The 114231-nt window shown below is 65.6% G+C and carries 106 protein-coding genes (2 of these 106 only partly in view); 62 read left to right on the plus strand and 44 right to left on the minus strand.

The genetic code is table 11. The features are described from left to right. From GA0071312_RS02345 to GA0071312_RS02380, 8 genes are all read left to right on the plus strand, one after another. Positions 1-364, plus strand: partial view of a TRAP transporter substrate-binding protein gene (locus GA0071312_RS02345; RefSeq protein ID WP_074443458.1) — the end only. Its footprint begins 614 nt before the window's first position; only the last 364 of its 978 coding nucleotides appear in the window; its start codon lies beyond the left edge, outside the window; it ends in the stop codon at positions 362-364. A gap of 111 nt (positions 365-475) precedes the next feature. Then, a complete protein-coding gene (locus tag GA0071312_RS02350; RefSeq protein WP_074443459.1) occupies positions 476-1033 on the plus strand; it encodes a TRAP transporter small permease in 558 nt (185 codons plus the stop codon). Between the two features lie 3 nt (positions 1034-1036). Then, entirely contained in the window at positions 1037-2347 is a 1311-nt protein-coding gene (locus tag GA0071312_RS02355; protein WP_074443460.1) for a TRAP transporter large permease, read from the plus strand. Between the two features lie 41 nt (positions 2348-2388). Continuing rightward, a complete protein-coding gene (locus GA0071312_RS02360; RefSeq protein WP_074443461.1) occupies positions 2389-2919 on the plus strand; it encodes a winged helix DNA-binding protein in 531 nt (176 codons plus the stop codon). A gap of 170 nt (positions 2920-3089) precedes the next feature. Continuing rightward, positions 3090-4199, plus strand: coding sequence for a M20 family metallopeptidase (locus GA0071312_RS02365; protein ID WP_238947122.1), 1110 nt, complete (start codon positions 3090-3092; stop codon positions 4197-4199). 114 nt (positions 4200-4313) lie between these two features. Next, positions 4314-6290 carry a CHASE domain-containing protein gene (locus GA0071312_RS02370; RefSeq protein WP_074443463.1) on the plus strand — a complete coding sequence of 659 codons (1977 nt, stop codon included), beginning with the start codon at positions 4314-4316 and terminating at the stop codon, positions 6288-6290. Then, complete coding sequence (locus GA0071312_RS02375; protein WP_074443464.1) at positions 6287-6712, plus strand: response regulator; 426 nt, start codon at positions 6287-6289, stop codon at positions 6710-6712. Before GA0071312_RS02370 ends, GA0071312_RS02375 begins: the two co-directional genes overlap by 4 nt. A gap of 4 nt (positions 6713-6716) precedes the next feature. Further along, positions 6717-7802, plus strand: coding sequence for a sensor histidine kinase (locus GA0071312_RS02380; RefSeq protein WP_074443465.1), 1086 nt, complete (start codon positions 6717-6719; stop codon positions 7800-7802). Positions 7803-7987: 185 nt separating this feature from the next. Here the strand turns inward: GA0071312_RS02380 and GA0071312_RS02385 are convergent, their stop codons facing one another. The 6 genes from GA0071312_RS02385 to hutI all read right to left on the minus strand — a co-directional run bounded on the left by GA0071312_RS02385 (position 7988) and on the right by hutI (position 15767). After that, complete coding sequence (locus tag GA0071312_RS02385; protein WP_074443466.1) at positions 7988-9532, minus strand: TRAP transporter large permease; 1545 nt, start codon at positions 9530-9532, stop codon at positions 7988-7990. Further along, entirely contained in the window at positions 9522-10031 is a 510-nt protein-coding gene (locus GA0071312_RS02390; protein ID WP_074443467.1) for a TRAP transporter small permease subunit, read from the minus strand. The genes GA0071312_RS02385 and GA0071312_RS02390 overlap by 11 nt, the downstream gene beginning before the upstream one ends. Positions 10032-10093: 62 nt before the next feature. Beyond that, on the minus strand, positions 10094-11203 hold the full coding sequence (locus GA0071312_RS02395; protein ID WP_074443468.1) for a TRAP transporter substrate-binding protein: 1110 nt from the start codon (positions 11201-11203) through the stop codon (positions 10094-10096). Positions 11204-11237: 34 nt separating this feature from the next. After that, positions 11238-12923, minus strand: coding sequence for a urocanate hydratase (gene hutU / locus GA0071312_RS02400; RefSeq protein ID WP_074443469.1), 1686 nt, complete (start codon positions 12921-12923; stop codon positions 11238-11240). 130 nt (positions 12924-13053) lie between these two features. After that, a complete protein-coding gene (gene hutH, locus GA0071312_RS02405) occupies positions 13054-14571 on the minus strand; it encodes a histidine ammonia-lyase (protein WP_074443470.1) in 1518 nt (505 codons plus the stop codon). After that, positions 14565-15767 carry an imidazolonepropionase gene (gene hutI, locus GA0071312_RS02410; RefSeq protein WP_074443471.1) on the minus strand — a complete coding sequence of 401 codons (1203 nt, stop codon included), beginning with the start codon at positions 15765-15767 and terminating at the stop codon, positions 14565-14567. Before hutI ends, hutH begins: the two co-directional genes overlap by 7 nt. A gap of 107 nt (positions 15768-15874) precedes the next feature. Here hutI and GA0071312_RS02415 point away from each other — a divergent pair, with 107 nt between their 5' ends. Together GA0071312_RS02415 and GA0071312_RS02420 are read left to right on the plus strand one after the other, a co-directional pair. After that, positions 15875-17257 carry a formimidoylglutamate deiminase gene (locus GA0071312_RS02415; protein ID WP_074443472.1) on the plus strand — a complete coding sequence of 461 codons (1383 nt, stop codon included), beginning with the start codon at positions 15875-15877 and terminating at the stop codon, positions 17255-17257. A 7-nt stretch (positions 17258-17264) separates the two neighbouring features. Next, the gene (locus GA0071312_RS02420; RefSeq protein ID WP_083204239.1) at positions 17265-18017 is read left to right on the plus strand and encodes a UTRA domain-containing protein; all 753 of its coding nucleotides are present in this window, start codon (positions 17265-17267) and stop codon (positions 18015-18017) included. Here the strand turns inward: GA0071312_RS02420 and GA0071312_RS02425 are convergent. From GA0071312_RS02425 to GA0071312_RS19315, 7 genes are all read right to left on the minus strand, one after another. Further along, positions 18001-18465: an alpha-2-macroglobulin family protein gene (locus GA0071312_RS02425; protein WP_074443473.1), complete on the minus strand. Its 465-nt coding sequence runs from the start codon at positions 18463-18465 to the stop codon at positions 18001-18003. The two genes, GA0071312_RS02420 and GA0071312_RS02425, sit on opposite strands and share 17 nt — an antisense overlap. Positions 18466-18486: 21 nt before the next feature. Continuing rightward, the gene (locus GA0071312_RS02430) at positions 18487-20334 is read right to left on the minus strand and encodes a TRAP transporter permease (protein ID WP_238947059.1); all 1848 of its coding nucleotides are present in this window, start codon (positions 20332-20334) and stop codon (positions 18487-18489) included. A gap of 87 nt (positions 20335-20421) precedes the next feature. Continuing rightward, positions 20422-21384, minus strand: coding sequence for a TAXI family TRAP transporter solute-binding subunit (locus GA0071312_RS02435; protein ID WP_074443474.1), 963 nt, complete (start codon positions 21382-21384; stop codon positions 20422-20424). Positions 21385-21725: 341 nt separating this feature from the next. Continuing rightward, positions 21726-22058: a DHCW motif cupin fold protein gene (locus tag GA0071312_RS02440; RefSeq protein WP_074443475.1), complete on the minus strand. Its 333-nt coding sequence runs from the start codon at positions 22056-22058 to the stop codon at positions 21726-21728. A gap of 224 nt (positions 22059-22282) precedes the next feature. Next, the gene (locus GA0071312_RS02445; protein WP_074443476.1) at positions 22283-23566 is read right to left on the minus strand and encodes an HlyC/CorC family transporter; all 1284 of its coding nucleotides are present in this window, start codon (positions 23564-23566) and stop codon (positions 22283-22285) included. Between the two features lie 4 nt (positions 23567-23570). Then, entirely contained in the window at positions 23571-24713 is a 1143-nt protein-coding gene (aroB, locus tag GA0071312_RS19310) for a 3-dehydroquinate synthase (RefSeq protein WP_420819955.1), read from the minus strand. Further along, positions 24700-25377: a shikimate kinase gene (locus GA0071312_RS19315; RefSeq protein ID WP_420819945.1), complete on the minus strand. Its 678-nt coding sequence runs from the start codon at positions 25375-25377 to the stop codon at positions 24700-24702. The genes aroB and GA0071312_RS19315 overlap by 14 nt, the downstream gene beginning before the upstream one ends. Positions 25378-25662: 285 nt before the next feature. Between GA0071312_RS19315 and GA0071312_RS02460 the strand changes: the two genes are divergently transcribed. The 4 genes from GA0071312_RS02460 to GA0071312_RS02475 all read left to right on the plus strand — a co-directional run bounded on the left by GA0071312_RS02460 (position 25663) and on the right by GA0071312_RS02475 (position 28357). After that, the gene (locus tag GA0071312_RS02460) at positions 25663-26256 is read left to right on the plus strand and encodes an SCO family protein (RefSeq protein ID WP_074443477.1); all 594 of its coding nucleotides are present in this window, start codon (positions 25663-25665) and stop codon (positions 26254-26256) included. Between the two features lie 282 nt (positions 26257-26538). Then, positions 26539-27264 carry an autoinducer binding domain-containing protein gene (locus tag GA0071312_RS02465; RefSeq protein WP_074443478.1) on the plus strand — a complete coding sequence of 242 codons (726 nt, stop codon included), beginning with the start codon at positions 26539-26541 and terminating at the stop codon, positions 27262-27264. A 216-nt stretch (positions 27265-27480) separates the two neighbouring features. Then, positions 27481-28134 carry an acyl-homoserine-lactone synthase gene (locus GA0071312_RS02470; protein WP_074443479.1) on the plus strand — a complete coding sequence of 218 codons (654 nt, stop codon included), beginning with the start codon at positions 27481-27483 and terminating at the stop codon, positions 28132-28134. 25 nt (positions 28135-28159) lie between these two features. Beyond that, positions 28160-28357, plus strand: coding sequence for a hypothetical protein (locus GA0071312_RS02475; protein ID WP_074443480.1), 198 nt, complete (start codon positions 28160-28162; stop codon positions 28355-28357). On the opposite strand, the gene GA0071312_RS02480 is transcribed toward GA0071312_RS02475, so the two are convergent. Further along, positions 28342-30459, minus strand: coding sequence for a glycosyltransferase (locus GA0071312_RS02480; protein ID WP_108721784.1), 2118 nt, complete (start codon positions 30457-30459; stop codon positions 28342-28344). The genes GA0071312_RS02475 and GA0071312_RS02480 overlap by 16 nt on opposite strands. Before the next feature lie 177 nt (positions 30460-30636). Here GA0071312_RS02480 and GA0071312_RS02485 point away from each other — a divergent pair, with 177 nt between their 5' ends. The 6 genes from GA0071312_RS02485 to GA0071312_RS02510 all read left to right on the plus strand — a co-directional run bounded on the left by GA0071312_RS02485 (position 30637) and on the right by GA0071312_RS02510 (position 37813). Beyond that, positions 30637-31590 carry a transporter substrate-binding domain-containing protein gene (locus tag GA0071312_RS02485; RefSeq protein WP_238947060.1) on the plus strand — a complete coding sequence of 318 codons (954 nt, stop codon included), beginning with the start codon at positions 30637-30639 and terminating at the stop codon, positions 31588-31590. Positions 31591-31739: 149 nt separating this feature from the next. Then, a complete protein-coding gene (locus GA0071312_RS02490; RefSeq protein WP_074443481.1) occupies positions 31740-33437 on the plus strand; it encodes a lysine--tRNA ligase in 1698 nt (565 codons plus the stop codon). Positions 33438-33559: 122 nt separating this feature from the next. Further along, positions 33560-34924, plus strand: coding sequence for an NAD(P)/FAD-dependent oxidoreductase (locus GA0071312_RS02495; protein WP_074443482.1), 1365 nt, complete (start codon positions 33560-33562; stop codon positions 34922-34924). Further along, positions 34921-35805 carry a DUF1365 domain-containing protein gene (locus GA0071312_RS02500; protein ID WP_074443483.1) on the plus strand — a complete coding sequence of 295 codons (885 nt, stop codon included), beginning with the start codon at positions 34921-34923 and terminating at the stop codon, positions 35803-35805. The genes GA0071312_RS02495 and GA0071312_RS02500 overlap by 4 nt, the downstream gene beginning before the upstream one ends. After that, a complete protein-coding gene (locus tag GA0071312_RS02505; RefSeq protein ID WP_083204244.1) occupies positions 35806-37203 on the plus strand; it encodes an MFS transporter in 1398 nt (465 codons plus the stop codon). Positions 37204-37270: 67 nt separating this feature from the next. Continuing rightward, on the plus strand, positions 37271-37813 hold the full coding sequence (locus GA0071312_RS02510; protein WP_074444148.1) for a DUF3833 domain-containing protein: 543 nt from the start codon (positions 37271-37273) through the stop codon (positions 37811-37813). A gap of 11 nt (positions 37814-37824) precedes the next feature. On the opposite strand, the gene GA0071312_RS02515 is transcribed toward GA0071312_RS02510, so the two are convergent. Further along, positions 37825-38277 (minus strand): nuclear transport factor 2 family protein, encoded by a 453-nt coding sequence (locus GA0071312_RS02515; protein ID WP_074443485.1) that lies wholly within the window; start codon positions 38275-38277, stop codon positions 37825-37827. Further along, positions 38274-39044 (minus strand): SDR family NAD(P)-dependent oxidoreductase, encoded by a 771-nt coding sequence (locus GA0071312_RS02520; RefSeq protein WP_083204245.1) that lies wholly within the window; start codon positions 39042-39044, stop codon positions 38274-38276. The genes GA0071312_RS02515 and GA0071312_RS02520 overlap by 4 nt, the downstream gene beginning before the upstream one ends. A 459-nt stretch (positions 39045-39503) precedes the next feature. Between GA0071312_RS02520 and GA0071312_RS02525 the strand changes: the two genes are divergently transcribed. Beyond that, positions 39504-40211 carry a protein-L-isoaspartate O-methyltransferase family protein gene (locus GA0071312_RS02525; protein ID WP_074443486.1) on the plus strand — a complete coding sequence of 236 codons (708 nt, stop codon included), beginning with the start codon at positions 39504-39506 and terminating at the stop codon, positions 40209-40211. Here GA0071312_RS02525 and GA0071312_RS02530 read toward each other — a convergent pair. The 6 genes from GA0071312_RS02530 to ftsE form a co-directional block, all read right to left on the minus strand. Continuing rightward, on the minus strand, positions 40162-40989 hold the full coding sequence (locus GA0071312_RS02530; protein ID WP_074443487.1) for an OmpA/MotB family protein: 828 nt from the start codon (positions 40987-40989) through the stop codon (positions 40162-40164). The genes GA0071312_RS02525 and GA0071312_RS02530 overlap by 50 nt on opposite strands. 430 nt (positions 40990-41419) lie before the next feature. After that, the gene (locus GA0071312_RS02535; RefSeq protein WP_074443488.1) at positions 41420-42190 is read right to left on the minus strand and encodes a motility protein A; all 771 of its coding nucleotides are present in this window, start codon (positions 42188-42190) and stop codon (positions 41420-41422) included. A 95-nt stretch (positions 42191-42285) separates the two neighbouring features. After that, positions 42286-43011, minus strand: coding sequence for a lysophospholipid acyltransferase family protein (locus GA0071312_RS02540; protein ID WP_074443489.1), 726 nt, complete (start codon positions 43009-43011; stop codon positions 42286-42288). A 98-nt stretch (positions 43012-43109) separates the two neighbouring features. Then, positions 43110-43877, minus strand: coding sequence for a YdcF family protein (locus GA0071312_RS02545; RefSeq protein ID WP_074443490.1), 768 nt, complete (start codon positions 43875-43877; stop codon positions 43110-43112). Between the two features lie 141 nt (positions 43878-44018). Further along, positions 44019-45047: a cell division protein FtsX gene (locus GA0071312_RS02550; RefSeq protein WP_338056791.1), complete on the minus strand. Its 1029-nt coding sequence runs from the start codon at positions 45045-45047 to the stop codon at positions 44019-44021. A gap of 32 nt (positions 45048-45079) precedes the next feature. Beyond that, positions 45080-45781: a cell division ATP-binding protein FtsE gene (ftsE, locus tag GA0071312_RS02555; RefSeq protein WP_074443492.1), complete on the minus strand. Its 702-nt coding sequence runs from the start codon at positions 45779-45781 to the stop codon at positions 45080-45082. A gap of 77 nt (positions 45782-45858) precedes the next feature. Here ftsE and GA0071312_RS02560 point away from each other — a divergent pair, with 77 nt between their 5' ends. The 12 genes from GA0071312_RS02560 to GA0071312_RS02615 all read left to right on the plus strand — a co-directional run bounded on the left by GA0071312_RS02560 (position 45859) and on the right by GA0071312_RS02615 (position 54502). Then, a complete protein-coding gene (locus GA0071312_RS02560; RefSeq protein WP_074443493.1) occupies positions 45859-46638 on the plus strand; it encodes a zinc-ribbon domain-containing protein in 780 nt (259 codons plus the stop codon). 32 nt (positions 46639-46670) lie between these two features. Then, positions 46671-47267: a hypoxanthine phosphoribosyltransferase gene (gene hpt / locus GA0071312_RS02565; protein ID WP_074443494.1), complete on the plus strand. Its 597-nt coding sequence runs from the start codon at positions 46671-46673 to the stop codon at positions 47265-47267. 5 nt (positions 47268-47272) lie between these two features. After that, positions 47273-47644, plus strand: coding sequence for a response regulator (locus GA0071312_RS02570; protein WP_074443495.1), 372 nt, complete (start codon positions 47273-47275; stop codon positions 47642-47644). Between the two features lie 83 nt (positions 47645-47727). Beyond that, complete coding sequence (motA, locus tag GA0071312_RS02575; protein WP_074444150.1) at positions 47728-48624, plus strand: flagellar motor stator protein MotA; 897 nt, start codon at positions 47728-47730, stop codon at positions 48622-48624. After that, positions 48624-49607, plus strand: coding sequence for a flagellar motor switch protein FliM (locus tag GA0071312_RS02580; protein ID WP_074444151.1), 984 nt, complete (start codon positions 48624-48626; stop codon positions 49605-49607). Before motA ends, GA0071312_RS02580 begins: the two co-directional genes overlap by 1 nt. Continuing rightward, complete coding sequence (locus GA0071312_RS02585; RefSeq protein WP_074443496.1) at positions 49588-50277, plus strand: hypothetical protein; 690 nt, start codon at positions 49588-49590, stop codon at positions 50275-50277. The genes GA0071312_RS02580 and GA0071312_RS02585 overlap by 20 nt, the downstream gene beginning before the upstream one ends. A gap of 222 nt (positions 50278-50499) precedes the next feature. Further along, positions 50500-50784 carry a flagellar motor switch protein FliN gene (fliN, locus tag GA0071312_RS02590; protein ID WP_238947125.1) on the plus strand — a complete coding sequence of 95 codons (285 nt, stop codon included), beginning with the start codon at positions 50500-50502 and terminating at the stop codon, positions 50782-50784. A gap of 43 nt (positions 50785-50827) precedes the next feature. Continuing rightward, positions 50828-51865, plus strand: a complete 1038-nt coding sequence (locus GA0071312_RS02595) for a flagellar motor switch protein FliG (RefSeq protein WP_074443497.1) — start codon at positions 50828-50830, stop codon at positions 51863-51865. 32 nt (positions 51866-51897) lie between these two features. Further along, positions 51898-52998 carry an EscU/YscU/HrcU family type III secretion system export apparatus switch protein gene (locus GA0071312_RS02600; RefSeq protein ID WP_074443498.1) on the plus strand — a complete coding sequence of 367 codons (1101 nt, stop codon included), beginning with the start codon at positions 51898-51900 and terminating at the stop codon, positions 52996-52998. Positions 52999-53024: 26 nt separating this feature from the next. After that, positions 53025-53501: a hypothetical protein gene (locus tag GA0071312_RS02605; protein ID WP_074443499.1), complete on the plus strand. Its 477-nt coding sequence runs from the start codon at positions 53025-53027 to the stop codon at positions 53499-53501. Between the two features lie 73 nt (positions 53502-53574). Next, positions 53575-53874, plus strand: a complete 300-nt coding sequence (locus tag GA0071312_RS02610) for a DUF4164 domain-containing protein (protein WP_074443500.1) — start codon at positions 53575-53577, stop codon at positions 53872-53874. Positions 53875-54013: 139 nt separating this feature from the next. Then, positions 54014-54502 (plus strand): cell division protein ZapA, encoded by a 489-nt coding sequence (locus tag GA0071312_RS02615; RefSeq protein ID WP_074443501.1) that lies wholly within the window; start codon positions 54014-54016, stop codon positions 54500-54502. Positions 54503-54518: 16 nt separating this feature from the next. Here GA0071312_RS02615 and GA0071312_RS02620 read toward each other — a convergent pair whose 3' ends face one another. Continuing rightward, positions 54519-55130 carry a DUF2062 domain-containing protein gene (locus GA0071312_RS02620; RefSeq protein ID WP_074443502.1) on the minus strand — a complete coding sequence of 204 codons (612 nt, stop codon included), beginning with the start codon at positions 55128-55130 and terminating at the stop codon, positions 54519-54521. Between the two features lie 555 nt (positions 55131-55685). On the opposite strand from GA0071312_RS02620, the gene GA0071312_RS02625 reads away from it, so the two are divergent. Then, positions 55686-57074, plus strand: a complete 1389-nt coding sequence (locus tag GA0071312_RS02625; RefSeq protein ID WP_074444153.1) for an aspartate aminotransferase family protein — start codon at positions 55686-55688, stop codon at positions 57072-57074. Between the two features lie 54 nt (positions 57075-57128). On the opposite strand, the gene GA0071312_RS02630 is transcribed toward GA0071312_RS02625, so the two are convergent. Further along, positions 57129-58745: a fumarate hydratase gene (locus GA0071312_RS02630; RefSeq protein ID WP_074443503.1), complete on the minus strand. Its 1617-nt coding sequence runs from the start codon at positions 58743-58745 to the stop codon at positions 57129-57131. A gap of 344 nt (positions 58746-59089) precedes the next feature. Between GA0071312_RS02630 and GA0071312_RS02635 the strand changes: the two genes are divergently transcribed. Then, a complete protein-coding gene (locus tag GA0071312_RS02635) occupies positions 59090-59338 on the plus strand; it encodes a type II toxin-antitoxin system VapB family antitoxin (protein ID WP_074444154.1) in 249 nt (82 codons plus the stop codon). Continuing rightward, the gene (locus GA0071312_RS02640) at positions 59335-59748 is read left to right on the plus strand and encodes a type II toxin-antitoxin system VapC family toxin (RefSeq protein WP_074443504.1); all 414 of its coding nucleotides are present in this window, start codon (positions 59335-59337) and stop codon (positions 59746-59748) included. Before GA0071312_RS02635 ends, GA0071312_RS02640 begins: the two co-directional genes overlap by 4 nt. A 65-nt stretch (positions 59749-59813) precedes the next feature. Here GA0071312_RS02640 and flhA read toward each other — a convergent pair whose 3' ends face one another. The 3 genes from flhA to GA0071312_RS02655 all read right to left on the minus strand — a co-directional run bounded on the left by flhA (position 59814) and on the right by GA0071312_RS02655 (position 64763). After that, a complete protein-coding gene (gene flhA / locus GA0071312_RS02645; RefSeq protein WP_074443505.1) occupies positions 59814-61985 on the minus strand; it encodes a flagellar biosynthesis protein FlhA in 2172 nt (723 codons plus the stop codon). A 97-nt stretch (positions 61986-62082) separates the two neighbouring features. Then, positions 62083-64296 carry a xanthine dehydrogenase family protein molybdopterin-binding subunit gene (locus GA0071312_RS02650; protein WP_074443506.1) on the minus strand — a complete coding sequence of 738 codons (2214 nt, stop codon included), beginning with the start codon at positions 64294-64296 and terminating at the stop codon, positions 62083-62085. An 11-nt stretch (positions 64297-64307) separates the two neighbouring features. Continuing rightward, a complete protein-coding gene (locus GA0071312_RS02655; protein ID WP_074443507.1) occupies positions 64308-64763 on the minus strand; it encodes a (2Fe-2S)-binding protein in 456 nt (151 codons plus the stop codon). A 202-nt stretch (positions 64764-64965) separates the two neighbouring features. Between GA0071312_RS02655 and GA0071312_RS02660 the strand changes: the two genes are divergently transcribed. The 9 genes from GA0071312_RS02660 (at position 64966) to GA0071312_RS02700 (ending at position 79267) form a co-directional block, all read left to right on the plus strand. Further along, positions 64966-66597: a GMC family oxidoreductase gene (locus tag GA0071312_RS02660; protein ID WP_074443508.1), complete on the plus strand. Its 1632-nt coding sequence runs from the start codon at positions 64966-64968 to the stop codon at positions 66595-66597. A 126-nt stretch (positions 66598-66723) separates the two neighbouring features. Continuing rightward, entirely contained in the window at positions 66724-67677 is a 954-nt protein-coding gene (locus GA0071312_RS02665) for an acetyl-CoA carboxylase carboxyltransferase subunit alpha (protein WP_074444155.1), read from the plus strand. A gap of 244 nt (positions 67678-67921) precedes the next feature. Then, complete coding sequence (locus GA0071312_RS02670; RefSeq protein ID WP_074443509.1) at positions 67922-69223, plus strand: L,D-transpeptidase family protein; 1302 nt, start codon at positions 67922-67924, stop codon at positions 69221-69223. Between the two features lie 325 nt (positions 69224-69548). Then, complete coding sequence (locus tag GA0071312_RS02675) at positions 69549-74438, plus strand: SEL1-like repeat protein (protein ID WP_074443510.1); 4890 nt, start codon at positions 69549-69551, stop codon at positions 74436-74438. A gap of 112 nt (positions 74439-74550) precedes the next feature. Continuing rightward, positions 74551-75468: a sulfite exporter TauE/SafE family protein gene (locus GA0071312_RS02680; protein WP_074443511.1), complete on the plus strand. Its 918-nt coding sequence runs from the start codon at positions 74551-74553 to the stop codon at positions 75466-75468. Positions 75469-75473: 5 nt separating this feature from the next. Then, the gene (locus GA0071312_RS02685; protein WP_083204247.1) at positions 75474-76316 is read left to right on the plus strand and encodes a TIGR02186 family protein; all 843 of its coding nucleotides are present in this window, start codon (positions 75474-75476) and stop codon (positions 76314-76316) included. A 154-nt stretch (positions 76317-76470) separates the two neighbouring features. After that, positions 76471-76923, plus strand: coding sequence for a DUF3429 domain-containing protein (locus tag GA0071312_RS02690; RefSeq protein WP_074443512.1), 453 nt, complete (start codon positions 76471-76473; stop codon positions 76921-76923). A 68-nt stretch (positions 76924-76991) separates the two neighbouring features. Beyond that, on the plus strand, positions 76992-78239 hold the full coding sequence (gene serA / locus GA0071312_RS02695; RefSeq protein WP_074443513.1) for a phosphoglycerate dehydrogenase: 1248 nt from the start codon (positions 76992-76994) through the stop codon (positions 78237-78239). A 137-nt stretch (positions 78240-78376) separates the two neighbouring features. Next, positions 78377-79267, plus strand: a complete 891-nt coding sequence (locus GA0071312_RS02700) for a DUF1194 domain-containing protein (RefSeq protein ID WP_165603938.1) — start codon at positions 78377-78379, stop codon at positions 79265-79267. 8 nt (positions 79268-79275) lie between these two features. Here GA0071312_RS02700 and GA0071312_RS02705 read toward each other — a convergent pair whose 3' ends face one another. Beyond that, a complete protein-coding gene (locus tag GA0071312_RS02705; RefSeq protein WP_074444158.1) occupies positions 79276-80046 on the minus strand; it encodes an FkbM family methyltransferase in 771 nt (256 codons plus the stop codon). Positions 80047-80277: 231 nt separating this feature from the next. On the opposite strand from GA0071312_RS02705, the gene GA0071312_RS02710 reads away from it, so the two are divergent. The 4 genes from GA0071312_RS02710 to GA0071312_RS02725 are packed head-to-tail and all read left to right on the plus strand — an operon-like array spanning position 80278 to position 83619. Then, on the plus strand, positions 80278-81273 hold the full coding sequence (locus GA0071312_RS02710; protein WP_074443514.1) for a zinc-dependent alcohol dehydrogenase: 996 nt from the start codon (positions 80278-80280) through the stop codon (positions 81271-81273). Between the two features lie 25 nt (positions 81274-81298). Next, positions 81299-81703 (plus strand): 6-pyruvoyl trahydropterin synthase family protein, encoded by a 405-nt coding sequence (locus GA0071312_RS02715; RefSeq protein WP_074443515.1) that lies wholly within the window; start codon positions 81299-81301, stop codon positions 81701-81703. A 6-nt stretch (positions 81704-81709) separates the two neighbouring features. Then, entirely contained in the window at positions 81710-82765 is a 1056-nt protein-coding gene (locus tag GA0071312_RS02720; protein WP_074443516.1) for a glycosyltransferase family 4 protein, read from the plus strand. After that, a complete protein-coding gene (locus GA0071312_RS02725) occupies positions 82762-83619 on the plus strand; it encodes a class I SAM-dependent methyltransferase (RefSeq protein ID WP_074443517.1) in 858 nt (285 codons plus the stop codon). The genes GA0071312_RS02720 and GA0071312_RS02725 overlap by 4 nt, the downstream gene beginning before the upstream one ends. 64 nt (positions 83620-83683) lie before the next feature. Here GA0071312_RS02725 and GA0071312_RS02730 read toward each other — a convergent pair whose 3' ends face one another. The 3 genes from GA0071312_RS02730 to GA0071312_RS02740 form a co-directional block, all read right to left on the minus strand. Continuing rightward, on the minus strand, positions 83684-85876 hold the full coding sequence (locus GA0071312_RS02730; RefSeq protein ID WP_074444159.1) for a RelA/SpoT family protein: 2193 nt from the start codon (positions 85874-85876) through the stop codon (positions 83684-83686). Between the two features lie 230 nt (positions 85877-86106). Then, a complete protein-coding gene (rpoZ, locus tag GA0071312_RS02735; RefSeq protein WP_074443518.1) occupies positions 86107-86532 on the minus strand; it encodes a DNA-directed RNA polymerase subunit omega in 426 nt (141 codons plus the stop codon). A 114-nt stretch (positions 86533-86646) separates the two neighbouring features. Beyond that, positions 86647-87591 (minus strand): hypothetical protein, encoded by a 945-nt coding sequence (locus tag GA0071312_RS02740; protein ID WP_238947062.1) that lies wholly within the window; start codon positions 87589-87591, stop codon positions 86647-86649. 268 nt (positions 87592-87859) lie between these two features. On the opposite strand from GA0071312_RS02740, the gene GA0071312_RS02745 reads away from it, so the two are divergent. From GA0071312_RS02745 to era, 4 genes are all read left to right on the plus strand, one after another. After that, a complete protein-coding gene (locus GA0071312_RS02745) occupies positions 87860-88906 on the plus strand; it encodes a MaoC family dehydratase (protein WP_074443520.1) in 1047 nt (348 codons plus the stop codon). A gap of 127 nt (positions 88907-89033) precedes the next feature. Continuing rightward, complete coding sequence (gene lepB / locus GA0071312_RS02750; protein WP_074444160.1) at positions 89034-89798, plus strand: signal peptidase I; 765 nt, start codon at positions 89034-89036, stop codon at positions 89796-89798. Positions 89799-89847: 49 nt separating this feature from the next. After that, positions 89848-90567 carry a ribonuclease III gene (rnc, locus tag GA0071312_RS02755; RefSeq protein ID WP_108721785.1) on the plus strand — a complete coding sequence of 240 codons (720 nt, stop codon included), beginning with the start codon at positions 89848-89850 and terminating at the stop codon, positions 90565-90567. Then, complete coding sequence (gene era, locus GA0071312_RS02760; protein WP_074443521.1) at positions 90560-91471, plus strand: GTPase Era; 912 nt, start codon at positions 90560-90562, stop codon at positions 91469-91471. Before rnc ends, era begins: the two co-directional genes overlap by 8 nt. A gap of 47 nt (positions 91472-91518) precedes the next feature. On the opposite strand, the gene GA0071312_RS02765 is transcribed toward era, so the two are convergent. The 3 genes from GA0071312_RS02765 to GA0071312_RS02775 all read right to left on the minus strand — a co-directional run bounded on the left by GA0071312_RS02765 (position 91519) and on the right by GA0071312_RS02775 (position 94965). Further along, entirely contained in the window at positions 91519-92682 is a 1164-nt protein-coding gene (locus tag GA0071312_RS02765) for a GNAT family N-acetyltransferase (RefSeq protein WP_083204249.1), read from the minus strand. 127 nt (positions 92683-92809) lie between these two features. Then, the gene (locus GA0071312_RS02770) at positions 92810-93604 is read right to left on the minus strand and encodes an inositol monophosphatase family protein (RefSeq protein WP_074443523.1); all 795 of its coding nucleotides are present in this window, start codon (positions 93602-93604) and stop codon (positions 92810-92812) included. A 137-nt stretch (positions 93605-93741) separates the two neighbouring features. Continuing rightward, positions 93742-94965, minus strand: a complete 1224-nt coding sequence (locus tag GA0071312_RS02775; protein ID WP_238947063.1) for an MFS transporter — start codon at positions 94963-94965, stop codon at positions 93742-93744. 261 nt (positions 94966-95226) lie between these two features. On the opposite strand from GA0071312_RS02775, the gene hisN reads away from it, so the two are divergent. Then, positions 95227-96012, plus strand: a complete 786-nt coding sequence (gene hisN / locus GA0071312_RS02780; RefSeq protein WP_074443524.1) for a histidinol-phosphatase — start codon at positions 95227-95229, stop codon at positions 96010-96012. Between the two features lie 3 nt (positions 96013-96015). On the opposite strand, the gene GA0071312_RS02785 is transcribed toward hisN, so the two are convergent. After that, positions 96016-97005 (minus strand): alpha/beta fold hydrolase, encoded by a 990-nt coding sequence (locus GA0071312_RS02785; RefSeq protein WP_074443525.1) that lies wholly within the window; start codon positions 97003-97005, stop codon positions 96016-96018. Positions 97006-97201: 196 nt separating this feature from the next. Between GA0071312_RS02785 and GA0071312_RS02790 the strand changes: the two genes are divergently transcribed. Further along, entirely contained in the window at positions 97202-97678 is a 477-nt protein-coding gene (locus tag GA0071312_RS02790; RefSeq protein ID WP_074443526.1) for an Hsp20 family protein, read from the plus strand. 132 nt (positions 97679-97810) lie between these two features. On the opposite strand, the gene GA0071312_RS02795 is transcribed toward GA0071312_RS02790, so the two are convergent. The 4 genes from GA0071312_RS02795 to GA0071312_RS02810 form a co-directional block, all read right to left on the minus strand. Further along, on the minus strand, positions 97811-98662 hold the full coding sequence (locus GA0071312_RS02795) for an ABC transporter permease (protein ID WP_074443527.1): 852 nt from the start codon (positions 98660-98662) through the stop codon (positions 97811-97813). 14 nt (positions 98663-98676) lie between these two features. Beyond that, positions 98677-99972, minus strand: coding sequence for an ABC transporter permease (locus GA0071312_RS02800; protein WP_238947064.1), 1296 nt, complete (start codon positions 99970-99972; stop codon positions 98677-98679). Positions 99973-100077: 105 nt separating this feature from the next. Further along, positions 100078-101184 carry an ABC transporter substrate-binding protein gene (locus GA0071312_RS02805; RefSeq protein ID WP_238947065.1) on the minus strand — a complete coding sequence of 369 codons (1107 nt, stop codon included), beginning with the start codon at positions 101182-101184 and terminating at the stop codon, positions 100078-100080. 157 nt (positions 101185-101341) lie between these two features. After that, positions 101342-102451, minus strand: coding sequence for an ABC transporter ATP-binding protein (locus GA0071312_RS02810; protein WP_238947066.1), 1110 nt, complete (start codon positions 102449-102451; stop codon positions 101342-101344). A 406-nt stretch (positions 102452-102857) separates the two neighbouring features. On the opposite strand from GA0071312_RS02810, the gene GA0071312_RS02815 reads away from it, so the two are divergent. Both GA0071312_RS02815 and hisG read left to right on the plus strand, forming a co-directional pair. Further along, positions 102858-104024 carry an ATP phosphoribosyltransferase regulatory subunit gene (locus GA0071312_RS02815; RefSeq protein ID WP_074443529.1) on the plus strand — a complete coding sequence of 389 codons (1167 nt, stop codon included), beginning with the start codon at positions 102858-102860 and terminating at the stop codon, positions 104022-104024. Beyond that, a complete protein-coding gene (gene hisG / locus GA0071312_RS02820) occupies positions 104021-104998 on the plus strand; it encodes an ATP phosphoribosyltransferase (RefSeq protein WP_074443530.1) in 978 nt (325 codons plus the stop codon). The genes GA0071312_RS02815 and hisG overlap by 4 nt, the downstream gene beginning before the upstream one ends. Positions 104999-105162: 164 nt before the next feature. On the opposite strand, the gene GA0071312_RS02825 is transcribed toward hisG, so the two are convergent. Both GA0071312_RS02825 and GA0071312_RS02830 read right to left on the minus strand, forming a co-directional pair. After that, complete coding sequence (locus GA0071312_RS02825) at positions 105163-105738, minus strand: hypothetical protein (protein WP_165603939.1); 576 nt, start codon at positions 105736-105738, stop codon at positions 105163-105165. Positions 105739-106085: 347 nt separating this feature from the next. Beyond that, complete coding sequence (locus GA0071312_RS02830; protein WP_074443532.1) at positions 106086-106793, minus strand: metal-dependent hydrolase; 708 nt, start codon at positions 106791-106793, stop codon at positions 106086-106088. A 179-nt stretch (positions 106794-106972) separates the two neighbouring features. On the opposite strand from GA0071312_RS02830, the gene ruvX reads away from it, so the two are divergent. Continuing rightward, on the plus strand, positions 106973-107512 hold the full coding sequence (gene ruvX, locus GA0071312_RS02835) for a Holliday junction resolvase RuvX (RefSeq protein ID WP_074443533.1): 540 nt from the start codon (positions 106973-106975) through the stop codon (positions 107510-107512). Positions 107513-107536: 24 nt separating this feature from the next. Here ruvX and ptsN read toward each other — a convergent pair whose 3' ends face one another. Both ptsN and hpf read right to left on the minus strand, forming a co-directional pair. Further along, the gene (ptsN, locus tag GA0071312_RS02840; RefSeq protein ID WP_420819946.1) at positions 107537-107998 is read right to left on the minus strand and encodes a PTS IIA-like nitrogen regulatory protein PtsN; all 462 of its coding nucleotides are present in this window, start codon (positions 107996-107998) and stop codon (positions 107537-107539) included. A gap of 106 nt (positions 107999-108104) precedes the next feature. After that, entirely contained in the window at positions 108105-108698 is a 594-nt protein-coding gene (hpf, locus tag GA0071312_RS02845) for a ribosome hibernation-promoting factor, HPF/YfiA family (RefSeq protein WP_074443535.1), read from the minus strand. 270 nt (positions 108699-108968) lie between these two features. On the opposite strand from hpf, the gene GA0071312_RS02850 reads away from it, so the two are divergent. The 4 genes from GA0071312_RS02850 (at position 108969) to GA0071312_RS02865 (ending at position 113975) form a co-directional block, all read left to right on the plus strand. Then, on the plus strand, positions 108969-110177 hold the full coding sequence (locus GA0071312_RS02850) for a 4-hydroxybenzoate 3-monooxygenase (RefSeq protein ID WP_074443536.1): 1209 nt from the start codon (positions 108969-108971) through the stop codon (positions 110175-110177). Positions 110178-110184: 7 nt separating this feature from the next. Then, positions 110185-111552 carry a lyase family protein gene (locus tag GA0071312_RS02855; protein ID WP_074444164.1) on the plus strand — a complete coding sequence of 456 codons (1368 nt, stop codon included), beginning with the start codon at positions 110185-110187 and terminating at the stop codon, positions 111550-111552. Between the two features lie 156 nt (positions 111553-111708). Further along, positions 111709-112869 (plus strand): M20 family metallopeptidase, encoded by a 1161-nt coding sequence (locus tag GA0071312_RS02860; RefSeq protein WP_238947067.1) that lies wholly within the window; start codon positions 111709-111711, stop codon positions 112867-112869. A 236-nt stretch (positions 112870-113105) separates the two neighbouring features. Next, on the plus strand, positions 113106-113975 hold the full coding sequence (locus GA0071312_RS02865; RefSeq protein ID WP_238947068.1) for a CPBP family intramembrane glutamic endopeptidase: 870 nt from the start codon (positions 113106-113108) through the stop codon (positions 113973-113975). A 118-nt stretch (positions 113976-114093) separates the two neighbouring features. Here GA0071312_RS02865 and GA0071312_RS02870 read toward each other — a convergent pair whose 3' ends face one another. Further along, positions 114094-114231: the 3' portion of a Crp/Fnr family transcriptional regulator gene (locus GA0071312_RS02870; RefSeq protein ID WP_165603940.1), read on the minus strand. The gene runs 408 nt beyond the window's last position; 138 of the gene's 546 nt are visible here — the last part of the coding sequence; its start codon lies off the right edge, out of view; its stop codon occupies positions 114094-114096.

The following is a 114231-nucleotide window of genomic DNA, read 5'->3' on the forward strand; positions in this document are numbered from 1 at the left end:
CCCGGCCACTGGCGTCGATTCCCAGTTCTGGGACTTCCTCGAATACTATCACGACACCCAGGCCTGGATTCCGCGCAACATGGTGATCGTCAACAGCGCCGCTTTCGAGGCGCTGGATGACGCGACCCGCGAAGCCGTGCTGGACGCTGCCGCGACCGCCGAGGAGCGCGGCTGGGCCTCTTCCGAAGAGGTGACGGTTTCCGCGACAGCAGAGCTGGCCGAAAACGGCATCAACGTGATCACCCCCTCCGACGCGTTGCGTGAAGGCTTCCAGGAAATCGGCGCCCAGATCGCCACTGAATGGGCGGAAGAAGCTGGTGAAAGCGGCGCCTCCGTGTTGGAGACCTACGAGTCCCTGCGCTGACAAGGCACCACGAAGACCCCTTCTGCGGAAGGGGTCTTTTTCGTTCCGGCGGACCGGATCGCGGAATTCGGTCTCGTCGTGAGCGCTTTTGTTGTTTTCGGAGCCGGACTGATGCGACGCACCCTTGATACCACCTACGCGATCGCCCTGTGGGGCGCGATCGCCTGCCTTGTTTCGATCGCCCTTCTCGTCGGCCTGCAGGTCGGCGGTCGGATCGTGGACGCGATACTCAGCGCGCTTGGTCTGACCCGGTCGGGTTTCGTCATCCTGTCACTCTCGGAAATCGCCGGTTATCTGCTCGCCGCGGGGAGCTTTCTGGGCCTTGCCGCGACGCTCAAGGGCGGCGTCCATATCCGGGTGACGATGCTGATCAACAACGTCCCGCTGAAAGTACGTTCCGTGCTCGAAGGCACCGCGCTGCTCTTCGGTGCCATCGCCGCGAGTTTCGCCTCCTGGCATCTCGCGCAATACGCCCATACCACCTGGCACTTCAACGAAGTCTCACCCGGGCTCGTGCCGGTACCGCTCTATATCCCGCAGGTCGCGATGGTGGTGGGCGCCGTGCTTCTGGCGATCGCCTTCCTCGACGAGTTCATCATCACCCTGCGCACCGGTCGCCCGAGTTTCTCGGGCACCGAGGACGCCATCAATCTCGGGCAGGAGGAGTGAGCCATGGATCTGCTTCCTGTCAGCCTCGGCCTCATCGCACTGCTCTTCGCCATGATCGGGCTGGGCCTCTGGATCGCCGTGGCGCTCGCCACGATGGGCTTTGTCGCCATCATTCTGCAATTGAGCCTGCCCGCCGGCACCATTCTCGCCACCTCGATGTGGCAGGGAGCCAAATCCTGGGATCTCACGGCTTTGCCGATGTTCATCCTGATGGGCGACATCCTTTTCCGCACACGCCTGTCGCAGGACATGTTCGACGGGCTCGCGCCCTGGCTGGCGAAGCTGCCCGGGCGGCTGATTCACGTCAATATCGTCGGCTCGACCATCTTCGCCGCCGTCTCGGGCTCTTCGGCTGCCACCTGCGCCACGATCGGGCGCATCTCGCTCTCGGAGCTGGCCAGGCGCGGCTATTCCAACACGGTTTCGATCGGGGCACTGGCCGGGTCGGCCACGATCGGTCTGATGATCCCGCCCTCGATCATCCTGATCGTCTATGCGGCGGCGACGGAGCTCTCCGTGGCGCGGCTGTTCATCGCAGGCGTGATCCCCGGTCTGATGCTGACGGCCCTGTTCATGACCTATGTCATCATCTGGGCCCTGTTCAACAAGGACAGGATGCCGCCCCCAGAGCCGGCGATGCCCTTCCTGGAGCGGGTCAAGGCGCTGCGCCGCCTCGCCCCCGTGATCCTGCTGATCATCGGGGTGATCGGCTCGATCTATATGGGTCTCGCCTCGCCCACCGAGGCCGCCGTCGTCGGGGTCTTCCTGTCGCTCGCCATAGCCTGGGCCACGGGAACAATGACATGGGAGACCATGCGCGAAGCCCTCGTCGCATCGACCAAGACGAGTTGCATGATCATCTTCATCCTCGCCGGCGCCGCCTTCCTGACGACGGCGATGGGCTTTACCGGCATTCCGCGCGTGCTGGCGGAGTGGATCGGCAGCTTCGGGCTCTCGCAAGGGATGCTGCTGCTCGCCCTGACGGTCTTCTTCATCATCATGGGCTGCTTCCTCGACGGGATCTCGATGGTGGTGCTCACCACATCCATCATCATGCCGCTCGTGGTCGGTGCCGGGTTCGACCTGATCTGGTTCGGTATCTACATCGTTCTGGTGGTCGAGATGGCGCAGATCACGCCGCCCGTCGGTTTCAATCTCTACGTCCTGCAATCACTTACCGGAAAAGACATCTTCAGGCTCGGGCTTTACACGGCGCCGTTCTTCCTGATCATGTGTCTGGCAGCCTTCCTGCTGGCACTGTATCCAGATATTGCGCTCTGGCTGCCGCGCACCATGTTGGAGGCACCACGCTGATGCGCGATTCGTAACGTACGGTGCGCGAGTCCGGAGACGTCATGAGTGCGAAAAGCCTGAACCCCTCCGGCATCGGTCCCATCGTCTCCTCCGCCCATCTGGCGGAGGGGGCGCTGCCGGCCCTGTCGGAGTTCGAATTCGGCCTGATCCTGGCCAGCCACGCCTTTCATCGCTGGATGATGCGCTGCATCGCGGCGGCGGGGGTACCGGATCTCTCACCGCTCGACGTGCTGATCCTGCATACGGTCAACCATCGTGGACGCGCCAAAAGGCTGGCGGATATCTGCCTCGTTCTCTCGATCGAGGAAACCCATCTCGTCAGCTACGGGGTCAAGAAGCTGCAGGGCGCAGGCCTCGTCACTTCCGGTCGCGCCGGCAAGGAAAAGACCGTCGAGATCACCGAGAGAGGCCGGGAGATCTGCAGGAAATACCGCGAGATTCGCGACAAGCTCCTGATCGGCCCCTTGAGCACCACCACGCTCGACAGGGAACAGCTCTCCGAAATCGCAGCAATGATGCGTGCGCTCTCGGGTCATTACGACCAGGCCGCCAGGGCCGCAGCCTCCCTGTAGCCCCCTCAGGCGCAACCTGTGAAACGCCCGTGACGATTTTCCGCTTCCTTGATCATGCCATGCGGGCCTAGCCTGACCGGGTCTCTCTCCCGATGAAGGTGATCCCCGTGTCCGCAGCCCCCGCCCCCGCCGATCAGGTTTCCGACTGGCTCGCCGAGCAGCAGCCCGCCATGCTCGCCCTGCTGGAGGAGGTCGTGAATATCGATTCCGGCTCCTATGACAAGGCTGGCGTCGATGCGGTGGGGGAGCGCTTCAAGCGTTTCTTCGCCGAACACGGCATCGCGACCACGACCATCCCCGATGAGACCTATGGCGAGGCGATCAAGGCGCATGTGGCCGGCTCCGGCGGTGCCAACAAACCGATCCTGCTGATGGGCCATCGCGACACGGTCTTCCCCAGAGGCGAAGTCGCCCGCCGCCCCTTCCGCATCGAGAATGGCCGCGCCTACGGGCCGGGTGTCTGCGACATGAAAGCCGGGCTCGTGATCAACGCCTTCGTCCTCGCCGCCTATCACAAGTTCGGCGGCGCGCCGGCGCCGCTGCTCGGCCTGATCACCAGCGACGAGGAGATCGGCTCCCCCGCCTGCCGCCCGATCATCGAGGAGACCGCGCGCGAGGCGCGTGCCGTGTTCAATTCCGAGCCGGGGCGCCCGTCGGGCAATATCGTGACCGGGCGCAAGGGCGGCGTGTTCATGCAGATGAATATCCACGGCAAGGCGGCCCATTCCGGCGGCAACTTCGCGCAGGGCGCCTCCGCCATCGGCGCGCTCGCCCACAAGATCATCGCCCTGCATGCGATCACCGATATCGAGGCTGGCATCACCGTGAATGTCGGGCTGATCCGGGGCGGACAATCGGTGAATACGGTGGCCCCGCTTGCCGAATGCGAGATCGATCTGCGCTATATCACCCCCGACCAGCGCGAGGCGGCGATGGCGCGCATCGCGCAGATCGTTGCTGCCGAAGATGTCGCGGGCACGCGCGCGGAACTCATGATCAAGGGCGAATTCCACCCGCTGGTGCAGGATGACGGCTCGAAGGAACTTTTCGGGATTTATCGGAAGGCCATGGCGGAGAACGGCGTCGCCATCGAGGGCGAATTCGCCGGCGGCTGCGCCGATTCCGGCTTTACCGCAAGCGTCGGCTGCCCCACCCTGTGCGCCACCGGCCCCGTGGGCGGCAAGGCCCATTCGCCGGAGGAATACATGGAAGTCGAGACCATGGTGCCGCGTGCGCAGGGTATCGCCCGCGCGATCGCGGGGCTGGGGGCGCGCGGTTGAGTTTTGCGCAGGCCCGGGAACCTGAAGCGCGGCTATTGCGTTTCGACAGGATCGCGTCATGTCGCGCTTTCGCCGTTGCAACCCGTTCGCCGTGATAGTGAGAGTAACCGCGCCTTGAAAAAGAAGAGACTCGGCCTCTTTCAGATCACGGCCCGTACACCGCGTGCCCTGATCTTCCCCGCCATCGTGGTGATCGCCGGGATCGCGGCGACGTTCTTTCTCAGCCAGCAATACGAACGCCTCGCGCGCGAACGCGACGAGGAGCGTTTCGTGGCCCTGGTGGAAGAGCGCGCGGCTGCAGTGCAGCAGCGCATGGAGGATTACGTCGCCCTTCTGCGTGGCACGGCCGCGCTGATGGCGAGCCGCCCCGCCGGCGCGGTCAGCCAGCCGGAATTTCGCCGCTATGTCGCCCGCCTGCGTATCGCGGAGCTCTATCCCGGCGTGCAGGGGATCGGCTTTGCCAGGGCCGTCGAGGCCTCCGATCTGCCGGCTATCGAGGCGCGGATGCGTCAGTATCACTCGGATTTCCGGGTCTGGCCCGAGGGCGATCGTGACGCCTATACGGCTATTGTCTATCTTGAACCGCAGGACGCGCGAAACCGCGCCGCGCTCGGCTACGACATGTTCTCCGAAGCGATCCGGCGCGACGCGATGGAGCGCGCCCGCGATCGTGGCCAGCGCGCCACATCCGCACGCGTGGAACTCGTCCAGGAGATCGAGGAAGACGATCTGCAACCGGGTTTTCTGATCTACCTGCCGATCTATGGCGGCGCACGCATCCCCGAAACGGTCGAGAATCGACGCGAGAGGCTGATCGGCTGGGTCTACAGCCCGTTTCGCGCAGGTGACCTTTTCGACCACTCTTTCGAACTGCGCGAGCGCCCATCGGAAATCGCCTTCTCCGTCTTCGACGGGGAATCGACCGATGAGGCCGATCTGCTCTATCGCTCAGCGCGCAGCGAAACCGACCCGGCCATCGCGCTTCGCGACGAGCGGGTGATCCAGATCGGCGACCGCCCCTGGACCTTGCAGATCGAGACGACGCCGTCCTTCGCCGCCGATTCCGCCCGCGCGCTCTCTCCCTGGCTCATGGGGATCGGCTTCTTCGCCACGCTGCTGCTGGGGCTCGCCGCCCTCGGCCAGGCCCGGGCGACGGAGGAAGCCGAGGAGGCCAATACCGCCCTCGAAGAGATGAACGAGACCCTGGAACATCGCGTCGAGAAGCGCACCGCCCAGCTGGAGCGCGCCCGCGCCAAACTCGCCGGGCTGATTGCCAATCTCGAACATGCGGTGGCTGCGCGCACCGCCGATCTGACCGAGGCCAACGAGGAAATCCAGCGCTTCGCCTATATCGTCAGCCATGATCTACGCGCACCGCTTGTCAACGTCATGGGCTTTACCGCCGAGCTCGAAGCGGTGCGCAAGGAGGTCGAGGCCTTTATTGCGCAGGTCGCGGAGAAAGCGCCGGAACTCGTCACCGATGACGCCCGCATGGCGGTCGAGACCGATCTGCCCGAGGCGCTCGACTTCATCCGCTCCTCCACCCAGCGCATGGACCGTCTCATCGCCGCGATCCTCAAGCTCTCCCGCGAGGGCCGCCGGGTGCTGACGCCCGAACCGATCGTGATGCGCGACGTGATCGCGCAGCTCGTGCAGAACATCACCCATCAGCTTGAGGAAGAGGGCGCGGAAATCGTGATCGAGGACATGCCCGATCTGGTCTCCGACCGGGTGGCGCTGGAGCAGATCTTTGGCAATCTGATCGAGAACGCGGTGAAATATCTCGATCCGACCCGCCCGGGGCGGATCACCGTGCGCGGCCATGCCGAGCCGGATCACCGCCTGCGCTACGAGATCGCGGATAACGGGCGCGGCATCGATTCCAGGGATCACCAGCGGGTCTTCGATCTTTTCCGCCGCGCCGGCGCGCAGGATCAGACCGGCGAGGGGATCGGGCTTGCCCATGTGCGTGCCCTCGTGCGCCGCCTCGGCGGAGCGATCCATGTCGAGTCGGAGCCCGGCAAGGGCTCGACTTTCATCGTGATCTTGCCCAAAACTCTCAAACCGGATGAACATCAGGAAGACGCATGAGTGCCCTGCCCGTGACCATCATCATGATCGAGGACGACGAAGGCCACGCGCGCCTGATCGAGAAGAACGTGCGCCGTGCCGGCGTCAACAACGAGATCCTGCATTTCCTCGACGGAACCAGCGCCTTGCAGCATCTGGAGACACCGGAAACACGCGGCCAGGGGCCACTTCTGGTGCTGCTCGATCTCAACCTGCCCGACATGAGCGGCACGGATATTCTGGCGCGCATCAAGCAGAACGAGTCGACCAGACGTGCGCCGGTGATCGTGCTCACCACCACCGACGACCAGACCGAGATCCAGCGCTGCTACGATCTGGGCTGCAACGTCTATATCACCAAGCCGGTGGAATACGACACCTTCGCGACGGCGATCCGCCAGCTCGGCCTTTTCCTCTCCGTCATGCAGGTGCCGGAGGGCTGACGGCATGGGCGCCGACAAGACGGTCCGAGTGCTCTATATCGATGACGATCCCGCCTTCGGGCGCCTCGTCGCGCGCGCCCTGACGCGCCAGGGGATGGAGGTCACCTATGCCGAAGGCGGGGATGCGGGTCTGGCGCAGCTGGCGCAGGACCGCTTCGACGTCGTCGCCCTGGATCATTTCATGCCCGGCAAGGAAGGACTCGAGGTTCTCCGGGAAATCCGCGCCATGCCGGCCCCGGCGCCGGTGATCTACGTCACCGGGGCGGATGAGGGCCGTATCGCCGTGGCGGCGCTGAAGAGCGGCGCGGCGGATTACATCGTCAAGGATGTCGGCGGCGCCTTCTTCGATCTGCTTGGCGCCTCGATCCGCCAGGCGCTGGAGCAGGAATGCGTGCGCCGCGCCAAGGAACGCGCCGAAAGGGAAGTGCGCGAGCAGCGCGACCGCGCCGAGATGCTCCTGCGCGAGGTCAATCACCGGGTGGCGAATTCGCTGCAGCTGGTGGCTTCCCTCGTCACCATGCAGAAGGGCATTGTGCCCGAAGGTCCCGCCCGCGATGCGCTGGTCGAGACGCAAACCCGCATCGCCGCGATCTCGCAGGTCCACCGGCGGCTCTATACGTCGCGGGATGTACGCCGCGTCGAGCTCGATGCCTATCTCACCGGCCTGATCGAGGAGCTGGGCCAGGCCATGCGGGCATCGGGCACGCATGAGACCCTGCGCGTGACGGCAGAGCCGATCGAGGCACCGACCGATCAGGCGATTTCGCTCGGGGTGATCGTGGTGGAACTCGTCACCAATGCCACCAAATACGCCTATCCGGAAGATGCCCCCGGCGAAATCCGGGTCTTCCTGCGGCGCGAGGACGAAGCGCGCATCCGCCTTGTCGTCGAGGATGACGGGGTCGGTTTCGACATCGCCGGCGCGCCGCAGGGCAGCGGACTGGGAACCCGGATCGTCAAGGCAATGGCGGCCAATCTCAAGACCGAGATCCGGTACGACCCCACCCATCCCGGCACCCGCGCCACGCTCAGCTTCGACGTTCCGCAAGAGGCCACGGGATCAGGCGCAGACGCGGCGCCGGCGGCCTGAGGGCGCTTCGGCCGCTTTTGCTGCACGGCCATCCGCGTGACATCGCTGCGTTCGAGACGACTGCGATACTGTCACGGGATCTGCATGGCGCGCTTTTCATCAATGCTTGCGCCCTGACACAGACGGGCCACATCCCGGCGATTCAATGGTCTGAACCATCGACCGACCCGGCAGCGGTTCCCCTCTCAGAACAGCGCGCGCGGGAGCCAGGTGGCCAGCGCTGGCGCCAGCCAGATCAGGAGGATCGCCAGCGCCTGGAGCAGGATGAAGGGGGCGACGCCCTGATAGATCATCCCCGTGGTCACCTCCTTCGGCGCCGCGCCGCGCAGGTAGAACAGCGAGAAGCCGAAGGGCGGGGTGAGGAACGAGGTCTGCAGGTTGATCGCGATCAGCACCGCCAGCCAGATCGGATCGTGCCCCATCAGGATCAGCGGCGGGATCAGGAGCGGCAGCAGGATCACCGAGATCTCGACGAAATCGAGGAAGAATCCGAGCACGAAGATGAACAGCATGGCAAAGATCAAGGCGCCGGTCGGCCCGCCCGGAAGGCTCTCCAGAATCGTGGCGACCCGGTGCTCGCCACCAAGTCCTACGAAGACGAGGCTGAAGAAGGACGCCATCAGGATGGTGGCGAAGATCATCGCCGTCACGACCAGCGTCTGCCGCATGGCAGCCACGATGATGCGTTGGCGCATGAGGCTCTGCAGGGCGACGATTACCGCCGCGAGACCGATCAGCACCAGCCCCGCATAGAGCGTGCCGAGCGTATATTCGAGTGCGCCGGCATCCGAACGCTGCAACCGCACCGGCTGCAATCCCGCCGCCACCGCGAGCAGGCCGAGCGCCGCCGCGCCCGTCAGGATCAGCCAGCGCGGCGCGCCCTGTCTGTAGCCCGCGAGCAGGATCGCGCCCACCGCCCCCACGCTCGCCGCCTCATTGGGCGAGGCGATGCCGCCAAGGATCGCCCCCAGCACCGCGATGATCAGCAGGATCGGCGGCGCGACGGCGCCGAGGATCTCGGCATGGCTCACCCGTTTTTCCGGGCGCTGCATGGCCGGCGCGTCGCCCGGGATGAGGAAGGCCCGCCCGAGGATGTAGAGGATGTAGATCACCACCATGATCAGGCCGGGAACGAGCGCTGCGGCGAAGGTCTGGCCCACCGAGATTGTCTCGACGGTAAAGCGCCCCATGGCGAATTGCGCCTGCTGGAAGGCGGAGGACATCACCTCGGCGAGGATGATCAGCAGGGTTGAGGGCGGGATGATCTGGCCGAGTGTCCCCGCCGTGCAGACGGAGCCGGCGGCGAGGCGCGGATTGTAGCCGTTGCGTAGCATGGCCGGCAGCGCGATCAGGCCCATGGCCACGACGGTCGCGCCGACGATTCCCGTCGAGGCGGCGAGCAGCGCGCCCACCAGCATCACCGAGACGCCGAGTCCGCCGCGCACGGCTCCGAACAACCGCCCCATTGTCTCGAGCAGATCCTCCGCGATGCGCGACTTCTCCAGCACCACCCCCATCAGCACGAAGAGCGGAATCGCGGTGAGGACCGGATTGGTCATGACGCCGAAGAAGCGCTGGCCGAGCGCGCCCATCATCCCGATGGAGAAGGCATCGAGCCACCAGCCCAGAAGCGCGAAGGCGGTGGCGACGCCGGCAATGGAAAAGGCGACGGGATAACCAAGCAGGATCACCACGATCAGCGCGGCGAACATGATCAGATCAAGCGGCATCAGGGGCCTCCCGCAGCCGGATCAGATCACGGATCAGGGCGGAGACACCCTGGATCAGCAGCAGCACGCAAAAGGCCGGTATCAGTGATTTCAGAAGGAACGAGGCGGGGATGCCACCGACCGAGATCGGGCCCTCGAGGATCGCCCAGGAGCGGCGCACCATCGGCCAGGACCAGTAGAGCAGGATGACCAGCGCCGGGCCGAGCAGCGCCAGATGGCCGAAGATGTCGATGATCGCCTGCCCGCGCCGGGAGCGCCGGGCATAGAAGATATCGACCCGGACATGCCCCTGGAGCAGCAACGTGTAACCCGCACCCAGCATGAACAGGCCGGCATGCAGATAGAGCACGCCCTCGCCGGCGAAGATCGAGGCGATGCCGAAGACGTAACGCAGGATCACCAGAGCGAATTGCAGGAGCACCATCGCCAGGGCGAACCACATCACGACATTGCCGACGATCCGGTTGATCCAGTCCAGTGCATCGGCGATGCGCGCCATATCCCGTCTCCGCCCTGTCGCAAAGGCGGCGGGTGCCTCGAGAGCACCCGCCGGTCGTGTCGTCAGCGGCCCGAACCGCCATAGGTGAAGTCGAGGTTACGCGCAGCCAGCTGCGCGGCCTCGGAATGGGCCATGTAATCGACCATCAGATTGCGATAGTCGAGGAAGCTCTCGGTGATGCGACGCACCAGTTCGTCCTCGTCTTCGAGCATCTCGTCGAGAACCTCACCCATTGTGTTGCCCATGGCGACGATGATCTCCTCCGGCCACGACATCACCTGCGTACCACCGGCCACGAGCTCGCGCAGGGCGCGGGCATGGTTGGTGTTGTATTCGGTCAGGACCGGATTGTAGAGGCTCTCGGCGGCGAATCCGACGGCCTGCTTGAGATCGTCGGGCAGGCTGTTCCAGCTGTCGAGATTGACCGCGCATTCCTCCGCAGAGGAAGGCTCGCCGACGCCGTTGTCGTAATAGTAATCGGCGACCTGCTGGAAGCCCAGCGTCGAATCGGTCCAGGGGCCGATGAACTCGCCCGCATCCAGCGCGCCCGATTGCAGGGCCTGGAACATGGCCGGACCGGACATCGCCTCGACCGCGACGCCGAGCCGCGACATCACCACCGAATTGAGTCCCGTTGTGCGGTAGCGCAGGCCGCGCAGATCATCGAGGCTGTTGATCTCGTTGCGGAACCAGCCGGCCCATTGCGGACCGGAATTGCCGCACAGGAAGGGCTTGAGATTGAAGCGGCCATACATCTCGTCATAGAGCGCCTGCCCGCCGCCATGCAGCATCCAGCCATGCTGCTCGATCGCGTTCAGCCCCAGCGGCTGGCTGCCGAAGAGCAGGATACCCTGTGATTTCGAGCCCCAGTAGGCCGGCACCGCATGGTAGATATCGGCGGTGCCTTCACCCACCGCGTCGAACACGCCGGGCCCGGGCACGACTTCGCCGGCCGGGAAGAATTCGATCTCGATCCGCCCGCCCGAGAGCGTGACGATGCGGTCGGCCAGCATCTGCGCCGCGACGCCCGGTCCGGGCAGGTTGCGCGGCCAGGCCGAGACCATGCGCCAGCGAATGACGTCCTGGGCGATGGCCGGGGCGGCAAGGGTCGATGCGGCGGCAGCGCCGGCAGCGCCGGTCACGGCCGTCTTGAGAAAAGTCCGTCTTTCCATGGTGTTCTCCTCTGGTTGTTCGATTGGGGCGGTCTCAGTCCTTCAGGATGCCGGGCAGGTCGAGCCCGTGCTCGCGGGCGCAGTCGCGCGCGATCTCGTAGCCCGCATCGGCGTGGCGCATGACGCCGGTGGCGGGGTCGTTCCACAGCACATTGGCGATGCGCCTGTCGGCATCGTGGGAGCCGTCGCAGCAGATCACCATGCCCGAATGCTGGCTGAAGCCCATGCCGACCCCGCCGCCGTGATGCAGGCTCACCCAGGTCGCGCCCGAAGCGCAGTTGAGCAGCGCATTGAGTAGCGGCCAGTCGCTCACAGCATCCGAGCCGTCCAGCATGGATTCCGTCTCGCGGTTGGGCGAGGCGACGGAGCCGGAATCGAGGTGATCGCGCCCGATCACCACGGGCGCCTTCAATTCGCCGTTGCGCACCATCTCGTTGATGGCGAGCCCCGCCCGGTGCCGGTCGCCGAGCCCGATCCACATGATCCGGGCCGGCAGCCCCTGGAAGGCGATGCGCTCGCGGGCCATGTCGAGCCAGCGATGCAGATGTTCGTTCTCGGGGAAGAGCTCCTTCATCTTCGCATCGGTCTTGTAGATATCCTCCGGGTCGCCCGAGAGCGCACACCAGCGGAACGGGCCGACGCCACGGCAGAAGAGCGGACGGATATAGGCCGGCACGAAGCCGGGGAAGGCGAAGGCGTTTTCAAGCCCCTCTTCCTTCGCCACCTGGCGGATATTGTTGCCATAATCGAGTGTGGGCACGCCCTCGTTCCAGAAATCGACCATGGCCGCGACATGCGCCTTCATGCTCGCGCGCGCCGCCGCCTCGACGGCAGCCGGATCGCTCTCCTGCTTCGCGCGCCAGTCGGCCACGCTCCAGCCGATCGGCAGATAGCCGTGGATCGGATCATGCGCCGAGGTCTGGTCGGTGACCATGTCCGGGCGCGGCCCGCCGTCGCGCATGCGGCGCACGAGTTCGGGGAAGATCTCGGCCGCATTGCCGATCAGCGCCACGGATTTCGCCTCGCCGGCTCTGGTCCAGCGCGCGATCATCGCCAGCGCCTCGTCGAGGCTGTGGGTCTTCTCGTCGCAATAGCGGGTGCGGATGCGGAAATCCGCCCGGGTCTCGTCGCATTCCACGGCGAGGCAGCAGGCCCCGGCCATCACGGCGGCGAGCGGCTGGGCGCCGCCCATGCCGCCGAGCCCGGCGGTAAGGATCCAGCGGCCCGCGAGGTCACCGCCGTAATGCTGGCGCCCGGCTTCGGCGAAGGTCTCGTAGGTGCCCTGCACGATGCCCTGCGTGCCGATATAGATCCAGGAGCCCGCCGTCATCTGGCCGTACATGGCGAGACCCTTGCGGTCGAGCTCGTTGAAATGGGCCCAGGTCGCCCAGTGCGGCACCAGGTTGGAATTGGCGATCAGCACGCGCGGCGCGTCCTTGTGGGTGCGGAATACGCCCACCGGCTTGCCCGATTGCACCAGAAGGGTCTGATCCTCGTCGAGCTTGCGCAGGGCGGCGACGATGGCGTCGAAATCCTCCCAGGTGCGGGCGGCGCGCCCGATCCCGCCATAGACGACGAGTTCGTGCGGGTTCTCGGCGACATCGGGATGCAGGTTGTTCATCAGCATCCGCAGAGGTGCTTCCGTGAGCCAGCTCTTCGCGCTGATCTCGGGGCCGGTGGGCGGGAAGACATCGCGGATATTGTGGCGCGGATCGGTCATGCTCGGTCACTCGCAATGGCGTTTTCGGGAGATTTTGTGCGTGATGCCGCCCTTCGCGCGCCGGTGTCGGGAAAGGCGAAGCACGGATCGTGCCATGCCCGTCGCGGGCGGAGGGTTTCGGCCCGGGCCGTCATAGCGGGAAGTCCAGCCCACAAGCGCGCGCAAGGGCGCCGTCACGCACGCGCCGCGTGGCAGCCTCGATATCCGGGGCGAGATAACGGTCGCCGGCGAGGGCCGGGCTGACTTCGCGCAGATCGGCAAGCACGGCGCGCAGCCGGGGCGAGGTTTCGAGCGGCGCGCGAAAACCGATCCCCTGCGCCGCGCACAGCGCCTCGATGCCGAGAATCACGGCGAGATTATCGACCATTCTGCCCAGACGCCGGGCACCATGCGCCGACATCGAGACGTGATCCTCCTGGTTGGCGGAGGTGGGGGTGGAATCGGTGGCGCAGGGATTGGCCAGATGCTTGTTCTCGCTCATCAGCGCCGCCGTCGTGACTTCCGCGATCATCAGACCGGAATTCAGCCCGGGCTCCGGCGTCAGGAAGGGCGGCAGGTCGAAGCTGAGCGTCGGATCGACGATCAGCGCCACCCGGCGCTGCGCGATGGCACCGATCTCGGCGAGTGCGAGCGCGATGATGTCGGCGGCGAAAGCGACGGGTTCGGCATGGAAATTCCCGCCGGAGACGATTCCCTGCGCCGTCACCAGCGGATTGTCGGTGACCGCATTCGCCTCGCGCTCCAGCGTCGATGCCGCAAAGCGCAGGAGATCGACCGCGGCACCGAGCACCTGCGGCTGGCAGCGGATGCAATAGGGGTCCTGCACCCGGGTATCGCCGTCGCGGTGGCTCTCGCGAATGGCCGAGCCTGCCATCAGATCACGCATGGCATGCGCCACAGCGATCTGGCCAGGCTGACCGCGCAGCGCATGGATCTCCGCCTCGAGCGGCGCGGTCGAACCCATGATCGCATCGGTGGAGAGACACGAAATCACCAGGCTTGCCTGCGCCAGCCGCCAGCCCTCGAACAGATTGGCGAGCGCCAGCGCAGTGGAGAATTGCGTGCCGTTGATCAGCGCCAGCCCCTCCTTGGGGCCGAGCGTGACCGGCGCGAGCCCCGCTTGCGCGAGCGCATCGGCGCCATGCATGCGCTGACCGGCGAAGCAGGCCTCCCCCTCCCCGATCATCACCGCGCTCATATGGGCGAGCGGCGCGAGATCGCCGGATGCGCCGACCGAACCCTGGACCGGGACGACCGGTGTCACGCCGCGCGCGAGCATGCCCTCGATCGCCGCGATCACCTCCCAGCGCACGCCGGACGCGCCACGCCCGAGGCTGAGCAGCTTCAACGCCATCATCAGCCGGGTGGTCGCCGCGTCTAGGGGTTCGCCGACGCCGCAGCAATGGGAGAGGATGAGATTGCGCTGCAGCGTGGCGGTATCGCCGGGGGCGATCTTCACCGAGGCGAGCTTGCCGAATCCGGTATTCACCCCGTAGACCGCCTCACCGCCCTCGGCGGCTTCGCGCACCCTCTCCGCCGCAGCCTCGATACCCGGGCGCGCCGTATCCGCGAGCCGTGCCGGCAGGCCCTCGCGCCACAGGCGCTCCAGCATGTCGAGCCCGGTTTCACCGGGTATGAGCGTCAGCATGACACGCCCCCGAAGATCCGCTCATGCAGCGGGTTGAAGCCGATCCGCCAGGCGAGCTCCGCCGGATCATCCACGTCCCAGACCGCGAGATCGGCGCGCAAACCCGGTGCGATGCGCCCGCAATCATCGAGCCCGAGAGCGCGCGCGGCATTCACCGTCACCCCGCGCAAGGCCTCGGCAGGTGTCAGGCGAAACAGGGTGCAGCCCATATTCATGGCGAGCAGGATGGAGGTGAGCGGCGAGGAGCCTGGATTGCAATCGGTCGAGAGCGCCATCGGCACGCCGTGTTCGCGGAAGGCGGCGATTGGCGGCAACTGCTTTTCGTGCAGCGTGTAGAACGCACCCGGCAGGATCACCGCGACGGTGCCCGATTCAGCCATGGCGCGGGCATCGGCCTCAGTGGCGTATTCCACGTGATCGGCCGAGAGTGCGCCATAGCTTGCCGCGAGCGCCGTGCCGCCCTGATGGGTGAGCTGCTCGGCATGAAGCTTCACCGGCAGGCCGAGCGCGCGCGCCGTATCGAAGACCCGCGCGATCTGCTCCGTGTCGAAGGCGATCCCCTCGCAGAATCCGTCGACAGCATCCACCAGCCCCTCCGCATGGGCCGCGCGCAGCGATGGGATGCAGATCTCGTCGATGAAGGCATCCTTGCGGCCCGCATATTGCGGCGGGCAGGCATGGGCGCACAGATGCGTCGTGCGGATGCGCACCTTGCGCTCGTCCGCGAGACGCCGCGCCACGCGCAACATGCGCAGTTCGGTCTCCAGATCGAGCCCGTAGCCGGATTTCACCTCGAGCGTGGTGACGCCCTCAGTGATCAGCGCGTCGAGACGGGGAAGGGCGCGCGCCAGCAGCGTCGCTTCGTCGGCTTCCCGCGTCGCCTTCACGGTGGAGAGGATGCCGCCGCCGGCGCGCGCGATCTCCTCGTAGCTCGCCCCTTCCAGCCGCAGGGCGAATTCGCGCGCCCGGTCACCACCGAAGACCAGATGGGTGTGGCAATCGATCGGGGCCGGCGTGACCAGCCGTCCACCCATATCCCGGCGCGGGATATGGGCATGGGCGGGGGGCAGCGCCGATTCGGGTCCGGCCCAGACGATCCGCTCACCCTCGGTGACGACGGCGCCCGCCGCGACGAGACCGTAGCCATCGCCCGCGAGCGTGGCGAGTTTCGCATTGGCGAGACATTGCTGCGTCACGAAAATTCCCCTGCTGCACGGTGTCTTTTTGGTTTTTTATGTCTGTATCTATCAATAATAAGACTGTACATATTAATCCTGTCAACGCCTTTTGAGACGGTATCGCCATGTCGGCTCCCGATGCGCAACACACCCTGCTCTTCGCCGAACAGGCGCTGCTCGATACGGGCTGGGCCCGCGACGTTCTGATCGCAATCGGCGCCGATGGCCGGATCGCGCGTGTCGAGGCGGGCGCCGCCCCCGCAGGCGCGCGGCACGCGATCCTCCTGCCCGCGCCGGCCAACCTGCATTCGCATGCCTTCCAGCGCGCCATGGCCGGGCTGACCGAGAAGCGCGGGCCCGATCCGCGCGATACGTTCTGGACCTGGCGGCAGCTGATGTTTTGCTTTCTCGACAGGCTCACACCGGATGATGTCGAGGCGATCGCCGCCTTCGTGCAGATGCAGATGCTGGAGGCGGGCTATGCCTGCAACGTCGAATTTCACTATCTGCATCACCAGCCGGGCGGGGTGCCTTACGATGATCTGGCGGAGATGTCGGCGCGCATCGCCGCCGCCGCGCAGACCAGCGGGATCGGACTGACCCTTCTGCCGGTGCTCTACCAGCAGGGCGGCTGTGACGGGCGCCCGCTCGGGCCGGGGCAGATCCGCTTCGGCAATGATCTCGACCGTTTCGCCCGCCTCGTCGAAGGCGCGCGCAAGGCGCTGTCGGCGCTTCCCGCCGATACGCGCCTCGGTCTCGCGCCGCACAGCCTGCGCGCGGTGACGCCGGAAGCGCTGTCCGCCCTGCCCGGCCTGGATGACGGGCCGGTGCACATGCATCTGGCCGAGCAGGTCGGCGAGGTCGAGGAGGTGCTCGCCCATCACGGCGCACGGCCCGTGCGACATCTTCTCGCGACGATGCCCGTCGATCAACGCTGGTGCCTGATCCATTGCACGCAGATGGAGCCGGACGAGACCCGGGCGCTGGCTGCGACCGGGGCCGTGGCGGGGCTCTGCCCGATCACCGAATCCTCACTGGGTGACGGCATCTTCGACGGCGTGCGCTGGCTCGGCGCCGGCGGGCGTTTCGGAATCGGCTCTGACAGCAATATCCGCATCAGCCTCAGCGAGGAATTGCGCACGCTGGAATATACGCAGCGCCTGCGCGACCGCTCCCGCGCCGCGCTCGCCCGCCCCGACGCCTCCACCGGACGGGTGCTGTTCGAGGGTGCGTTGCGCGGCGGTGCGCAGGCGGCGGGGCGCAACAGCGGGACGATCGCGCCGGGTGCCCTCGCCGATCTGACGGCGCTCGACGGCGAGGCTGTCGATCTCGCGGGCAAGGGCGGCGACACGCTGCTCGACGCTTTCATCTTTGCCGGCGACGATCATATGGTCCGCGACGTCTGGTCCGCAGGGCGGCATCTGGTACAAGCGGGACAACATGTGGCGCGCGCGGCAATCACGCGGCGTTACGGACAGACCATGCGGCGGCTCGGTGATGCGATCTGATGAAGTGATGCGATCTGACGAAACCGATCCCCCTTCCCTGCCCGACCTCGCGCCGGGCCATCCGCGCCGGTCGGCCACCACCTGGCAGGCGATCCGCGACGATGTGCTCGCGCGCATCCGGTCGCGCGCCTGGCCGCCGGGCGAGCTGATCCCGCACGAGGCCGAACTCGCCGCCCAATACGGCTGCGCCCGCTCCACCGTGAACCGGGCCCTGCGCGAAGTGGCCGCGACCGGCCTGATCGACCGACGCCGCAAGGCCGGCACGCGCGTCGCGCTCAATCCGCTGCGCCGGGCGACCCTGCACATCCCCGTCATCCGCCAGGAGATCGAGGCACGCGGCGCGCGTTACGATTATGCCCTGATCAGCCGGAACCACGTCGTGGCGCCGCTGGCCGTGCGCAGCCGGATGGGCCTGCCGCCGCAGGCGAGGCTCCTGCATGTGCGCGCCCTGCATCTGGCCGACGGCAGCCCGCACGCCTACGAGGATCGCTGGGTCAATCCGCAAGCCGTGCCGGAGATCCTGGAGGTCGATCTCACGCAGATCAGCGCCAATGCCTGGCTCGTCCAGAACGTGCCCTATACGCGCGGCGAACTCACCCTCGGCGCAGCCTCGGCGGATGCGGATTGCGCCGCCTGCCTGCGCTGTGCACCGGGCGCGCCGATCTTCACCATGGAGCGCGTCACCTGGATCGGCGACGCGCCCGTCACCCTCGTCACCCAGTCCCACCCGCCCGGCTACATCATCACGACGGCGATCTGAGGGGCATTGCGGCGCTGGCTGCCGATGCGTCGGACATATCAGCCGCACGCGCCCGCGGCCTTTGCGCATCACGGGTGAAGCCTGCCGTAAAACGGTCGTCGCGGAATGCGACATGCGCCGCATCCACGTCATCGAACCAGTCAAACCGGTCGATATCCGCCGAACCCTCGAGACGGGGATCCTCGATCTCGAATCCCGCCGGCAGCAGGCCGGCCATCACCACTTGCGAGGGCCAGCGGTTTTCCTCGACGAAGCGCAGCACCACGACGTAACGCGTATTCTGTGCCCTCCGGCGTGGAATAGCGGCGCGTGATTCCGGAACCCGCGCCGCCGACCCGTGCTGGCGCATCATGCCGTCAGGTGGATACCGGCTGACGGGAAAAATGATGGGCCAGACAACGATCTGGAGCGCCCGGCCTGACCCCGTCGGTCTGAGCAGGGTGCGCATGCAGAGGTGAAGCCGGCCCGATCACACACCGAAGGCAAAGATCACGCCGAAACCGGCGGCCAGCGCCGCGATCCGCAGCGGCCAGCCCCTGACCGTCCCGACCACACCGGCGCTGATCAGCGTCAGCCCGGCGAGGATCTTGACCAGGGCCAGGATGGCCAGGGCCGGCGCATCGGCGAGCTGCAGCAGCGAGGGATTGGCGACGAAGGCCATCGGCACGATGAACAGTCCGAGCCCCACCGACATCGAGCGCAGGGCGGTCGCGAACCAGGGCGCGCGCGCAATGCCTGCGGCGATGAAGACGTTGCCGCAAACGGGCGGTGTGATCGTGCACAGGAGCGCGTACCAGAAGACGAACAGATGCGCATAGAGCTCGGGCAGGCCGAGTTCCACGAGAGCGGGGCCGGCGACGGAGACGCAGATCAGATAGGCCGCGGTGGTGGGCAGTTCCATGCCGAGGACGAGGGCGGCGACACCGGTGAGGATCAGCGCCACCCACAGGGAATCACCCGAAGCCGAGAGGATCAGCGCGGTGATCTTGATGCCGAGCCCGGTCATGTTGAACACGCCCACGATCAAGGAGGCACAGATGATGATCGCGGCGATATTGGCCACCTGCGCCGCCGCGTCCTCGCTCGCCGACCAGATCCGCGCCGCCCAGCGCCGCAGCCGGAAGGCACCGGTCGAATCGATGGCGAGAGCCAGGAACATCGCCGCCGCCGCGTAGAAGGCGGCGTAGGGTGCGGTATAGGAAGTGAAGGCGAGGACGTAGACCAGGATGAGAAACGGAACCAGGAAGAAGGGCACCGTCCGCGAGACGAAGAGCCAGCCCGGCAATTCGTCCCGTCGCAGGCCCTTGAGATCGTACTTGATCGCGTATTGATGGATGGCGACCCAGGTCGTGGCGAAGAACAGCAAGGCCGGCAGCGTCGCCGCCAGCATGATCTCGACATAGGGAATGCGCAGCAATTCCGCCATCACGAAAATGCCCGCCCCCATCAGGGGCGGCATGATCTGCCCGCCTGTGGAGGCCACCGCCTCGGTCGCTCCGGCAAGCGTGCGCGGATAGCCGAGCCGGATCATGGCGGGGATGGTGACCATGCCCGTCGATGCGGTATTGGCCGCCGCCACGCCGGAGATCGAGCCGTAGAGCGCTGAGGAGACCACGGCGATCTTCGCCGCGCCGGCGCGCAGGCGCCCGGCGATCTGCGTCGCCAGCGACATGAAGCCGGTCCCGGCCGTGCCGGCGGAAATCAGCGCGCCGAGAATGATGAAGGGGGCGATCGTCTCCGCCGAGATCCCCGTCAGGCTGGACCAGAGCCCACCCTCGGTGATGATCAGGGTTCCGAAGAAATAGGCGTCCGGCAGGCCGGAATGGCCGAAATGGCCGGGGATGTATTCACCGAAATAGCCGTAGAGCAGCACCATGAGGGCCACGAGCGGAAGCACCCATTTGATCGCGCGGCGCGCCATTTCCAGCACCACGAGGATCAGCCCGATGGCGACGAAGAACTGCACCGGCGTGGACAGCGAGCCGTATTGCCGCGTCAGCGTGGCGTGGTTCCACACGATATAGCCCGCGCAGAACAGGCCCAGCGCGACGAAGACCGGCCCCGACCAGCGCTCGAAACGGTTATTCGCCGGCGCGATCAGGAAGATCCAGGGCAGCGCCAGGATCAGGTGGACCGGACGGGTCACCAGCGCGGGAATGAGCCCGGAAAAGACGAGATAGAGGTGGAAGCCGACACTGGTCAGGGCCAGCGCCAGAATGATCCAGGCACGCAGCGAAACGACCGCGAGCGAACCGGCAAGCGGCGAATCCGCCGGGATGCCGCGCTCCTCGGCGAACATGAGCGTCTTTTCGGACATGAAGGGTAATCGCGGTTGGAGGATGGAATGTTCGCGGGCGCGTCCGTGCCGAATGGACGGGGACAGCGCGCCCGCGAGGCAGCCGGATCAGTCGCGGCTCGGCATGGTCACGCCGATTTCCTCATAGTAGCGCGCTGCGCCGGGATGCACCTCGGCCCACAGATACTGGACCAGCGATTCGTTCACCCCGTCCCACCAGGGTTGGTCACCGGCGAGCCGGTCCTTGTTTTCCCAGAAGGTCTTGACGATGGCATAGGCCGCATCGTCCGACATGTTTTCCGTGCCATAGGCGCCCACGGGCACACCCACGGTATGAACATCCTCGTCCTGGCCATTATAGGTGCCGGCGGCGATGGTGATCGGGCCGGAGCTCGCATCGAGCGCCAGGATCTGCTCGCGCTCCTCCTCGGAGAAGGAGATGATCTTCACATCCGTGGTCGTGGCCAGTTCGACGAGGCCGGGAACCGGATGTGCCGAGCAGGTGGAATAGGCATCGATGCGCTGATTGCGCATGGCATTGGCCGCAGCCGACAATTCGATATCGGCAGTGTCGATCGCGTCCGTCAGATCGAGCGCATCGAGCACGGCGCGGGTCCGGCCTTCACAGAAGGTACCGGTGCCGCCGGGCACGACGGTCTTGCCGGCGAGATCGGAGACGGTCTCGATGCCGCTATCGGCCCGCGCCACGATCTGCAGCGTGACATAGGGCATCACGAACAGCGTGCGGGCGGTCTCGAAGGCCTGATCCTCGAACGGCCCCGTGCCGGCGGCGGCGGCGCGCAGCAGGCTCGGCGGCGTCGTGAACAGGAAATTGCCCTGCCGCATGCGCGATTCCATCACGTTCTGGACCGAGCCCTGGCTTTCCTCGACGGTGGGCGAGAAATCCCCTGTCTCGCGCAGCAATTCGGCAAGTTGCACCATCATCACATAGTAGGACGATGTCGAGGATGCCGATTTCAGCGTGATGCGCTCCTGCGCCTGGACATCCGCCGCGCCCACGGCAAGGACGGTTGCGACGGCACCCAGAAGCGCCATGCGGATCGATTTCATTGTGTTCCTCCCGGAAATTCTTGTGCGTTTTCGCGACGCCGAAGCGCCAGCGCGGCATCTTGGCCGTGATGCCGGGGAATGCCAACGGCTTTTTTGAAGCCCGGCCCTGGTGAACCTGCCATGCGCTGCGCAAGGGACGCTACCCTTCGGATGCGATGGAGGTTGCGCCGCAACCGCACCCAGGCAAGCCGCTTCAGACCGTTTTGAGGTGGACCCGCCACGTCGCATGGGCTTGCGGCTGCGTTCGACTTCGGCCGCTACCTTCTGAAAGCCCAATTTCCTGTTGCATGCCCAATTGATTGACGCCAGCAGGATATGCGGTTGATCGATCGGACCATACCCTAGTCCACGATGAAGAGCCTGGCGCCGGTCGTGGTCGAGGAGCGATGGGGGGCATCGCCGAAATCCGAGACCTGATAGCTCATGCCTGGCGTCAGCCTGTAGGTTCGACCGTCCCGCAACTCCGTCTTGAGCTCACCTTCCAGAACAAACAGCACATGGCCGCGATCGCACCAGTGGTCAGCGAGGTAGCCCGGGCTGTAATCGACCATGCGGATTCTGAGATCGCCGACATTGAAAGTCCGCCAGAACGCCGTTCCGGTCTCGCCGGCATGCTCGGTGACGGGTACGTCGCTCCAGTCGGTGACGGTGAAGGGGAGCATCGGGATCTGCATGAAGCCTCCTTGGCCTGAGAGCGCGTTGCGACCTGACGGAGTCAGGCCGGGGGCTCCAGAACGAAACGCGCGACCACCGGGCCTGGTGTCGGCTCTTGAGACACGGTCGGACGCGGGACGTGCGGAGTTCCCGCAGCTGTGTTTTCAACGGCGAGCGCATCACGGACGGGACAGCGCTCAATGCGCTCAGGCGGACGCAGCCCTTCGATTGGACAGGCCGCTCCCTATTCCCTTGGCGCGAGCGCCGCCAGCGGGGTGATGCGCAGCGAGGTGATGCGGTTGCGGGCCTTGCGCAGGACCTGGAAGCGGAAGCCGTGGAAGGTGAAGGCCTGGCCGGCATCGGGGATGAGCTGGGCCTCGTGGATGACGAGGCCGGCAATGGTGGTGGCCTCCTCGTCGGGCAGGGTCCAGTCCATCACCCGGTTGAGATCGCGGATCGGCACCGAGCCCTCCGCATGCACGGAGCCGTCCGGCTGGACGCGCACACCCTGCACCGAGAGATCATGCTCGTCCTTGATGTCGCCGACGATCTCCTCGAGAATGTCCTCGAGCGTCACCAGCCCCTCCACCTCGCCGTATTCGTCAACGACGAGGGCGAAGTGGGTCTTCTTGGAGAGGAAGGCGCGCAGCTGGTCGCGCAGGCTGGTCATGTCGGGCACGAACCAGGGTTCGTAGGATATCTGCGCGATCTTCAGCTTCTCCGCGTCGCCGCCCACCGCATCGAGGGCGCGCAGCAGATCCTTGGCATGCAGGATCCCGACAATGTTCTCGTGCTTGTCGCGCCATAGCGGCATGCGCGTATAGGGCGAGGCGAGCACCTCGCGCACGATCTCGGCGGCGGAGAGATCGGCATTGATGGTGCGCATCTTGGTGCGGTGGACCATGACGTCGGCCACCGACAATTCATGCAGATCGAGCAACCCGCCGAGCATGTCGCGCTCGGTCTTGGCGACACCGCCCTCCTTGTGCAGCAGATCGACCTGACCGCGCAGCTCTTCGGTCGCGGAGAGCACGTTGCTCATGGAGCCGAGATCGAGCCCGAAGCGGCGCAAGAGCCAGCGAATGAAAAATTCGATCGCCATGGTGAGCGGGCCGAACAGGCGCACGATCACGGAGATCGGACGCGCCACGAACAAGGCCACCTTGTCCGGCGAATTGATCGCCACGGTCTTCGGCAGGATTTCCGAGAAAATGATCACGAAGGCGGAGACCGCGAGCGTCGCGTAGATGATACCCACCTCGCCGAACAGGGTCAGCAGCACACCGGTCGTCAGCGAAGCGGCCAGGGTATTGACCACGTTGTTGCCGATCAGGATGCCACCGATCAGCCGCTCGCGCGCCGCGAGCATCCGGTTGACGATGCCCGCACGCCTGTCGCCGCTGCGCTCCAGCGCCAGCATCCGCGCCCGCGACGAGGCCGTCAGCGCGGTCTCGCTGCCGGAGAAGAAGCCGGACAGGATAAAACAAACGAATATCGCAAGCAGCGAAATCCACGCAGAGGTTTCCATGACATCACGCTCCGTTCAACCCGGCCAGTTCCTGCACGAGGAAGCCACGCACGTCATCGGCTGCAACATCCCTGGCAATGAAGCTCTGGCCGATCCCCCCCGCGAGGATGAAAGTCAACGCGCCGCCCACCACCTTCTTGTCCTGCGCCATGGCGCCCAGAAGGTCATCGACGCTGCCGACGCCGCCAGGAATATCGGCAAGCCGCGTCGGCAGGCCGGCCTCACGCAGATGCGCCTCGACACGGACCGCATCCTGCCCGCTGCACAGGCCCTGCGCCACCGAGAAGCGAAAGGCCTGCGCCATGCCCAGAGCCACCGCCTCGCCATGAATCAAACGGCTGGATTCATAGCCCGTGACGCGCTCCAGGGCATGGCCGAAAGTGTGGCCGAGATTGAGCAGCGCCCGCTCGCCGGTCTCGCGCTCGTCGCGCGCCACGATCGCCGCCTTGGCCCGGCAGGCGATTTCCACGGCGTGCTCGCGCTCGGGCCCGCCACCATAGATCCCCGGCCAGTTGGCCTCGCACCAGGCAAAGAAGCCGGGATCACTGATCAGGCCGTATTTCACCGTCTCGGCGTAACCGGCGCGGATTTCGCGCAGGGGCAGCGTATCGAGCAGGCCGGTATCGGCGAGCACCAGGCTCGGCTGGTGGAAGGCGCCGATCAGATTCTTGCCCTGCGGCGCGTTGATCCCGGTCTTGCCGCCGACGGAGGAATCGACCTGGGCGAGCAGGCTCGTCGGCACCTGGACGAAGCGGATGCCACGCCGCACGATCGCAGCCGCAAATCCGGCGAGATCGCCCACGACACCCCCGCCCAGGGCGACGACGAGATCGCCACGCTCGATGCGCGCATCGAGAATGGCGCCGCAGATCCGTTCCAGCGTCGCAAAGGCTTTCGAGGCTTCGCCGGGGCTGACGCTGATGGTCGTTACCCGCAGACCGGCCTGCGCCAGCATGGCGGCGAGGGCGGGTGCATGCAGATTGCCGACGTGATCATCGGTGATGATCGCCGCCGCGCGCGCGCCGAGGCCAGCCATGCGCGCCCGGGATCGCGCGAGCAACGCCCTGCCGATGACGATCTCGTAGCTGCGATCGCCCAGTGCCACCTGCACGATCCGGTGCCCCTGCTCCGCTTCACCCATCGTCATGCCCATCGTCCTGCCCATCTCCTGATCGGTGCCCTTCATCGCCATGATCCGCGCCGGATCCCGCGAGATGCGCGTCGAGTGCGGCGATGATGGCCTCGACCACCTTCTCATGCGGCCCTTCGCGGGATTCCACAACCACATCCGCCTCCGCATAGACCGGGTATCGCGCGTCCATCAGCCGACGCATGACGCCTTCCGGATCGGCATTCTGCAGAAGCGGACGGTTGGAACGCTTGCGGACCCGGCGCATCAGCGTGTCCAGATCGGCCCGCAGCCAGACCGAAACGGCGTGCGCGCGAATGCGCGCGCGGGTCGTTTCATCCATATAGGCTCCGCCACCGGTGGCGAGCACCATTCTTTCCTCGTGAAGCAGCCTTTCGATCACCCGCCGCTCGCCATCACGGAAATGCGCTTCGCCATAGACGGCGAAGATGTCGGGTATCGACATCCCGGCAGCCGCCTCGATTTCGTTGTCGGCATCACGAAAAACCATGCCCAATCGCGCCGCCAGCCGGCGCCCGACCGTGCTCTTGCCGGCGCCCATCAGACCGACGAGGACAATGGGGCGCCCGGCCAGCGCCTGCCGGACACGCCCCTCGGCATGCGCCCGGCACTGCGCCGATTCGCTATCAGCAGGATTGGCAGGGTCTTTGCGGGCGCGCACTCTGCGCCTGATGGGCCGGGCTTCACTCATGGTTCGATGTCGATACCACCAAGCCGCCCGGCTGTCATCGCCTGCAATCGCCCGCATTCACCGGCAGGCACCCGCGCGAACCAACCCGACCGGATGGCGACCCCGGGTCGCATGCCATTTGCCGGGATTTTGCCGTATTGCGATGCGAATTCGGCTGGTGCAAACAGGCATTGCGGGCCGGGCGGATTGCGGATGCGCCGTCAGGTCTGCAGGTCGCCCCGTCTCAGCTGTGTGCCACCATCATCGAGGAAGATCATGTCAGAACGTGCCCGCCGCATCGCCATCCCGCTGGTCGCCTTTCTGTTCGGGCTGGTTTCACTTGGCGTGGTCGCCGTCATGACGCTGACACCCGGCGGGCGCGAGGTGGCGACGTCGGATGTCGGCGGACCATTCACGCTGACCGATCACGACGGCAACCAGGTGACGCAGGACGATTTCCTCGGCGAGCCGCATCTGCTCTTCTTCGGCTTCACGCATTGCCCGGATGTCTGCCCGACCAAGCTGTTCGAGATTTCGGAAGTGCTGCGCGCCACCGCCGAGGAAGGCCGCGAACTGAATGCCCTGTTCATCACCGTCGATCCCGAGCGCGACACGCCCGAAAGCATGCGTCTCTATGTCCAGAGTTTCGATGACCGCATCATCGGGCTGACCGGCTCGGATGAGGAGATCGACGCGGTGGTGCGCAGCTTCCGGGCCTACAAGCGCCGGGTCCCGCTCGATGATGGGGACTACACCATGGACCATACGGCGCTCGTCTACATCATGGACGATCAGGGCCGGTTTGTCGCTTCGCTGAACACCACGCAGGATCCGCAGGCCGCGGCGCAGGAATTGCTGGGTCGGATCTGAACGAAGACACACGCATCCCCCGCATTGCGGCGGCCACAGGCTGCATGACCGGCGGCGGAATATCGGGGATCAGCGCAATCTGCGCTGAGAACAGGTGTCATGTCTTCAAAGGTTGCGACGATGAATTTCGTTCGTGTCGCAATACAGCCCTCTATCGCAGAGAGCGCCGCAACCTGACACAACCCATGCGCTATATTTCCAAATACTGCTGCATCTATTATACAGAAGCAGGGCTATCGGCAAAGGTCCAGTTCACATCAGCCCGCTCATCGGAACCCGCTTATGCGTGACGACGCGTTTTATTCGGTACTGGAACGGATCGAGGACGCGCAATCGCTGCCCGAACTCGAGCGGGCGATCATGGGGCTGATCGACATTTACGGCTTTGCCCATGCGGGCTACCACGCCCTGCGCCTGCCCAATGATCCGCGCGAAAATCCCGTCGTGATCCATTCCTATCCCGAGCAATGGATCAGCCGGTATCGTTCGCAGCGCTATTTCGAGATCGATCCGGTCGTGCTTCAGGCCGCGCGCAGCATCCTGCCTGTCGATTGGGACCGGTTGAGCGTGCCGGAAGGGACGCCGCAACTGCTCTTTCGCGAAGCGCTGGATTTCGGTATCGGGCGGAAGGGACTGACCGTGCCGATCCGTGGCGCACGCGGAGATCTCGCCGTCTTCACCGTAGTCTCCGCCCTGCCCGATCACGAATGGCAGAGCCTGAAACTGGCCCAGACACGCGATATCCAGCTGATCGGCAATTACGTGCACCACCGCGTGCTGGCCCTGTGCTGCGACGATGACGAGGCGCCGATCCAGCTTTCGCGGCGTGAGCGCGAATGCCTGCAATGGGCTGCAGCAGGTGCGACGATCGCGGGCACCGCCGAACGGCTGCACGTCTCGGAGCGCGCCGTGCGCGGCTATCTCGATTCCGCCCGCCACAAACTCTCCAGCCTGACCAAGGCCCAGGCGGTCGCGCGTGCGATCGCGCTCGGTATCGTCGAACACTGAGCGGCAGCGCGATCGGGCGCCGCCGCTGGAGAGCAGTCCCACCTGATTGCAATTTCAAATATCTGGCGCTGTGAACAGCAACCCCGCAAAAGCGGCAATCAACAAGTGCTTTTCTAAGATTTTACACTATTTACCTTACGAAAGGTCAAATTTGACGGATTGCGAAACCTTGTAAAACACCGATTCTGGGTTCTGCCATCAAGGAAAGGACCCGAGATGATTACCCTGATCAACGGACACGAAGCAGATCGTCACGCCGGGATCGTCGATGCCATGTTCCGTGGAAGGGCCGCGATCTTCCGCGACAAGCTCGGCTGGGACGTTCATGTTGATAACGGGCGCGAAAGCGACCCTTACGACGCGCTCAACCCGCTCTATGTCATCGCCCTCGACGACGAGACAGGCGCGGTGGTCGGATCGATCCGGCTGATGCCGACGACCGGCCCGACCCTGCAGCGCGATATCTTCGCCCAGGCTTTCGACGATGACGTGGATCTCGTCAGCGCCACGATCTGGGAAGCGACGCGGTTCTGCGTGCATCCCGGGAATCCGCGCAGACTGACGCCGACACGGCTCGACCGTGCCACCTGCGAAATCGCGATCGCCATGTGCGAGATCGGCCTGAAGGCCGGACTCACCCAGTATATCGGGATTTTCGAGCCGCATATGCAGCGCATCTACCGCCGGATCGGCTGGGCACCGGACGTGCTCGCGCGCTCCACAGCGTTCGGCACCGGCCCGATCGCGGTGGGGCTGTGGGACGTGACCGAAGAAGCCCTCGCCGATATTCGCGGGCGGGCGGGCATTCACGAAGACATCATCATCGACGGCGCGCGCGAACGTGTCCGTTTTCTCGCAAGAGCAGCTTGAACAAATAACAAAGAGGGGCACGGACATGCATATCCAGTACGAGGACAACAAGGACAATCTCGATGACGTCGCCGAGCGCATCGGTGAACTCGCCAGCGTGGTGCGCGAAGAGGGCGATCCCGTCCTCGCGCATCTGCTCGACAACGTGTATGCCGCGATCTATTACGTCGCGGCCAAGCGGATCTCGAAAAATCATCAGAACATGCGTCACCGGCTTTCCTGAGGCCGGCTTGCGGGCAGAGCCGGTCTGCACCGGCGACTGCCCGCGCCGTGCGGCGTCTTGTGCCAGCCGGAGCTGTCCGTGAACAATTCCCGCAGCGCGCACCAGGCGGCGGCGCTGACGAGCAGGTAATAGAACGGCAGCAACGGAAGCCGGGCCAGCAGCCCCGCTCTCCGGCGTCGGACCACACCGATCAGCGCCGGCACCAGCGTGGCCGCGACGCCGAGGCAGAAGGTGACCCCGGCCACGGTGAAGATCAGCAATCCGTAAGGGGCCGTCACGCCCTTGTGGAACCAGTCCAGCCAGAAAGGAGCATGGCCGAACGTCACGGAAACCGGGGTGGCGAGCGCGGCGAGCCCGGTCAGGAAGAACAACGGATAGGCCATGGCCGAAAGGACGGCCCCGAAGGTACAGGCCAGCACGACCAGATAGCGCATCCCCCCCATGGCCTGTGCGGCCCGCAAGGGATCGCGTGTATGCGTGATCGCTGTTTGCAGAAAGCCCTTCATCCAGCGTTTGCGCTGCGCATGCCATGCCCGAAGACCCACCGGCGCCTCTTCCCAGGTCGTCGCAGGGAGATCTGCCGTGAAAAGCCGCATATGCGCGAGCCGCAAGCCCAGATCGGCATCCTCGGTCACGTTCCAGGCATCCCAGCCGCAGGCACCGCGCAGGGCCGCAATCCGGAAATGGTTGGACGTCCCCCCGAGCGGGACCGGCAGCCCCAGTCGCAGGAAACCGGGATTGATCACGTCGAAGAGGGCGGCATATTCGACCGCGAAACAGCCGGGGAGGAAGCCGTCGGAATCATTGTCGATGGCCAGCCTTGCCTGCAGGCAAACGGTCTCCGGACCAAGCACCGCAAAGGTTTCCGCCGCAAGGCGCAACTGGCCCGGCTCGGGGATATCCTCGGCATCATAGATCACCAGATGCGTGCCACGCGCGAATGGCAGCGCCGCGTTGAGGGCGCGCGGCTTGGTGCGCGGCCTGCCGTCGGGCGCGACGAGTATGCGGTAGCCGTGGCGCTGTGCGTGCGGGCGCAGCGCGGCATGGGTCCGGGAATCGTCGGACTCGATCACGAAGATCACGTCACGTTTTGACGCGGGGTAATCGATGGCTGCGATCGCATCACAGAGTTGCTCCGCTACCGCCTCCTCCCGGTAGAGCGCGACGACGATGCTGTAATGCGGCAGATGGGCATCGTCGAGCGCCGGCGGGCGGATCTTCGGGGTAATGCCGGCGATTTCCCGACAGGTGGTGATGCGCAAGAGCGCGAGAAAGGCGCTCACGAGGCAGATCAGGACGCTGACCAGGGCGAAAGCCAGATCCACAGGCAAACTCAGCGGCAGCAGCGCAAATGCCGCCATTCCCCCAAACAGCGCACGGCGCTGCCAGGGCCGTGCGCCGCCGAGATGGCTGAAGCGCGGATGCCGGTCGGGGAGCGCGTGGGCCGCCTGATAGGCGATGCGCGGCGCATCGGCCGCGATCGCCGCCGCCTCGAACCGCGCGGGATCCGTCAAGGCGAGGCCTGGGGGAAAGCCACTCCCCTGAAGGCGTAGCATGCCGCTCGCATCACGATGCCGTGATGCCTGTTCGACGAGATATGCCAGCGCGGCACCGCGCGGTGCGCTCACCATGCGCAGATCCCCGCCATGCCGGGCCGGCGCGAGCGGTGCATGGCCGGCTGCGATCGCGACATCCGACGGTATGCCTTCGACGATGACCGGATCGGCGAGGAAGGGCAGGCCGAGATGCCGCGCCAGCGCGCGGTAATAGCGCGTCGTGTCCAGACCGCCGCCCGCAAGCAGCACGGCGACCGGGCACTCCCCCAACCGGTGGGCCTCCTCGGCGGCGGCGCGCAACTCCGCCCCCGGAACGCCGGCCTCCATGAGGAAGGCCAGTGTCGCCGGCAATGGCTGGCTACAGGCGAGGCGGCTGCGCTCCGGTTGCGCAGGCATCGTCGCGGCGCGGGGCGTGACGTCACGATTGCCGGCCCGGGAGACCGTTTCAGCCACTGACGATGCGTCTGCCTTGGCGGCGATGCCATGCAGGTTGGCAATATCAGGGTCATCGGCGATGCCCGAGCCCCCGGCGCCCCCCGCCGACATGCCCGAAGCCCTTTGCCCATATGGCGGGCGCTCATCGCCCGCTTGACCCTGCATACCCGTCAAGGCTAACCCCGATTGGTGTTCGACGCATGAACCGCACGGCAAAGCCGCTCCCGCGATCTTAAAGTGCAAAATATGACAAAATGCAATTCAAAATCGCTTTTTCGCCGATGGGTTGTGTATTTCTCAAAAACCGTCATTTCGAGATTGCATCCGGGCGTCGCCCGCATCGCGCCGATCCTCGCGCTCGGCCTTGCCCTGTTCGTGTTCCCGCATTCGCTGTCGGCAGCGCAAGCCCAGCCCGAAGGCGCGGCACCAGCCCCCCTGCCCCCTGCCTTCACCGCCACCGGCATTCCCGGCTTCTGGGATCCGCGCGCACGGGTCGAGCCCGTCGATATCCCCTCCGGGCGCAGCCTGCGGATCCTCACCTCCGACGATTTTCCACCGCTGCATTTCGGCGGGCCGGACGCCGTTCCGACGGGGTTCTCGGTCGAGCTTGCCCGGCTCGTCTGCGAGACGCTGCAAGTGCCCTGCACCATTCAGGTGCGCAGTTTCTCGACCTTGCTCGATGCGCTGGAATCGGGGGAGGGCGATGTCGTGGCCGCAGCGTTTGCCGGCAATCCGCGACTGCATGAGCGTTTTGCCGTCACGCTGCCCTATTTTCGCTTTCCCGCGCGTTTCATTGCCCGGGCCGAGGACGCACCCGTCGCGATCACGGCGGCGGATCTCGCCAACCGGCGCATCGGCGTGGTGTCGCAGACCGCTCATGCCGCCTGGCTCGAACGCTACTTTCCCGATGCCGTCCCCGTACCCGCACCCAATGCCGCGATCGCACGCAGTGATCTGCAGCGCGGAGCGAGCGATCTCCTGTTCGGCGACGGCTTGTCGCTGGCCCTCTGGCTCGGCGGACGCGCTTCGCAGGAATGTTGCGTCTTCGTCGGCGAGCCCTATTTCGATGATCGCTACTTCGGCGAGGGGATTGGTTTCGTCATGCGCGACGAGGATGCACGTCTGGCGCGTGCTTTCGACCATGCCCTGCACCGGATCTGGGAAGACGGCGCCTATGCGCGCACCTGGCTCGCCTTCTTTCCGATCAGTCCGCTCGAACCCGCACGCGCCTTCCTGCGCTGAGAAACGGGTGAGTTGACGCACGCCCCGCGAGGGCGCAAAAGCGTGGCGCGCGCAGACCCTGCGGCGATGCCGCATCCGCGGGCATCGTGCTGCCGTTTCGCTTTCGATGTGCGCGGATCCCGCCGACAACAGATGAGAGAGACCTGAAGATGTTCGATCCCGCGCTGCTTGCCGCCGCCAATGCCTGGCCTTTCGAGGAGGCGCGCAAACTCGTCGCGCGGGTGGAGCGGCTTGGCAAGACGGAGGTCGTGTTCGAAACCGGCTACGGCCCTTCAGGCCTGCCGCATATCGGCACCTTCGGCGAGGTGGCCCGCACCACCATGGTGCGCCATGCTTTCGAAGTGCTCACCGGCGGTTCGATCCCGACCCGGCTGATCGCCTTCTCCGACGATATGGACGGGCTGCGCAAGGTCCCCGACAACGTGCCCAATCAGGATCTGCTGAAGGCCGCGCTCAACCAGCCCCTGACGAAGGTGCCCGACCCGTTCGGCACGCACGAATCCTTCGGCCACCATAACAATGCCCGCCTGCGCGCCTTCCTCGACGCGTTCGGCTTCGACTACGAGTTCCTCTCCGCCACCGATTGCTACAGGTCGGGCCGGTTCGACGAAACGCTGATGCGCATGCTCGCGCGCTATGACGCGGTGATGGAAGTGATGCTGCCCTCCCTGCGCGCGGAGCGCCGGCAGACCTATTCGCCTTTCCTGCCGCTGCATCCGGTCACCGGCGCGGTGATGCAGGTCCCGGTCGAGGAACATGATGCTGCGCGCGGCACCATCGTCTGGCGCGATCCCGCAAGCGGCGAGCGCTATGAGACCCCGGTCACCGGCGGGCATTGCAAGATGCAGTGGAAGCCCGACTGGGCCATGCGCTGGGTGGCGCTCGGGGTGGATTACGAAATGGCGGGCAAGGATCTGATCGATTCCGTGAAGCTGTCGGGGCAGATCGCACAGGCAATTGACGGCGCGCCGCCCGAGGGCTTCAATTATGAGCTCTTCCTCGATGAGAACGGCCAGAAGATCTCCAAGTCGAAGGGCAACGGCCTGACCATCGACGAATGGCTGCGCTACGGCACGCAGGAGAGCCTGTCGCTCTACATGTTCCACAAGCCGCGCGAGGCCAAACGGCTGTATTTCGACGTGATCCCGCGTTTCGTCGACGATTATCTCACCTTCCTCGAGAAATACCCGCAGCAGGAAGACAAGCAGAAGCTCGCCAACCCGGTCTGGCACATCCATTCCGGCGCGCCACCGGCGCCGGAGCTGATCGGCGGCGATGCGGTGAGCGGGGGCACGACCCTGTCCTTCTCGATGCTGCTCAATCTCGTCGCGGTGGCCAATTCCGAGGATCCGGCGGTGATGTGGGGCTTCATCCGCCGCTACGCGCCGGGCGTTTCACCACAGACGCATCCGCGCCTCGATGCGCTGGTGGCGCGCGCGCTGGCCTATTTCCGCGACTTCGTGCGCCCGGCCAAGCAATACCGCATGCCCGACGAGAATGAGCGCGCAGCTTTGCAGGAGCTGCACGACAGGCTCGGCGAGGCTGTCGGCTCCACTGATGCGGGGGCGCTGCAGGATATCGTCTACGATGTCGGGCGCACGCATTTCCCCGATCTCTCGGGCAAGTCGAAGAGCCCGGACGGGCGCCCCGGCGTGGCACGCGGCTGGTTCGAGACGATCTACCAGATCCTGCTCGGCCAGAGCCGCGGCCCCCGCTTCGGCTCCTTCATCGCGCTCTACGGCGTCGAAGAGACCCGCGCCCTGATCGCCAAGGCGCTTGCCGGTGAACTCATGGCCGAGCACGAGGCGTTCCTGGCATCACGCGGACAGGCCAAGATGCAGGGCTGAAGGCGCGCGCCGGCAGATGATTGCTTTTGGCAGTCATCCAACCACCGCGATGGCGCGTAGATGAGAAGGTCGTCGCTGCGGCGCAACCGGAAGCGTTGAACAACCAGAAAGCAAAAGTCAGTATGCGGATAGCCATCATCGGTACGGGAATCGCCGGCCTGTCAGCGGCATGGTTGCTCAATCAACGTCACGACATCACCGTATACGAAGCCGATGACCGGATCGGCGGTCATTCGAACACCGTCGATGCGCCCATCGGCGATCGGTCGATTCCCGTCGATACCGGGTTCATCGTCTTCAATGATCGCACCTATCCCAATCTGAACGCCCTGTTCGCGGCACTCGATGTGCCTTTCAAGCCGAGTTCCATGTCGTTTTCCGTCAGCGTCGGCGGGGGCGCGCTCGAATATGCCGGCGACCGGATCGCCAGCCTGTTCGCGCAGCGCCGCAATCTGTTTCGCCCGGCCCATTACCGGATGATCGCGGATATCCTGCGCTTCTATCGCGAATCCGTCGCCATGGTCGCCGCCGACCGGATTCCCGATCACACGCTGGGCCGCCTGCTCGCCGATGGCGGTTACGGGCGCGCTTTCATCTACGATCACATCCTGCCGATGGGATCGGCGATCTGGTCAGCCGATATCCGCGAGATGCTGGATTTTCCAGCCAGCACCTTCCTGCGTTTCTTCTCCAATCACGGCCTGCTCACCGTCAATGACCAGCCGCAATGGCTGACCGTCGAGGGCGGCTCGCGGGTCTATGTCGAGCGGCTCTCGGCGCCTTTCCGCTCCCGGATTCGCACGGGGACGCCCGTGCGCGCCGTCAGCCGCAGCGAAGACGGCGTGATCGTCGCGACCGACGGCCATGAACCGGAGCATTTCGACCAGGTGGTCTTTGCCACCCATGCCGACACGACGCTGGCCCTGCTCGCGGATGCCGATCCCGAAGAAGAAGCCGTGCTGGGGCAGTTTCCGTTCCAGCCCAACACCGCCATCCTGCATACCGACCCGGCGCTGATGCCCCGGCGTCGCCGGGCCTGGGCCAGCTGGAACTACATGTCGCCCGCATCCGTCTCGGCCGGCAGCCCCGTCTCGGTGACCTACTGGATGAACCGGCTGCAATCCCTGCCCTGCGCAGAGGATGTCTTCGTCTCCGTCAACCCCACGCGCGCGCCCGATCCCGCGCGGGTTCTGGGGACCTTCGCCTACGATCATCCCGTCTTCAATGCCGGCGCCATTGCAGCGCAGACGCAAATCGGCGATATTCAGGGACGGCGCGGGATCTGGGTCTGCGGGGCATGGACGGGTTACGGCTTCCACGAAGACGGGCTTTCTTCGGCGCTGGAAGTGGCTCAGGCGCTCGGCGTGCCGCGCCCCTGGCAGGTGCGCGAATCGAGCACGGCGGCAGACAATTGCCGGCCTGCACGCCCGGCACCGGCAACCATGGCGGAGGCGGCTGACGGTTACGGCCTCGCCGCAGCGGAATGAATCTGGCAAAAGCGCGCGATACATCCAACCGGCTTTATCCGCGACCGGCCCGTGAGCCGGCCGCCACGCTCTATGTCGGGCGCGTGATGCATCGCCGGTTGCGCCCCTTCGGTCATCGTTTCGCTTATCGCGTGTTCTCGCTGCTGATCGATATCGACCGGATCGACGAGGTTGCGGCCAGGAGCCGGCTGTTTTCCCACAACCGCTTCAATCTCTTCGGCTATCACGACCGCGACCACGGACCGCGCGAGAATGTTGCGCGCGAGAACGCCTCCCGGGATGCCGGTGCTGCGGGGCACGCGGGCCTGCGCCCCTGGCTGGAGCGCCATCTCGACGCCGCCGGCATCGATATCGGCCATGGCCGCATCCGGCTCCTCTGCTTCCCGCGCGTGCTCGGCTACACCTTCAACCCGCTGAGCATCTTCTTCTGCCACGATGCGGCGGGGCGGCTCGCGGCGATCATCTACGAGGTGCACAATACCTTCGGTGAACGTCACGTCTATCTGTTCCGGATCGCGGATGGCGATCGGGCGAGCGCCGCGCGGTCGGCGGTCCTGACCCATGCCACCGACAAGACCTTCCACGTCTCGCCCTTCATCGACATGACACCGCGCTATCGCTTCCGCCTGCGCGAACCGGGCGAGACATTGTCGATCCTGATCCGCGAGGCGGATTCGCAAGGCGATCTGCTGCTGGCGACCCTGCATGGCGAAGCCGTGGCCTTCAACGATGGCAATCTGGCGAAACTGTTCGTCACCCACCCGCTGATGACGCTGAAGGTGGTTGCGGCGATCCACTGGGAGGCACTCCGGCTCTGGTGGAAGGGAGCGCGCTATCATCCGCGCCCCGAACCGCCGCCCCACGGCATGAGCCCGCGCTGAATGGCCGGGGACAGCGAGCCGATATCCGTTCGAGACCCGGCGCCGGCACAGCCCTTGTCGAGCCGCGTGCTGGCCGCCTATGGCGCCCCGGCCCTGCCGCTCGCGGCACTCGGCCTGCCGGTCTTCATCCATCTGCCGACATTCTATGCCACCGCGATGGGGCTGGGTTTCGCCACCGTGGGCGCCATCCTGCTCTTCGCCCGGCTGTGGGACGTGATCACCGATCCCCTGATCGGCTTTCTGAGCGATCGCACCATGGGGCGCTTCGGGCGCCGGCGCCCCTGGATCGTGGCCGGATTGCCGCTGGTTCTGGCCGCGACCTGGGCGTTGTTCGTGCCGCCGGACGGCGCCGGCGCCTGGCATCTGCTGCTCTGGTCGCTCGCCCTCTATCTCGGCTGGACCATGATGATCCTGCCGCTGAGCGCCTGGGGGGCCGAACTCTCGCCCGATTATCACGAGCGCTCGCGGATCGCGGCCTATCGCGAGGGTTTTCTCGTCCTCGGCACGATGCTGGCACTGGGACTGCCCGTTGCCTTCGGCCATGTCGATGCGGATGATGCCGGGGAGGCGCTCACCGTGATCGCGATCATGATCATCGTGGCGCTGCCGCTCGCGGTGATCCTGCTTCTGGCCGCCACCCCGGATTCGCGCCTGCGCGCCATGCAGGGCGCCATCGGCCCGATCAGGGGGCTGCGGGTGCTCTCGCGCAATGAGGGGTTCCGCCGGCTGATCATCGCCTATCTGATCAACGGCATCGCCAACGGGCTTCCCGCAACACTCTTCCTGCTCTTCGTCACCCATCGCCTCGCCATTCCCGAACAGGCCGGCGCCCTGCTGGCCATCTATTTTCTGTGCGGGGTTCTGGCCGTGCCCGTCTGGCTGAAGCTGAGTTATCGTTTCGGCAAGCACCGGGTATGGTGCGCGGCCATGGTCTGGGCCTGCCTCTGGTTCGCCATGGTGCCGCTGCTCGGCCCGGGCGACTTCTGGCCCTTCCTCGCGATCTGCGTCCTGACCGGCATCGCGCTGGGAGCGGATCTGGTGCTGCCCGCCTCGATGCAGGCCGATGTCATCGATGCCGATACGGTGCAAACCGGCGAGCGCCGTGCGGGGTTGTTCTTCGCGCTCTGGGGCATGGCCACGAAGCTGGCCCTCGCGCTGGCCGTCGGCCTGGCCTTCCCGATCCTGAGTTTCGCCGGTTTCGACGCCGAGGGCGACAATCCGCAAGCGGCGCTCGTGACGCTGGTGGTACTTTATTCGCTGGTTCCGGTGATCTTCAAGGGCGCGGCCATCGTATTCATGATTGGATTTCCGATTACGGCCGAGCGCCAGCATGAAATGCGACTGCGCATAGAGCAGTCGGGCATCGAGGAGCGGGACAATGCGAACACGTCCGCGTAAGTGGGCCGGATCCGGCCTGCTCTCCCGCCTCCGGACCCTCGTGATCGTCGGTCTGACCACCATCGCGATGACAGGATGCAGCAGTATGAAACCAGAGGATTTTGCCGGGACCGAGCCGCAATTTCGCCTCGAGGAATTCTTCGAAGGCCAGACCAGGGCCTGGGGAATCTTCGAGGACCGCTTCTCGAATCTGCGCCGGCAGTTCACGGTCGATATCGACGGCACCTGGGACGGTGAGACGCTGACTCTCGTCGAGGATTTCGTCTATGAAGACGGCGAGGAAGAGCGCCGCATCTGGGTGATCCGGCCCGATGGCGAGGGTGGCTATACCGGCGAGGCTGACGGTGTCATCGGCACCGCGAGCGGGGTCGCGCGGGGCAATGCCGTGAACTGGCAATACCATTTCGATCTCGAGGTCGGCACCCGCAGCTTCAAGGTTCATTTCAACGACTGGATGTTCCTGCAGCCCGATGGCGAGACCATGATCAACCGGGCCTATGTCACCAAATGGGGTTTCCGGGTTGGCACCGCGTCGATCTTTTTCCGCAGGATCGATGGCGAGGATGGGCAGGCAAGCCATGCTGTCGGAAATGGAACCGTGGCGCAGTGATGCACCCGGCCTCATCCGGCGAGCTTGCGCCGGATGAAGGCGATGATCCGGCCCAGCACCGGGACATGCAGATAGACCTGGCTGCCTGAATCCCAATGGTCGAGGTGTTCGCTCACCAGACCGTCTGCGCCGAAATGAACTTCGCTCATCCCCGCAATGCGGAAGGCGCGACCGCGATAGAAGAATGTGAAATCCCAGCGCAGATAGGCTGCATGCTGCGCGCCGATTGCGATATCCGTCACCGTAAAGGAAGGCTGCGACAATCCCTCGAACATGTGCCGGAACACGGCGGCCAGCCGCTCGCGCCCCGCGAAATCGCTGAACGGATCGCGAAACCGCACATCCGGCGCGACCAGCGCACAAAGCGCGGCGATGGTATCAGGCGCGAGCGCCTCATAGGCATCGGCATAGCGGCGTGCGAGAACCCGAACCGGCTCGCCTGGCTGGTCGCGTGCGCCCGTCATTGCCCGGTGATCCGCCGGATGATCGGGAAATAGAGGCTGTAGGGCAGGCAGCGCATGATCTTCAGCATGAAGGTGAAACGCCGCGGGAACGTGACCTCGAACCGCCGCGAGGCAAGTGCTCCGACCATGCGGTCGGCGGCTTTCTCGGCCGTGATCAGAAACGGCATGGGAAACTCGTTCTTCTCGGTCAGCGGTGTCTTCACGAAGCCGGGATTGACCAGTTGCAGCGTCAGGCCGAAACGGTCGAAATCGAGCTTCAGGCTCTCCGCCATGTTGATCAGCGCCGCCTTGCTCGCCCCGTAGGAGACGGCATTGGGCAGGCCGCGATAACCGCTGACCGAGGCGACGACCTGCACATGCCCCCGACCGGCTTCCCGCATCGGCGCGAGCGCCGCTTTCAGGCAGGTCGCTACCGACAGAAGATTGAGATCGATCGTCGGAGGCAGCGTTTCGTCGGACAAGCTCTCGGCATCGTCCGCCAGATAGGTTCCGGCATTGAGAATGGCGAGCGCGATGGGGCCATGCTCTGCGGTGATCGCGCGGACGGCGCCCTCCACCGCAGCATTATCGGTGACGTCCAGAGCCTGCGCGACGATGCGCCCGGACAGGCCCTCGGCGCGTTCGGCCAAAGCTGCGAGCTTGTCGGCGGAACGCGCGCTCGCCATCACCGTCCAGCCGTCCCTGGCCAGTCGCAGGCACACGGCCTCTCCGATGCCCTGGCTCGCACCGGTGACCCAGGCGACACCGTCTGATGGGGTTACGGGCATGAATGATCTCCGGGAACGGATTGCAAAAACCCGCATCATGCGGCGATGTCGGGCGGGATTGTCATCCGGCATGAAGAACAGACCCGGCGGTCCCTCTCGGCACCGCCGCGTCCGGCAACATTGCCTCATGATACGAGCGCCGGCGACGTTCGGATCGACGATTGACAACGATCCTAGCGTATCATTCCGTCAGGTGGATACCGGCTGACGGGAAAATGATACGTTGAACAATGATCTGGAACGCCCGGCCTGACCCCGTCAGGTCGAAGCGCGCTCTGGCGGGATGGCCGTTCCGCGTCAGCCCCTATCCGTGGCTTCGCGCCCGGTCCGGGCTGGCCCCGGCCGGGTCGAAGCGGTAAAGATGACACGGATACGCCCATGGTGGCACTTAGCTGCGTGCCGGTCGATGCCGACCCGGCACGAAAGCTCTGACATGGGTGCGGATCGGGTGAGGCGCGAATGAACATGGATCCGGAAACCATCGCGGCGGCGGCTTTCGTCCTGTCGTTGCGCGAGCGCGGCCTGCGCGACAAGGCGGTGCTCGGCGCCATGGAGCGGGTGCCGCGCGAATTGTTCGCACCCCGCCGTTTCGCGGATCTCTCGCGCCGTGACGTCGCGCTGCCGCTGCCGCTCGGCCAGACCATGACGGCGCCGTTCTCCGTCGCCGTCATGCTGACGGCTCTCGCGGTACGGCCAGGCGACAGCGTGCTCGAGATCGGCGCAGGCTCGGGATATGTCTCGGCGCTGCTGGCACGGCTCGGCGCGCAGGTGGTGAGCGTGGAGCGCTACGCCGCCCTGGCCGACGGTGCCGCCATGCGATTCGCGGAGCTGGGCATCACTGACGCGATCGAGATCAGCGTGCGCGACGGGTTGACCATGCGCACGAGCGAGCGCTTTGAGCGCATCCTGCTCAACGGCGCCCTGCCCGCCCTGCCCGACGACGTCACCCGCCTGCTCGCCCCGGGAGGCCGGCTTGTCGGCGCGCTCAACGGCGAGACCGGGCCGCAGCTCGTCACCGTCGATGCGGATCTGCAGGGAAAGCTGCGCGCGGCAAGCGGGGCGGATCTGCGCATCGCGCCGCTGGTTCAGGCCGAGACCGCCGTGCCGACGGCGCGGCTCAGAAGCGCATCCCCGGCGGCAGCGGCGGGGCCTCGTTCAGCAGGGTGATGGTCACCCGGCGGTTGGGCGCGATATAAGGGTTGTCGGGGAACATCGGATCGGTGTCACCCTTGCCGACCACCGAGGCGAAACGCCCGTTCGGCAACCCGTTGGCCGCGAGGATGTCACGCACCACGACGGCGCGTCCCGAGGTGATCGCCCAGATATCCTCCACGGTGACGGCCCCGGGCCGCGGCACGGCGGTATGGCCGGAGACGCGCACCCGATTGGGCATACGCCGCAATACCGGCGCGATCACCTCCAGCAGGCGGCGGGTTCGCTCATGGGGCTGCACTTCGCCTTCCGCGAACATGGACCGGCCATCCTGGTCGATCAGGGAGATGTCGAGGCCTTCTTCCGTGTGCTCGATAATGACGTTGCGCGAGACTTCGAGGATCTCGGGCATGTCCTGAAGCGCCTGGCGCAGGGAGGCCGTGGCCAGCGCGAATCCGTGATCCTGCGGCAATTCCGGCAGGCCTTCCTCGCGATGCTCGTATTCGTTGGGCGTGGTATAATCCGTCGCCTCCTCCGGGGGCACGTCGCGCAGATTCTGCACATGGGTGGCGGTCGGGATGCCCTCCACCTCGATGATGCCGGAGAAGCGCGATTCGGGATTGACGCCGAAAGCATCGCGCATCGAACCCGCGACGACCTGCAGCTTGCGCTGATCCTGGGTGGAAAAGGCGACGACCATGACGAAGAAGGCCATGAGCACGGCCATCAGATCGGCGAAGGTGACCATCCACATCGGGGCACCTGCAGGGGGGGCAGCCTTGCGTCTCGCCATGACCGTATTCCTTTCCGCCTGGAGCGCGTCCCGACCTGACAAAGTCAGACCGGGCGCTCCAGGCCATTATCTGGCGCATCATTTTTCCCGTCAGCCGGTATCCACCTGACGGCATGATGCTCTGGAGCGCGTCCCGACCTGACAAAGTCAGACCGGGCGCTCCAGGTCATTATCTGGCGCATCATTTTTCCCGTCAGCCGGTATCCACCTGACGGCATGATGCTCTGGAGCGCGTCCCGACCTGACAAAGTCAGACCGGGCGCTCCAGGTCATTATCTGGCGCATCATTTTTCCCGTCAGCCGGTATCCACCTGACGGCATGATGCTCTGGAGCGCGTCCCGACCTGACAGAGTCAGACCGGGCGCTCCAGGTCATTATCTGGCGCATCATTTTTCCCGTCAGCCGGTATCCACCTGACGGCATGATGCTCTAGGCCTCTGCGGCATAGGCCTCGCGGTGCTGATCAGGCAGATAGGCGACCAGCATCTCGCGCACGATGGCGGGACTGCGCGAATCCCGGATCTGCAGGATTCCGTCGATGATCATCGAGCGTGAGATGTCCTCATCCTCGAACTTCAATTGCAGCTTGTCGGCGATGGGCAGACAGAACAGATTGGCGATCAGCGCACCGTAGAGCGTGGTCAGGAGCGCGATCGACATGGCCGGGCCGAGCTTGGCCGGGTCGTTCATGTTCGCGAGCATGATGACGATCCCGAGAATCGTGCCGATCATGCCCCATGCCGGCGCCGCATCACCCATCTGGCGATAAATCTTCTGCCCCGCATCGACACGCTGGAGGAAATTGTCGCGATCCTTTTCGAGGGTCTCGCGGATGAATTCCTTGTCGTAACCGTCGGCGATATAGCGCAGCCCCTGGGCGAGGAAGGTATTTTCCGTCTGGACGTTTTCCAGCGCGATCGGCCCGCTCTGGCGCACGACTTCGGCAATGCGGGAGAATTCGTCGATCAGATCGCGTGGTGTTTCCGATTTCATCTGGAAGGCGTAACGCACGCCAATCGGAAGGCCCTGGATCATCGTGGCCAGGGGAAAGCGGATCATGGTCGAAGCCACGGTACCGCAGATCACCAGCACGAACCCCTTCGAATCGAAATAGGCGCCGAAATTGCCGCCATCGAGCATGATCACGCCGACCAGCGTGCCGATACCCGCAACGAGCCCGATACCAGTGGCCAGATCCATCTTTGCCTCGAAAGCAGATGCAACATCGGGATGAACCGGCAGGCCGGTTTCGTCTCCCGCAAGGTCACTCTAGCGACGCTGCGCTGAAGATAGGGTTAACCCCGCTGCGCCCCGGCCTCCTGCAACAGACCATCCGTCGCCGTCTCGATCCGGGCCTGCAGATCCTCGAAGAACCTGCCGCGCGGCATGCCGGGACCGATCGGATCGAGGATTTGCACCACGATCGTACCCGGATGGCGGATGAATTTGCGGCGCGGCCAGTACAAGCCGGAATTCAGCGCCACCGGCAGGCAGGGGGCACGGAGTTTCGCGTAGAGATGCGCCACGCCGAATTTGTAGGCGGACGGCGCGCCGGGCGGACGGCGGGTGCCTTCAGGAAAGATGATGATCTGCCGCCCGGCGGCGATCTCCTCACGCGCGCGCGTGATCATCGCCTTGAGCGCCTGCGCACCGCCCTTGCGATCAACGGGCACCGAGCGCGCCTTCCAGGCATACCAGCCGAAAACGGGAATCCACATCAATTCGCGTTTGAGCACATAGGCCGGATCGTCGAGGATGACGAGCAGGGCAAAGGTCTCCCAAAGCGACTGGTGCTTGGAGGCGACGATCATGCCTCCGGCAGGGATCTTCTCCAGCCCGCGAAAATCCGCCCTGGTTCCCGCGATCACCCTCAGAAGCCAGAGCGAGGAGCGGGCCCAGAGCCGCGCCACACGCATGAAGACCCGGCGCGGAGCCGCCAGAACCGGCAGGCACAGGATCATCCAGACGACGAGGTTGAGATAATAAGCCAGATTGAAGGCGAGGGAACGCAGGATCAGCATGGTTCATGAACCGTGAGCGGCGTGCCGGACGCCGGAAGCAGGGCAACGGGATATCCCTCCTAACCGCCCGGGCCGGCTTTGTGAATGGCAAAGCCGCCTCATTCCGCTCCGGATACCTCGCCCGATGCCTCTCCCGGAGCCGCTTCGGCGCCGCCATGGGAATGTGGTTGCCGGCTGAGAATCTCGGCAAGCCGCGAGAGTTCCGGATCGTTCTCGAATTGCGTGCGCGCCCAGACCATCAGGAACTTGAGATATTCCTGCCCGAGCAGGCGAAAGGTCGAGCCGTCGCGCCACCAGCGCGACACCTCCATATCCGTCGGCGAAACCGCATGCGCGTATTTGGCGACATCGGGCATCGCATTGTCGAGTTCGAGCATGGTGCGCGGCATGTGGTAATTCGAGGTCACCACGATGATCGCCTCGAACCCCCGCTCCGTGACCCAGCGCCGCGTCTCGATGGCATTGCCGATCGTGTTGCGGGCGCGGTGGTCGAGATCGACGCAGCATTCCAGCCAATCCTTCTGACCGGGATTGAGCCGGGCGATCTGTGAACGGGTGGTGCGCTCGTTCACGCCGGAAATCAGCAACCTGTCGGCAAAGCCGCGCGAAAGCAGCGCGATCGCATCGGCGACACGCTGCGAACCGCCGGTGAGCGCCACGATGCCCTGGACACGCGGCGGATCACCCGCATGGCGGTAGCCGTCGAGCGTATCCACGAAGATCAGAAAGCCGCCGGCGAGCAGCAGCGCCGCGATCAGCGGCAGGGCGAGCATGGCGCGCAGGACGAGCCGCAACCGACCCGCCCGCTTGCGCGCCGGCCCGGCGGCATGCTGCCGCCATGCTCGATTTTCTTCATCTGCGGCCATGTTACGGCCGTCTCCCGCCGCCACTCGCGATCCGTTCCTTATCGCGCTCCCGGTTGCGCACGGCAATCCGTAAAGCGCCCAGCGGGGCAGATTGCCGGGCGATTACGGCCTCAGCGGGGCAGCTTCGCGCGTGACGCCCGTTCACGGCATGCGCTGCAGGAAACGGCGCACCGACAGATCCGACATCGCCGCCGTCACCAGCGCGGCGACGAGCGCCGTGCCGGCCATGACCAGATAACCGCGTGCATCGATCTCGAAGGCCCCGAACAGCGCTTCCAGCTGATCGCCCGCCGGCGAAGCCCGCCAGGAGGCGGAAATCCAGCCGAGCGCCACGAAGATCGTGATCGCCGCGACCCCCCCGATCGCACCGCCCTCCAGCCCCAGACGCAGGAAGCGCCGGCGGAATTCGCGGGCGATATAGGCGTCGTGCGCGCCCACGTAATGCAGCACCTCGATGATGTCGCGATTGCCGGCCATGGCACCGCGCGTGGCAAAGGCGACGGCGAGGCCGGTGGCGATCAGCACCAGCAGCACGAGGGCGATCCCCACCCCGACGATGGTCTGCGCCATGTTCGACAGCCGCGCCAGCCATTGCGCATGATCATCGAGACTCGCTCCCGGCACCGCCTCGCGCAGCTGGGTGCGCAGGGAGGCGAGATCGGGCGGGCTTTGCGGGTCGAGCCGTAATTCGATCAGGCGCGGCACCGGCAGTTCAGCGAGATCGAGACCGCTGCCGAGCCAGGGCTCGAGCAGGCGCTCCGACTGGCCCAGACTGAAGGGCTCCACGGCCAGGATACCGGGCGTATCGCGCGCCATCCGCGCCGCCTGCGCGACCAGTTCCTCCATGTCAGCCTGGGGCTGCGGACGGATCTGGATGGTCGCCTCCGCCCCCACTGCGGCGCGCCATTGCGCCGAATTCGTCGCGACGAGTTCCGCCGCGCCGGCACACAGGGCCGCGAGAAAGGTGAGGATCGCGATCACGGCCACGAGGGCGCGCGCCGCCGCCGAATCGACGGGGACGAGCGGCGTCTGGCGCGCGAGCAGCCGGGCGATCACGGCGCGCCCGGGCAACGGTCGGCGCGGGCGATGCCCGGCGCGCGCTTCGTCTGGCGCGCCGTGTTGTGCTTCACCCTGCCCATCATCTTGCGCGTGATTCGTGGTTCCCGGCACCCGGCCCCCCTTTGGCATTGTCCCTGCACTTCTCAGGCATCGATATGCAGATGGCCGTCGGCAAGAAGCAGCCGGCGGGCATCGTAGAGATCCATCAAGGCCAGATCATGGGTGGCGATCAGGACCGCCGTGCCCAGCCGGTGCAATTCGACGAACAGCCGCAACAGCCGCCGCGCCAGACCGGGATCGACATTGCCGGTCGGCTCGTCGGCCAGAAGCAGGTCGGGACGCGTGATCAGCGCCCGGGCGATCGCCGCACGCTGTTTCTCGCCGCCGGAAAGCACCGGCGGCAGCACATGCATGCGCTCGCCCAGCCCCACCCAGGCGAGCAGTTCCGTCACCTCCGCCCGGTAGCGCGCCTCCTCCATTTCCTGGACACGCAGGGGCAGGGCGACGTTTTCGTACAGGGTGAGATGGTCGAGCAGGCGAAAATCCTGGAACACCACCCCCATGCGCCGGCGCAGATCAGCCAGGCGGCGCTGGTCGATGCGGCTGACCTCCTCGCCGAACAGCGTCATAACCCCGCGCGTGGGCCGCACCGACATCAGGATCAGCCGCAAGAGCGTGGTCTTTCCCGCGCCGGACGGACCGGAGAGAAACTGGAACGAATGCGGCTCGATCGAGAAGGTGAGATCGCGCAGCACTTCGGGGCCGAGGCCATATCGGACCCCGACATTCTCGAAATGCACGACGGGAATGTCGCTGAAATCAGGAGCGAAAGCGAAGTCCTTCACGGGTCCTTAACCAAAATGATTCCCCAATACCGGAACGGGTCCGGCAACCAGCCTACCTGTCGACACGTGATTCGCCCATGCTGATCGTATGCCCGTCTTGTGAAAGTGAATTCGCAATCGATCCGGCGCTGCTGCGTCCGAACGGGCGCAAGTTGCGCTGCGCGAGTTGCCGCGAGGTGTTCTTCATCGATGCGCCCGATGACGAGGAGGCTTTCGACGCGGATGATCCCGTGGCGGCCAGCCTGGCGCGGCGCATGCGCGGCGAAGAGGAGGCGGGCCCGGAAATCGCGGTGGATGCGCGCAACCTGCGCCCGACCGCCCATGACGCGTCCGGCCAGCGCGCGGGCGGCCTGCTGCGGCGGCTGACGGGCGCCGTCACGGGCCTCGCATACGGCATCTGCGGCGCGCTGCGGCGGCTTCCGCTGACGCCGATCTTCGCCATGCTGCTGCTGGGCATGGTGATCGGCGGGCTGATCGGCCGCGAAAGCGTGGTCCGTCAGCTTCCGGCCACGGCGCAGCTCTATGAAATGGCAGGCATGCCCGTCAATCTGCGCGGCCTCGAACTCATGGAAGTGCGTTCCGAGCGCACCCGCGAGGATGACGGGGAATATCTCACCGTCCACGGCACCATCGTCAACCGCACCGATCGCAGCCACATGGTGCCGCCGGTCGCGGTGATTCTGCGGGCCGAGACCGGACAGCCGGTCTATTCCTGGAATGTGGAGGCGGATCGCCGCACGCTGCATCCGGGGGAAAATGTCGGTTTTCGCGCGCGCCTGGTTGCGCCGCCGGCGGAAGCGAGGCAGGTTCTGGTACGCTTCGCCGCAAATGCCGAAATTGCCGGCAGTCGCGACTGAAGCGTCGCTCCGTTTGTTTCGAGAGGCTCGAAATGGTCCAGTCGCGCGTGCGCGTTCTCTATGATGAAGACACCATCGCCCGGCGTTGCGAGGAACTCGCCGCCGCGATCAGACAGGCCGAGCCGAAGGACCTGCTCGTCGTTGCGGTCCTCAAGGGCAGCTTCATGTTCGCCGCCGACCTGATTCGCGCCCTGCACCGGGTCGGCCTCGCGCCGCAGGTGGAATTCGTGCATCTGTCGAGCTACCGCTCGGGCACAACCTCCTCCGGCCAGGTCGAGATCCTGCGCGATGTGGAGAGCGCGGTCGAGGGCCGCGACGTGCTCCTGATCGACGACATTCTCGAATCAGGGCGCACCATCGTCTTCGCCAAGGATCTGATCGCCGCGCGCGGCGCGCGCCGCGTACTCTCGGCGGTCCTGCTGGAAAAGCCCGGCAAGCGCGCCGTGCAGATCGAGGCAGATTTCGTCGGATTCACCTGCCCGGACGTCTTCGTCGTCGGCTACGGCATGGATGTGGCGCATTCCTATCGGCAATTGCCCTTCGTCGGTGTGATCGATACCGGCGATACCGATCCCGATCTGTTCGAACCCGCGAGCGCGGCGTCGGATGCAGCCGGGCCGGGAGTCTGACGCCGATGGCCAGGATCCTGCTCGTCGATGACGAAGAACCGGTGCGCGGCTTCCTCAGTCGTGGCCTCCAGCTCGACGGTCACGAGGTCGTCACTGCCGAGGACGGGGCCGAGGGGCTCGATGCGCTCGGGGAGGCGGATACCCCCTTCGATCTGCTGCTCACCGATATCCGCATGCCGATCATGGACGGGATCGCGCTCGCGCTCGCGGCAAAGCGTGATTTTCCCGACCTGACCATCCTTCTGATGACGGGCTTTGCCGATCAGCGCGAGCGCGCCCGCGGGCTCGATGCCATCGTCGCGGACGTGCTCACCAAGCCCTTCTCCCTCGACGACATGCGCGCCGCCGTCAGCCGCGCGCTGGCGCAGACCGGCTGAGGCGACGCTTTCCCCGCATGCCTCGCGCAAGGCTCGGGCGCTATTCCTGATGCTGCGATCACGGCAGTTCGGGAGTGCAAGCCTTGCTCATCATCATCGGCATCATCATAACGATGGCCTCGCTGCTCGGCGGGTTCTGGGCGATGGGGGGCCATGTGCCGGTCATCTGGCAGCCCTGGGAATTCGTCATCATTGGCGGCACGGCCTTCGGCACCTATATCGTCGCCAATTCGCCCAGCGCCATCAAGGATACCGGACGCGCCTGTCTCGAGGCGGGCATGGGAAAGGTCCCGCGGCAGCGCGATTATCTCGACGTGCTCGGCCTGCTCTACATGCTCATGCGCGATATTCGCGCCAAGGGCCGCAACGAGGTCGAGCCGCATATCGACGATCCCCATAATTCCGAGATCTTCCAGCGCTTCCCGCTGGTGATGAAGCGCCCCGAATTGCTGCAGTTCATCTGCGACTACATGCGCCTGCTCGTCATCGGCAATGCCCGTTCGCACGAGATCGAATCGCTGATGGACGAGGAGATCGAGACCATCCGGCGCGAGCGGCTCAAACCCTACAACGCCATGATGATCCTGGCCGAAGCCTTGCCCGCGCTGGGTATCGTCGCCGCCGTACTCGGCGTGATCAAGGCCATGGGCGCCCTCGACCAGTCGCCGCAGCTGCTGGGCAGCCTGATCGGCGCGGCGCTTGTGGGCACCTTCACCGGCATCTTCGCCTCCTACGGGCTGGTCGCGCCGATGGCCTACAAGATCAAGGCCACCCGCGAACACCAGATGCGCCTCTACACCATCACCAAGCAGACCATCCTCGCCTTCATGAACGGGGCCCTGCCGCAGATCGCCCTCGAACACGGACGCAAGGCGATTTCCTCCTATGACCGCCCCTCCATCGACGATGTCGAGAACGAAACCCTCGCGGCTGCCGGCCGCCCCGCCAATGACCGCGTGCCCAGCCAGGGAGCCGCATGATGATCGATTTCGATGATCTCGACGAAGACGGCAACATCAAGCCGGCCTCGGAGCGCGCCGCAGCGCGCACCGGAAACGCAATTTCCGACAAGCTGCTCGATGCTGCCGGCATCACCGTCGACCGCCTGCCGATGCTGCATGTGATCTTCGACCGGGTGGCGACCTATTGCGCCGACGGGCTGCGCCACATGTCGGCCTCGCCCTCCTATTTCTCGGTGAGCAATATCGAGAGCGGGCGCATCGGCGACATTCTCGAATTCTACGAGTCAAACGCCATCGCCGCCATGTTCCACGCCACCGAATGGGACACGCGGATTCTGGTGGGATTCGATCGCGATTTCATCTTCACCATGGTGGAGGTCCTGTTCGGCTCCGACGGAACCGAGCCGCCGGTCGACGAGGAGCGCGGCTTCTCCAATATCGAGACCCGCGTGGCGCAGACCCTGTTCGAGGAGGCCGGCAAGGCGCTCGCCACCGCCTTCGGCCCCGTGGCCCGGACCGGCTTCAAGCTGGAGCGCATGGAAACGCGCATGGATTTCGCCATTATCGGCCGACGCAACAATCTCTCCGTGGTCGCCAAGCTGCTGATCCAGGCGCTGGGGCGCGGCGGCGAGATGTTCGTCATCATCCCGCAATCGGCCCTGTCGCCGATGCGCCAGAACCTCGCCCATGTGCTCTCCGGCGACGGCGCCGGCGCCGATCCGCGCTGGACGCAGCAGATGCAGGCGGAGGTGCAGCGCACCCGGGTCTCGCTCGAGGCGATTCTCGAGGAGCGCATGATCACCCTGGGTGACGTGGCGCAGTTCCAGGTCGGCCAGGTGCTCGATCTGCAGGCCGGGCCGAAGACGCCGGTACGGCTGCAATGCAATGGCCAGGCGCTGTTCTCATGCGCGCTCGGCCAGTCGAACGGCGCCTATACGCTGAAAATCGAAGACGAGATCGATCAGCAACAGGAGTTCATCGATGCCCTCCACAGCCATTGACATCGCGCTCCTGGTGGCGCTGGTCTTCACCTGCGGCTTCTCCTTCGCCATGCTGCGCGAATTCCGCCGCTTCAAGGCCCATGCCGGCGAATATGGGCTTGCCCTGCACGAGGCGTCACAGGCCATGGCGCGGGTCGATGAGGCGCTGGCACGCACCCATGACGAGGGGGCCCGCACGGCCATCACCCTGGGCGAACGGCTTGAGGCCGCGCAGGGCACCCTTGATGCGCTGAAAGCGACCGAGGCCGCCGCATCGGCGCAGCTCCTGCGCCTGCGCGAACGCATCCACGAGGCCCGCGATGCCGCCGCACGCGCCGAAGCCGCGATCCGCAGGCCGGACGACCCGCAGGGCGGGTCGAGCGCCCAGATGAAGGGTAAAGCAAGCGGGACCGGGCGGCGCAAGGCAGCCGGCAGCAAGGCGTCGCACAAGAGCGCGGCTGCCCCCGGGATCGAATCCGTCGCGGCAGATGACTCCGCCGTGGCCATGCATCAAAACGAAGCCGCCCAGCCCGCCGCCGTGACGGAGAATCGTGGCACGCTGGCACTCGCTCCCCCGAGGAAGCGGCGCAAAACGCCCCGCGCACCCGCAAGATCCTCTCCTGGCCCGTCATCCGCAGCACCGGAATCGCAGCCGGCGCCTGAGCGCGGATCCCCAACATTCCAGAGGTAGAATTCGATGACCCAGAAAAGCACCACCGCGAACAAGTCCCGCAATGCCGGGCGGAAAGCCGAAGCCCCGGACAATGCGGCGGCGCTGCATGAGGCCGGCGCCACAGAGCAGGTGACGGCGCAGCAATTCACCGCCAAGGCCGCCGCGAGCGTCGCCGATCTCGCCGATGAAATCGCGCGCGATCCCCATGCCGCCGGCTTCGCCGACGAGGCCGAGGAGACGCTGCATGATGCGCATGCGGGTTACAATCTCGATTCGATCATGCGCATCCCCGTCTCGATCCAGGTCGTGCTCGGCTCGGCCTCGATGCCGGTGGCCAATCTGATGAAGCTCGGGCGCGGCGCCGTGGTGCCGCTCGATCACCGGGTCGGTGAACCGGTCGATGTGGTCGTGAACGGGCGCGTCGTGGCGCGCGGGGAGGTAGTCGTTGTCGAGGATGACAATTCCCGCTTCGGGGTCTCGCTGACCGAGATCGTCACGGCACAGAGCGCCTCCGCCGGTTTCTGAAGCTGCGCGGCAGACAGTTTCGCCAATCGGGGAATGATACGAGATGACAGCGCTTGCGGCCTATGAGGCCACCCTGCCCAAACCGCGTGAACTGGAAGGCGCCGACAAGGTCGCCGCCCTGATGCTCGCTCTCGATCCGGAGATCGCGCGACGCCTGATGGGGCGCTTCGAACCGCCCGAGCTCAAGCGCATCTCGCGGGCCGCCGCCGATCTCGGCGTGGTCAGCGCGGCCGAGCTGGAGACGGTGATCGAGGAATTCGCGCTGGAATTCTCCTCGGGAACCTCGCTTTTCGGCACCGCCAACGAGGTCGAGCGGCTGCTCTCGGGCATCCTGCCGCCCGAGCAGGTCAGCGAGATCATGCAGGAGGTGATCGGCAATACCAACCGCTCGATCTGGGAGCGGATCTCCGGTGTCTCGGAGGGCATTCTCGCGGCCTATCTGCAGAAGGAGCACCCCCAGACGGCGGCGCTCATCCTCTCCAAGGTGAAGCCCTCCTGCGCGGCCAAGGTGATGAGCCAGATGCCCAAGGACATGCGCAACTCGCTGATGCGGCGCATGCTCTCCTTCAAGCCTGTGGTCGAGGAAACCATGCGCATCGTCGAGAAGACGCTGCACGAGGATTTCATGCTCAATTTCGCCCGCAATATGGGCGTCGACACGCATTCGCGCATGGCCGACATCATCAATAAAATGGAACGCGACCAGATGGAGGACGTGCTCGACAGCCTGGCCGAGGCGCGCCCGAAGGCGGCGGAGATCCTCAAGGGCCTGCTCTTTACCTTCGAGGACGTCATCAACCTGGTGCCGCGTGCGCGCGCGGCGATCCTCGACCAGATTCCCACCGAACGCCTCGTCATCGCCCTCAAGGGCACCGAGCCCGATTTCCGCGACGCCATCCTCTCTTCGCTGGGCACCCGCGCGCGGCGCATGGTGGAGAACGAACTCGCCTCGGGCGAGGCCGTGGCGCAGAAGGATGTCGTCGAGGCGCGGCGCATGGTCACCGATCTGGCCCTCGAAATGGCAGGACGGGGCGAAATCGAACTCAACCCGGACCAGGACGAAGGTGCCTATATCCGCTGATTCCGATCCACTGCCACTGACGGAGAGAGACGGTGTCGGAGGAGCAGGACCGCGCCAGCAAGACCGAGGAGCCGACGGAAAAGAAGATCCAGGATGCGCTCGAAAAAGGGAATGTCCCGGTCTCGAAGGAGGCCCTGACCTTTTCTTCGATCGTCTCGATCCTCGCCATCTGCTTCCTCCATATCAGCCACGGCGTCACGGGTCTCGCGGGCGCGCTCGAGCGGTTCATCGACGATCCGGCCGGGATTGCGCTGCATGACGGATCGGATGCGACCAGCCTCATGCATGCCATCGCCGCAGCCAGCGGCTGGTTCCTCCTGCCGCTCGTGGCGCTCCTCGCCGTGGGCGGGCTTTCGGCCTCCTTCCTGCAGAACCGGCCCCGGCTCGTGGGGGAACGCATCAAGCCCAAGCTCAACCGGATCTCGCCGAAATCCGGCTTCAGGCGTCTCTTCGGCGAGCAGGGCTGGATGGAATTCGGCAAGGCGATCTTCAAACTGGCGATCATCGGCTTCGTCATCGCTGCCCTGTTCTTCTTCGATGCGCATCGGGTGGTGAGTGCGATGTATTCCGACCCCTCCGCCCTGCCCGAACTTCTTCTGGCCCTGACGGTGCGGCTGCTGACGGCGGTGTGTATCGCCACGATCCTGCTCGTCATCGTCGATATCATCTTCTCGCGCAGCCACTGGCGCAAGGAACTGCGCATGACGCGGCAGGAGGTGAAGGACGAGCACAAGCAGATGGAGGGCGATCCCCAAATGAAGGCGAAGATGCGCTCGCTGGCCCGCGACCGTGCGCGCCGGCGCATGATCGCCGATGTGCCGCGCGCCACCATCGTCATCGCCAACCCCACCCATTACGCCATCGCCCTGCGCTACGTGCTGGAAGAAGGTGGCGCGCCCGTGGTCGTGGCCAAGGGCAAGGATCTCGTGGCGCTCAAGATCAGGGAAGTGGCCGAGATCAATGCAATTCCCGTGATCGAGGACAAACCGCTCGTACGATCGATGTACGACAAGGTCGAGCTGGATTATCCGATCCCGCCCGAATTCTATCAGGTCGTTGCCGAATTGCTTTACCTCTTTCACTATAATAGAAACAATCCGGTCGGTTCGAGCGCCGGGTCGGGCCTGTCCTGAGGCCTGGCAGGCATGGATAAGCTGCGATGAAGAAAGAAAAGCATCTTCCCGGCATTCTCGAAAGGGAAAGGCTCATCGGCGACGCCGTCAAGTCGGTGGCAGCAGAGCTGCGCCTCGTCGATCTCGATATTCTCGCGCGGTTCATCTATCTCGAACAGCATGCCAATATCGCTGATCTCGTCGCGTCGTCATGCGAAATGTTCTTCAAGGAGAATACGCTGATCTATGGCTCGCGCGCCGATATCGAGCTGAAATGGGGCGAGATTCCGAATATCGTGCTCGATCTGGAATTCCACCATCAGGGCGTGCAGGTCTTCTTCGCCCTCGCCCTGCGCCCGCTGGTCGCCGCCGTCGATGTCCATGCCATCAGCTTCGAGGGTGACGGCCATACACCGGCGCAAAACACGGCCCGCCTGATCGCCGCCCTCGACGATGCCCGGATCGGCAACGACAACCGCCTTGCCGCCGCCGGCATCGCTGTCGAGGCGCAGCGCCACCAATGATGCCCGCGCTTGCCCTCGCGCATCGCAATCTCTAGGCTGAACCGAACTCAGCGAGAGTAGAGGGCGTCGCGTGATGGATGTTTCGCTTGAGGGAGCGATCGGCAAGCTCGAAAACGCATTGGGTATGCTGGAAGCCGCCGTGAACCGGCGAATCGCCGTGGATCACGCCCGCGCTGATCTCGAAACCGAATTGCAGATCATGCAGGACGATCGCGCCAGGCTCGCCGTCGAACTCGACAGCGCCAGCAACCGGCTCGGCAGCGTCGAAGCCGCAACGCAGGATGTCTCACGGCGCGTGGCGCGCGCCATTGCCACGATCGAAGAGGTGCTCGCCAACCAGGAGCCCGAAGCGGGCGATACGGAGCATCACTAGCGCATCATTCCCCCGGGTGGATACCGGCTGACGGAATGATGCGTCAATCAATGACCTGGAGCGCCGAACTGACTCCGTCAGCTTGGCGCTCCGGAGGGGTTTCGCCGCAATTCGCGGGGAGTGAACCGGGGAGAGCAAGGTGCCGCAGGTCACGGTCAATATCGCGGGCAAGAGCTATCGCATGGCCTGTGCCGATGGCGAAGAGACCCATCTCGACGGCCTCGCCCGGCTTCTCGACGGGCGTATCGCGCAGATGCGGGAGGCTTTCGGCGAAATTGGCGACATGCGCCTTCAGGTCATGGCGGCGCTCACCCTCGCCGACGAACTCGGCGAAGCGCGCAGCAGGACCGCACGGCTCGAGGCCGAGATCGCGGAGCTGAAGGGGATCGTGGCCAATGGCGATGCGCGCGCCCATGACAGCGAAGCGCGTCTTGCGGGCGCCATCCTCGAGGCCAGCGCGCGCATCGAACGTCTCGCCCGCAGCCTGAATGCCGCGAGCAGCGCGGCCATGCCGGGGCAGAATTCGCTGCCGGGCAAGGGGGTGCCGGGCAAGGAGCTGTCGGGCAAGGAACAGGTTTCACGGAATCAGGATGACAGCGGCGGTTACGACGATTCGGAACCCGGCTGACGCGGCCCGCAAATCTTCACAAATCGCCGGAGGGCGGAACCGTCTTGCCGTTCTGCAACGGCTCGCGGCGGGTACGACGGCGCGCCCGTGCGCGCTGCATGCTGACCACGAAGCTGCGTACGGCAAGATAGGAGATCGCGAAGGTCATGATGCCAAGCGGCACGGCCCCCACCGTCATGGTGGTCAGCACGGGCCAGAGCTGGTCGAGATCGATGGAGAACAGGCCGCGTTCGATCAGCTGCTCGCTTTGTGATTCGACCGTATCCGAATCCGGCATCTTTTCGTCGTCGAGGAAGGAATAGATCCAGCGCCCCGTCTCGTAGGTGGCGGCGAAGATGAAGGGGAAGGTGAGCGGATTGCCCACGATCGTCCCCAGGGCCGCGGCCAGCATGTTGCCACGCGTGATGAAGGCGACGACGAAGCTCAGGATGAAATGGAATCCGAGCAGCGGCGTGAAGGAGCAGGCCGCGCCCGAGGCAAAACCGGCTGCGATCGCATGCGGTGTCGCCGAAAGCCGGGGCAGGCGCTTGGCGAGATAGATGAAAGGACGCGTGATACCGCGCTTCGGCCAGAGTGCGCCGCGCAGCTTTTCACGCCAGTTCGGGGTCTTGCGCCGTCCAAACAGCATTCTGTCGCGCTTCTCCTGCCAGTCGCGTCAGGCCCGGTGCACCACGTCACAGGCGAGCCCGACGGAAAAGCCCTTTTCAGGGTCCGAGCCATTACTGCGAAAACGGCTCACCCCGAGGCATGCGATTGACCACGCGCCGCGCGGTACAGATCGGGTCCGGATGAATGGCCCGGCATGTTCCTGTAACGGAAATGCCGCTGCCCGCATAGTGCAATGGCCATCCTGATCACCAGCCTCATGTCGGGACGCGGGCAGCGGCAGACAAGGGCAGCGGCAGACAAGGGCGGTGGCAGACAAGGGCATTGCCTCAGGATGCGGCGCAGCAACGGATGCATGCAGCCATATTCGAAATTCCATCGGGTTTCCGCCCCATTTCGCATCAGATGTCAGCCTTGCAGAAAGGCGTGAACATCGCGTTGACACGACAGACCAAACGGGCCGCGAGGCTGCCGGGACGCAGCCCGGATCGGACTTGCGTAAAGGAAGATCGGTCCCAACCTCTCATGCAAAGGCACTATGCTCGCCGCGAAGACGAATCGAGCGACGGAGGACATCATGCTGCGCGACGACGCCACCCTCGACAACAGCCTCACCGCCTGGGACCGCGATCATTTCTTCCATCCCTCGACCCATATGGGCGGCCATGCGCGCGGCGAGACGCCCACCCGCATCGTCGCCGGGGGTGAGGGCTGCCACATCGTCGATCGCGATGGCCGCACCAGCCTCGACGCCTTCGCCGGTCTGTATTGCGTCAATGTCGGCTATGGCCGCGCGAAGATCGCGGATGCGATCGCGCAGCAGGCCTCGCAGCTGGCCTATTATCACGCCTATGCCGGTCATGGCAGCGAGGCGGCGATCACGCTGTCGAAGATGATCATCGACCGCGCACCCGCAGGCATGAGCCGGGTCTATTACGGCCTCTCCGGCTCGGATGCCAACGAGACCAACATCAAGCTGGTCTGGTACTACAACAACATCCTCGGGCGCCCGGAGAAGAAGAAGATCATCTCGCGCTGGCGCGGCTATCACGGCTCCGGCGTGATGACGGGCAGCCTCACGGGGCTGGAACTGTTCCATAATGCCTTCGACCTGCCGCGTGCCCCGATCCTGCACACGCAGGCGCCGTATTTCTACCGCCGCCCGGATCGCTCCATGGACGAGGAGGCCTTCAGCCGCTTCTGCGCGCAGGAGCTTGAAGACCTGATCGAGGCGGAAGGGCCGGAAACCATCGCCGCCTTCATCGGCGAGCCGCTGCTCGGCACCGGCGGTATCGTGCCCCCGCCAAAGGGCTACTGGGCCGCGATCCAGACCGTGCTCGACAAATACGACATCCTGCTCATCGCCGACGAGGTGGTGACCGGTTTCGGGCGCCTGGGCACCATGTTCGGCTCCGACCATTACGGCATGAAGCCGGATCTGATCACCATCGCCAAGGGCCTCACCTCGGCCTATGCGCCGCTTTCCGGCGTGATCGTCGGCGAGAAGGTCTGGGAAGGCCTCGTCAAGGGCTCCGACATGATGGGGCCGATCGGCCATGGCTGGACCTATTCGGCGCATCCGCTGTGTGCGGCAGCCGGCGTGGCCAATCTGGAGCTGATCGACGAGCTCGGCCTCGTGGAGAATGCCGGCAAGGTCGGCGCCTATCTCAATGCCGGCCTGCGCGATGCGCTGGCCGATCACCGCCATGTCGGCGAGGTGCGCGGTGAGGGCATGATCGCCGCCGTGGAATTCGTCGCTGATCGCGATGACCGCGTCTTCTTCGATCCCGCACGCAAGATCGGGGTGCAGCTCGCCGCCGCGATGCTGGAGCGCGGCGTGATCGCCCGCGCCATGCCGCAGGGCGACATCCTCGGTTTTGCCCCTCCGCTTTGCCTGACCGAGGCGGAAGCCGATACCGTCATCGCCGCCGCCGCAGGCGCCGTGGAAGCGGTATTCGATCGCTGACGAAGGCGAGCGGGCCGGCGTCGGGGCCGAACCGGGGCCGGCCCTTCGCCAGCGCTAGCCCAGATTGAGCTCGCGGAAGAAGTCGTTGCCCTTGTCGTCGATGACGATGAAGGCGGGGAAATCCTCGACCTCGATCTTCCAGATCGCCTCCATGCCGAGTTCGGGATATTCGAGAACCTCGACCTTCCTGATGCAATCCTGCGCCAGACGCGCTGCCGGGCCGCCGATCGAGCCAAGATAGAAGCCGCCATGGGCCTGGCAGGCCTGGCGCACCTGTGAGGAGCGGTTGCCCTTGGCCAGCATCACCATGGAGCCGCCGGCAGCCTGGAACTGGTCGACGAAGGAATCCATCCGCCCCGCCGTGGTCGGTCCGAAGGAGCCCGAGGCGTAACCTTCCGGCGTCTTGGCCGGGCCGGCATAATAGACCGGGTGGTTCTTGAGATAATCCGGCATCGGTTCGCCACGATCGAGCCGCTCGCGGATCTTGGCATGGGCGAGATCGCGCGCCACGATCATCGGCCCCGAGAGCGAGACCCGGGTGCGGATCGGATGCTTTGACAGCGCGCCGAGAATCTCCGACATCGGCTGGTTGAGATCGATCCGGACCACGTCGCCACCGAGGCTCGATTCGTCCACCTCGGGCAGGTAATCCGCCGGATGCGCTTCGAGCTGCTCGAGAAAGACGCCCTCGCGGGTGATCTTGCCGAGCGCCTGGCGATCCGCCGAGCAGGAGACGCCGAGCCCGATCGGCAGCGAGGCGCCGTGGCGCGGCAGGCGGATGACGCGCACGTCATGGCAGAAATACTTGCCGCCGAACTGTGCCCCGACGCCGAGTTGCTGCGTCATCTTGTGGACTTCCTCCTCCATCGCGAGATCGCGGAAGGCGTGGCCGTCCTCGCTGCCCTCGGTGGGCAGGGCGTCGAGATAGCGGGTGGAGGCGAGCTTCACGGTCTTCAGATTGAGCTCGGCGCTGGTGCCGCCGATGACGATGGCGAGGTGATAGGGCGGACAGGCGGCGGTGCCGAGCGTCAGGATCTTCTCCTTGAGGAAGGCCATCAGCCGGTCCTTCGTCAGCACCGAGGGCGTCGCCTGGTAGAGGAAGGTTTTATTGGCCGAGCCACCACCCTTGGCCACGAACAGGAACTTGTAGGCATCCTCGCCCTCCGCATAGAGCTCGATCTGGGCGGGAAGGTTGTTTCTGGTATTCTTCTCCTCGAACATGGAGAGCGCCGCGAGCTGGGAATAGCGCAGGTTCTTTTTATCATAGGCGTCGCGGATGCCCTGGGCGATGGCGTCCTCGTCGCCGCCATCGGTCCAGACGAAGCGGCCCTTCTTGCCCATGACGATGGCGGTACCGGTATCCTGGCACATGGGCAGCACGCCGCCGGCTGCGATATTGGCGTTCTTGAGCAGATCATAGGCCACGAAACGGTCATTTGCCGTGGCTTCGGGATCTTCCAGGATCTTGCGCAGCTGGGCCAGATGCCCGGGGCGCAGGAGATGGTTGATATCCATCATCGCCTGCTCGGCGAGCAGCCGCATGGCCTCGGGCTCCACCACGATCATCTCGCGCTCACCCATCTTCTCCACCGTGACGCCCTCGCCGGTGAGCTTGCGATAGGGGGTGGTGTCGGGACCGAGGGGGAAGAGCGCGTGTCGGGTATGAGCCATGATCGTCTCTCTTGGATGGCGGCGGATTGCGCCGTGAGGGAAGAGCGCGTCGCGTGACGCGGCAATGCCGCGCTGTTTAAGGCTTTTGTGGAGACATTCCAAGGCAGGATTCGCCAAGGCAGGATTCGCCAAGGCAGGATTCGCCAAGGCAGGATTCGCCGAGGGAGCATTTGGCGAGGGAGCATTTGGCGAGGAAGGATTCGCCAAGTGGGATTACAGTGCATGAACGCGCGGGGCGGAGCGAAGAAACCGCAATGACCATCTTGCCGGCAAGCCATCAGCTGCCATCTTGCCAGCAATAATCGCCGATGATATGGTTCGACCAATCGAAACAGGAGGATATCGTGGCCGAACCGCAACTCTCCGTACGCAGCGCCAGAGCACGCGATCTCGCACGCCGGCTCGCCCGGCGCGAAAATCGCTCCATTGCCGATATCGTCGAGCGGGCGCTCGAATCCTACGAGATTCGCGCGACCGGGCGCGAGCCTGCCTCTCGCTTCTATGAGCGTATTTCCGCGACCTGCGGAACCGATATCGATCTGGAGGCTGTCATCCGCGAGAATCGAAAGGCCCATACAGGGCCTGAACTATGATCTTCATCGATACGAACGTCATCTCGGAAACCTTGAAGAAGGCGCCTGACCCCGCCGTCATGGCATGGCTGGTCAGGCACGATTCCGAATTGGCGCTACCGAGCGTCGCCATCGCCGAAATAGCGTTCGGCATCCAGAAAATCCGCCCTGATCAACGCGCCAATCGACTGGAACAGGGGCTTTCCGACTGGCGGGAGCGGTTTTCCGATCGGATTTTCGGGCTGAATGAAGCTGCGGCGCTGTCATACGGAGAGATCATGGGCACCGCCATGCGTCAGGGGCGGACAATGTCGGCACCGGACGGGATGATCGGGGCCATCGCCGCCGTGAACGGCGGTCGGCTTGCAACCCGAAACCTCGCCGATTTCGCCACAGCGGATCTCGAACTCATTAACCCGTGGGACTTCTGAAATCTATCCGGTTCGTCCGGTTCGGTTTACACTCTGACAGATCGATTGAGCGCACCCCGCCCCCCTCAGACGCTGCCCACCGTCTGCAGGCGCGTGCGGGTGTGGATCTCGCCCTGGCTCATCACCGGCGTCTCGCGGCGGAAGCGCTCGATGATGGAGCGCACGAAGGGCCGTGTCTGGATCGAGGTGACGAGCACCGGCATCTGACCCTGCTGGGCGGCCTGTTCGAAAGCGTCGCGCACGGCGGCGACGAATTCCGAGAGCTTCGACGGCTGCATGGCCAGATGCCGGTCCTCGCCCTGGCCGACAATGGCATCCATGAAGGCCTGCTCCCAGGCCGGCGACAGGGTGACAATGGGCAATTGCCCGTTGGGGCCGATATGTTGCGCGCAGATCTGGCGACCCAGCCGCATGCGCACGTGCTCGACGATGTCGCGCGGATTCTTGACGCTGCCCACCACCTCGGAAACCGCTTCCAGAATCGCGCCGAGATCGCGGATCGACACGCGTTCGGCGAGGAGCAGCTGCAGGACGCGCTGGATGCCGGTCGTCGTGATCTGGCTCGGCACGATCTCCTTGAGCAGATCGGCGTGATCCTTGGGCAATTCGGTGAGCAGCTTCTGCACCTCGATATGGGTGAGCAGTTCCGGCATATGCGCCTTGATTACCTCGGTGAGATGGGTCGAGAGCACGGTCGCGGCATCGACCACGGTATAGCTGCGCAGCTGCGCCTGCTCGCGCAGGCCCGCATCGATCCAGGTCGCGGGCAGGCCGAAGGTCGGTTCGAGCATGTGCTGGCCCGGCAGCTGCACCTGCCCGCCCATCGGATCGATCGCCATGAACAGGCCGGGGAAGATCTTCCCGGTGCCCGCCTCGATCTCCTTGACGCGGATGACGTAATCGTTGGCCTCGAGCTGGACGTTGTCAAGGATGCGCACGCTGGGCATGACGAAGCCCATCTCGGCGGCGAGCTGCCGGCGCAGCGCCTTGATCTGGTCGGTCAGGCGTTCGCCCTCGTTGCTGCCATTGACCAGCGGCAGAAGCGCATAACCGATCTCGACCTTGAGGTCGTCGATCTTGAGCACCTCCGAAATCGGCTCTTCGGCCGGCTCCTCCGACTCCTTCGACGCGCGCGGCTTGCCCTGGGCGTCGAGGTTGTTCACCTCATGCTCGCGCGCCTTCGCCTGCTTGCCGACATAATAGGCGAGCGTCCCGGCACCGGCGGCGAGTGCGAGGAAGGGCAGCATCGGGATGCCCGGCAGGAGCGCAAGCGCCACCATCACCATGGCCGACATGCCGAGCGCTTTCGGGTAATGCGCGAGCTGCTGGCCAAGCGCCTTGTCGGCGGCGCCCTTGACACCGGATTTGGAGACGAGCAGGCCCGCCGCCGTCGAGACGATCAGGGCCGGGATCTGCGAGACCAGCCCGTCGCCGACGGTAAGCATGGTATAGCTCGCCGCCGCATCGCCGAAGCTCATCCCCATCTGCGCCACGCCGATGATGATGCCGCCGATGACGTTGATGAAGACGACCAGAAGACCGGCAATGGCATCGCCGCGCACGAATTTCGAGGCACCATCCATCGAACCGAAGAACGAGCTCTCATCCTCCAGCTTGGTGCGCCGGCGCCGCGCCTCGTCCTCGTCGATCAGGCCGGCGGAGAGATCGGCATCGATCGCCATCTGCTTGCCGGGCATGGCGTCGAGGGTGAACCGCGCCGCGACCTCCGCGATACGGCCCGAGCCCTTGGTGATGACGACGAAATTCACCAGGACGAGGATGGCGAAGACGATCACCCCGATGACGAAATTCCCGCCCATGACGAAGCCGCCGAAGGCTTCGATCACGTAGCCCGCCGCATCCGTCCCCTCATGGCCATAGCTGAGGATCAGCCGGGTCGAGGCCAGATTGAGCGACAGCCGCAGCATGGTCGCGATCAGCAGAACCGTCGGAAAGGACGAGAATTCCAGCGGCTCCTCGATGAACAGCGCCGTCATCATGATCAGCACCGAGAAGATGATCGAGACTGCCAGCAGCAGATCGAGGACCGGCGCCGGCATGGGAAAGATCAAGACGACCAGGATGCCGATCACGCCGAAGGCGAGCAGCAGATCGGTGCGCCGCGTATAGGTCGCGAGCCCGCGCAGGCCGGGCAGGCTGACACCATCCGTGGCGCTCAGCCCGGCAGCGCTCTGGGCCGGGCCGCTGGCCGTCACCGCATTCGCCGAATCGTTCATCAAACCCCTCACCGAACCACCCGGCAAGTTTTGCCGGGTGTATGGTTACCGAAGGGTTAAGACCGCTGTGATCAGGCGCCGCGCGCCTTGTGGACGATCAGGCGCCGCGCGCCCTGGAGAGATCGATCGGCAGCGCGCGTATGCGCAGGCCCGTGGCGGCATGGACGGCATTGCAGATCGCAGGCGCCAGCGGCGGAACGCCGGGCTCGCCCATTCCCGTGGGCAGCGCATCCGATTCGACGAGATGTACCTCGACGCGCGGCATCTCGGTGAAGCGCGTCGGTTCGAACGTGTCGAAATTGCCTTCGACCACGCGGCCCTCATCCAGCGTGACGGCGTTGCGCAGGACGGAGGAGAGCGCGAAGCCGATGGCGCCCTCGACCTGGGCGCGGACATTGTCGGGATTGATCACGATGCCGCAATCCACCGCCGCGACGATACGCTCGACGCGGAGATCGTCGCCTTCGACGGCGACTTCCGCCACCATCGCGACATGAGAGCCGAAGGAGCGATGCACCGCGACGCCGCGCCCGCGCCGGATGCCATTGCCCGCCGGCATCTCGCCGCCCCATCCGGACCTGTCCGCAGCGAGCCGCAAGACGGTCGCATCGCGCGGTGATTGCCCAAGAAAGTACAACCGATAAGCGACGGGATCGGCACCTGCGATGGCCGCGAGCTCATCCATCATGGTCTCGGTCACCTGCGCCGTATGGGTATGCCCCACCGATCGCCACCACAGCACGGGAACCTGTTCGCGGGTATTGTGGATCTCGAGCCGGAAATCATCGAGCGCATAGATCGGATCATCAGCGCCCTCCACCGTCTGGTGTTCGATGCCGGAGAGGTCCATTGCTTCGAAGGCGCTGCCGGCCAGGATCGGCTTGCCCACGATGCGCTGCACCCAGGAGCGCGGCAGATTGTCGGCGCCCAGCCCCACCAGCACGCGGTGATGCACCATCGGGCGATAATAGCCGGCGCGCATATCGTCCTCACGCGTCCAGACCAGATGAATCGGCGCGCGCTCTCCCGTCGCCTTGAGAACATGAGCGGCTTCGGCGATCCAGTCGGAAGTCGTCGCGCCCCGGCGCCCGAAGGAGCCGCCCGCAAACAGCGTGTTCAGCGTCACCCGGTCCGCCGTGACGCCCATGATCCGTGCGATCACCGCCTGGTCGAGCGTCTGCATCTGAAAGGCGCCCCAGGCCGCGTAGCCGCCATCCGCCTTGCGTTCGACCACACCATTCAGAGGCTCCATGGCCGCATGGGCGAGATAGGGAAAGTCGTATGCCGCCTCGATGATGCGCACGGCATTGCGCATACCGGCATTCGCGTCGCCCCGAAAGGCCGCACGCCGTCCCGGCTCGAGGCCGAGCGCGTGGAATTCCGCGCGCAGATCGTCGCTGGAGCGCGTCTCCGCGCGGCTCTCGTCCCAGCGCACGGAAAGCGCCTCGCGCCCCTTCATCGCCGACCAGGTATCGCGCGCGACCACGGCGACGCCGGTCGGGATGGCCACGACATCGACTACGCCGGGCACCGCCCGTGCGGCCGTATCGTCGAAGCCTGCGAGCCGCGCACCGAAGCGCGGCGGATGCGCCACCATGGCAGTGAGCTGGCCCGGACGGCGGATATCGAGGGAATAGACCGCTTCCCCGCGCGCCTTCGCCGCACCGTCGAGACGCGGGCGGTGCTTGCCGACATGGACGAAATCCGCACGGGTCTTCAGGATCGGATCAGCGGGAATCGCGCGCGCAGCCGCAGCGGCGGCAAAAGCGCCGAAACCGGATTCGCGTCCGCTCGCCTGATGGCGGATACGCCCGTTCGCGACGGTGACATCGCCCGGCGCGACACCCCATTCCTGCGCAGCGGCGCCAATCAGCATGGCGCGTGCCGCAGCACCGGCCTTGCGCAGCTGCATCCAGGAATTGGGTATGCCGGTGGAAGCGCCCGTTCCCTGCACGGGTCCGAAGCTGAGATTGTTGTACAGGCGATGATCGGCAGGGGCGAAGGCAAAGCGCATCTGCTCCCAATCCGCATCAAGCTCCTCGGCGACGATGGTGGTGAGCCCCGTCGCGATGCCCTGCCCCATATCGAGATGCTTGATCAGCACCGTCACCGTGTCGTCGGCATCGATGCGGATGAAGGCGTCCGGACGCGCCGGCGGGTCGAATTCGGGCGCGTCCGCAGCCGCGCCGGCACGGCGCGCCCCGAACCCGGTCGCGACACCGACGACCAGGGCGCCGGTCAACGCCGCACCGCCCTTCAGCAGGCTGCGGCGGGAGGGCCGGGAGATCTCCGTGAGCGGGCGGAAAAGCATGATGATCTCCCTCAGGCCAGCGCGATGGCGGCATCGCGCACGGCGTCGCGGATGCGTTGATAGGCCCCGCAACGGCACAGATTGGCGTCCATCGCCTGCGCGATATCGTCATCGCTCGGATCGCTGTTTTGCGCCAGAAGCTCTATGGCGCGGATGATCTGGCCGGGCTGGCAATAGCCGCATTGCGAGACATCGCGGTCGATCCAGGCTCCGATCACCGCATCGGCGACGCGCCCCTTCGCCCCCTCGATCGTGGTGATCGTCGCGCCGTCGACATCCTCCAGCGGCACCACGCAGGCCGGCATGGCCATGTCGTTGACGAGGACGAGGCAGGCGCCGCATTGCGCGATGCCGCAGCTGTATTTCGCGCCGGTCAGCCCGAGATGATCACGCAGGGCCCAGAGCAACGGCATCTGCGGATCGAGATCGAGCTCATGGCTCTCGCCGTTGACCGTCAGACTGATCATCACCCGCTCCCGCCTTGCCTGTCCGTCACCCGTAAATTTCTCACCTACAAGGTAGGAAGGCTAACACGCGCCGCCACCCGGGCAAGTACGAACCGCCCGAAAATCGGGCAAGTGCGGCGGCGCAAAGCCGCATCCGCAGCCTTCGCCTTGTCAGGCGTCGTTTTCTGATCGAACGTCTCGCGGAAGCGGAGGGTTGCGTCGCATGCAGGATCAGGAGCCCCGGGCCGCCGGGACATTCGATTACATCGTGGTGGGCGGCGGCACGGCGGGGTGCGTTCTCGCCAACCGGCTGAGCGCGGATCCGCGCAACAGCGTGCTCGTGATCGAGGCCGGTGGCGTGCCCCGCTCACCCTGGATCGACATTCCCGCCGCTTTCGGCAAGACCTGGAAGGATCCACGCTACAACTGGAACTTCGCCACCCATCCCGAGCCCGGCACCGGCGATCGGGCGATCCCCGTGCCGCGCGGACGCAGCCTCGGCGGATCGAGCCTGATCAATGGCAGCATCTATGTGCGCGGCCAGCGCGAGGATTACGATCTGTGGGCGCAATCCGGAGCGCGCGGCTGGAGCTTCGCCGATGTGCTGCCCTATTTCCGCAAGCTGGAGCGCTTTGCCGACGATACCCCGGATGCCGGGCTGCGCGGTACAGACGGGCCGATGGACGTGATCCGCGTGCCCGAGCGCCATCCCCTGCTCGACGCCTTCATCGCCTCCGGGCAGGCAGCGGGGCATCCGCTCAACCCCGATTACAACGGCAGCCGCCAGGACGGTTTCGGCTATTATCAGGTGATGCAGCGCAAGGGACGGCGCTGGAGCGCCTATCGCGCCTGGCTCGAACCCGCCATGCGCCGGCCCAACCTCACCCTGCGCACCGGATGCACCGCCACGTGCCTGACCTTGGCTGATGGCCGCGCACAGGGCATCCGCTACCGCCGTGCCGGCATCGCGGAACACGCGCAGGCGCGCGGGGAGGTCATCCTGACCGCCGGCGCGATCCAGAGCCCGCATCTGATGGAGCTCTCCGGCATCGGCGATCCGCAGGTGCTCGCGCAGGCGGGCCTGCCGGTGAACCATGCCCTGCCGGGGGTGGGGGCGAATTACCAGGATCACTACGCCACCCGCATGAACTGGCGCGTCACGCAGCCGGTCACCCTCAACGAGCAGACCCGTGGCTGGCGCCTCCTGCGGGCCGTCGCGCAGTATCTGCTGACCCGGCGCGGCATCCTCACCCTCGCCACCGGAATGGCCCATGGCTTCGTGCGTACGCGTCCGGAGCTGGAAACGCCGGACGTACAATATTTCTTCGTGCATGCGAGCTACGCGAACGCCGCCGACCGGGTGCTCGACAAGCGTCCCGGCATGACCATCGGCGTCACCCAGCTGCGGCCCCGTTCGCGTGGTCATATCCATGCCGTGAGCCCCGACCCGCTGACGCCGCCGCGGATCAGCCCGCGCTTTCTCACCGACGATATCGATTGCGAGACCTTCGCGGCGGGCATGCGCATGGCGCGTGAAATCATGGCGCAGGCCCCGATGCGGGCTTATCTGGGCGAGGAGATGAATCCCGGCCCCGATTGCAGATCGGATGCGGATCTCATCGCCTTTGCCCGCGCGACCGGCCAGACGATCTATCACCCTGTCGGTACCTGCGCCATGGGCGAGGGCCCCGGCGCCGTGGTCGATCCGCGCCTGCGGGTACATGGCGTGGCCGGATTGCGCGTCGCCGATGCTTCCGTGATGCCGCATCTCGTCTCGGCCAATACGCAGGCGGCGGTGATGATGATCGCGGAGAAAGCCGCCGACATGATCCTCGCGGATGCGCCCAGCAGCTGAGGCAGGCGCCCCGTCATATTGTGCCGGGTCACAAAATCTTGACTTGGCCAGCGCTTGCGGTCAGTGTCCGCGCCCGCACGCCTCGCCTTCCGCGCGGCGGCTTTGATGGTCTATCAGCGGAACCGCATGCGTACTTATCTGGATTTCGAAAAGCCCGTTGCCGAGCTCGAGGGCAAGGTCGAGGAACTGCGTCGGATGGGCGAGGCCGACGATGCGGTGGCGATCTCCGACGACGTCACGCGCCTCGAGGACAAGGCCTCGCAGGCACTTTCGGAGATCTATGCCGCGCTCACGCCCTGGCAGAAGACGCAGGTCGCGCGCCATCCCCAGCGCCCGCATTTCCGCGATTTCTGCGAGGGGCTGATCAGCGATTTCACGCCGCTGGCCGGAGATCGCAAATTCGGTGAGGACGAAGCCGTGATGGGCGGTTTCGGGCGGTTTCGCGGTGAACCGGTCTGCGTGATCGGTCAGGAGAAGGGCTCGGACACGCAGGCGCGCATCCGCCACAATTTCGGCATGGCCCGGCCCGAGGGCTACCGCAAGGCCGTGCGGCTGATGGAACTCGCCGACCGTTTCGGCCTGCCGGTGCTCAGCTTCGTCGATACGGCGGGCGCCTATCCGGGCATCGAGGCGGAAGAGCGCGGCCAGGCCGAGGCGATCGCCCGCTCGACGGAAGCCTGCCTCGGACTGGGCACGCCCAGCGTGGCCCTGGTGATCGGCGAGGGCGGCTCCGGCGGGGCCATCGCCATCGCCACCGCCAGCAAGGTGCTGATGCTCGAACACGCCATCTACAGCGTGATCTCGCCGGAAGGCGCGGCCTCGATCCTGTGGCGTGATTCCGCGCGCGCCCAGGATGCAGCGACCAACATGAAGATCACGGCGCAGGATCTGCTCAAGCTTGGCGTGATCGACCGCATCGTGAAGGAGCCGATCGGCGGCGCCCATCGTGACCCGCAGGCGGTGATCGAATCCGCCGGCGATGCGATCGCCTCCGCCTTGTCCGATCTGGCCGGCAAGGATCCCGATGCCCTGCGCGCCCACCGTGCCGACAAGTTCCTCGCCATCGGGCGCAATCTCTGAGCGTGCCCTGCCGGAGCGCTCAGGCACTCCCGGCAGCGCCGGATGCGAGGCGGATCAAGCATTTGTTAACCACGTTCACCCGCTCTACCCCCTCACTACCCCCTTGCGGTAACGCTTCGCTAACGGTAACGATCATACTCAGATGGGTCACCGTCGTAAGCGGTCGCGTCCGTGCGGGTCGAAATGATCGACCGGCGCGCGTTGCGGATACGGGGGTGAAAACGCATTCTGGAGCGGGGACCCCATGTTGAAGCGTTTGATGCTCGTGGCCGGCATCACGATCGCCCTCGGCGCCTGCAACGCCGATCGTACCGTTTCGTCGAACCGGCACCTCCAGCCCATCCCGCCGGAGACGGTGGCGCTGATGCAGCGCAACGGCGTGGCGCCCGAAGACCCGATCATGATGCGCATCTTCAAGAAGGAAGCCGAGCTCGAGATCTGGAAGGAAGGTCCCGACGGGCGCTACGCGCATCTCAAGACCTACCCGATCTGCCGCTGGTCCGGCCAGCTCGGCCCCAAGCACCGCGAGGGTGACCGGCAGGCGCCGGAAGGATTCTATACGGTCACGCCGGATCTGATGAATCCGAATTCGGCCTACTACCTCTCCTTCAATCTGGGCTACCCCAACCGTTTCGACCGCGAGCACGGACGCACCGGAAAGCACCTGATGGTGCATGGCTCGTGCACCTCCGCCGGCTGCTTCGCCATGACCGATGAAACCGTGGCCGAGATCTACGCCATCGCCCGTGAGGCCTTTGCCGGCGGGCAGCGCGGTTTCCAGGTCCAGTCCCTGCCCTTCCGGATGAACCCGGAGAATCTGGCGCAAAAGCGTTACGACGAGAACATCGCCTTCTGGCGCAATCTCAAGGAAGGGCACGATCATTTCAAGGTGACCCAGCGCCCGCCGCAGGTCGAAGTCTGCAATGGACGCTATTCCTTCAACACCCAGGGATGCGCGCCGACGGACGAGCGCGTCACGCAGGCCGTGGCCGAGCGTCGCAGCCGTGACGAGACCCGTATCGCGCAATTGATCGAGCGCGGCACGCAGGCCGTGCGGCTCGTCTATCAGGATGGTGGCAGCCACCCCTCCTTCCAGAATCAGGCCGTGGCCTTCGCCAGCGCCACCGATGCATCACAGCTGTCGCGTCGCGCGCAGCGCCTCGGCCAGGTCTCGCGCCCGGATGCGATCGCGAGCGGCCCGCGGACGATTCCCGTCGGGTCGGATGGTCAGCCCCTGGAATCATCCGCTGCGACGACCTTCGCGCAGAGGCAGACCCCCGCCCCGGGCGCCACATCCGCTGCGGGCACCGCCGAGGCGGGTGACGGCGGCGTCACCAGCGTGGCACGCGAGGATGCGCCGCCGACCCGTCCGCTGCATCAGCGCCTGTTCGGCAACCTGTTTTCGCGTGACCGCCTGTCGGGCGACGAACCGACGCAGCCGGATGCGACAGAACCTCCGACACCGCCGCAACGGGGCGCGCAGATGCTCAATGGCGCGCAGCCGCTCACGCCGCATGGCGATGCCCGCTACACGTCGTTCCGCTGAGTGCGCGAATCGCCACTGATTCGCGGACGCCGACCAACGGTTGCCAGGAATCCTCAACCCTTCCCCTGACAGGCATCATCTCCGTCGGGGGCAGCGTCGCCTTTGCCGGAAGCACGCCTTATGGTCAACGGGATGTTAATTTTAACAATCAATGAATGAGATTTTAACTTCCTGTTTACCCTAACGCGAAAGACTCACCTCACGATGACGGAGAAAGCCGGATCGGCCACGCGGTCGAATCAGCTGATCCCGGATCGGGGTCCGGCGCGAAGGGGCGGCGCCGGAACCGGGTGAACAATCTGTCCCACCGTTCGAGAGCGCAGCGATGCGGCACAACGTCCAGAGCAATACCCCCTGGTATCTGGAGGGACTTGATCCCGATACACGCGATGCCGCTCGTGAAGCGGCGCGTCGCTCGGGCATGAGCCTCGACGAATGGCTCCAGGCAACGATCTCCGATCGCGCAACACGCGCTTTCAGCGAACGTGGCCATCCCGAACGGGGTTACCCGGAGCGCGGCTATCCCGAACGGGGTTACCCGGAGCGGGGCTATCCGGAGCGGGGTTACGCCGAGCGCGAACCGGCCGAGCCCGCACCCACGGTGCGCCGTCGTGCCGCTCCCGCCCGCAGCCAGGCGCCTCAGGGTTACGGCTCGGCTTATGACGAGCTCGACGCCATTGCCGCACGCATCAACAAGGCGACGCGCCAACGCGGCCAGGCTCCCGCCGGCCAGCGCGCGGAAGGGCGCTCCCCCGAAGGACGTGCCGAGGGACGCGCTGCCCAGCACGGCGGCATCGACGCCATCGTCAGCGCCGTTGCCGGCGAGACCGAGCGCCGCAGCCGCGAATCCAATGCCCGCACCGCCGAGGCGCTCGATTCCGTGGTGCGCTGGATCGAGCGCAACGAAGAGCGCATGAACGAGAGCACGCGCACGCTTTCGGAGAGCACGCGTATGGCGCTCGAGCGCCAGGACCACACCGCGAACGTGCTCGGTGAAGCGCTGGCCATGATGACCAAGCGCCTCGACGATATCGAACACAAGGTCGTGGACGGCCAGCAGCCCTCCATCAGCGCCGCCTTGCAGGCCGTGGAGAAGGTCGAGGCGCATCTGGCCCGGCTCAGCGAGAGCCAGGCCCAGACCAAGGCCGAGATCGAAGCCGCCCGCGCAGCCCAGGCCGAACAGACCCGCCGCGATGCCGACCGCGGCAATGCGGCCGAACAGGCCGCACAGGAAGCCGAGCGCCGCGCCCAGGAGGAAGCGCAGGCCCTGCTCGGACGCCAGCAGGAAACCATCGAGAATGCCCTGCGCTCCTTCGAGGATCGCATCGCCGCGATCACGGAGAAGCTCGCCGAAACCAATTCGCGCAGTCAGGAGGCGCAGGCACGCCATCCCGCGCGGGGCGAAGCCACCGACAAATCCGCGCGCGAACGTCCCCGTTCGGGCCTCGCTGCCGAGTTGCAGAGCGCGGTGGCCGAAATCCGCGCCCGCCAGAGCGCGCTCGATGCCGAGGACCAGAATACCAGCCGGCGCAATACGGAGGAGATGCTCTCCACCCTGCGCGGTGACGTGGCCCGCCTCGGCGCCCAGTTGCAGGCGGTGAAGGAAACCGGAAGCCGCGAGGGCGAGCAGAGCCGGCGTGCCGTTGCCGATATCGGCAAGGACGTTCGCAATGATCTCGATGCCCTGTCGCAGAAACTCGAAGGCCTCGCGCGCAACGACGAACTCGCCGATCTCGAGGAATCCCTGTCCGAACTGACCCGCGAGGCCATCCGCGCCGCCGATGCCGGCCGCGACAAGGAGCTCGCGCGTATCAACGGTCTGATCGAGCGCGTCCAGACCGAGATCGCCGGCATTGCCGAGGCCACTGCCGAAGGCGTCCATGCCAGGATCGCCGAGGATTACCGCAAGCTCTCGGCCCAGATCGAGACGCTGGGCAGTTCCGATCGTGAACTCGCCGCGACGCTCACCCGCGAACTGGAAGCGATGCGCAGCCTCTATGGCCAGCTCGCCGATCCGAGCCGGGTGGACGAGCTGAACGCACAGCTGCGGGAATTGTCACATCGGGTCGGCCACATGGCGCGCGGCCAGATCGACGCGGTGGAATTCGCCACGCTTCGCAGCGCCGTCGACGACATTCGCGGCGCGGTCAAGGCGTCGCGGGCGACACAGGCCGATGCCGATCAGATCCGCGAGCAGTTCGGCAATCTGTCCGGCAAGCTCGATACGCTCTCCGAGCGCATGCCGCAGGTCGACCTCTCCCTGCTCGGGCGTCAATACGAGGACCTGGCCGGGCGGATTTCGCAAATTGCGGCCAATGACAGCCGCGCGGAGATCACATCGCTCGGCGAGCGGGTCGAGAGCATGGCCGGACGGCTCGAGGAGCTCGCCGGACGGCTGAGCGGCAAGCAGGCCGAGGCGATGGCGCGCGAAGTCGCGGCGATGTCGGCGGATCTGCAGAACCTGCCCCAGGCCGGCAGTGCGGAACTCGGCGCGCTGGCCCGGCAATTCGAAAGCCTCAACACCAAGATCGACGAGCTCGCCGCCCGCCCGGCCAATGCGGATCTCAGCCCCGTGGCGCGTCAGATCGAAGCGCTCGAGCGCAAGCTCGACGAGACCTGGCAGGCCCGCACCACTGCTCCGGAAGTGCCGGCGGAAGTGCTCGCCCGGCTGGACGAGCTCGCCGCCCGGATCGATCGTATCGGCAATGCCGAACGCCCGGATTTCGAGCGTGAGTTCAAGCAGCTTCAGAGCAACCTCGAAGCGGCCATGGCCTCGTCGAGCGCCCGGCCCCCGGTCGGTTTCGAGGCGCTGATGGAGCGCATGGACCAGATCGACGAGAATCTGCGCGCCGTCGATCTGCGCAGTGAAGTCCGTCCGCTGGAGGATATGCTCTATCAGCTCGCCGCCCGGCTCGACGCCGCCGAGCAGCCCAATGCGGGCCTTGAAGCGATCGACGCCCTCGAAGCGCAGATCTCCGAGATCGCCAAACGCCTCGAGAGCGAGCGCGATGCCGACGCCGAGCCGAGCCCGCTCGACAAGGCCATGGACGATCTCATGCGCCAGATCGAGAGCATGCGCGAAGGCGCCGTCGAGGCGGCGGAACGCGCGGCCAAGGCCGCCATTGCCGATACGCTGGAGGCCTTGCCGAAGGGCGATTCGCCCGGAGAGATCGACTTCCTCAGCAAGTCTCTGGCCGATCTGAAGGATCTCCAGAATGCTGCGGAACAGCGCAGCATGGACACGCTCGGCAGCGTCCAGGGGACGCTCGACAAGCTGGTCGAGCGGCTGACGCTTCTGGAAAGCAAGGCGCGCGCACCGCAACCTGCCAAAGCCGAACCCGCCAATGCGCAATCCGCCAAGGCCCAACCCGCCAAGGCCCAACCCGCCAAGGCTCAACCCGCGAAGGCCGAACCCGCCAAGGCCCCGGCAGCAGCGCAGGCTGCGGAGCATGCGGACGCGCCGCGCGGACCGATGACGCCGGCCCAGCTTCTCGACCAGCTGAAGGCGCAACGCGGCGCCTCGTCTCAGGCGGTGCAGGCGAATGGCAAGCAGACGAATGGCAAGCACGCGAATGGCCTGAAGCCCTCCGATGCCGCTCAGATCAAGGCGAGTCCCGTCATTGCGGGTGAGGTCAGTGCCCATTTCCGGACGGATGGCTTCGACGATGCCGATCGCCCCTTCGCCACGGTCGGCTCGCTCGGTGACGATACCCTGATCGAGCCCGGTGCCGGGCGCCCCGGTCAGGCGCCCGCAAAATCCGGCGCGCAGGATGCGGAGACGGAATCGGCGGAGATCAAGGCGAACTTCATTGCCGCCGCGCGCCGCGCCGCCCAGAATGCCGCAGCGGAAGCCGCTGCCGCGACCCGCAAGGAATCCTCCCGGGATGTGCGCGACAAGGCACGCGGCGTCGCCGGTGAAGGCAAACTGTCGGCATCGAAGCCGGGCACCGCGCGGAATGCGGGCAACAAGGCCGGTGAGAAGGCCGGCGCCGAGAAGGCGGTCGCCGGATCGCGCCGCCGTCCGCTGCTGATGGCGGCTGCGGCGGTGGTTCTCGCAGCCGGCGCCTTCCAGATCGCCCCGCATCTGATGCAGGGCGATGAGCGCAATCGGATCGCGGAAGTCGTACAGGATGATACCGACGCGGTTCTGGCCGATATCGCGGATGCGCAGACGACGCAGACCGAGGACGCGCGTCCGGACGACGCGCTCCCCGAAGCCGCGCCCATGCTCGAGACGGCGGATGCGGGCATCATCACCGCCGAAACGGATGCGCAACCGGCCGAAACCGCCTCGATCGATGCCGGATCGCCGGCAAACGAGAGCTTCGATCCCGGCGCCCTGCCGAGCATCGTCGGCATGGAAACCCTGCTCAACCGGGGCAATGCGACGCGCAGCGCCGATGGCCAGGTCCCTGTTCTGCCGCCGCGCCGGGATGTCGGGCAAGGTGATTCAGAACAGGCCGGTTCGAAAAATGAGGCCGGCTGGGTGCTCGCACCGGAGAGCGAGCTGCATCCCAATATCGTCTCGGCCGACGAGATCCCCTCCGGGCGCGGTCCGGCGGATATCCGCGAAGCCATGCTGGCCGGCGATGTCACCGCAGTCTACGCCTTCGCCAATATGGCGGTCGACGGCAACGGCATGTCGCGCGATCCCAAGCTCGCGGCCAAATTGTTCGAGCGTGCTGCGGCACATGGGCTTGTGCCGGCGCAGTACCGGATCGGCAATCTCTACGAGAAGGGGATCGGCGTGAGCCGCGACTACGCGCTGGCCAGCCTCTGGTACCAGCGCGCGGCGGAGAACGGCAATGCCCGCGCCATGCACAATCTGGCCGTGCTGATGGCCGAGGGCGTTCAGGGCAACCCGGATTTCGCCGGGGCGCTGGACTGGTTCCGCCAGGCCTCGGAGCTGGGTATCCGCGACAGCCAGTACAACCTCGCCGTTCTCAAGGCGCGCGGCATGGGGACCGAGCAGGATCTGGCGGGTTCCTACAAATGGTTCGCCATCGCCGCCCGGGAGGGTGATTCGGATGCGGCGGAAAAACGAGACGAAGTCGCCGCGAGGCTCGATTCCCGTGAGCTGGCCATGGCCGAAGCCGAAGTCGAGGTCTGGCGCGCCCGCGAGCCGGATCCGGCAGCGAACAACGTGGCGATGCCGATGCGCATGCCGGGGCCGCAATCGTCCCGCCAGGCCATGGTGACCGATCCCGCAAGCTGAAGCGGGCGTCACATCACTGCCATATGGTGGTGAAAAAGCACATCTGCACCGGCGCGGGGCTTGATTCCCGTGCCGGTTCGTCGCGTATGGTGACGATAAAGGTAACGCGCCCGTGCAGATCTATCTTCCCATCGCCGAAATGTCGGTCAGCGTCTTTCTCCTTCTGGGGCTGGGCGCGGCGGTCGGTTTCATATCGGGTTTGTTCGGTATCGGCGGCGGTTTCCTGATGACGCCGTTGCTGATCTTTCTGGGCATACCGCCGGCCATCGCCGTGGCCAGCCAGATGGCGCAGATCGTGGCCTCCTCCACGACGAGCGGACTCGCCGCCTTTCGGCGCAAGGCCCTCGATATCAAACTCGCCTCGTTGCTGACCGTGGGCGGGCTGGTCGGGACCGGGCTCGGTATCTGGTTCTTCGCCGCCGCCCGCGCCGCCGGCCAGCTCGATATCGTGATCGTGGTCTCCTACGTCACCCTGTTCTCGGTGGTCGGCGGGCTGATGCTGGTGGAGAGCCTCAAGGAGTTCTGGTCGAGCCGCAAGGGCAAGGTGCGCTCGCGCAGGCGGGCCGGGGAGCATCCCGCCTATCTCGGTCTGCCGCTGCGCATGCGCTTCCACCGTTCGCAGCTCTATGCCAGCGTGATCCCGCTTCTCGGGGTCGCCTTCTTTGTCGGATTCGCCGGCGCGGTGCTGGGTATCGGCGGCGGCTTCATCATGGTGCCGGCCCTGCTCTATCTCTTCCGCGTGCCGACATCGATGGTGGTGGGCACATCCCAATTCCAGATCCTGTGGGCGAGCACGGCGGCCCTTCTGCTGCACGCCATCGCCAACCAGGCCGTCGATGCCGTGCTCGCCTTCATCCTGATCATCGGCGGTGTGTTCGGGGCGCAATTCGGCGCCCGCGCCAGCCGGCATCTGCGGGCGGACATGTTCCGCTTCCTGCTCGCCTTGCTGATCCTCGGCGTCGGCCTGCGTTTCGCCATCGAACTGGTGCTGCGCCCGACCGAGCTGTTCTCGATCGCGAATGGAGGCTAGAGCGGATGCATCATGATCGCCCCGCCCCCATTCGCCCCGGCGCCGCCGCACGCCTGCTGCATGGTCTGGCTGCTGCCCTGGCGGCGCTCGTCGCGCTGGCAGCGGCGGATACCGCCCGCGGCGAGGGGCTGGTGATTTCCCTGTCGAACCATCAGGTGATGATCACCTCGAACTATACCGGCTCGCAAATCACCGTGTTCGGCGCCGTGCAGCGTGACGAACAGACCATCGCCCGCACGACCGGTTACGATGCCGCCGTGATCGTGCGCGGGCCACGCGTCGATGCGGTGACGGTGCGCCGCAAGGAACGGCTCGGGCCGATCTGGATCAACCGCTCGCAACAGACCTTCATGGACATCCCGCGCTATCTCGCCATCCTCTCCTCGCGACCGCTCGATGAACTGACGAGCGAGATCATGCGGATGCGCCTGCACCTCGATCTGGATCCGACCATCGCCTCCCGCAGCGAATCCGGAGAGTCCGGAGCCCTGCTGTACCCACGTGACGCGCCCCCCGAATATGCCGAAGCGCTGGTCCGGCTGCGCATGCAGGAGGGGCAGTATTTCGAAATCGGACGCGGGGTGACCTTCATCACGCCGACGATCTTCCGCGCCGCGATTCCCCTGCCTGCGGGGGCGCCGCCGGGGAATTACGAGGTCGAGACGCTGCTCTTCTCCGACGGGGTCCAGCTGTCGCGCGACATCACCAATTTCGAGCTGGTCAAGACCGGCTTCGAGCAGCGCGTCGCGGTCTGGGCGGAGACGCGGGCCGCCGCCTACGGGTTTCTCACCGTGCTCATGGCGATTTTCTTCGGCTGGATCGCGAGTGTGATCTTCCGCCGCGACTGAGGGACGCCGCGCCGTTTTCCGACTGCGGCACCGTTACGACACGCCTTTCCCCTTGCAAGCGCGGCGACAGGCGTTAAGTCTCGCCCGGGGGCCAGCGCCCGGGGCGCATGATGACGGCCTTTATCGGATCCGATCAAACCGCCGCGAAGAGATCATGACCACGAGCGCCAAGACCATCCCGCCCTTTCCCCGCATGCTCGGCCTCGCCGGGCTCGCCCCCTTCTGGCTGCTTGCGCTCGCGCTGGTCACCGGCATCGGATTTGGTACCGCTCCCGACAGCCTGCGCTTCGCCCTTGCCGCCTATGGCGCGGTGATCCTCTCCTTCACCGGCGGGATTCGCTGGGGCATCGCCGTGACGATGGAGGAGCAGGCGAATGCCGGGCGCGAATACGTGATCTCGGTGATCCCGGCGCTGCTGGCCTGGGGTGCGCTGCTGCTGCCACCCTCCTGGCAGTTGGGCAGCCTCGCCGCGCTGATCGTGATCGCGGGGCTGATCGATTACGGCATGGTCTGCCGCGAGAATGCACCGGAATGGTTCGGCAATCTGCGCCTGATCCTCGCCGGCGGGGCCGCCGCCGCCCTGATCCTCGCCGCATTGGCGGGGTGATACGGGGTTGATTCCCGCGCCCGGTCCTGCGAAGCCCTTGCGGCGATGACCGCCGCGAGGATGCATTCATGACCAAGCCGCTCTCCCTGTCCAAGGACAAGATCCGGATCCTGCTCCTGGAGAACGTCCATGATTCCGCCGTCACGCTGATCCGCAATGCCGGTTACGGCGCGATCACGCATCTGCCCAAGGCGCTCGATGCCCAGGCCTTGCGCGAGGCTTTGGCCGGGGTGCATATTCTGGGGATCCGCTCGCGGACGCAGATCACGGAAGAGGTTCTGGAGGCCGCCGACAAGCTCATCGCCATCGGCTGTTTCAGCGTCGGCACCAACCAGGTCGATCTCGATGCCGCCACCCGGCGCGGCATACCCGTCTTCAACGCACCGTTTTCCAACACCCGTTCCGTGGCCGAACTGACGCTCGCGGAGATCGTCATGCTGATGCGGCGCACCGTCCCGCGTTCGATCAGCGCCCATGCCGGCGGCTGGGAGAAATCCGCCAATGACAGCCACGAGGTGCGCGGCAAGGTGCTCGGCATTGTCGGCTACGGCAATATCGGCAGCCAGCTCTCGACGCTGGCCGAGAGCTTCGGCATGAAGGTGATCTATTACGATCACACCGAACGCCTGCGCCACGGCAATACCGAGCCGGTCGATTCCCTCGACGCCCTGCTCGCGCAGGCCGATGTGGTCACCCTGCACGTGCCCGAGACGCCGGCGACACGCGACATGATCGGCGCGCGCGAATTGCGCCGCATGAAGCCGGGCGCCTTCCTGATCAACAATGCACGCGGCAGCATCATCGATCTCGACGCGCTCGCGCAGGTCTTGCGCGACGGCCATCTGCGCGGCGCGGCGGTCGACGTGTTCCCTGTCGAACCCGGCTCGAATGCCGAGCCTTTCTCCAGCCCGCTGCAAGGGCTCGACAATGTCATCCTCACCCCGCATGTCGGCGGCTCCACGGTGGAGGCACAGGAGCGGATCGGCGCGGAAGTGGCGCGCAAGCTCGTGGATTACTCCGATATCGGCGCCACGATGGGGGCCGTGAACTTTCCCGAAGTGCAGCTTCCCGCCCGTCCGCACGGGGCGCGTTTCATGCATGTTCACCGCAACACGCCCGGCATTCTCGCGCGGATCATCGATATTTTCGCCGGCAAGGGCTTCAACATCGTCGGGCAGTTCCTGCAGACGCAGGGCGAGCTCGGTTATGTGGTCGTCGAACTCGACGCCGTGCCCCCGGATACACGCGGGCTGCTCGCCGAATTGCGCGCGCTGCACGGCACGATCCGCGCGCGCGTGCTGTATGTGCGCGATTGAGCAGCACGCGGGGTGACTCGAGGATTTCGCGTTAACCCTTGATTCACTTTGTCGGGTCGGGGCAGCGGCGCGCATTGCCTTCCACGCCCCGTGAAGGCAACCTGCAGCGATCACACGTGATCGTGAGGGGTGTGGTTATGCTGCGCGCTTTGCTCGAAGCCCGGCTCCGGCAACCTCGCGGCATGGCCCGCGCGGCGCGGCGTGCCTCATGGCTGGCGCTCCTGTCCCTCAAGCTCTTGGCCCTCGTCGCCGGCCTGACCACGCCCCCGTCGCCGGCAAGAGCCGCGACCTCCGATCCCGATCCCGTCGATGTGGCGCTGGTGCTCGCCGTCGACATCTCCTTCTCGATGACCATGCACGAACTCGCCCTGCAGCGTGACGGCTATGTCGAAGCCTTTCGCGATCCGCGCGTGCATGCCGCCATCGCCGCCGGACCGCATCAGCGCATCGCGGTGAGCTATCTGGAATGGGCCGGGGCCGCGACCCGGGAGGTGATCGCGCCGTGGCGGATCATCGGCGGGCCGGACGATGCTGAAGCCTTTGCCGATTTCCTCGCCGAACAGCCCCTGCGCCGCACCCGCCGCACCTCGATCTCGGCGGCACTCGCCGAGGCGGCTTCGCTTTTCGAGACATTGCCCGCAACGCCCCTGCGCCGGGTGATCGACATGTCCGGCGACGGGCCGAACAATGAGGGACGCATCGTCACCATCGCGCGCAACGAGACGATTGATGCCGGCATCACCATCAACGGGTTGCCGATCATGCTCGCGCGCGGCGGGGCGCTCGATATCCCCGATCTCGACCATTATTACATCGATTGCGTCATCGGTGGCCCCGGCGCCTTCATCGTGCCCTTGCGCGCCCATGACGAGTTTACCGAGGCGATCCGGCGCAAACTGATCCTGGAAATCGCGGATCTGACACCCCCGCGCCCCCTGATCCACCGCGCCGGCGAGCGCCCGGGCGCGGATTGCCTGATCGGCGAACGCATGTTCCAGGATTGGCGCGAGCGCAACCAGATGCGGTGATTCGCGCCCTATTGGCGCAACCGAGCATAAACATCACCCGAATTCGCTTGCGCTGGCAGCGCATCAATGGTGGCTGCGAGGGAATCCGCATCCTGCCAGGTCCCCGTGAGCATCTGGCTCTCGCCGAGTGCGAAATCGAACCTGTAATCGCCCAGCCGCGCGAGCTGGGCGAGGCAGTCGTGCACGATGCCGCGCTGGATCGTGGTGAATTCGAAGGAGAGCGCTGGCAGCGGCTGGCTGAGCCCGGCGAGCACCGCGGCCTCGAACCCCTCCACGTCGACTTTGGCGAAAGCGGGCATGCCGTATTGCGCGATCAGGCTGTCGAGGCTGACCAGCGGGACCGTGATCATGTGATCCCAGGTTTGCCCCTCCCATCCCGGCGCACCGGCGGCGGCCTCCAGAAATTCCGATGAGGCGGTGCTCACGGTTGGATTGGCGCTGTTGACATGCAGGGTGATCTCCCCCGGCTGCGGCCCGACGGCGGCGCGCAGCAGCGTCACATCGGCATCGCGGCCATGGATCAGCCGAAGCGCCCGCATGGCGCCCGGCTGCGGCTCCAGCGCCACCACTTTCGCGCCGAGACGGCGGAAACTCGCGATCCGGTCGCCCACATGGGCACCGATATCGAAGACGAGGTCGCCTGATCCGACAAACCCGGCATAGAGCGCATCCATCTCTGCCGCGCGTTCCCGATCACCGTAATAGACATGCAGCGATCGCCCGATGGCCCGGGCAGTTCCCGGCGGGCGCACAGGGCACAACGTATCAGGGTCAGACATCGGCATATTCTCCGGCGGGCTTTGCGACATCGTGATCATCCTTTTCCCAGGTTCCCGCAGCACGTTGATCTGGCATGCCGGTGGTCTGAAGCGCCTCTGCGCGCGTATTGTTCCCGTTCGCCCGTTGCTGATGAACCCGTAACGCTTGACCTGCGTTAGCAACAGGCACACTTCTTCGCGAACGTCCACGTTTCGCACACGCTCAGGATATTTCAGGATCACAGCGAACTCATGACCGGCAATCCCGACGCGTCAGCGGCCCTGACGGCCCATGCCCTGTATTACGTCGCAAAGCGCCAGGCGGTTTTGCAGGAGACGCCGCTGCCATCGCCGGCGCAGAGCGAGGCGCGGGTGAAAACCCTGTGGAGCGGCATCAGCCGGGGGACCGAACGACTCGTCTTCGAGGGCAATGTGCCCCACGACGAAAGCGAGCGCATGCGCGCGCCCTTTCAGGAGGGGGATTTCCCCTTCCCCGTCAAATACGGCTATTGCGCCGTCGGCGAAGTCGAGGACGGTCCGGCGGAATGGCGCGGGCGCCAGGTTTTCTGCCTGCATCCGCATCAGACCCGCTTCAACGCGCCGCTCGCCATGCTCGCGCCCCTGCCCGAGGGCCTGCCGGCGCGCCGGGCGGTGCTCGCAGCCAATATGGAGACCGCGCTCAACGGTATCTGGGATTCCGGCGTCGGGCCGGGCGCACGCGTCATGGTGGTTGGCGGCGGAGTGGTCGGGCTGATGCTCTGTGCGATCCTCTCGCGCATGCCGGGCGTCGAGACGGTGCTCGTCGACATCGATCCGCAGCGCGCCGCGCTGGCTGCACATTTCGGCATCGGGTTCTCCAAGCCGCTGGATGCGCCGGACGAGATGGATGTCGTCTTTCACGCGTCTGGCGTGCCGGCGGGCCTGTCCTGCGCGCTCGCCTGTGCCGGCACCGAGGCACGGATCGTGGAGATGAGCTGGTACGGGTCGCAGACCGTGCCTGCCCCGCTCGGTCTTGCCTTTCATTCACGCAGGCTGTCGCTGATCTCGAGCCAGGTCGGTTCGGTCGCACCGGCTTATCGCGCCCGCTGGAGCCATGCCCGTCGCCTCGCCAAGGCGCTTGAAATGCTCGCTGATGACAGGCTCGATGCCCTGATCACGGGCGAGATCGCCTTCGCCGATCTGCCGCAGGCCCTGCCCGATCTGCTCGCACCGGGTGCCGCCGGCCTGTGCACCGCCATTCGCTACTGAGTAACCTGAAAAGAGGAGACGCCGCATGTTCGCCGTCGAAGTCCGCGACCACGTCATGATCGCCCACAGCTTCAAGGGAGACCTGTTCGGTCCCGCCCAGAAGCTGCACGGGGCAACCTTCGTCATCGATGTCGCCTTCTTTCGCAAGGAACTCGGGCCGGAAGGCGTCGTGGTCGATATCGGACGCGCGCATGAGGCGCTCAAGGCCACGCTCGGCCCGCTGAATTACCAGAATCTCGACGAGCTGCCGCAATTCGCGGGCCAGAACACCACCACCGAATTCCTCTGCAAGCACATTTTCGACGCGATGGCGCAGGCGGCGACGAGCGGCGCGCTCGGGCCGGGATCGGAGAAAATCGCGAAGATCCGCGTGCTGATCGGCGAATCGCATGTGGCGCGGGCCTGGTACGAAGCCGAGCTCGCCGGCTGATCCGTCATGCGCAAAGCCTGTTTCCTGATCCCGGGCGATCTCGCCGCGCCCACCGGCGGCTATGCCTATGCCCGGCGCATCCTGCCGCTGATGGACGCGGATGGCGTGGATCTGCGCCACGTGGCGCTGCCCGGCGGTTATCCGCATCCGGGGGAGGCCGATCTCGCGGCCACGCGGGAGGCGCTTGCGGATTGCCCGGATGATGCCGTGCTGCTGATCGACGGGCTGGCGCTGGGCGCCATGCCGCCGGACATGGTCGCGCCTTATGGCAGGCGCATCGCCGCGCTGGTGCATCATCCGCTCGGCCTGGAAAGCGGGCTTGACGCGGCGCGTGCCGAGGCCCTGATCGAAAACGAAGCCGCCGTACTCGGCCATTGCAGGCGCATCATCGCCACGAGCCGGCTCACCGGCGAGACGCTGGCGGCGGATTTCGGCGTCATGCCGGAAATGATCACCATTGCCGAGCCGGGCACGGATCCCGCAGCGCCAGCCGAAGGCTCACCTGCCGGCGCGCCGCTCTCGCTCGTCGCCGTCGGTGCCGTCTCGCCGCGCAAGGCCTATCCGCTGCTCGTCGAAGCGCTCGCCGCCTGCGCGGCGCAGAACCCCTGGCATCTCACCATCATCGGCGCGCATGACCGCGATCCGGACGAGGCGGCAAGGTTGCGCGAGACCATCGACCGAAACGGACTCGGCGATCACGTCACGCTTGCCGGCGCGGTGGATGATGTGGCGCTCGCGGCACATTATCACGGCGCGGATATCTTCGTGTCCGCCTCGCTCTATGAAGGCTATGGCATGGTGCTGGCCGAGGCCATGGCGCGCGGCTTGCCGATGGTGATCTCCACCGGCGGCGCGGCGGCGCAGACGGCGCCGGACGATGCCGCGCTGAAAGTACCGCCCGGCGACGGGTCCGCCCTCGCGGGCGCCTTGTCGCGCATCATCGATGACGAAGCTCTGTGCCGCCGTCTCGCCGGCGCTTCAACCCGTGCCGGCGCCGCCCTGCCGCGCTGGCACGATACCGCGCGCATTGTCGCCAACGTTCTCAGGGATATCAGTGCATGACCGGTTTTTCCGCCGATTGGCTCAGCCTGCGCGAGAGCGCCGATCACGCGGCGCGCAACGGCGCTCTCGTGGACAAGCTCGCGGAGCATCTCCGCAGCGCGGGTGGCGCGCGCGACAGCGTCGAGATCATCGATCTCGGCTGCGGCACGGGCTCGAACCTGCGCGCCATCGCCCCGGCGCTGCATCAGCGCCAGCAGAACTGGCGTCTCGTCGATCACGACGCCGGGCTGCTCGTGGCCGCGCGCGAGCACCTCGCCGCCTGGGCCGACGAGGCCTTGCGTGACGGCGATGCGCTCGAACTGGTCAAGGGTGAGCGCAGGCTGCACGTCTCCTTCATCCAGGGCGATCTCGCCCGCGATCTCGACCCGGTGCTCGACCCGCCCCCCGATCTCGTCACGGCGGCGGCCCTGTTCGATCTGTGCGCACGCGACTGGATACGCTTCTTCGCCAATGCCGTGACCCGCCGGCGCTGCGCCTTCTACACGGCGCTCACCTATGATGGCCAGGAGATCTGGCAGCCGCCGCATCCGGCAGATTCCGCCATGCTCGCCGCGTTCCATGCCCATCAGGTCACGGATAAGGGTTTCGGCCGCTCCGCCGGCCCGGAGGCGACGCAGGCCCTGTCGCAATCCTTCGAAAGCCTTGATTACACGGTCGAGACCGCTGGCAGCCCATGGCGGCTCACGCCTGACGATGCGGCACTGATTGCGGCTCTGGCGGAAGGTCAGGCGCAGGCGGTGCGGCAGGCCGGACTGGTCGAGCAAAGACAGGTCGAGGACTGGCGCGCGGCCCGCACCGGATCGGGCGTGACCTGCACCATCGGTCATCAGGACCTGCTGGCGCTGCCAGGCTGAGCGCCAGGCAATGAATTGGAGCGTTCGGCCTGACGCCGTCAGGCCGGAACGCACACTACACCCCTTACCCGGTAACCCGATCGACCTTGGCGATGATGCGTTTGGCACGCAATTCGGCGATGATGCCGTTGAGATGCTTGAGATCCCAGACCGAGAGATTGATCTGGATATCGGTGAAGTCCGGGGTGCGGCGCTTCATGGCGAGGTTGTCGATATTGCCGTCGTGATCGGCGATCGCCTGGGCAATCTGCGCGAGTGATCCCGGCTCGTTGATCGATTGCAGCTGAATCCGCGCGGGAAAGCGCTGCGTCGCGATCGCCTCGACGTCCCAGCGCACATCGACCCAGCGATCGGGCTCGTTGTCGAAGGCTGCCAGCGCCCCGGACTGGATCGGGTAGATGGTGATGCCCTCGCCCGGCGTGATGATGCCGACGATCCGGTCTCCCGGCACGGCCCCGCCCTCCGGGGCGAAGCGGATCGGGAGATCCCCGTCGAGGCCGCGAATCGGGATGGCGTATTCGTCTTCCGGGCCATGCGGGATCTGGATCTTGACGAAACTCTCCTCGGATGGCGCCTCCCCGTCGGCGGTTTCACGCAGGGAGGCAGCGCTGCGGCGCTCATCCGTATAATCCGGATAGACCGCCCGGACCACATCCCCGGAAAACATCTCGCCGCGTCCGACGGCGGCCATCACATCCTCGATCGAACCTCGCGCGAGACGCGGCAGGGCCGCGGCGATCTTCTCGTTGGAAAAGGCCTTGCCGGCACGCTCGAAGGCCCGCTCCAGGATCTGGGAGCCGAGCCCGGCATATTGCTTGCGGACAGCGGTGCGCGTGGCGCGGCGGATGGCGGCGCGCGCCTTGCCCGTCCTCACCAGCGATTCCCATGCCGCCGGCGGCGTCTGCGTCGTGGCGCGGACGATCTCGACCTCGTCGCCATTGGCGAGTTCGGTCAGAAGCGGTGCCATGCGTCCGTTGATCTTGCAGCCGACCGCCGTGTTGCCGACATCGGTATGCACGGCATAGGCGAAATCGATCGGCGTGGCCCCGCGCGGCAGCGCGATCAGCCGGCCCTTGGGGGTGAAGCAGAAAACCTGATCGTGGAAGAGTTCGAGCTTGGTATGCTCGAGAAACTCTTCCGGATTATCGCCCTCGGCCAGAAGATCGATGGTGCGGCGCAGCCATTGATAGGCGCGGCTTTCGGCCACGAAACGCGCGATATCCGCGCCTTCCTTGTAGAGCGCATGCGCCGCGATGCCGTATTCCGCGATCTCGTCCATCTGGCGCGTGCGAATCTGCAATTCGACGCGCTGCTTGCCAGGGCCAACCACGGTGGTATGCAGCGAACGATAGTCGTTCTGCTTGGGGGTGGAGACGTAATCCTTGTAGCGCCCCGGCACCATCGGCCAGGTGGTGTGCACCACGCCGAGCGCCCGGTAGCAATCGTCGATCTCGTCGACGATGATGCGGAAGCCGAAAATATCGGATAATTGCTCGAAGGCGACGGACTTGCTCTCCATCTTCTTCCAGATCGAATAGGGCCGCTTGCGGCGCCCGTGCACCTGTGCCGTGAGCCCCTTGGCGGCGAGCAGCGAACCGAGAATGCGTTCGATCTCTTCGACGAGACGTTCGTTTTTCTGCGAGACGTCTTCGAGGCGCTTGCTGATGGTCTGCCAGGCTTCGGGGCGCAGGTGCTGGAAAGCCAGCTCCTCCAGCTCCTCGCGCAATTCCTGCATGCCCATGCGGCCCGCGAGCGGCGCGTAGATCTCGAGGGTTTCCTCGGCAATGCGGGGGCGCTTCGCTTCGGGCATGAAGCCCAGTGTGCGCATGTTGTGCAGCCGGTCGGCGAGCTTGACGAGCAACACACGCACATCCTCGGCGATGGCGAGCAGCAGCTTGCGGAAGTTCTCCCCCTGCGCTGCGCGCTTCGAAACGAGGTCGAGCCGCTTGATCTTGGTGAGCCCGTCGACGAGGGCGCCGATTTCCGGATTGAACAGCCGGGTGATCTCTTCCAGCGTGGCCTCGGTATCCTCGATCGTGTCGTGCAGCACGGCGGCGATGATGGTGGCATCGTCGAGGCGCAGATCCGTGAGGATCGCCGCGACCTCGAGAGGATGGGCAAAGAACGGGTCGCCGGAGGCGCGCTTTTGTGAGCCATGCGCCTGCATGGCGTAGATATAGGCCTTGTTGAGCAGAGCCTCGTCGGCCTGCGGGTTGTAGCGCTTCACCCGCTCGACGAGCTCGTATTGCCGCATCATGCGCAGCACACTCCGTTACCCTCGCATTCACGCGCCCGCCACGGGCGCGCAATACCATCACTCCGGCATTCTGTCGCAATGATGCGCACCGGTCTGTTTCATGGCTTAGTCATGATGCGCGCATCTGGCAATGCGCGCGGTCGCCTCAGCGGGGGCGCAGGACGCAAAAACCGCTCCATGATGATCATGAAGCGGCTTCGCAGCACCGACAGGCGGCCCGGACGCGGCGATCAGCCCTGATCGTCCTCATCGCGCTTGGCCGGGGGCTGCAGACCTTCGAGACCCCGCAACAGGTCTTCCTCGCTCATGCGATCGAAAGATACGTCCGAATCGTCACCACCGCCGGCGGTGGCGGCCGTGTCGACCGCGCCTTCACCCGCCTGCGGCGCGTTGAGCATTGGCACCGTTTCGGCTTCCGGTTCGTCCACCTCGACATAGCTCTGCATCGAATGGATCAGCTGCTCACGCAGGTCTTCCGGCGAAATCGTCTCGTCGGCCACTTCGCGCAGGGCGACGACCGGGTTCTTGTCGCGATCGCGGTCCACGGTGAGCGGCGCGCCGGAGGAGATCATCCGGGCCCGGTGCCCGGCCAGCAGGATCAGTTCGAAACGGTTTTCGACCTTGTCGACGCAATCTTCGACAGTCACGCGAGCCATGGGCGGCTCCTCTCATTCGGGGAAAGATCTTTCAACCCGGCTCCATACAGGCTCTCACGCTCCGAGACAAGGGGCTGGCGCACGAAAACGCAGGCGCGGGGCGCGCGCAGCGCCTCACTGGCCGGCCATCACCTCGATATCGCGGTCGAGACCGGTAACGACGGAGAAATCGCGGGTATAGACCGCGCCGTCATGCCGGGCGATCACGACGTAATCACCCTCGGCCAGCGTGACGCTGGGAAAGGCGCCGATCGCCTCGCGGACCACGTCCCCCCCTGGCGTCAGCACGCTGAAGGCCGTACCGGCGAAGGCTTCGCCGCCGGCATAGCCGACGAGTTTCAAGGTCACGGTGGCGGCGCGGTGGTTGAGCGTCGCCTCGGTGATCTGCCCGGTTTCGACATCGACATCGGTGCGCATGATGGAATTGGCCTCGCCGAAGGTCGAGACCACGTGATAGCTGCCCGCAGGCAGGCGCACCATCTCGTCACCACGCACATTCGCGGCGACGAGGCGCCCCTCCTCATCCTCGCCGACGGGGACGAAGACCGAATAGCTGATCTGCTCAGGCGGGACCGGGTTATCCGACACGATTCCGCGCACCGCCAGTGCGCCGGCACTGACCCGCAGAACCTCCGCCACGTCGCTCCATTGCATCGTGATGCGCCGCGTCGCTGAGGCATAGCCGTAGGAGACATGCACGGTGTAATTGCCCGGTATCAGCCGGAATTCCGGTCGCGGATCATCGCTGCGCGCCACGAGCACCGGCCGGTCCTCGCCGAACCGGTCCTCGAAGACGCGCCAGATCAGACCCGAGGCAATCGGTGTACTGGTCTCTCCGAATACGGCTTCGAGGCGCATCGTCCCTGTCTGTGGCAGCAATTGCCGCTGCAGGATCGGATCGCCGCCGGGCTGGCCGAGCCCTTCGAACATGAAGCGCGTGCCGCTCTCCCCGCTCTGGGTCTGGGCCAAAGCGACGCCCGCCGGCATCCCGGAGCCGGGAAGAAAAGGTGCCGTCAGGCTGAGCATGACCGTCATGATCACCACACCCAAAGCCCGCATCGCCCGATACTCCCCCTGGTTTCCCCGCATCTGCCCGGCGCGCCGCCGGGCACGTCACGCAATCCATCCGATGCCTGCATCATGGGCGGGACGAAAATGAGGCGGATCACCCGCGAGAGCAAGTCGTGATATCGCGCACGTCGCGATCCCGGACCGGTCCCGGTTGCCGGTCATGCCAAACCCGTTTATGGCGCAGCCGCGATTGACGTGCGCGCGGCCGGCGTCACAATCAAGCCGATTCTTCAACGCATCCTGAGGATGAGCCCCAATGGCGCTTCGCCGCTTCTTCGAGGATTTCACCCGCGGCACCACGGAGATCCACGGGCCCCTGAGCGTCGATCAGGCGGCGATCATCGCCTTCGCGCGGGAATTCGATCCCCAGCCCTTTCATCTGGATGGGCATGCGGCCCGCGAGAGTTTCGTCGGCGAACTGATCGCCTCCGGCTGGCACAGCTGTGCGCTGATGATGCGGCTTCTGGCCGACGGGATCCTGCAGGACGCCGCTTCGATGGGCGCGCCGGGCATCGAGGCGGTACGCTGGCTGCGCCCCCTGCGCCCCGGCGATGCCGTGCGGCTGCGCGCCAGCGTGCTGGAAGCCCGGCGTTCCGAAAAGCGTCCCGGCATGGGCCGCATCCGCTTTCGCTTCGAACTGGTCGCCGCCGATGATACCGTCCTCGTCGACCAGACCAACTGGATCATGTTCGGCACCCGCGATGCGCAAGCCGCCGCCCCCATCCGTTACGGCAAGGGGCCGCAGGCCGCCGATCCTGACGGCGCCTCTCCCGTGTCCGAGGGCGCCGGCGGCGATCACCCGCCTGCCGATGCGGCGCAGACGCCGCCGATGCCGTTCTGCGAGGATCTCGTGATCGGTGAAGAGGCCGCGCTCGGTTCCTACGTCTTCACCCCGGACAACATCATCTCCTTCGCCCGCAAATTCGACCCGCAGCCGTTTCACCTCGACGAGGCGGCCGCGCGCGAAAGCGCCTTCGGCGGGCTCTGCGCCTCGGGCTGGCATACGGCGGCGGCCTGGATGAAATGCATGGTCGGGCATCGCGAGCGCGGGCGTGAAGCCGCCTTGCGTGCCGGGTTGCCGGTGCCCGAACTCGGGCCCTCGCCGGGATTTACCGATCTCGTCTGGCGACGCCCGGTCTATGCCGGCGATGTGATCCGCTATCACAGCCGCATCACCGATTGCCGGCCCTCGCGTTCGCGTCCCGGCTGGGGTCTGGTTTTCTCGCACAATACCGGGATCAACGCGGCGGGCGAGACCGTTTTCGCCTTCGCTGGCTGCGTCTTCTGGAAGGCCCGCAGCTGAAGGCGATTGCGGGGCGCGCGAGCATGGACTACACACCCGGATCGGGCTAGACACCGGACGGGCGGGGTTTTCTCGAGGATGTTGCGCGACCGCTGCGGTGCGCGCCTGCGGCGATGTGGACGAAAGCGTGAGCGAAAAACCCAAAAACAAGCCGGCCAAGGACGAGAATTCCGTTTATGAATCCGTCAAGGTCATCATCCAGGCGCTTCTCATCGCGGTGGTGATCCGCACGCTGCTGTTCCAGCCCTTCAACATTCCGTCGGGATCGCTGATTCCGACCCTGCTCGTGGGCGACTATCTGTTCGTCTCGAAATATTCCTACGGCTATTCGCGCCATTCCCTGCCCTTCAGCCCGCCACTCTTCGAAGGCCGGATCTTCTCCTCCGAGCCCGAGCGCGGCGATATCGCCGTCTTCAAGCTGCCCACGGACAACAGCACCGATTACATCAAGCGCGTGATCGGTCTGCCCGGAGATACGGTGCAGATGATCGATGGCCGGCTGCATATCAACGGCGAGATGGTGGCGCGCGAGCCGGCGGGTACCTATCGCGCGCGCGATGCGTTCGGGCGCACCACCGAGGCGACGCGCTATCGCGAGACTTTGCCCAATGGGGTGTCGTATTTCATCATCGAGCGCGAAAACGATCGCGGCTTCTGGGACAATACCGAACTCTATGAAGTGCCCGAGGGCCATTTCTTCATGATGGGCGACAACCGCGACAATTCCACCGATTCGCGTGAATTGCGCGCGGTGGGCTATGTTCCGCTCGAGAATTTCGTGGGCCGCGCGGAGATCATCTTCTTCTCGCTGGAGGAGGGCGCTTCCGGCTGGCGGGTGTGGGAATGGCCTCTCACCGTGCGCTGGGACCGCCTGTTCACCGGGATCGAATGAGACCGGCTGTGCGGGGGGCGAACCGGGAGCGTCAGACGAGGAAGCCATCATGACGAGGCGCAGCGGCAGAACCGATCTCTCCGGGCTCGAAACCCGCATCGGCCACCAATTCGCCGACATCGCCCTGCTTGAAGAGGCGCTGACGCATACCAGCGTGGCCCGCACTGCAGATGGGCGGATGGTGAACTACCAGCGCCTGGAGTTCCTGGGCGACCGCGTCCTCGGTCTGATGATCGCCGATATCCTGTTCCACCGCTTCCCCGAGAGCAAGGAAGGTGAGCTTTCGCGCCGGCTCTCGGAACTCGTGCGCCGCGAGACCTGTGCACAGGTGGCAGAGAACTGGGATGTGGGGCCGCATATCGTCTTCGGACCCGGTGTGGCGCGCACGGCCAGCCGCGCCAACCGCTCGATCCTCGCCGATATCTGCGAATCGGTGATCGGAGCGGTCTATGTCGATGGAGGCTTCGCCTGCGCGCGGGCGGTGGTGCAAAACGGCTTCAGCGACGCTCTCGAGGGCTCGGCCCGCACACGCCGCGACCCGAAGACCGCGCTGCAGGAATGGATTCAGGGACGTGGCGGCGAACCGCCGCGTTATGCACTCGTGGAGCGCAGCGGGCCGGAACACGCCCCCAGCTTCACCATCGAGGTCATCGGCGACGGGGTGACCCCCGTGCGCGGCACCGGCACCAGCAAGCGCGCCGCCGAACAGGATGCGGCGGAGAAAGCTCTGGTTTCGCTCGGTCTGAGAAAGGAAGAGGCGCGTGTCTGACACCCCCACCCGCGCTGGTTTCGTCGCCCTGATCGGCGCGCCGAATGCCGGCAAGTCGACACTCCTGAACCAGCTTGTCGGCTCCAAGGTCTCGATCGTCTCGCGCAAGGTGCAGACCACCCGCGCACTGGTGCGCGGCATCGCCATGGCCGGGCAGGCGCAGATCATCTTCGTCGATACGCCGGGCATCTTCAAGCCGCGCCGGCGGCTCGACCGGGCGATGGTCACCTCCGCCTGGGGCGGTGCGGCGGATGCGGATGTGGTCTGCCTGCTGATCGATGCACGACGCGGCATCGACGCGGAGGCGGAGGCGATCCTGGAAAAGCTCGGTGAAGTCCGCCAGCCGAAGATCCTGATCCTCAATAAAATCGATCTGGTGGCCCGCGACAGCCTGCTGGCGCTTGCGGCCGCGGCCAACGAGAAAGCCGGTTTCGACCATACCTTCATGATCTCCGCCCTGCGCGGCGACGGCGTGGACGATCTCAACACCACACTCGCCGGCCTGATGCCGGAAGGGCCTTGGCTCTATCCCGAGGATCAGGTCTCGGAGGCCCCCCTGCGCGTGCTGGCCGCCGAGATCACCCGCGAGAAGATCTACGACCGGCTGCATCAGGAACTGCCCTATGACGCGCATGTCGTTACCGAGAGCTGGGAGAACCGCAAGGATGGCTCGGTACGCATCGAGCAGACCGTCTTCGTGGCCCGGGAAAGCCAGCGCAAGATCGTGCTCGGCAAGGGCGGACAGACCATCCGCGCCATCGGCCAGGCCGCCCGCGTCGAGATCGCCGAAGCGGCGGAATGCCCCGTCCATCTCTTCCTCTTCGTGAAAGTCCGCGAGAACTGGGCGGACGATCCCGAGCGCTACCGCGAAATGGGGCTCGAATTCCCCAAAGGGGCGTATTGAACCCGGCATGCCGGGCCCTTCCTGCTCCAGGCAAAGCCCATCCTGCTTCAGGCGAAGGCGCGCGCCGCCACCCGCCGGACGGCGCGCCAGCCGTCCCAGAGCCTGCGATTCTGCTTAAAGGCACGCTTCCCGTCGCGTGAAAAGCGCAGGGCGCGATCGTAGATGCGACCGCGCGCCGTGATCGCCGTGCTGCTCTCACAAAGCGTGATCGGGTCGCACCAGGCCTGCTTGTAACGCTCGTCACCGACGCCGAGGTCGAGCCCGGTCAGGCCCTCGGCACAGGCATGCGCGATCAGATCGTGCAGGGCGAGATCGCCGGGGCTGAATTTCTCGTAGGCCATATCGAAGGAATTCGTGAAGCAGCTGAAATCGCCGTTCAGGCATACGCCGAAATAGGTCGCGATGATGTCGTCGCCGGCGAGGAGATGGAAAGCGCTCATGGGCGCGTCACGGATGGTCTTTTCGCAGCCGGCTTCGAGGAGTTCCTGCATGAAGGCCGCCGCTCCCGGCCTGTCGAAAAAGCTCGGAATCCCGCAGGCCTGCTTGCGCGCATCCCGCTGCGCTATTGCCGCGAGGAGCACCCGCCGGCACGTGGCGATATCCCGGGCGCGCCTGAACTGTACGGGCCCGGCGGCATTCTCCAGGTGGGCACGCTTGCGTCGCAGCAGTTTCAGGGCCTTGCGCGAGCGGCGCGCCAGAGCCAGGGCCTCGAAATCGGGCTGCAGATCGAGGCGGTAGCTCGCGCTCGGGCTGGGTGTCGCACCGGGGGCGAGGAAGGGATTCTCCCGCCCGCTCCATGTTTCGGGCATGTTCGGATAGACGATGGTATCCGCGCTGATGACCGCGCCGATGCGCTGCATCAGATGGTCACGCTCGAGCGCCGTCAACCGCGCCACGCTCACGGAATTCCACAGCGGGATCTGCCAGTTGAAATGCCGGGCACCGACGGGATAGGCCACGTTCAGCCCGAGGCTGCGCTCCAGCACGAGCGGCATCACCGCCAGCGGCGTGCCCTCGCGGAAAAGACTGACGATACGCAGATTGCCGCGATTGCGCGCTTCACAATGCGCCCACCAGGCCCGCGTCCAGCAGTGCCTTTGATAGGGTGAAGCCACGGCACCGTTCTGGAGATCGTGCCACCAGGCGCTGCAGGCCTCGAAGTCACCGTCCACCCGGATCTCGATAGGCTCCTGCGAAGTAGGGCTGTCCATTGTTGCGCCGGTCCGAGGTCTGAACACACGAATCCCGCAATGCGCCTGACGCTGCGGAAGACATCAATGTTAGACGCAAAAGATTGACGCTTCCTTTGCTTGCACGCACAAGACCGTCGCCACCACCTCAAGCTGCTGCGCGGCGGATGATTCTGAGCAGTTCGCGCTGGATCGTCTCGTTGCCGCACAGCACCGAGCCCTTGGTCAGCATGTCGGCGCCGCCCTCGGTATCGCTGACATAGCCGCCCGCCTCACGCACCAGGATCAGTCCTGCGGCGATGTCATGGCTGGCGAGATGGCGCTCCCAGTAGCCGTCATAGCGCCCTGCCGCCACATAGGCGAGGTCGAGCGCGGCAGAGCCCATGCGGCGCACACCGGCTGTCGCGGCCATCACGGCGCCGAGTTCGGCGAGGAACTGGGGATGGTTGCCGCGCCCGATGAAGGGGATGCCGCAGGCGATCACGGCCTCGATCATCTCCTGGCGCGCGGCGACACGCAGCCGCCGGTTGTTCATGAACGCGCCCTGGCCCTTTTCCGCAGCAAAGATCTCGTCCTTGATCGGATCGTAGATCACCCCTGCCACGATCTGGCCCTCGCGCTCGAGGCCGACGGAAATCGCGAAATGCGGGATTCCGTGCAGGAAATTCGTCGTGCCGTCGAGAGGATCGACATGCCAGACATGGCTTTTGTCGGTGCCTTCGACGACACCGGCCTCCTCGAGCTTGAAGCCGTAGCCGGGCCGCGCCTTCTCGAGCGCCTCGCGCAGGGTCTTCTCGGCGCGGTGATCGGCGACGGAGACGAAGTCCCCCGGCCCCTTGCGGGAGACCTGGAGATTCTCGACCTCGCCGAAATCGCGCTTGAGATTGCGCGAGGCCTTCATCACGGCATCGAGCATCACGGTCATCAGGGGGGAGCGGATCATGGCGGGAACTTTGCTTTCTCGGATGGTCAGCCGACCGGGCACGCCGGCATTGGCCGGATCGGCAGGCGGGAATGCGCGAAACCCATGTCGAAAACCACGCCGCGCCGGGCGCGTCAAGGGTTTCGCGCGCAGCCGGCTCAGGGGCGGCTCGGATGCGGGTCGATGGCGCGGCTGTAGAAGACAAGGGCCAGCGCCAGCGCGCCGGCAAGTGCGAGGAAGACCGCATGATAGGCCTGGGCCGGATAACCGCCGGCCGGATCGGGGGAAAACTGCGCGACGAGCAACCCGGTCAGGGCTTGTGAGACGAAGACGCCGCCCATCGTGGCGATGTTCATGAGGGTGATGCCGCGCCCGGTCAGCCGTTGCGGGAACAGCGCCTTGCCGTGTGACGTCACGATCGGGACATAGCCGAAGGCGAAACCGAACAGGATCAGCCAGGCCGTCAGAGCAAAGCCTTCGAGCTGCACGAGACCGGCCACGAGCAACAGGCCCGTCGCGATGATGCCGCCGGTGAGGGCCTGGCGCCGGTAGCTTCGAAACCAGCGATCCGCCGCGCCCCAGGCGAAGATCCCGATAATCTGGGCCGCAGCGGCGATCAGGATCAGATTGCCGCGTTCCTGCAGCCCCGCACCATAGACGTCACTCAGCCAGGGGCCCGCCCACAGCCCGACGATGCAGGCGAAAGCGGAATAGGTCGTGGCATGCAGGGCAAAGACCTGCCAGAAGGAGCGCACGCGCAGGGCTTCCCCGACCCCCTTCACGGCCTCGGCCCAGCTCTCGCGCGCCGGCTCCTCGCTGCTGCGCCGGACCGGCAAGGACACCATCACGGCGAGAATGATCAACGCCGTCAGCCCGGCCATGCCGAAAAAGGCGCCGCGCCAGCCGATCCAGGCCGAGACCGCCGCGAGCGGCGCCGTCGCGACCAGCGTGCCGAGCGAACCGGCGCCCAGCGTCAGGCTGGTGAGAATGGCGAAGCGCTCGGGCGGGAAACGGCGCGCATAAATCGCCAGCGGCCCCATGAAGAAACTGGAGCAGCCGAGCCCGATCAGCGCGCGCGCGGCGATCAATCCGGTTCCGGTCTGTGCCATGGCAAACAGCAGACTGCCCGCAAGGGCGATAGCGGCGCTCACGATCAGCGTGGCGCGCGCACCGTATCGGTCGATGGCGATGCCCACGGGAATCTGCGCAAGGGCGAAACTGAGAAAGAAGGCGGATGAGAGAAAGCCGAGCCGGCTGGCATCAAGGGCGAGTTCGCGCGCGAGATCCGGCCCGATCACACCGATGGCGCTGCGCTGGAACTGGCTGATCATATAGGTTGCGATCAGCGCCGCGAGGACGGCAACGACAGTGCCGCGCGTCATCGCCCGCATCCTGCCCGGCGCCGTCTCCGGCCCTGCGCCCGTTCTTCCGACGGGCCTCTCACCCTCGACCATCGCACTCTCCGTTCATCCGCGTCCGGTCAGGGCCATCTGCGGATGTGACATGACGTTCCCCCCTTTACCTTGTCGCGGTTGGGGCAGGCTTCGCGCAAGGGTCATGCAGGGGGCTTGCCGGATGCGCCCCGGTTGGTAAAAGCGCACGGTGGGGCGTGCCGGCGTGCGCTCGAAGAAAGGATGGCCAGCATGAGCCTGATCGAATTTTCCAGTTTCGTGTCCGATCTTGCGACACATTCCGGGCGCGCGATCCTGCCCTTCTTCCGCACGGCGCTGTCGGTCGGCGACAAATCGTCGGGCGCTGATTTCGATCCCGTGACCGAAGCCGATCGCGCCGGCGAATCGGTCATGCGGCACATGATCAGGCAGCATTTTCCGGGTCACGGCATCATCGGCGAGGAATTCGGTTCCGAGAACGACGAGGCCGAATACGTCTGGGTGCTCGATCCGATCGACGGCACCCGCGCCTTCATGTCGGGCCTGCCGCTCTGGGGCACCCTGATCGGGCTGACGCACCATGGCAAGCCCGGTTTCGGGATGATGCACCAGCCATTCATCGGCGAGCGCTTCTCCGGCGATGGCGGTGCAGCGCATTATCAAGGACCGCATGCCTCCCGCACGCTGATCACCCGCGACTGCCCGGATATCGGCGGCGCTACCCTCATGGCGACGACGCCCGACATGTTCACCGGCAATGCGGCCGATGCCTTCGCCCGGGTCCAGGCGAAAGCCCGCCTGACGCGGTTCGGCTGTGATTGCTACGCCTATTGCATGGTGGCTGCCGGGCATGTCGATCTCGTCATCGAAAACGGGCTCAAACCCTATGACATCGTGGCGCTGATCCCGATCATCGAGGGTGCGGGCGGCATCGTTACCAGCTGGGACGGGGGCGATCCGACCAGGGGCGGGGCGATCATCGCAGCCGGTGATCGGCGCGTGCATGAACAGGCGCTGGCACTGCTCGCGGGGCGTTGAGGGTCAGACCGCGCCGACCGCCGGCCCGGCCCGCGCCGGGCTGCTCTCGCCCGGATGCGTGCCGGGAATGAAGGCGTCGAAGGCAGCGAAGAGCTGATCGCGGATCTGATCGCGCTCCATCAGGATCTCGTGGCGCGCGCCGGGTATGACGATCACGCCGCCGCCCTTGAGCCCCTGGCCGAAACGCTCCGTGGCCCGGGTATCGACAATCGCATCGGCTCCGGCGCCGATGATCAGGGTCGGAATGCGGATATCCAGCGCCGCACGCGGTTCCTGCAATTGCGCCATGAGCCTGAAGGCCGCGGCGACCCAGCCGATGGTCGGCTCGCCGATGGCGCCGTCGCCCAGAGCCGATGCAAGATCGGCATTGCGGGCATAGCGCTCGGGATCGCTGGTGAGCGGATTGCCGTCGAAGGGGCGGGTTGTTTGCGAGGTGGCGCCACCGCCGGGAATCCACAAGCGCCCGAGGCCGAGCCCCGCAACCGCCCGCGCCATCACGGCTGTGCGCCGCGGTGAGCCCAGACGCGCGATCCCGAGCATCGGTGCGCAGAGTACCATCCGTTCGAAAGGCGACATGCCCCGCCGCGCCATGTCGAGGGCGATGGCACCGCCCATGGAATGGGCGAGGGCGAAGAACGGGCGCGGACACAGGCGCTCCAGAACGCGCTCCCGGATCGCGAGCATGTCACGGTGGAAGTGCCGGAAACTCCCGATATGGCCCTTCCTGGCCTGGCGCAAGGCCCGGTAGGAGCGCCCCTGGCCCCGCCAGTCGAAGGTGACGACGGCAAAGCCGCGCGCCAGCAGGTCTGCCACGGTCTCGCAATATTTCTCGATGAATTCGGCCCGCCCCTGCAGGATGCAGACCGTGCCCAGCGGCTCCTCGCATCGCGCCGGCCAGTAGACCGCGCGCAAGGGCGCGCCATCGCGCGCGGTCACGCGCATCACCTGCCCGCCATCGGGGATCGTATTCGACGCGGTTTCGACGAGCTGCATCACAACCTCCGTGGACAGGCTTAATCCAGGCCGGCGGCGCGGTCCAGCGGATCGTGGGCAGCCGACCGTCGCGCTCTTGAAATGCGGATTTACGGTTCCCACCTCACGATCAGCGTCGGCCATGATGGCGGCGCGGACAACCGATCCGGCCATTCGGCGGATCATTCAAACGCATGTTGCTCAAGGAGAATGTGCCATGAGACAGTTCGACCTGTCCCCGCTTTATCGCAACACCGTCGGTTTCGACCGGCTGTTTTCCGCCCTCGACCAGTTCGCCGGTGTCGAGAGCGCGCCGACCTATCCGCCCTACAATATCGAGCGCACCAGCGAGAACGATTACCGCATCAGCGTCGCGGTGGCCGGCTTCACGCAGGATGACCTGACCATCGAGGTCAAGGAGCATGTGCTCGCGATCCGTGGCGCGAAGCAGGAAAGCGAGACCACTCGCAAGGCCGAGATGCTGCATCAGGGCATCGCCGCGCGCTCCTTCGAGCGTCGCTTCCAGCTCGCCGACGGCGTTCAGGTGCGGGGTGCCAGCCTCGAAAACGGGCTCCTGCATGTCGATCTCGTCCGCGAGATCCCGGAAGCCAAGAAGCCACGCCTGATCCCGATCGGGGGCGAGACCGGAACGCGCACGATCGACGCGCAGAAGGATGAGGCGCAAGCGGCCTGAGGCCGCGATGCGGCGTCCGACGCCTCAACGCGAGAAAGGTCCGGCTCGTTCACCACGGGCCGGGCTTTTTGTCTGGCGATCTCCGAAATACCGAATCGTCTGATCAGGCCAGCGACCGGGTGGACGCGTGTCTCATCGTAACGTTACCCCCCGGATCCGTTCCGAGCGGCGGCGCAGCAGCTCGATCGTGGTGAGCAGCGCGATCGACAGCGCCACGAGAATTGTCGCCACGGCGAGAATCGTCGGGCTGATCTGCTCGCGGATACCCGACCACATCTCGCGCGGGATGGTGCGCTGCTCGACGCCGGCGACGAAGAGCACGATCACGATCTCGTCGAAAGAGGTGATGAAGGCAAACAGCGCGCCCGAGATCACGCCGGGCAGGATCAGCGGCATGGTGATCTTGAAGAAGGCGTAACTGGGCGAGGCGCCGAGATTCGAGGCCGCCCGCGTGAGGGAATGGTCGAACCCGACCAGCGTCGCCGTCACCGTGATCACCACGAAGGGTGTGCCGAGCGCAGTATGGGCCAGAATCACGCCGGGGAAGGTCTGGGCCAGACCGATCGAGGAGAAGAAGAAGAACATCCCCGCCGCCGAAATGATCAGCGGCACGATCATCGGGGAAATCAGGATCCCCATGATCAGCCCCTTGTAGGGCATGTGCGGACGGCTGAGCCCCAGCGCGGCCAGGGTGCCGAGCGTCGTCGCCAGAATGGTGGAGGCGATGCCGATGAGGAAGGAGTTCTGGATCGAGCGCATCCAGCTCTCCGAGGTGAACAGATCCTCGTACCAGCGCAGGGAATAGCCCGCCGGGTCGAAGGTCAGCATCTCGCGCGAGAACGTGAAATAGGGCTGCGAATTGAAACTCAGCGGGACCATGATGATGATCGGCGCGATCAGGAAGAAGAAGATCAGACCGCAGATGACCCGGAACGTGTAGTACCAGATGCGCTCGCCGCGCGTGGCGTAGGAGGGCAGTGCCATGGCTTCGTCTCCCCTCAGCCGAGTTTCAGGTTGTCGGCGCCGACAAGGCGGTTATAGGCCCAGTAGAGCACCAGAACGCCGAGCAGCAGAATCGTCCCGAGTGCGGCCGCGAGGCCCCAGTTCAGTGATTGCTGCATGTGTCGCGCAATCTCGTTCGAGATCATCCGGCCCGACTGGCCGCCGACGAGGGCGGGGGTGATGTAGTAGCCGATCGAGATGATGAAGACGAGCACCGCGCCGGCACCGATTCCCGGCAGCGTCTGGGGCAGATAGACCTTGCGGAACGCCGTGAATGGCGTGGCCCCGAGGCTCTTGGCCGCGCGCATGTAGGAGGGCGGGATCGTGCGCATCACCGAATAGAGCGGCAGCACCATGAACGGCAGCAGGATATGCGTCATCGCGATGATGGTGCCGAACATGTTGTACATCAGGGAGAATCGCCCGTCCTCACCAATGATGCCGACGGCAATCAGCGATTCGTTGATCACTCCCTGCTGCTGCAGGAGCACGATCCAGGCCGTGGTGCGCACCAGCAGTGAGGTCCAGAACGGCAACAGGACGAAGATCATCAAGAGGTTCGAATAGCGCATCGGCAGGATCGACATGTAATAGGCGATCGGAAAGCCGAGCAGAATCGTCAGCACCGTGATCGTGATCGACAGTCCCAGCGTGCGGATATAGAGATCCGTGTAGATCCGCCGGTTTTCGTCGCGCAGCTCGATTTCGCCCTCGTCATTGAACTGACGGTCGAGCGCGGCGACGTAATAGGCGCTCGTCAGCGGTCGACCCTCGCGCTCGATCACGCGCCAGAGCGCGACATCGCCCCAAAGCCGGTGCGAATCGAGGAAGGCTTCCTTGTAAGGCGGTTCAAAATCGGGAACCTTGCGCACAGTGCGTGCGACAGCGCCGCGGGCAGCGGACAATTCATAATTCAGGCGCACGCCGAGCGGCCCGGAAAACTGATCGCGGCGCGGACGTTCCATGTCACGGCGAAAATCGGCGGCGAGGGCGGCATAGACCTCTTCGCCGGGAAGCTCTTCGCCATCCCACCCCTGAAGCGCCTCGAGCGTCTGCGGTAGCGCGTTGACGACCTGCGGGTTGTCGACGCTGCGCCACATCATCTGACCAATGGGGAAGATGAAGACGACGAGAAGGAAAAGCAGCAGCGGCAAGACCAGAGCGAGGGCCATCAGCTTGCGCTGGCGCTCGGCCCGTTTCAGGCTCAGCTTGAGAGGGACGCCATCCGCCGTGACCATCTGGCCGGAAGCATCCTGCATCAGATCGGCATTTCCTGCATCAGCCTGTGCCATGCATCTCGTCTCCACCGGTCGCATTCATGCGTGCGATCACGCTTGTTCTTGATGGGTGGGGGCGCGCGAACGCCCCCACCTGAAAGTCGGATCGGGCGACAAGCCTTACTGGAGCATCCAGTTGGCGAAACGCTCGCGCAGCTCATCGCCGTAATCGGTCCAGAAATCGTTATCGAGAACGATCGGCGAATAGTAGTTGTCCGGATTGGTCGGCATGTGCTCGTTCATGTCGATCCCGAGATCGGCATGCTCGCCCACGAGAGGTGCGGAAGACGCACGCGCCGGGCCGTAGGAGATGAACTTGGCCTGATCCGCCAGACGCTGCGTGTCGGTGGCGTAATAGAGATAGTCCATCACGGCATCGACGTTATCGCCGTCAGCCGGAACCACCCAGCCGTCCCACTCGACGATCTGGCCGTCCCAGATAATGTCGAAAGGCTGGCCCTCGACCTGCGCGGCATTGAAGATACGGCCATTATAACCGGTCGCCATCACGACTTCCTCGTCAGCGAGGAGCTGGGGAGCCTGGGCACCCTCGGTCCAGAAGACGATGTGTTCCTTGATGGTGTCGAGCTTGGCGAAGGCGCGGTCCTGGCCCTCCGGCGTGGCGAGCACGTCATAGATATCCTCCGGCGCAACGCCATCGGCATAGAGTGCCCATTCGAGGTTCGTGCCCGGACGATCCTGCAGCGCGCGGCGGCCCGGATAGTTCTCGACATCAAACAGCGCCTCGATCGCATCGGGCTGCGCGTCTTCGGGGAACAGGTCGGTGTTATAGGCGAGAATCGTGGAATACACGATCTGCGGGATGAAGCACTCACCCAGCGAGCCCGGGAGGAAATCCTCGCTGGCAGGGGTGCCGTCCGGTGCCGGGGCAAGCATTTCGTCGTGATCGATCGGCAGGATGATACCTTCGTCGCAGGCGAGCTGCGCGTCGGAAGGCAGCATGTCGACGAGATCCCAGGTCACGTTGCCGGCCTGGGACTGGGCACGAAGACCCGCCAATGCATTGGCCGAACCGTCATCATTGATGATCTCGACATTCGGATTTTCTTCCATATAGGGCTCGTGATAGGCGCGCACCTGGCTCTCGGTATAGGCGCCGCCCCAGGAGACGATGGTGAGGTTGACCGGCTCCTGCGCATATGCACCCGCCGAGATCGCCGCCGCAGCGACGCCGCCGGCAAGAATCGAAAGTTTCTTCATGGACATACAGTTTCTCCCAGTCCTGTGTTGGGGAGCGCTTCAGGAGCGCTCCGCGCCGGTACGGCAGTCATCCGCCATCCGGCCTTCCTTGCGGGGCCACGCGAAAGACGCGGGCCGCCTGCCGAGCGGACCCGACGGGCCCGCCTGATCCGCCGCGCGCGCATCAAGCATCCAGCGCGCGGCAATCCTGCGTGATCCAGCCGATACGCACCTTCGCACCACGCGCCAGATCGGGGCTGTGCGAGGAATTCGGCACCTTGACGATGAACTCGTCATTGCCGCAGACCTTCACCCGGGTGCGGATATGGTCGCCGAGATAGATCAGCTCACGCACCTCGGCCTCGAAGACGTTGTCGAGATCGGCGCTGCCCTCCGGCGCGATCACCACGCGCTCGGGACGCAGCGACAGCGTCGTGCGATCCCCCACTGCGCCGACATTGACCCTGAGCGCGGTAACCTTGTCGCCATTGTCGAGCACGACCTTGCAGGTATCCCCGTCGATCGCCTCGACCTTGCCCATGAGCTTGTTGTTTTCGCCGATGAAGGCGGCGACGAAGGCGTTTTCCGGGCGCTCGTAGAGAGCCGGCGGTGATGCCAGCTGCTGCACCACGCCGTCATTGAAGACCGCGATGCGGTTCGACATGGTCAATGCCTCGGTCTGGTCATGGGTGACATAGACCACGGTGACGCCGAGCTGGTCGTGGATATGCTTGATCTCGTATTGCATCTGCTCGCGCAGGTTCTTGTCGAGCGCACCGAGCGGCTCGTCCATCAGGACGAGCTCCGGCTCGAAGACCAGCGCACGGGCCACGGCAACACGCTGCTGCTGGCCACCCGAGAGCTGCGCCGGCATGCGCGCGCCGAAATCCGAGAGCTCGACCATGTCGAGGGCGCGTTGCACCCGCGCTTCGACATCCGCCTTGCCCATCTTGCGAACCCGCAGCGGGAAGGCCAGGTTTTCCGCCACCGTCATATGCGGGAAAAGCGCATAATTCTGGAACACCATGCCGATGCCGCGCTTGTGCGGGGCGACATTGTCGATGCGCTGGCCGTCGAGCCGGATCTCGCCAAAGGTCGCGGATTCGAAGCCCGCGAGCATCATCAGACACGTCGTCTTTCCCGAACCAGACGGCCCGAGCATCGTGAGAAACTCACCGCGCGCAATGTCGAGGTTGAGATTTTTGACGACGAGTGTCTCGCCATCATAGCTTTTCTGCACGTTGTCAAAGCAGACGTGACCCGAACCAGTCACTCCGTCAGCAGTTTTCAGCACTGTGGACACGCTCCCTCTGTTGCCCGACCAATCGAAAACCGGGCTGCGCGTTTCTTGGCCTTATCCTTCACGATCCTCTTCTTTCCCGCAACCCCCGAATTCGATTTTCTTCACCGCAACGTCACACGGGCGCCATGATTCGGCCCTGCATTCCGGCATGCTCGAAAAACAGGCAAATCCATAAATTGCTGAAAATTATCACAAAATCCGAAACCTTCGGCGCCCCACCGGCTTCCGCACGGGCAGTCTGCCGCACCCGACCCGATGTGCAATTTCGCGGATGATTGCACTGCGTTTACGGTTTCGTGCTATAGGCTGCGCCGCGCGCGGCTTGCGGCTCGCAGTGCCGGCGTCAGGTGCGCGGCGCAGCCGGAAGCGAGACAACGAGACCAGAACGGAAGTGACGATGTCCGAACAGATACGCGCCGGCGACATGCTGATGGCGCTGTTTACCGGCGCCGGTTACACGGCGATCGAGCCGCCGGTCCTGCAACCGGCGGAACTGTTTCTCGACCTCTCCGGCGAAGAGATGCGCCGACGCATGTTCGTGACCCTCGACGCCAACGGCAACGAATTGTGCCTGCGGCCCGAATATACCATTCCCGTCTGCCGCGCGCATCTCGCCGCGTCACCCACCGACGCGGCCCCGGCGCAATATTGCTATCGTGGCCCGGTCTTTCGCCTGCGTGCGGGAGAGACCGGAGAGTTCCAGCAGGCCGGGGTGGAATCGATCGGACGCCGGGACATCGCCGCCACCGACGCGGAAATGCTCGGTCTTGCGACCGAGGCGCTCGACCGTCTGGGCATCGCACCGCAACGGATTGCCCTGGGCGATGTCGGCCTGCTCGAAGCTCTGCTCACGGTCCTCGACATACCCGCCGCCGCCAGGGCCCGGCTGATGCGCGCCATCGTCGCCGGCGAGGGTCCCGCCGCACTCGCGGAGCCTGAGGAAACGGATGAGGCCGAGAGCGGCGCGATGCGGCATGCGGGCCTGCTCGCCGCACTCGCCGGGCAGGATCCGGAAGCGGCACGCGCCTTCGTCGAGGACGTGCTCTCGATCGCCGGCATCACCTCCGTCGGCGGGCGCAGCGCCGGGGATATCGCCCGGCGCTTCCTCGCCCGCGCCGGTCGCCATGGCGGCGATATCGCCCCCGAAGCCCGGGCCGTGCTGCGGCGCTATCTCGCCATTGCCGGCAATCCGGATGCGGCGGCTGCGCAAATACGCGCGCTCGCCGCCGATGCGGGACTCGCCATGGATTGTGCACTCGATCTGTTCGAAGAGCGCAACGGTTTCCTGGCCGCGCACGGGATCGATCCTGCGCAACTCGGCTTTCGCGCCGATTTCGCGCGTAATCTCGATTATTATACCGGGTTCATCTTCGATATCGCAGCCGATCCCGACCCGGCGGCCAGACCGCTCGTCGGTGGCGGTCGCTACGACCGGCTGGCGCGCCATCTCGATCCCTGGCAGTCGCTGCCGGCGATCGGCTGCGCGTTCTGGCTCGATCGCATCGCCGCCTGCCGTGCCGGCACTGCTGCGGTCGACGCATCCGTTCAGGGAGAGACAGCATGAGTGCCGCACCGCTCGTCATCGCCGTGCCTTCCAAGGGACGGCTGCAGGAAAACGCCACGGCGTTCTTCGCCCGCGCCGGTCTCGAATTCGCCAAGGCGCGCGGTTCGCGCGGTTATCGCGGCACGGTCAAGGGCATGCCGGAGGTGGAAATCGCCTTTCTCTCGGCCTCCGAAATCGTCGGCCATCTGGTCCGCGGCGAGGTGCATTTCGGCATCACCGGTGAGGATCTGATCCGCGAGCAGGCGTCTGATGCCGATAACGACATCGCGCTGATCACGCCGCTCGGTTTCGGCCACGCCAATGTTGTCGTCGCCGCGCCGCAGGCGTGGATCGACGTCTCGGGCATGGCCGATCTGGATGAGGTCGCTGTCGATCTGCGCAGCCGCCAGGGCCGCAAGATGCGCGTCGCCACCAAATACGTGAACCTGACCCGCAGCTTTTTTGCTCGCCACGGCATCGCCGATTATCGCATCGTCGAATCACTGGGTGCCACGGAGGGCACACCGGCCTCCGGGGCGGCGGAGATCATCGTCGATATCACCACCACCGGCGCGACGCTTGCCGCGAATGCGCTCAAGGTGCTCGATGACGGGGTGATCCTGCGTTCACAGGCCAATCTCGCCGCCTCACTGCGCGCCCCCTGGAGCGAAGCCGCGCGGGCGGCGGCGCGCGCCGTCCTGACCCGGATCGCGGCGCAGGAGGAAGCCCGCCGGGTGCGCGAGGTCCGCACGCTGGTGCCGCAGGAACGGCGCGCCGCCGTTGCCGCCGCAGCGAATGCCTTCGAGGCGCATCTGCTTTCGGCACCTGATGCCGCCGAACTGGTGATGCATTGCGAGGTCGGGCACGTCTTCGCCGTCACCGATGCCCTGGCAGCCGCCGGCGCGCGCGACATGACCGTGCGCAGCCTCGACTATGTCTTTCGCGCGCATAATCCGCTCCAGGCCCGCCTCGACAAGCGACTCCCGGTACTCTGACCACCGCGCGGCTGACCAGTTCCCGGCAAGAAAAAGGCCGCTCCGGGGGAAGGAGCGGCCTCGACAGGGCGATGATCAGATCGGGGGAAGCGATCACCGCTTGGGGAAGAGAAGCCCGCATGTCGCGACCTTCATGCAGGTTACGGCAATCTCATCAGCGCGGATCACACGGAATCGGGAAAAATCGCAAGGGCGCCAAAAAACGCGGAAGCGCCGGCTGTCGAGATTTCGGCGGGAAGCGGCATCGCCCGGGACACCCTGACTTCCGGCATCAGCGGAGCCGGAACGTCGAAGCCCTCACGGGCGGGAGCGGCGGTCTTCGCAGTCATGGCGTAACCGGCGCTGATGCCGACAAGCAGCGCCGTCATCAGCAGCATCCGCATGCGATTGTCGTTGGCCGCCTTGTCGTCGCGGGGAAAGGGTTGAGCCGGCGTGAAAGCCTGCAGATCCGTACCGCCGACGGGGATGATCGCGCCGGAGGGAATCGCCGGCAACACGTTTGCCGCGCCGCGTTCATGCGCAATGTCGGTTGCGGCCCGACGCTGCGGCAACTGCCCACGTGCCCTGGCGAGCGCACGGGCCTGTCGCGCCAGACGCCATGCCCGCCGTGTCGCATCTTCACCGGGATGAGCATCCTCGCCGCCGCCATCGGCCTGTGCCTGGACCGCGCGCGCCATCGCCGCAGCGGCCATTTCGCGCGCACCCAGGGCAAGCACGCAATCGGCATCATCCGTTTGCAAGACGTCTGCGGCCGCTTGCGGAGTGCCTGCGGCCGCTTGCGAAGTGCCTGCGGCCGCTTGCGAAGTGCCTGCGGCCGCTTGCGAAGTGCCTGCGGCCGATCCCAACGGCGGGAATGACCCGCCCGGGGGGATCCCCCGCGTCCCGCTCAGATCGAGCGTCAGCCACCCGACCTGCGAGATGGCCCGCTCATCGATGGCAATGCTGTGCCTTTTGGCATTCTCTCCGGAATCCGGCGTCGAATCGGCAATCACCCGCGCACCCGTAAGGTTAATCAAGCGTTAACGCGGACTATGCGCAGATCGTCGCATCTGCGCCAGTCGCGATTGCCGATTATGGTTAACGGGCGTTAATTGTCTATCCGCACCGGCATGTTTTTTTGGCCGACCACAACCTGTATGCCGCTGCCCTCCATCGCCGCGACGAACCCGTCAGCATCCTGCGCGATGATCGGAAACGAGCCGTAATGGCAGGGAATCGCCACCCTGGCCCGGGAGAAATACCGCTTCATGGCGAGTGCCGCCGTGGTTGCATCCATGGTGAACCGGTCGCCGATCGGGACGATGACCACATCCGGCTGGTGCAATTCGGCGATCAGGGCCATGTCGCCGAAGATATCCGTATCACCCATGTGATAGACGGTCGGCTCGCCCGGCGCCTTGACGACGAGGCCCGCCGAGGGGCCAAGCGGGAAGTTCACATCCGTCTCCACCATGCCGGCGGAATGATCGGCGCGCACCATGGTGACGCGGAAACCGCCCTGATCCGTGGTGCCGCCGAGATTCATCGGGTCGAAGTTCTCGATACCCTGCTTGGCCAGATACATGCACAATTCGAAACTGGTAACGATCTTTGCCCCCGTGCGCTGCGCGATGGCCGGCGCATCGCCGACATGGTCGCCATGGCCATGCGTGATCAGGATGTGGGTGGTGCCCTCGCCCGCCTTCTCGGCATCGCCCTCGAAAGCGGGATTGCCGGTGAAGAAGGGGTCGATCAGGATGTTGTTCTCGCCGAATTCCAGACGAAAGGCCGAATGGCCGTACCAGGTGATCTTCATGGCTCGCATATCCTCCGTGTTTGACTTAAACAAGCGGCGCAACGCCTTTTCCTTTCCGGATCGCACGTGATGCCCGCCCGTATCGACCAGACGCCACCGCACCCTGCGCAACGCCACAGCAAGGCTTGCGTTTCATCCGGCTTCACACGTCCTGATTCGGCGCGTGCGGAGCGGCTCCCATGACAGTGGCGCTCGAAGGGCTCATCGGCAAGCTTCCCCGTTACGGGCGTCTGATCGGCATCGATCTGGGCACGAAGACGATCGGCCTCGCCCTCTCGGATGTCGAGCGGCGCATCGCCTCGCCGCTGGAGACGCTCAAACGCGGCAAGTTCACCCGGGATGCGGCGGAAATCGCCAGGATCGTGACGCGTTTCGATGTGGCGGCCATCGTCGTCGGTCTGCCGCTCAACATGGATGGCAGCGCCGGCCCGCGCGCACAATCGACGCAGAGCTTCATGCGCAATCTCGAAGGCGTGATCGCCTGCCCGATCGTGGGCTGGGACGAGCGGCTCTCCACGATGGCGGTGACGCGCACCCTGCTCGAAGCGGATGCCTCGCGGGCGCGGCGCGGCCAGCTCGTCGACAAGCTCGCCGCCAGCTATATCCTGCAAGGGGCGATCGACCGGCTGAATCTGCTCGAAGATGCCCGCACCCAGGAAGCTGATCGAGCAGCGGATCAGGCGACGAACGTCGACGGCGAGGATCCGGACCGCGAATGAGGCGCAGCGCGCCCTGTTGCGGCCTCAGGCCGCCTGTGACGCAGCGTTCTCCATCAGCACGGCATAGATCGCATCACCATCGGTCGCGGCACGCAGGCGCTCCAGCACGCCGGGATGACGCAGCACGCGGGCGATGCGCGCCAGTGCCTTGAGATGATCCGCACCCGCAGCCTCGGGGGCCAGCAGCAGAAACAGGAAATCCACCGGCATGCCGTCGATCGCCTCGAAATCGATGGGCTTCTCGAGGCGTGCGACGAGACCGAAGAGCTTGTCGATATCGGCCAGCTTGCCATGGGGAATGGCAATGCCCTCCCCGATCCCGGTCGAGCCGAGGCGCTCGCGCTGGAGCAGCGTCTCGAAGATGTCATGCGCATCCAGCCCGGTGAGACGAGCCGCATGGGCGCTGATCTCCTGGAGCGCTTGTTTCTTGCCGTTGGCCTTGAGGGCCGGCATCACGGCTTCGGACGACAGGATCTCAAGAAGCATGACGTTCATCAGGCTCTGTCACGACGGGGGCACGCGCATGACCGCGCAGAAACACGCTTCGCGTCATGAAGAGCCCCCTGATGTTTCGGTGAGGCCGATCACGGCCTCATGAATGCTCCGCCGGGGGATCGATCCAGCCGATCGCCCCGTCGGTGCGGCGGTAGACGATGTTGATCCGCCCGCTTCCTGCATGCTGAAACACCAAACAGGGGGCTCCTGTCAAATCAAGTTCGATCACGGCCTCGCTCACGGACTGATTCTTCAAGGACTTGGTTTCCTCGTGGATGACGACGGGATGGAATTCGCCCTCGGGCTCCTCGAATTCCTGTGAATCGTCGAATGGCGCCTCGATCACCGAATAGCTCGCCTTCATCATCTCGGCGGCCTTGCCGTTCTGCGAATAATCGCGCAGACGGCGCTTGTGGCGGCGCAGGCGCTTTTCGATGCGCTGGGCCGTCTGATCGAAGGCGGCATGGGCATCCATGGCGCTGCCCGTCGATTCGAGGGTGACGCCCGTGGCGAGATGCAGCACGCAATCGGTGCGGTAGCCGCTGCCTTCCGGCTCGATGGTGACATGCCCCGTCACGGCGACATTGCCATCGAAATACTTGGCCAAGGCCGCCTCGACACGCTCTTCGACATGCGCGCGCAGTGCGTCGCCGATATCCATGTTCTTGCCGGAAATACGAAGCGTCATCATGTCCCCCTGTTCTTGCGCGCGGCGGGCCGCCGCACCGGGTCTGGACCTTTAGAGGTAAGCAGCCCTGATCACGGCGTCAATCGACGCGGCGCGCCTTCCGATGCTGCGCTTGCGAAGGCGCCGCATCCGTCATGCCCTGCGCGCGCTGTGATTGACAGGGCTCGCGGCACGGCGGATGCTCAGCACAAAGCAAAAAGCCAACTGCAACAGATGGTTGATGAAAGGTTTCGCTGCTGGCCATTGCGGGAACTGTCGGCCAAGGGAGGGCGTATGACGCAACAGCCGCATCGCGAGCGCGTGCAGGTGGGAATCGTGGGAGCCGGCCCGGCAGGGCTGCTGCTCTCGCATCTGCTGGCGTTGGCGGGAATCGAATCGATCGTCGTCGAGACGAAATCACGCGCCCATCTGGAGCAGCGCATCCGCGCCGGTGTGCTCGAACACGAGACCGCTACCGTCCTGCGCGAGACCGGACTCGGTGCCCGCATGGATGGCGAGGGACTCGCGCATGACGGGCTGTTCCTGCAATTTGCAGGCGCGGCGCATCGCATCGATCTCAAGGCGCTCACCGGCAGGAACGTGATGGTCTACGGCCAGCATGAGGTGGTGAAGGATCTGATTGCCGCGCGGCTTGAAGACGGCGAGGTGATTCGCTTCGATTGCGCGGATGTCGCCGTGCGCGACATCGACACGGATCACCCCGCGATCCATTACAGCCGCGATGGCGCCATGCATGAGATCACCTGCGATTTCATTGCCGGCTGCGACGGGTTCCACGGCATCTGCCGCGCATCGATCCCGCCCGAGGCGCTGACGCTCTATGAGCGGGTCTATCCGTTCGGCTGGCTCGGTGTGCTCGCGCGGATACCGCCGGCTTCGCAAGAACTGATCTATGCCGCCCACGATGACGGATTCGCGCTGCTCTCCATGCGCTCGCCACAGATCAGCCGGCTCTATCTGCAATGCCCCCCGGATGCGGATGCGGCAGATTGGCCCGATGAACGGATCTGGGAGGCGCTCGATGCCCGGCTTGCCCGCTCCGACGGTTTCAGGCTCACCCCCGGCCCGATCCTGCAAAAGAGCGTCACCGCCATGCGCAGCTTCGTCTGCGAGCCGATGCGCTTCGGTCGCCTGCTGCTGGCCGGCGATGCCGCCCATATCGTGCCGCCGACCGGAGCCAAGGGCATGAACCTCGCCGTCGGCGATGTCCGGGTGATGGCCCGTGCGCTGGAGCGCTATTTTGCGCGTGGCGATGAAGAGGCGATCGCGGCCTATGGCCCGGCCTGTCTGCGCCGGATCTGGCGGGTGCAGCGTTTCTCCTGGTGGATGACGCAGATGCTGCATCGCTTCGAGGATGACAGCCCCTTCGACCGCCGCCGCCAGCTGGCCGAGCTCGATTACGTGGTCAATTCGCGCGCCGCCGCAACGACGCTGGCGGAGAATTACGCGGGCCTTCCCATGGATTGGGGAGATGGGCCATGATCGGCGCATGAGCTTTTCGCCCCTCGACAGCGCCCTGACCGGCCCACTCTTCGTCAGCCCCGCCATGCGCGCGGTGTTCGGCGACGAGGCGCGGCTTGCTGCGATGCTCGCCTTCGAGACAGCGCTGGCGCGTGCGCAGGCGGAGGCGGGAATCGCGGATGTCGCGCTCCCCGACGCGCTCTCCGCGATCACGCCAGCTGATTTCGACATGACGTCGCTCGGCGTGGAAACCGCGCTCGCCGGCGTGCCGGTAATCCCCTTCGTCAGACAGTTGCGCGAGATGCTCCCGCCGCCGCTCGCAAGTGATCTGCACAAGGGTGCGACCACGCAGGATGTGCTCGACACCGCCCTCGTCATCCAGATTCGCGACGCGCTCAAAGTGCTGGCGCCCGATCTCAAGGCGCTCGTCGAGGCGCTGCATCTGCGCGCGCAGGAACATGCGCACAGCCTTTGCGCCGGGCGGACTTACGGCCAGCATGCGGCGCCGGTGAGCTTCGGCTTCAAGCTGGCGATCTGGCTGGCCGGCATCTGCGATGCCCTTGATGCGCTCGACGCTGCCCGTCCGCAGGCGCTGCGCCTGTCGCTGGCCGGCCCGGTCGGAACGCTCGCGGGGATGGGGGGGCCCGATCAGGCTTTTGCGATTCGCGCGCGCATGGCGGAGAGCCTCGGCCTCACTGACACGCCGCTGCCCTGGCATGCACGACGGGGCGGGCTTGCGCGGCTGGCCGATGCGTTGCGGCAATTGCTCTCGGCGCTTGCGCATATGGCGGGGGATCTCGCGCATCTGGCTTCGACGGAGGTGGGCGAGATCGCCGAGCCGCACCAGCCCGGTCGCGGCGGCTCCTCCGCCATGCCGCATAAGCGAAACCCGGTCTCCTGCACGGTGATCCTCGCCGCTTCGCATCAAGCACGGGGCCTCGCTGACGCCTTCGACGAGGCCGCGATCGGCGCGCATGAGCGCCCGGCGGGTGCCTGGCACGGGGAGTGGCACGTGCTGCCGACGCTCCTCGGTCTCGCCTCCGGGGCCCTGCGCGAGGCGCGGGTGCTGGCCGAGCGGATGGAGATCGACGTCACGCGCATGCGCGCCAATCTCGACGCGACACGCGGCCTGCTCTTTGCCGACGCCGCGAGCGCGCTGCTGGCCCGCGACATGGGCACAGCGGAGGCCAAGGCGGCGGTGACCCGCGCCGCAGATCGCGTGCGCGCCGAACGGATCGATCTCATCGATGCGCTGAGCGCCGAGACGGGCCGCGACAGGGCCACCCTCGCCCCCGCCTTCTCCCCCGAGCCGGCCATCGCGGCAGCGGCGGCGCATATCCCGTTGCTGGAAGCGCCGGTGGCGCGGGCGCGGGCGCAGATCGACCGGCTCGGCTGAACCCTCCTGTCCCCCTCACGGCCCTCCCGCGCCCTTTCCGCCCCGTGCGCGAAAACCGCAAGGGCGTGCGCGGATCGGCCCCTTCGCAGGGGCGGCGCAATCGCTTATTCACGAAGCCGTCCGTTTCACCCTCTGCCGAAGTCCGGAAGGTCTGTCATGTCCATCGATCCCAAATCCGCCGTCAACGCCTTCGATGATGAAGCCCGTATCGCCCGCATGGTGGAGCGGCTCAGCGAATGGGTGCGGGTCGAGAGCCCGACGCGCAATGCCAATGCCGTCAATGCGATGATGGATGTGCTGGTCTCGGGCATCGACGAGAGCATCGCCACGGTCGAGCGGGTGCCGGGGCGCGACGGGCTCGGCGACAGCGTCATCCTGCGCGCGGGGCCGCAGACCAACGAGAAGCCGATTCTTGTGCTGTCGCATCTCGACACGGTGCATCCGATCGGCACGGCGGAGAAGGACAATCCCGTACGCCGCGAGGGCGACCGGCTCTACGGGCCTGGCGTCTACGACATGAAGGGCGGCGCCTGTCTCGCCCTCGAGGCCTTCATGGAAGTGGCCCGGCGCGGCACGGCGAAGCGCCCGCTCGTCTTCCTCTTCACACCCGACGAGGAAATCGGCTCGCTGACCACGCGCGGGCTGATCGAGGAGCTCGGCCGTCATGCCGAGGCGGTGCTCGTCACCGAGCCGGCCCGCGAGGGCGGCAAGATCGTCACCTCGCGCAAGGGTGTCGGCCGTTTCGACGTGCATATCGAGGGCCGTCCCGCGCATTCGGGCTCGAAACACGCGGAGGGCCGCAACGCCATCCACGAGGCTGCGCGCCAGATCTCCGTGATCGAGGCGATGACCGATTACGAGCGCGGCGTCACCACCACCGTGGGGCTGGTCAACGGTGGCACGGCCATGAACACCGTGCCGCAGCATTGCCGCTTCTCCATCGATCTGCGCGTCGCCACCGTGGCTGATGGCGAGGAATTCGCCGAGAAGATCATGGGGCTCGTGCCGCTCGCCCCCGATTTCAAGGTCACCGTTACCGGCGGCATGAACCGCCCGCCCTTCGAGCGCACGCAGGAGGTCGCGCAGATCTTCACGCTCGCGCAGGAGATCGGCAACGAGATCGGCCTCGACGTGCAGGAATGCCCGCGCACCGGCGGCGGCTCCGACGGCAATTTCACCGCCATCTTCGGCGTCCCCACCCTCGACGGCCTCGGCATTGATGGCGACGGCGCCCACACGCTCCAGGAATACGCCCTGATCTCCTCGATCGCCCCGCGCGCCAAGCTGATCGCTTCCTTCCTCGAACGGATCGGCTGACACAGCGGCGCGGCTGCGCATCGGCACGTGCTGCCGCGCATTCTCGCGCGGTGGCGCGGCCCCGGGCGCGACGAGCCATCCGCTCGCGATTGATCCAGATCAGCGCCAAGGCGGCAACGACATGCGATGACATCACGGCATTGGAGCGCGTTCCGAGCTGACGCAATCAGGCCGGACGCTCCCAGTCACTGGAAGGCGCTTCATTTTCCGTCAGCCGGTATCCAGCTGAGGGAATGATGCTCTCGCCCGGATTGCGGAGTCTGTTCGATGCCGACCGGACCACGTTCCCCTTCATCGACGGATATACCGAGCTCGGCTCTGATCCCCTTCATCTTCGTGACTTTCCTGATCACCTGGGGCTGACGGGGATCTACGTCCTTGCACCCAAGATAGCCGCCGATGCCTTCGGCGAGATCAGCGGCTCACACCCGTTCTTCCTTCTCGCGACATGGGCGCCGGCTGTTGCAAGCTTCCTGATCATCGCCCGCCATGCGGGCCGATCTGGCATACGCGCCTTTCTCGCGCGGCTGCTGATATGGCGCGGATCGTGGGGCTGGGCAGCATTCATGCTGATCCTGATGCCGCTCGTCTTCATGGCGGGCTCGCTGATCAAGGGCGGGCCGTTGCTCGCGCGCCTGCCGCCCGGGGGTGCGGGAGCGGCCGTGGCGGTGATGTTCATGATGCTGTTTCTCGGGCCCGTGGAGGAATTCGGCTGGCGCGGCGTCATGCAACCCCTGCTGCAACGCCACATGGCGCCGTTCTGGGCGGGCATCCTCATCGGCGCGACATGGGGTTTGTGGCATCTGCCGGCCTTCTTCCTTGCCGGCGTGGTCTTCGCCAACTGGAACTTCCTGCCCTTCTTCATCGGCAACGTCATACTCGCGGTTCTGATCACGCCGATCTTCAACCATATGCGGGGCAGCCTGCTCTGGCCGGTCCTGTTCCACTGGCAGCTGATCAACCCTTTCTGGCCCGATGCACAGCCCTGGGACACGTGGATCCTGGTCGGCGTGGCGGTGATCGTGGTCTGGTGGAACCGCAAGACCATGTTCAGCCGCGTTGGCGCGGTGACTGTGGTGATCCCGGAGACACGCGCAAGCGTATGAAACGGCCAGCCTGTCCACGCACCGATGCGGACGATCATGCCATTGAAATATCGGTATGATCTCGGGAACAAGGCCTGATCGGAGTGCGCGATTTTCTCTGGAGGCGGGGCGCGTTCAGTCAGGATCGGCCTGCCGGCTTCTTGCGCCTTCTGGCCATCTCCCGGTAGAGCGCTTCGCGGGTGACCCCGAGTTCCGCAGCCAGCTCCTGCAATCGACCGCGCTCGGGAAAGGCGTTGCCCTCCGCCAACCAGGCGTC

Source organism: Saliniramus fredricksonii, from assembly GCF_900094735.1.
GTDB classification, from domain to species: Bacteria; Pseudomonadota; Alphaproteobacteria; order Rhizobiales; family Beijerinckiaceae; genus Saliniramus; species Saliniramus fredricksonii.

Bases quoted from the DNA above. Each gene is read 5' to 3' on its own strand.
- GA0071312_RS02850 (WP_074443536.1), top strand. From the start codon at position 108,969: ATGACGCAACAGCCGCATCGCGAGCGCGTGCAGGTGGGAATCGTGGGA.
- GA0071312_RS02800 (WP_238947064.1), bottom strand. From the start codon at position 99,972: ATGGCACAGGCTGATGCAGGAAATGCCGATCTGATGCAGGATGCTTCC.
- hutH (WP_074443470.1), bottom strand. From the start codon at position 14,571: ATGCTGACGCTCATACCCGGTGAAACCGGGCTCGACATGCTGGAGCGC.
- GA0071312_RS02815 (WP_074443529.1), top strand. From the start codon at position 102,858: ATGTCCGAACAGATACGCGCCGGCGACATGCTGATGGCGCTGTTTACC.
- GA0071312_RS02765 (WP_083204249.1), bottom strand. From the start codon at position 92,682: ATGGACAGCCCTACTTCGCAGGAGCCTATCGAGATCCGGGTGGACGGT.
- GA0071312_RS02830 (WP_074443532.1), bottom strand. From the start codon at position 106,793: ATGAAGATCACCTGGTACGGCCATTCGGCCTTTCGTCTGGAATTCGGC.
- GA0071312_RS02420 (WP_083204239.1), top strand. From the start codon at position 17,265: ATGCGATCTGACGAAACCGATCCCCCTTCCCTGCCCGACCTCGCGCCG.
- GA0071312_RS02795 (WP_074443527.1), bottom strand. From the start codon at position 98,662: ATGGCACTGCCCTCCTACGCCACGCGCGGCGAGCGCATCTGGTACTAC.
- GA0071312_RS02665 (WP_074444155.1), top strand. From the start codon at position 66,724: ATGCGTACTTATCTGGATTTCGAAAAGCCCGTTGCCGAGCTCGAGGGC.
- GA0071312_RS02770 (WP_074443523.1), bottom strand. From the start codon at position 93,604: ATGATCCGCTCCCCCCTGATGACCGTGATGCTCGATGCCGTGATGAAG.
- GA0071312_RS02505 (WP_083204244.1), top strand. From the start codon at position 35,806: ATGGCCGGGGACAGCGAGCCGATATCCGTTCGAGACCCGGCGCCGGCA.
- GA0071312_RS02585 (WP_074443496.1), top strand. From the start codon at position 49,588: ATGCCCTCCACAGCCATTGACATCGCGCTCCTGGTGGCGCTGGTCTTC.
- GA0071312_RS02785 (WP_074443525.1), bottom strand. From the start codon at position 97,005: ATGCAGCTCGTCGAAACCGCGTCGAATACGATCCCCGATGGCGGGCAG.
- GA0071312_RS02725 (WP_074443517.1), top strand. From the start codon at position 82,762: ATGACCGGTTTTTCCGCCGATTGGCTCAGCCTGCGCGAGAGCGCCGAT.
- GA0071312_RS02385 (WP_074443466.1), bottom strand. From the start codon at position 9,532: ATGCCGCTTGATCTGATCATGTTCGCCGCGCTGATCGTGGTGATCCTG.
- GA0071312_RS02395 (WP_074443468.1), bottom strand. From the start codon at position 11,203: ATGGAAAGACGGACTTTTCTCAAGACGGCCGTGACCGGCGCTGCCGGC.
- GA0071312_RS02655 (WP_074443507.1), bottom strand. From the start codon at position 64,763: ATGATCAGTCTGACGGTCAACGGCGAGAGCCATGAGCTCGATCTCGAT.
- GA0071312_RS02610 (WP_074443500.1), top strand. From the start codon at position 53,575: ATGGATGTTTCGCTTGAGGGAGCGATCGGCAAGCTCGAAAACGCATTG.
- GA0071312_RS02350 (WP_074443459.1), top strand. From the start codon at position 476: ATGCGACGCACCCTTGATACCACCTACGCGATCGCCCTGTGGGGCGCG.
- GA0071312_RS02475 (WP_074443480.1), top strand. From the start codon at position 28,160: ATGCATATCCAGTACGAGGACAACAAGGACAATCTCGATGACGTCGCC.
- GA0071312_RS02490 (WP_074443481.1), top strand. From the start codon at position 31,740: ATGTTCGATCCCGCGCTGCTTGCCGCCGCCAATGCCTGGCCTTTCGAG.
- GA0071312_RS02435 (WP_074443474.1), bottom strand. From the start codon at position 21,384: ATGAAATCGATCCGCATGGCGCTTCTGGGTGCCGTCGCAACCGTCCTT.
- GA0071312_RS02805 (WP_238947065.1), bottom strand. From the start codon at position 101,184: ATGTCCATGAAGAAACTTTCGATTCTTGCCGGCGGCGTCGCTGCGGCG.
- GA0071312_RS02430 (WP_238947059.1), bottom strand. From the start codon at position 20,334: ATGTCCGAAAAGACGCTCATGTTCGCCGAGGAGCGCGGCATCCCGGCG.
- GA0071312_RS02390 (WP_074443467.1), bottom strand. From the start codon at position 10,031: ATGGCGCGCATCGCCGATGCACTGGACTGGATCAACCGGATCGTCGGC.
- GA0071312_RS02530 (WP_074443487.1), bottom strand. From the start codon at position 40,989: ATGGCGAGACGCAAGGCTGCCCCCCCTGCAGGTGCCCCGATGTGGATG.
- GA0071312_RS02375 (WP_074443464.1), top strand. From the start codon at position 6,287: ATGAGTGCCCTGCCCGTGACCATCATCATGATCGAGGACGACGAAGGC.
- GA0071312_RS02790 (WP_074443526.1), top strand. From the start codon at position 97,202: ATGAGACAGTTCGACCTGTCCCCGCTTTATCGCAACACCGTCGGTTTC.
- GA0071312_RS02465 (WP_074443478.1), top strand. From the start codon at position 26,539: ATGCGTGACGACGCGTTTTATTCGGTACTGGAACGGATCGAGGACGCG.
- aroB (WP_420819955.1), bottom strand. From the start codon at position 24,713: ATGACGATGGGTGAAGCGGAGCAGGGGCACCGGATCGTGCAGGTGGCA.
- GA0071312_RS02715 (WP_074443515.1), top strand. From the start codon at position 81,299: ATGTTCGCCGTCGAAGTCCGCGACCACGTCATGATCGCCCACAGCTTC.
- GA0071312_RS02865 (WP_238947068.1), top strand. From the start codon at position 113,106: ATGCTCTCGCCCGGATTGCGGAGTCTGTTCGATGCCGACCGGACCACG.
- GA0071312_RS02625 (WP_074444153.1), top strand. From the start codon at position 55,686: ATGCTGCGCGACGACGCCACCCTCGACAACAGCCTCACCGCCTGGGAC.
- GA0071312_RS02675 (WP_074443510.1), top strand. From the start codon at position 69,549: ATGCGGCACAACGTCCAGAGCAATACCCCCTGGTATCTGGAGGGACTT.
- GA0071312_RS02720 (WP_074443516.1), top strand. From the start codon at position 81,710: ATGCGCAAAGCCTGTTTCCTGATCCCGGGCGATCTCGCCGCGCCCACC.
- GA0071312_RS02700 (WP_165603938.1), top strand. From the start codon at position 78,377: ATGCTGCGCGCTTTGCTCGAAGCCCGGCTCCGGCAACCTCGCGGCATG.
- ptsN (WP_420819946.1), bottom strand. From the start codon at position 107,998: ATGCTTCTTGAGATCCTGTCGTCCGAAGCCGTGATGCCGGCCCTCAAG.
- hisG (WP_074443530.1), top strand. From the start codon at position 104,021: ATGAGTGCCGCACCGCTCGTCATCGCCGTGCCTTCCAAGGGACGGCTG.
- GA0071312_RS02740 (WP_238947062.1), bottom strand. From the start codon at position 87,591: ATGCGGGCTTTGGGTGTGGTGATCATGACGGTCATGCTCAGCCTGACG.
- GA0071312_RS02540 (WP_074443489.1), bottom strand. From the start codon at position 43,011: ATGCTGATCCTGCGTTCCCTCGCCTTCAATCTGGCTTATTATCTCAAC.
- GA0071312_RS02510 (WP_074444148.1), top strand. From the start codon at position 37,271: ATGACAGGATGCAGCAGTATGAAACCAGAGGATTTTGCCGGGACCGAG.
- hisN (WP_074443524.1), top strand. From the start codon at position 95,227: ATGAGCCTGATCGAATTTTCCAGTTTCGTGTCCGATCTTGCGACACAT.
- GA0071312_RS02445 (WP_074443476.1), bottom strand. From the start codon at position 23,566: ATGGAAACCTCTGCGTGGATTTCGCTGCTTGCGATATTCGTTTGTTTT.
- serA (WP_074443513.1), top strand. From the start codon at position 76,992: ATGACCAAGCCGCTCTCCCTGTCCAAGGACAAGATCCGGATCCTGCTC.
- GA0071312_RS02580 (WP_074444151.1), top strand. From the start codon at position 48,624: ATGATCGATTTCGATGATCTCGACGAAGACGGCAACATCAAGCCGGCC.
- GA0071312_RS02560 (WP_074443493.1), top strand. From the start codon at position 45,859: ATGCTGATCGTATGCCCGTCTTGTGAAAGTGAATTCGCAATCGATCCG.
- GA0071312_RS02705 (WP_074444158.1), bottom strand. From the start codon at position 80,046: ATGTCTGACCCTGATACGTTGTGCCCTGTGCGCCCGCCGGGAACTGCC.
- GA0071312_RS02425 (WP_074443473.1), bottom strand. From the start codon at position 18,465: ATGCGCACCCTGCTCAGACCGACGGGGTCAGGCCGGGCGCTCCAGATC.
- GA0071312_RS02710 (WP_074443514.1), top strand. From the start codon at position 80,278: ATGACCGGCAATCCCGACGCGTCAGCGGCCCTGACGGCCCATGCCCTG.
- GA0071312_RS02690 (WP_074443512.1), top strand. From the start codon at position 76,471: ATGACCACGAGCGCCAAGACCATCCCGCCCTTTCCCCGCATGCTCGGC.
- GA0071312_RS02470 (WP_074443479.1), top strand. From the start codon at position 27,481: ATGATTACCCTGATCAACGGACACGAAGCAGATCGTCACGCCGGGATC.
- GA0071312_RS02545 (WP_074443490.1), bottom strand. From the start codon at position 43,877: ATGGCCGCAGATGAAGAAAATCGAGCATGGCGGCAGCATGCCGCCGGG.
- GA0071312_RS02500 (WP_074443483.1), top strand. From the start codon at position 34,921: ATGAATCTGGCAAAAGCGCGCGATACATCCAACCGGCTTTATCCGCGA.
- GA0071312_RS02605 (WP_074443499.1), top strand. From the start codon at position 53,025: ATGAAGAAAGAAAAGCATCTTCCCGGCATTCTCGAAAGGGAAAGGCTC.
- GA0071312_RS02660 (WP_074443508.1), top strand. From the start codon at position 64,966: ATGCAGGATCAGGAGCCCCGGGCCGCCGGGACATTCGATTACATCGTG.
- GA0071312_RS02640 (WP_074443504.1), top strand. From the start codon at position 59,335: ATGATCTTCATCGATACGAACGTCATCTCGGAAACCTTGAAGAAGGCG.
- GA0071312_RS02570 (WP_074443495.1), top strand. From the start codon at position 47,273: ATGGCCAGGATCCTGCTCGTCGATGACGAAGAACCGGTGCGCGGCTTC.
- GA0071312_RS02620 (WP_074443502.1), bottom strand. From the start codon at position 55,130: ATGCTGTTTGGACGGCGCAAGACCCCGAACTGGCGTGAAAAGCTGCGC.
- GA0071312_RS02595 (WP_074443497.1), top strand. From the start codon at position 50,828: ATGACAGCGCTTGCGGCCTATGAGGCCACCCTGCCCAAACCGCGTGAA.
- GA0071312_RS02460 (WP_074443477.1), top strand. From the start codon at position 25,663: ATGTCAGAACGTGCCCGCCGCATCGCCATCCCGCTGGTCGCCTTTCTG.
- GA0071312_RS02360 (WP_074443461.1), top strand. From the start codon at position 2,389: ATGAGTGCGAAAAGCCTGAACCCCTCCGGCATCGGTCCCATCGTCTCC.
- GA0071312_RS02535 (WP_074443488.1), bottom strand. From the start codon at position 42,190: ATGGATCTGGCCACTGGTATCGGGCTCGTTGCGGGTATCGGCACGCTG.
- GA0071312_RS02520 (WP_083204245.1), bottom strand. From the start codon at position 39,044: ATGCCCGTAACCCCATCAGACGGTGTCGCCTGGGTCACCGGTGCGAGC.
- GA0071312_RS02650 (WP_074443506.1), bottom strand. From the start codon at position 64,296: ATGCTTTTCCGCCCGCTCACGGAGATCTCCCGGCCCTCCCGCCGCAGC.
- rnc (WP_108721785.1), top strand. From the start codon at position 89,848: ATGACGAGGCGCAGCGGCAGAACCGATCTCTCCGGGCTCGAAACCCGC.
- GA0071312_RS02525 (WP_074443486.1), top strand. From the start codon at position 39,504: ATGAACATGGATCCGGAAACCATCGCGGCGGCGGCTTTCGTCCTGTCG.
- GA0071312_RS02855 (WP_074444164.1), top strand. From the start codon at position 110,185: ATGAGCTTTTCGCCCCTCGACAGCGCCCTGACCGGCCCACTCTTCGTC.
- GA0071312_RS02355 (WP_074443460.1), top strand. From the start codon at position 1,037: ATGGATCTGCTTCCTGTCAGCCTCGGCCTCATCGCACTGCTCTTCGCC.
- GA0071312_RS02745 (WP_074443520.1), top strand. From the start codon at position 87,860: ATGGCGCTTCGCCGCTTCTTCGAGGATTTCACCCGCGGCACCACGGAG.
- flhA (WP_074443505.1), bottom strand. From the start codon at position 61,985: ATGAACGATTCGGCGAATGCGGTGACGGCCAGCGGCCCGGCCCAGAGC.
- hutU (WP_074443469.1), bottom strand. From the start codon at position 12,923: ATGACCGATCCGCGCCACAATATCCGCGATGTCTTCCCGCCCACCGGC.
- GA0071312_RS02480 (WP_108721784.1), bottom strand. From the start codon at position 30,459: ATGTCGGCGGGGGGCGCCGGGGGCTCGGGCATCGCCGATGACCCTGAT.
- GA0071312_RS02630 (WP_074443503.1), bottom strand. From the start codon at position 58,745: ATGGCTCATACCCGACACGCGCTCTTCCCCCTCGGTCCCGACACCACC.
- GA0071312_RS02685 (WP_083204247.1), top strand. From the start codon at position 75,474: ATGCATCATGATCGCCCCGCCCCCATTCGCCCCGGCGCCGCCGCACGC.
- GA0071312_RS02670 (WP_074443509.1), top strand. From the start codon at position 67,922: ATGTTGAAGCGTTTGATGCTCGTGGCCGGCATCACGATCGCCCTCGGC.
- GA0071312_RS02495 (WP_074443482.1), top strand. From the start codon at position 33,560: ATGCGGATAGCCATCATCGGTACGGGAATCGCCGGCCTGTCAGCGGCA.
- GA0071312_RS02365 (WP_238947122.1), top strand. From the start codon at position 3,090: ATGCTCGCCCTGCTGGAGGAGGTCGTGAATATCGATTCCGGCTCCTAT.
- GA0071312_RS02380 (WP_074443465.1), top strand. From the start codon at position 6,717: ATGGGCGCCGACAAGACGGTCCGAGTGCTCTATATCGATGACGATCCC.
- GA0071312_RS02775 (WP_238947063.1), bottom strand. From the start codon at position 94,965: ATGACGCGCGGCACTGTCGTTGCCGTCCTCGCGGCGCTGATCGCAACC.
- GA0071312_RS02440 (WP_074443475.1), bottom strand. From the start codon at position 22,058: ATGCAGATCCCGATGCTCCCCTTCACCGTCACCGACTGGAGCGACGTA.
- GA0071312_RS02515 (WP_074443485.1), bottom strand. From the start codon at position 38,277: ATGACGGGCGCACGCGACCAGCCAGGCGAGCCGGTTCGGGTTCTCGCA.
- hpt (WP_074443494.1), top strand. From the start codon at position 46,671: ATGGTCCAGTCGCGCGTGCGCGTTCTCTATGATGAAGACACCATCGCC.
- GA0071312_RS02860 (WP_238947067.1), top strand. From the start codon at position 111,709: ATGTCCATCGATCCCAAATCCGCCGTCAACGCCTTCGATGATGAAGCC.
- hpf (WP_074443535.1), bottom strand. From the start codon at position 108,698: ATGATGACGCTTCGTATTTCCGGCAAGAACATGGATATCGGCGACGCA.
- GA0071312_RS02415 (WP_074443472.1), top strand. From the start codon at position 15,875: ATGTCGGCTCCCGATGCGCAACACACCCTGCTCTTCGCCGAACAGGCG.
- GA0071312_RS02730 (WP_074444159.1), bottom strand. From the start codon at position 85,876: ATGATGCGGCAATACGAGCTCGTCGAGCGGGTGAAGCGCTACAACCCG.
- rpoZ (WP_074443518.1), bottom strand. From the start codon at position 86,532: ATGGCTCGCGTGACTGTCGAAGATTGCGTCGACAAGGTCGAAAACCGT.
- ruvX (WP_074443533.1), top strand. From the start codon at position 106,973: ATGACAGTGGCGCTCGAAGGGCTCATCGGCAAGCTTCCCCGTTACGGG.